Here is a 115343-nt window from a genome sequence, read left to right on the forward strand (position 1 = left end):
CCCGCCCCGGAAAGCGGCATGCTCAACGGAGGCAGCTTCTACGACTACTATCAAACCGCCGACAACCGCTGGCTCTCCATCGGCAGCCTGGAACCCCAGTTCTCCGCCCGCCTGTGCGAAGCCCTGGGCCTGCCCGAACTCAAGCCCCTGGCGCTCAGCCAGAAGCCGGCGGACCAGCAGACCTTGAAAGCGGCGATTCGGGCGTGCGTTGCCGAAAAGTCCCTGGCGGAATGGCAGACGGTGTTTGCGGACGTGGACGCCTGCGTGGAGCCGGTGCTGACCATTGCCGAGGCGGCGGTGCATCCGCAGTTGACCGCGAGGGGGATGGTGGTTGAGGCGGACAGAGGAGATGGGGTGATGCAGCGGCAGTTGGGGTGTGCGATTCGGTTTGGGTCTCGGTGAATCCGAAATAAAAAAGCCCTCACCTGGGGTGAGGGCTTAAAGGTCTTCGCTGTGTCAATCAGTTCAACTGCTTGAGCTCGTCTGTGTTGTCGGAGTCGATAACATCCTGTGCGTTCGGGATGTCACGGCTGTCCAGGATCGGTGTGGTGCTCGGAGAGCCCATCCGTCCAGTGTTGGCATCGACCGGTCCACCGAGCGTGCCGCCGCTGAGCAGGAACTCCGCTGTCTCGAGGAGCGACTCTTTGAAGGCGTCGCTCTGCCGCTGGAAGTCTGCCGCGCGCTGCGCGTCGTCCTTGATGTCCGAGTTCTCAGAGGGCAGTACGAACATGCCGTGGTTGCCGTAGGCGAGGTCCGTCGCCAGGACTTTCTCACCGCCGCTGATGGAGACTACGTTTTTCGCACCGAGCTCTTCCGAGAGCGGCAGCGCACCGGCCAGATAGTCCGGGAACGCGTTATTCAGCTGAGTATTGGCGGCTTCGATAACGTTGGTCTGGTCAGACTTGTACAGCGTGTTGCCGTTGCCGTCTTCCGTACCCACCACGTTGAACGCCAGCACGCCTTTTCCAGAGCCTGCCAGATCGTCCGCCAGGTTGATCGGGTCCGCCGGATCAATCGCGTTCTGAACCACCCGCATGAAGGTCTCATAGTTAGCAGAGCCCTGTTCCACGCCCTTGGCGGCAAGGCCGTTCAGAATCAGACTCGCAAAGCTGGGTGAATTCTCCAGCATGCGGGTGATGCCTGACGCCGGGGCGTAAAGCACTGTGCCAACGACATCCGGAAGATTTGTAGACTGGTTCAGCGTTGCAGCCGCACCGGTCACCGCGACCGTACCCAGGGAATGACCGGCCATGAAAATCTGGTTGGTATCAAACGTCTGGGTTGCACCATTGGCTTTGATTCCGCCGAGGGAAGCGACCAGGTTGACTAGGTCAATTTGCGACTCCAGGTTCTTGTCACGGCTGTTGAAGAAGTTCTGGAGGTTGATGTACAGGCTGCCGGACGAGCCAACGCCGGCATCAAAGTTCATCGCAGTCGGATTGCCACTGGCGTTCGCGGTGAAGTTGAAGTGGCGCTCGAAGCTGGTTCTGGCGATGCCGGGGATGACGCTCGTGTAGTTCGCTACTGAGTTTTCTGCGCCCACTGCAAAGCTCAGGAATTTCTGAGGATCCGTGCCACAGGCGCCACTAAGGATTTGATTTCGGTCATCCGGGCATCCTTGGCTGACCAGAAACGCCTGCACTCCATCTGCATAGGTTCCAGCAATCAATGCGCTGATATTTGCCGCTGTATTTTGGGCCGGCAGTGCACCGCCACTCTGGCTGTCAAAACCTTTCAGCAGCGCCGAGGCCAACGCTTGCTGTTCCTGCGCCTTGCCAGAGGTCTTGTCAGATTGATCCTGCGCGTCGACACCGTGCAGCGGCAGGTCAATAGCAACAACGCCGTAACCCTGAGAGGTCAGGACTGAACCGACAGACAAGGCAGCGCTTCGGTCGGTTGTGATGCCGTGCTGGAAGACCACAACCGGCAATTGCGCTGAGCCATCCCAAGTGAACCCGCCATCAGTGGTGACGTTGGGCCGAGGAAGCATAACCAGCATCGGGATTTTTTGGTCCGTTGTACCGGTTTTCGCCGGGAAGGGGAACAGATAGTTCACGGCGTCACTGGCGTAATCGCCCGTCAGTGGTGATTTGACGCCTTGTGCCAGTTGGAGGCCCAGCGCTCCGAAGTCCTGGTTCAGCCTTTCTGCCAGGGCATGGTTGGCCGTCCAGGTGCTCGAGTTGATGGTTGATCCGTCAGAACCGCTCGGTACGCCGAGGAAGTAGGGGATCGAAATGCTGCCCTGAAGGACAAGTGCCGTGCTAGAACCTGTGACTGAGCTCACGGCCGGTGTTAGCAGCGCTGCGATTGAGCCAGAGGCAAGTGCTGGCAGCGACACGGAAGCGCTCTTGTCACCAATGCTAGGCAGCAGCGAGGCGTAGTTTCCGGCAAGCGCAGTGCCACCGCACGCGGTGCCGGTGTCGAACCCGGTATCACAAGGAGCACCACTACCGAACAGCGTGGGCAGCGCAGCGCTCAATGCGGGCGGAGGAAATGCCCCTTCGGCCGCCGCGATGGCCGCTTGCACATCGTAGTAGTTGAACGGGGAGCTGGCGGTATCGCCGGTGCTCGACAGGTTAAAGTCGGCCGGAGTCAGGTTGTTATCGCCGTTAAAGTCAAAATCCAGGGCGTCGATAACGCCGTTGGCGTTGGTGTCGTTGGGGCCGACCTCGTCCGCTGATTTGCGCATCGATTTGAGCGCGTCTTCCAGCGTCATGCCGCCTGAAACCTTGGAGAGAACGCTTGCGGCGCCAGCCACCTTGCGGACGGCGCCAAGACGGATGACGGAACGCAGCTGGTCAGTGAACCATTTACTCGGCTGAGCCATGTACGGCAGGATTTCCTCATCAGCCGATGTTGTCAGCGAAATGCTGAACGCAATGTCCTTTGCGGACAGTGCAGGCAGGGAGTTCGCTTCGCGGGAGCTGTTTGTCAGCCCGAAGTAATTTTCCGCCACGGGCTCCCAGAAGGAGTTGATGATCTTGCGCACTGGCTCAAGGTTGGATGAGCCCAGCGGCTGGGTCGCATCAGTAGCGTTGGCGTAGGACGGTGAAGCAATGATGTGTTCACCGCCGGCGGTTACGTCCTTGGTTACCACGACGAGATAGCGCTTTTTGGGGTCGAGTGGCTTCAGCAGGTTAATGCGAATGACGCTGTGTTCGCCTTCATCGTCAGATTGCGTCACGACCGATACCTTGTATTGGTCAACGGCGGCTCTGGCAACGGTATTGGCGGCCGTAACTTGGCTCGTGTCACCCGCTTTAAGAGCGACAAACGGCAGGGCCAACGGAATGGTCGGTGGCTCACCAAGGCTGAGGGCTTGAAGAGGATCGCCACTGGCGTAGTCAAGCTCCAGGAGAAACACGTTCTGCTTGGGGTTCGGAATCGGCACGCCGGAGTTGAGGACCAGGTCGCCATTTGCGTCAACGACAAACGGCTGGCCATCGACAGAGTCCGCATCAATCATGCCGTTCATGGCAATATCAATCGGAGCAACCGTTGATGCGCCGCTCAGCTTGTTGAGCGCCGTGGTCACGGGGGGCGTGCTGTCCGCAACTTTAAAGGTTCCATCCGCCTCGTTCACATTCACCGTCGCAAGATCATCACCCTGGAAGATGAGGTCGTTCGGAATCGGCAATTGGCCGGTAACCGGATTGAACTGTGGCCACACCTTTCCATCGATTGCAGGGTTGCTGATCTTATACTCCGGATTCGCGTTCGACCCGGAGCCGCCGCCGCTCAGGCAGCCTGAAAGTCCAACGGAAGACGCCACGGCAAGACTTATTAGAGTTTTCTTGAACATGGGGTGGAACCTTTTCCTGTTGTTGTGTCGTTATGTCGTCTGGATTTTGGCCAGCGCTTTGAAACCAATGTCATGCTTCTGACTATAGCGGCAGAGCTGCAAGCGGTGATCAGCCAAAAGTGTGATTCTGCCCTCCACGGGGCAACCCGTGTCCCGTTTTGGGGACCGGTCACCTGGCCGGATTTTCTGGTAAACTTTGGCCTCTTAAAAATGTGACACACCGCGTGAATCCCCACCGCGTATAACGACACCACCTGATGAGGCGCCTATGACCACCGTAATTCGCCAGGACGATCTGATTGAAAGCGTCGCGGACGCGCTGCAGTTCATCTCCTACTACCATCCGAAGGACTTTATCCAGGGCGTCTATGAGGCCTACCTGAAGGAAGAGTCCCAGGCGGCGAAAGACGCCATGGCGCAGATTCTGATCAACTCCCGGATGTGTGCCCAGGGCCACCGGCCGATCTGCCAGGACACCGGCATCGTGACCGTGTTCGTGAACGTGGGCATGGATGTGAAGTTCGAGTGCGACATGCCCCTGGACGATGTGATCAACGAGGGCGTGCGCCGGGCCTATACCCACCCGGACAACGTGCTGCGGGCGTCCGTACTGGCGGACCCGGACGGCAAGCGCCAGAACACCAAGGACAACACGCCGGCCATCATCCACTACAAGATGGTGCCGGGTAACACGGTGGACGTGCACGTGGCGGCCAAGGGCGGTGGTTCCGAGGCCAAATCCAAGTTTGCCATGCTCAACCCGTCTGACTCGGTGGTGGAGTGGGTGCTGAAAATGATCCCGCAGATGGGCGCGGGCTGGTGCCCGCCTGGCATGCTGGGCATTGGTATTGGCGGCACCGCCGAGAAGGCGATGGAGCTGGCCAAGGAAGCGCTGCTGGACCCGATTGACATTCACGACCTGAAGGCCCGGGGCGCGTCCAACCGCGCTGAGGAACTGCGCCTTGAGCTGTTCGAGAAGGTGAACGATCTGGGCATTGGCGCCCAGGGCCTGGGCGGCCTGACCACGGTGCTGGATGTGAAAGTGAAAGATTACCCGACCCACGCGGCCAACAAGCCGGTGGCGATCATCCCGAACTGCGCGGCCACCCGCCATGCCCATTTCGTGCTCGACGGCAGCGGCCCGTCCCTGCAGACCCCGCCGAGCCTGGACGACTGGCCGGAAATCACCTGGGAAGTGGGCGATAACGTGCGCCGGGTGAATTTGGATACCGTGACCGCTGAAGACGTGAAAGACTGGAAGCCGGGTGAGACCGTGCTGCTGTCCGGCAAGATGCTGACCGGCCGCGACGCGGCCCACAAGAAAATGGTGGACATGATCGAGCGGGGCGAGTCCCTGCCGGTGGATCTGAAAGGCCGGTTCATTTACTACGTGGGCCCGGTGGACCCGGTGGGTGAAGAAGTGGTTGGCCCCGCTGGCCCCACCACCTCCACCCGGATGGACAAATTCACCCGCACCATGCTCGAGAAAACCGGCCTGACCGGCATGATCGGCAAGGCCGAGCGCGGCCAGGTGGCCATCGACGCGATCCGGGAGTTTGGCGCGGTATACCTGATGGCCGTCGGCGGCGCCGCCTACCTGGTGTCCAAGGCCATCAAGAAAGCCGAGGTGGTGGCGTTCTCGGAGCTGGGGATGGAAGCCATCTACGAGTTTGAGGTGGAAGACATGCCGGTGACCGTCGCCGTCGACAGCCGTGGCAGCTCCGTGCACCAGACCGGTCCGGTGGAGTGGCACGAGAAGATCATTGCCGCCAAGGCGGTGTGATTAAACGGGGTCAGGTGAAAGCTTTCATCTGACCCCCTGCTTAAACCCTCGGGGTCAGATGAGTTTCATCTGACCCCTGCTTTTACCCCCGGGGTCAGATGAGTCTCATCTGACCCCTGCTTCACGCCCCCCACGTCAGCTCGAACAGCTGATGTTCAGATGCTTCCCCCAATCCGGGGGCAGGGCCGCATAGCGCTCGTTCTCCGGCTGTTCGTCAAACGGCCGCTTCAGCACCGCCAACAGTGCCTCGAGGGGCTGATAATTCCCGTTCTGCGCTTCCTGAATGACCTGCTGGGCCAGGTAGTTGCGCAGGATGTATTTGGGGTTCACGGCGCACATGGCGGCTTCTCGCGCCTCCACGCTCCGGGTTTCCCGGGCCAGGCGCTGCTGGTAGCGCTCGAGCCACGCATCCGCCACGCTGCGGTCCACGAACAGGTCCCGCACCGGGTCCGGTCCCCGGGAGTCTAGGGTAGACAGGCCCCGGAAGAATCGGGTGTGGTCCACCCGGTGCTCGTGCAGCAGGCTGTAGGTTTCCATGATCAGGGACAAGTCGTTCTCCTCGGGCGCTGCCAGCCCGAGTTTCCCCCGCAGGTTCTCCAGAAAACGCTCGTTGTACGCCGTCTCGTACCGGCGCAGGCCCCGCCGAACGTCGTCTTCGTCCATCACCGGTAACAGCGCCCGGGCCAGGTATTGGCAGTTGTCGAAGCCCACCTGGGGCTGGCGGTTGTAGGCGTAGCGGCCGCCCTGGTCAGTGTGGTTGCAGATGTGGCCGGCGTCGAAGTCGTCCAGGAAAGCGTAGGGGCCATAGTCAAAGGTGTCTCCGAGGATGGACATGTTGTCGCTGTTCATCACCCCGTGGCAGAAGCCCACCGCCTGCCAGTCGGCTATCAGCCGTGCGGTGCGGGTAACCACGGCTTCCAGCCAGCGGCGGCGCCGTTCGTCGTCCGGCAGATCGGCCAGGTCCGGGAAGTGCAGGGCGATTACGTGGTCGATCAGCGTGGCCACCGCTTCCGGCCCCTCGTGATGGGCGGCGAACTCCACGTGACCAAAGCGAATGTGGCTGCGGGCCACCCGCATCAGAGCGGCGGCGGTCTCGATGGACTCCCGGCGCACCGGGTCCTCGGCGCTGACCATGAACAGCGCCCGGGTGGTGGGAATACCCAGGTAATGCATCGCCTCGCTGCACAAGTACTCACGGATGGTGGATCGCAGCACCGCTCGCCCGTCCCCGAACCGGGAATAGGGCGTGGTGCCCGCCCCTTTCAGGTGCCAGTCCCAGCGCCGGCCGTCCGGGCCGAGGGTTTCCCACAGCAGCAGGCCGCGGCCGTCTCCCAGGTCCGGGTTGTACACGCCGAACTGGTGGCCGGTGTATTTCATGGCGATCGGGCGCATGCCCTCGAGCAGCCGTTCGCCGGCGCCGAGAGCTGCCCAGGCCTCGCGGTCCGCGTCCGTGCTCGGCGCGGGCACGCCCATCTCCGCCGCCAGAGACTGGTTGAAAGTCACCAGCCGGGCGCCGGTAAGCGGCGTGGGCGATACCTGGCTGTAAAACGCCGGCGGCAGCGTCTGGTACCGGTGTTCAACGGGCAGATCAGGAAAGGTGAGGGGGTCGGACGTCATGGTGCTCCACGCTGAAACAGCGGATTGGTACGGATACTGCTGGGATAACAGTGACGTTATACAGCCCCTACCTTATCAGAGATCAACGGTGTGGGTGTGCATGGCCCGGCTGAGCCATAGCGGGGCAGGCAGAGGGCGGGTGCACTGAACTGGTGCAATTATCCGCCATTGCCGCCACACAGGCCGTTGAACCAGGGAGATGCCTATGGTGAACCACCCCAACCCTCCGAAAGCGCCGGCGTCCAACCGCGCCGACCGCCCCCGGCTGCTGGTGTTTTCCGATCTCGACGGCACCCTGCTGGACGCCGACGACTACGACTGGTCACCCGCCCAGCCAGCGCTGGACCGGCTCGCCAACGCCGGCATTCCGCTGGTGCTCAGCTCCAGCAAGACCGCCGCCGAAATGGCCTGGCTTCAGGCCGCCATGGGGCTTCATCTGCCGGCGATTGTTGAGAACGGCGCCGCCGTGGTGTTGCCGAAGGACGCCAACGGCGCGCCCCGCGTGCACGTTCAGGGCGCACCCCGTGAGGACGTGCTGGCGGAATTGGCCAGGTTGCGCGAGGCCGGCGCCCGGTTCCGGGGCTTCAACGACATGACCACGGCGGAGGTTGCCGAACTGACCGGCCTGGATACGGAGGCTGCGGCCCGTTCAAAGGACCGTGCGGCCACCGAACCCCTGGTGTGGCAGGGCAGTGACGAGGAGCTGGCCGCCTTTCGTGAGGCGCTGGCCGGGGCCGGGTTCCGCCTGATCCAGGGCGGTCGGTTCTGGCACGCCATGGGCCAGTTCGACAAAGCCGACGGCGCCCGCTTCCTGCTCGATCGATACCGCGCCGAAGCCGGCGATGCGCCGCTGATCACCATCGCCTTGGGGGACAGCCCCAACGATCAGGGGCTACTGGACGTGGCGGATATCCCGGTGGTGATCCTGGGCCGCCACAGCGACGAGCTGGCCTTTACCAGCGACCGCCGCGCTATGCGCTCCCTGCGCCCCGGCCCGCAGGGCTGGAACGACTGCGTGCTCAACCTCCTGTTCGAGTACGGTTACTGACGAGGAATCGCCCATGGGTGACTTTTACCAGAACGGCATCGTAACGACCCTGCACAATCTGGTGCGCCGGCCGGTGGAGGATATGGAGGCGGAGTTGCTGCGGTTCAGTAAATCCCGCCCCCTGTCGCTGGTGTTGCCATCGCTGTACTCGGAACTGGAAGGCCCGGCCCTTCGCCACATCGTGGACGAGCTGACACAGGTGCCGTACCTCAGCCAGGTGGTGATTGGCCTGGACCGGGCGGACGAAGCCCAGTATCGCCACGCGCTTGAGTATTTCTCCGGCCTGCCCCAGGACAATGTGCGCGTGCTCTGGAACGACGGCCCTCGGCTGCGGGCCCTGGACGTGATGCTGCGGGAACAGAACCTGGCGCCCACCGAAATGGGCAAGGGGCGCAATGTCTGGTATTGCTTTGGCTATGTGTTGGCCTCCGGCGTCGGCAAATCGGTGGCGCTGCATGATTGTGACATCCTGACGTACTCCCGGGAACTGCTCGCCCGGCTGATCTATCCGGTCGCTAACCCGGCCTTCAACTATATGTTTTGCAAAGGGTATTACGCGCGGGTGGCGGATTCGAAGATGAACGGTCGGGTCAGCCGTCTGCTGGTGACGCCGCTGATCCGAGCGCTCAAGAAAGTGTGCGGCCCGAGTGACTTCCTGGATTACCTGGACAGCTACCGCTACCCATTAGCGGGCGAGTTTTCCTTCCGTACCGATGTGATCAACGACCTGCGCATCCCCAGCGACTGGGGCCTGGAGGTGGGGGTGCTCTCCGAGATGAAGCGCAACTACGCCACCAACCGCCTGTGCCAGGTGGACGTGGCGGACGTCTACGACCACAAGCACCAGGACCTCTCGCCGGAGGACGCCAGCCGGGGCCTCTCGAAAATGAGCCTGGACATCGCCAAAGCGCTATTCCGGAAACTGGCCACCAACGGCGAGATTTTCTCCAACGAGAAGTTTCGCACCATCAAGGCCACCTATTTCCGGATGGCGCTGGATTTTGTTGAGACCTACCAGAACGATGCGGTGATGAACGGGCTGGCGTTTGACCGGCACAAGGAAGAAAAGGCGGTGGAGCTTTTCGCCCAGAATGTCATGCGGGCGGGCGCCTACTTTCTGGACCATCCCATGGACACGCCGTTCATCCCCAGCTGGAACCGGGTGACCAGCGCCATTCCGGACATCAAGGAGCGGCTGCTGGAAGCCGTGGAGCTGGACAACGAGGACTTCCGGCCATGACGCCCACCCTTGGTGATCAGTTGGCCGGGCTGCTGGCGTCGGTGTACCCGAACGAAGACGCGGAGGCCCTGGCCGATCGGCTGTTGGGCATCATGGCCCTGGCGCCGGACGCGCCGTCACCGCCGGCCCACGCCAACCACTGGAGCGAGCGGGACGTGTGGATGATCACGTACGCGGACACCGTCCAACGCGAGGGCGAAAAGCCGCTGGTCACCCTGCGGGCGTTTTACCGGGAGTGGCTTGAGGACGCGATCAACGGCATTCACATCCTGCCGTTTTTTCCCTACAGCTCGGACGATGGCTTTTCCGTGATGGACTACCTGGCCGTCAACGAATCCCACGGTGACTGGTCCCACATCGAAGCCATTGCGGGCGAGGCGCGGCTGATGGCGGACCTGGTGATCAACCACATGTCCGCCCGCAGCCGCTGGTTTGAGAACTTTCGCCGGCGCCAGCACCCGGGCCGGACCTATTTTGTGGAGGCGAGCCCGAAGGACGATCTGAGCGCCGTGGTCCGTCCCCGCACCTCACCGCTGCTCACGCCGGTGCAGACCGACGACGGGGAGCGCCACGTCTGGTGCACCTTCAGCGAGGATCAGGTGGACCTGAATTTTGCCAACCCGGACGTGCTGGCCGAGTTTGTTGGCATTGTCCGAGCTTATCTGGATCACGGCATCTCCGTGTTCCGGCTGGATGCGGTAGCGTTCCTGTGGAAAGAGGTGGGCACGCCCTGCGTACACCTGCGCCAGACCCACGAGCTGATCCGGCTGCTTCGGCTGCTGATCGAGCACTACCGGCCAGACGCCATCGTGATCACCGAAACCAACGTGCCGAACCGGGAAAACCTGACGTACTTTGGCAACGCCAATGAAGCGCACCTGATCTACAACTTCTCCCTGCCGCCGTTGCTGATCAACACCCTGGTCACCGGCAACTGCCGGCACCTGAAAACCTGGTTGATGAGCATGCCGCCGGCCCAGATGGGCACCACCTACCTGAACTTCATCGCCTCCCACGACGGTATCGGGCTGCGGCCCACGGACGGTCTGTTGGATGAGGAAGAAAAGCAGCGGCTGATCAACACACTGGCCTCGTTCGGCGGGCGGGTCTCCCATCGCCGCACGGCGGACGGACAGGATCAGCCCTACGAGATCAACATCGCACTGTTTGATGCGTTAAGCGGCACCGCCGCTGGTGGCGCGGATCATTGGCAGGAGGCGCGCTTTGTGTGCGCTCACACCATCATGCTGGCGCTGGAAGGGGTTCCCGCTTTTTATCTGCACAGCCTGCTGGCCACGCCCAACGATCACGAGCGGGTGGCGCACACCGGGCGCCTGCGGTCCATCAACCGGAGCCAGTGGTCGGTCGATGTTCTGGGGGATCGGTTGCGGGACCCGGCCACGGTGCACCATCGTGTGTTCAACGAGCTGAAGCGCCGCATCGGCATCCGCCGCCGGCAGCCTGCGTTTCACCCCAACGCTACCCAGTTCACCCTGCACCTGGGGCTCCAGGTCTTTGGCTTCTGGCGCCAGAGCCTGCGCCGGGACCAGTCGGTGTTCTGCATCCACAACGTGAGCGACCAGACCCAGAGCATTGCCCTGTCCGACATCAACCTGATCGGCACAGACCGTTGGCTGGACCTGCTCTCAGGGGATCGCATTGAGGACCTCTCGGGGACCCTGGTGCTCAAACCCTACCAGAGCGTCTGGCTGTCGAACCGGGCGTAAAGCCCGGCCGACAGCGGTGGCCCAGGAGCCTGCGCAGGACGGCGATCAGTCGGCGATGTGCACCAGCTGTTTGCCGAAGTTGCGGCCCTTGAGCATCCCTTTGAACGCTTCGACGGCGTTATCCAGCCCCTCTGCCACGGTTTCCCGATACTTGAGTTCGCCGCTGGCGACCCGGTCCGCCAGGAGGTTGGTGATGTCCTGGTGCTTGTCCTGCCATTCAGTGACCAGGAAGAAGCGGTGCTCGGGCACGTGGTTGGCCGTTTTGAGAATCTGGAACGGGGTTTCCACTTCACTCATGTCAGCGGCGTTGTAGGCCGAGACGTAGCCGCAGATGGGCACCCGGCCGCCCGGGTTGAGCAGGGGCGCGACGGCCTTGGTGACGGCCCCGCCGACGTTCTCGAAGTAGACGTCGATGCCATCCGGGCAGGCGGCCTTCAGGTCCGCGTCCAGGTTGCCGGCCTTGTAATCCACGCAAGCGTCAAAGCCCAGCTCGTTGACCACAAACGCGCATTTCTCCGGGCCACCGGCCACGCCCACCACACGGCAGCCTTCCCGTTTGGCGGTCTGGCCCACCACCGTACCAACGGGCCCAGAGGCCGCTGAAACGACCACGGTTTCGCCGGCTTTGGGTTTGCCCACATACGTCAGGCCACAGTAGCCGGTTCGGCCGGGCATACCCGCCACGCCGAGATAGGCTTGCAGGGGAACGCCCTCTTTCTGCTGGATTTTATAAACCATGGGCGCGTCCGCGGGGAAGGTGACGTATTCCTGCCAGCCGGAATAGCAGGTCACCAGATCGCCTACCTTGAGGTGGTCAGACCGGGACTCGACAATCCGGGCCACGCTCTCACCCACGATCACTTCATCAATACCAATCGGGTCCATATACCCCTTGGCGTCGTTCATGCGGGGACGCATGTACGGGTCCAGGGACAGCCACAGCACCTGGGCAACCACGTCCCCTTCGCCCGGGGCGCGGACCAGGCGCTCCACCATGGCCAGGTCGCCGTCCTGAATTTCGCCATGCGGGCGGCGCTTAAGAACGATGGCGCGGTTGGTCGGATGGTCAGCAGTCTGGCTCATACGGAAGGCTCCTTGGCGATGTCGGGTCCGATCCGGTCGGATCGGATTCTGGTTGCAATATGAAACCAGATCAGGGTGCCGCAGTTGTTTCCGGTGGTCAACCGTTGGCAGGCGATCCCCGCCAAATAGCGCATTGCCGGAATGCCAACGGGGTGGCTAGAATCGTAAGCTTGATAAATAACAACACAAGGAGTCTGCCATGCCCACTCAATGGTTCCGCGCTGCGGCGCTGTGCGTGTCTTCCGCCCTGGCGTCTGTGCCAGCCTTCGCCGCCGGTTTCGAGGATATGGATCCGGTTACCCTGCGGCTTGCCCATGTGGTGAACGAACAGGACGGTTTCCATGTGGCCGCCATGAAGTTCCGTGACCTGGTGGCCGAGCGCACCGACGGCAAGGTCACCGTCAAGATTTTCCCCAACGCCAGCCTTGGGGATGAGCGTACCCTGCTCGAAGGCATGCAGATTGGCAGCGTCGATATGGGCGTAATCACCAACGGCCCGGTGGCCAACTTTGTCGAGGACATGGCGGTGTTCGAGCTGCCGTTCCTGTTCCCGACCCGCCAGGACGCCTACCGGATTCTGGACGGCGACATCGGTCAGGAACTGCTGGACCGGCTGTCCGAGGTGAACCTCAAGGGCCTGGCCTACGCCGAGCGGGGCTTCCGCAACCTGACCAATAGCGAGCACCCGGTGAACACCCCGGCGGACATGGACGGGCTGCGCATTCGGGTGATGGAAAACCCGGTGTACACCGACACCTTCCGTGACCTGGGCGCCAACGCCATCCCCATGGCCTGGACCGAAGCGCTGACGGCAATGCAGCAGGGCACCATCGACGGCCAGGAAAACCCGGTAAACGTGGTCTACGCCTTCAAACTCAGCGAAACCCAGAAATACATGACCATGACCCGGCACACCTATGCGCCGGCGGTATTTGTGATGGGTATGCCCACCTGGAACAAGCTGCCGAAGGCGGCGCAGGATGTCATCGTCAAGGCAGCCCATGAAGCGGCCGAGTACGAGCGCGCGGACAACGCCAAGAAAGAAGATGAGCAACTGGCGGCGCTGAAAGAAGCGGGTATGCAGATCAACGACGACCCGGATCTGGCCGCTTTCCAGAAGGCCGTCGAGCCGGTCTATAAAAAGTACGGCGAGCGGTTCGGCGACTACCTGGAACGCATCCGGGCCGAGCTGAAGAACTGACGTGTTGCGTTGGATGGCCCACACGGACCGCGCGGTTGCCGCGGTCCTCAAGCCGGTGCTGGCCGGCGGCATCGCCGCGCTGATTGCGGTGATTACCCTGCAGATTGTGTCCCGGGTGCTCTTTTCCGCCGTCGGCTGGACCGAGGAAGTCGCCCGGTTTCTGCTGGTGTGGCTGACTTTCCTGGGCGCCGTGCTGGCGTGGGCCCAGCGACGGCACATTGTAGTGACGGTGCTGGTGGACCGACTGCCACCGTCGGTGCGCCGATGGCTGTCCGCCTTCGCACTGGCCTGCGCGGTGGCGGCGCTGGTGGCCCTCGCGTGGATTGGCTACCAGTACATGATGATGCAGAGCTATCAGAAGTCGGCCTCTTTACGGGTGCCGATGATGTACATCTACGCGGTGATTCCCCTAAGCGCCGCCCTGATGGCGCTGTTGGGGCTGGCCGACCTGGTGCGTGTGTGCCTGGGCTGGCCGCTGCCGGGCCCTGACGATGACAGCGCCGCGGATTCCGACGGCGGGGAGGGCGTGGCATGAGCCTCCTGCTGTTCGGCCTGTTTTTTGTGCTCCTGCTGCTGGGCCTGCCCGTGGCGGTGGCGATTTTTGGCGCCACCCTGGTGGCCCTGCAGGGCGATGGGGTGCCGCTGCTGGTGTTGCCCCAGCAGATGTTTGCCGGGGTGGATTCGTTCGCCCTGGTGGCGGTGCCCATGTTCATTCTGGCCGGCGACATCATGGCGGAAGGGCAGGTGAGCGCCCGCCTCGTGGCGCTGGCGGACGCCATGATCGGCTTCCTCAAGGGCGGTCTTTCGATTGTCTCGGTGCTGGCCTCCATGTTCTTTGCGGCGATCTCCGGTTCCGGTGCCGCCACCACCGCCGCCGTGGGCTCAACCCTGGTGCCGGAACTCAAACGCAAGGGCTATGATCCGGCGTCTGCCGCCAGCCTGATTGCCGCCGGTGGCACCATCGGCGTGGTCATTCCGCCATCGGTGCCCATGATCATCTACGCGGTGATCGCCCAGGAATCGGTCTCGAAACTGTTTCTGAGCGGGTTCCTGCCGGGTCTGGCCATGGGCGTGGGGTTAATCATCGTGGCGCTGGTACAGGGCCACCGCCGGGCCTATCCCCGGGGCAGCGCGTTTTCCCTGGCCACCATCTGGCGCACCTTCCGGGCGGCGTTCTGGGGTTTGATGACGCCGGTGATCATTCTCGGCGGCATTTTCTCCGGGGTGTTCACGCCCAGCGAATCGGCGGTGATTGCCGTGAACTACGCGATCCTGGTGTCGCTGTTCATCTATCGGGACCTGAACCTGCGGGACATCTACCGTCTGTTTATTCGGGCGGCGGTCACCACGGCGGTGATCATGTTCGTGATTTCCGCGTCGGCAGCCCTGAGCTGGGCGTTGTCGAACTGGCAGGTGCCCACGCGGCTGGCGGACCTCGTGCTGGGGCTATCCACCAACAGCTTCGTTCTGCTGGGGCTGATGTTGATCCTGATCCTGCTGACCGGAGTATTCATCGAGACCGCCTCGGCGCTGATTATCCTCACGCCCATTTTGTTGCCGCTGGCGACCGGACTGGGTATTGATCCGGTCCATTTCGGCATCATCCTGGTGGTGGGGTTGGCCATTGGCATGATTACGCCGCCGGTGGCGATTAACCTGTACGTGGCCTCGTCCGTCACCAAGCTCAGCCTGGAGCGCATCGCCGGCGCGGTGGTGCCCTATCTGCTGGTGCTGATTGGCGTGCTGATGCTGGTGGCGTTTGTGCCGCTGATGCTGCGCTGAGCCGGGGCGCAAACCTTTCCATCCATCGTCTGTTAGGAGTGAACCATGCAATACCTTCATACCATGATCCGGGTCAGCAACCTGGATGAGACCCTGCACTTTTTCTGCGACCTGCTGGGGCTGGTGGAAATCCGCCGTATGGACAGCGAGAAGGGCCGGTTCACCCTGGTGTTCCTGGCGGCGCCGGAGGACGAGGCCCGCGCCCGCGAAGATAAAGCCCCCATGGTTGAACTGACCTACAACTGGGACCCGGAGACCTACACCGGCGGCCGCAATTTCGGCCATCTGGCTTATCGGGTGGATGACATTTACGCCCTGTGCCAGAAACTGCACGACAACGGTGTTACCATCAACCGCCCGCCCCGGGACGGCCACATGGCGTTCATCCGCACGCCGGACAACATCTCCATTGAGCTGTTGCAGAAGGGCGAGGCGCTGCCCCCGAAGGAACCGTGGGCGAGCATGGAGAACACGGGCACCTGGTAACGGGCCCAAGACCACAAGGAGACAGGGATGGAAGACTGGCAAGGATGCCTGGCCCCGGAGGGGCAGAAAGCACTGGTGAGCGCCCGTGAGCAGGTGGAGCGCCGGGGTGGAACGGTGGTGACGGCAGAAGATTTTCTGCTGTCCCTGCTGGACGCGGCCCCGGAACTGCACCGGTTTCTCTCGGCTCGGGGCGTGGATCTGGATGAACTGACCCGCACCATCCAGTGCGAACAGCCGATGGTCACTGAAGTGACCGCCGACGGTGCACTTTCCTCCCAACTGACCGACTGGCTTGCCCTGGCGCGGGAAGTCTATGGCTTGCCCTGGCTGGGCTGGCCGCACCTGCTGGATACCCTGGTGCATCGCGCCGAGCGGCTGCAAGGCAAGGCCTATGTGGCGGTGTTGGAACTGGTGGGAGATTGGCCCGTGCGGGCCTCGGACACGGTCGCGCCATCAGACCCGGGAAGCCGCAGCAACGGTGTATCGCCGGTAGTAGCCGTGGACCGGGACTGGATGGCTCTGGCTGAAGACGCGGCTGTGACGCTATCCGCTGGCCGCAATGCCCTGCTGTGGGTGGGCGGTGATCGGGGCTGCGGGTTATCCTCCTGGCTTGAAACCCTGTTGCCGATGCTGGCCCGGGATGCGGTGCACCTGGACCTGCGCCGGGAAACCGAATGGATGGACAGCCACACACCGGCGGTGCCGGTGGCGGATGGGCCCGGCGGCGAAAGGCTGTCCGGAGACGAGGCGCCCTGGCCAGTGCTGGTACTGGACGGCCAGGGGCCGGAGGATCTGCTGGCGCTGATGGCCCAGCCCTGGAGCGGTAGCCGGGAATTGCTGCTGCGCTGGCGCGGGCCTCTCCTGTTGCTGGGCGCCGGCGCCCCTGACGGCGAGACGGAAGGCCGCCTGGGCGCGATTCTCGGACGCAGCCTGGAATACGCCCGCCTGCCGGCGTGCAGCGAATCCCAGCGTCTGGCGGTTCTGGCCTGCCATCAGTCCCGGATTGAAAAGCGCTGGTCGGTGGAGCTGTCGGCGCCGGCCCTGCGTTACGCGGCCAGCCGGCGCAGCAGCACGGTTGCCACACCCGGCGGCATGCTGCACTGGGTGGAGCGGGCGGCGGCGCGGCTGGACCTGTACGCGCGGCAGGGGCCAGGCGAAGCCCTGGCCTTGCGGGATCGGGCGGAAACGCTGCGCCGCCAGGCCCTGGTCGCCCACGCCCGGCAACAGCCGGTGGCGCCGCTCGAGCAGGCGCTGGCGGACCTGGCGATCGAACGGTCCGCCGCGGATGTCGGATGGCACGAGCGCAAACGAGTGGGTACCCTGCGATGTCTGATGGTCGATGATCTGAAGCGGGAACTGGAACGGTGGCTTGCGGCCCGCCCCGGCCCGGTTCACTATGTGCGGGCGAACGAACAACCACGAGGAGCAACCGCCGGTGCGGGATCTGGAAATCTACATTCGTGACCTCCAGCCGGGGGCGGTGTCGTCCTGGCTGGCGGCGCACGTTGACGGGTTGGCGCTGGACGACAGCGATCCGGCCCGTGTTGCCAAGGGCCAGGCCATGTGCGAGGGCGCGGCCCTTCGCATTACCCTGTACCCGGGCGCGTTCGGCAAACGCTATACCTGTGTGCTACTGGAAGGTGAGCGGGTGCCGTGGAATTCGGACCTGGATTGCGCCCGCAGCGCCTGGCGCGCCATGGATACGGAAATCCGTTGCAGCGTGGGCGACTGGAAAGACGGCGACCCGGTGGAGAACGATACCTGGTGGCGCCTGGACCAGCGTGGCGAAGCGCAGGTGGTCTGGCACTGACGAGCGGGCCCAGGGCCCTGACGGTGTCGCGATAAAACGAAAAAGGCAGCCCGGAGGCTGCCTTTTTCGCGTCGGGACCCCGAGGGTTCTGCGATCAGTCGCTCAGAATCGAGACGTTGTCGGCCTGAAGGCCCTTGTCCGCTTCCACGACATCGAAGCGAACCAACTGACCCTGGCGCAGCACGCGCCGGCCACGGCCGCGAATGGCGCGGAAGTGAACAAACACCTCGTCGCCGCTGTCACGAACAATAAAGCCGAAGCCCTTTTTTACATTGAACCACTTAACGGTGCCTTCTTCGTCCCCTTCCGGGGTGCTGTCGTCGTAGTCGGCGTCGTCATCATCGTTGTGGCGTGCCTGGGACGGACGGTTCTGGGCCGCCGGGCGTGAGCCATGGGCGGCGGGTGCCTGGCCGGCAAAGGCAGTGACCAGAAAGCCCGCCAGGGCGAACAGTACGACGGCGATGACATAGGCGCCGATGCCCTGGGCGTTGGCGGTGACGGATTCCGCATCGCTGGCGAGTGCCTGTAACAGGTCCGGGGTGAAAGACACCAGAAGCAGGCCAAGAATCAGCGGGGCAGGGATGGCGACCAGTAGGGCGACCAGGATCGCTTTGGCTGGGTTACGCATGGACAAACGTTTCTCCATAGTAGGATCGATAACGATAAAGGGCCGGACTTCGGGTACACTGAGGCGCCCGGCCAGTGATTGAGCCGCGCAGTTTACCAGATTATCCGGAGTGCTGACCAAACCCATGACGCAAAACGACACCCTGACCGCCCGGCTGGACGACCTTGAAACCCGCATCGCGTTCCAGGAAGACCTGATCCAGACCCTCAGCGACCAGCTCGCCCGCCAGGAACTGGACATTCGCGAGCTGCATCAGGCCAAGGCGTTGCTTCATCGGCAGCTCAAGGAAGTGTCGAGCTCCAACATTCGGCGGGAAGACGAAGAAACGCCGCCGCCTCACTATTAATTCGACGACGGTTGGAGCGACGCGGGCGCCTGATCCGGCACCCGCCGGGTCACTCCGCGGCGGGGCGAGGCGGTTACGTCAGCAGGTTTTCCAGAATCCGCTCGTAGATCCGGGACAGGGTGTCCAGATCCTCGGCCCGCACGCACTCATCCACCTTGTGAATGGTGGCGTTCACCGGTCCCAGTTCCACCACCTGGGCGCCGGTCGGCGCAATGAACCGGCCGTCGGAGGTGCCGCCGGAGGTGGATAGCTCGGTCTGGCGCCCGGTGACCGCTTCGATCGCCTCCTGGCTGGCGGTGACCAGCGAGCCGCGGTCCGTCAGAAACGGTCGCCCGCTCAAATGCCACTGCAGGTCGTAACGGAAACCGTAGCGGTCCAGGATGGCCACTACCCGTTCCTCCAGGCTCTCCGCTGTATTCTCCGTGCAGTATCGGAAATTGAAGTGCACCAGGCATTCGCCGGGAATCACGTTGCTGCCGGTGCCGGCCTCCACCTTGGTGATCTGGAAGGTGGTTGGGGGGAAGAACTCGTTGCCGCTATCCCAGGTTTCCCGGGCCAGGGCGTCCAGCGCCGGCGCCACCGTATGCACCGGGTTTTCCGCCAGGTGCGGATAGGCGACGTGGCCCTGGATGCCGTGCACCGTCAGGTAGCCGTGCAGGGAGCCCCGGCGACCGTTCTTGATCACATCGCCCACCTCGTGGGTGCTGGACGGTTCACCGATCAGGCACCAGTCGATCTTCTCGTTTCGGGCCTCCAGCGTCTGCACCACCTTGACCGTGCCGTCCTGGGCCGGGCCCTCCTCGTCGCTGGTGATCAGCAGGGCAATGGAGCCCCGGTGGTCCGGATGCCTGGCCACAAAGCGCTCGCAGGCGGTGACGAACGCCGCCAGGCTGCCTTTCATGTCGGCGGCGCCGCGCCCGTACAGGTAGCCGTCCTCAATGACCGGCTCAAACGGGGCATGTGCCCAGTTCTTTTCCGGCCCGGTGGGCACCACGTCCGTGTGGCCGGCAAACGCCAGCAGGGGGCCGTCCGTGCCCTTGCGGGCCCAGAGGTTGTCGGTGTCGCCAAAGCGCAGGTTTTCCTTGCGGAACCCGAGGGCGGCGAGCCGGCCCATCATCAGGGCCTGGCAGCCGGCGTCGTCCGGGGTAACGGAGCGGCGCCGAATCAGATCGATGGCCAGTTCGAGGGTGGGGGTAAGTGACATAGCGGGTGATCGGCCTCAGTGTTTGAAGCGCCCCGCGCGGCGCACGCCGGCGCGGGGCAGACGGGATCAGTTGTTGGCGTGCAGGGCGTCGTTCAGTTCGATGGCCGTCTGGTTGGTCTGGCACTCAACGGCGCCGGTCTGGCTGTTCCGGCGGAACAGCAGGTCGGCCTTGTTGGCCAGTTCACGGGCCTTGATCACCTCCACCTGCTTGCCGTTCTCGTCCAGCACGGCCACCTTGGTGCCGGCGGTGATGTACAGGCCGGCTTCCACTTTGCAGCGGTCCCCCAGGGGAATGCCAATGCCGGCATTGGCACCGATCAGGCAGTTCTCACCCACGGAGATGATGATGTTGCCGCCGCCGGACAGGGTGCCCATGGTGGAGCAGCCGCCGCCCAGATCGGAGCCCTTACCCACCATCACGCCGGCGGAGATGCGGCCCTCGATCATGGAGGTGCCCTCGGTGCCGGCGTTGAAGTTGATGAAGCCCTCGTGCATCACGGTGGTCCCTTCACCCACGTAGGCGCCCAGGCGAACCCGGGCGGTGTCGGCAATGCGCACGCCCTTGGGCACGACGTAGTCGGTCATCTGCGGGAACTTGTCGACGGACTTCACTTCCAGGGTGCGGCCCTCGAGACGTGCCTTGAGCTGACGCTCCGGCAGTTCGTTCAGATCGATCGCGCCTTCGTTGGTCCAGGCCAGGTTTGGCAGCAGGCCAAAGATGCCGTCCAGCTTCACGCTGTGGGGCTTGGCCAGGCGGTGGGAAATCAGGTGCAGCTTCAGGTACACCTCCGGGGTGCTGGAGGCGGTATCGTCCGTGGCCAGCACAGTGACGACGGCGGGGCGGACGCTGCCGGCGGCCTTCTCGGCCAGCTGGGCCTGGGCAGTCTGGCCGATCTGGCGCAGGGCCTGGGCAAACTGCGCCAGTTGCTCAGCGCCCGGGCGCAGGGCCTGGTTGCCGCCTGTATAACCCAGCGCGCTTTCAACCACGTCGATCAGGTCTTTGCCTGGGGTCAGGATCGGCTGCTGGTAGAACACCTCCAGCCATTCGCCCTGGTTATTCTGGGTGCCGATGCCAATACCGAATGCAAAACTCATCGTGTGGTTGCTCCTGTTGTGTAAAGTCGGGGTCAGATGAGAGTGGGGTCAGATGAGACGCGCCAGCGCGCTTCATCTGACCCCACTCTCATCTGACCCCAGGTTTCGGGGTTCACCGAACCCGGGTTTCCCAGTCGTCGGCGCTGAAGCCAACGAACACGGTGTCATTGTGCTCGACCACTGGCCGTTTGATGATGGAGGGGTTGTCCAGCATCACGGTGTGGGCGGTATCGGCCGTCATGTTATCACGAACCTCCTCCGGGAGTTTTCGCCAGGTGGTGCCGCGTCGGTTCACCAGGGTTTCCCATCCCAGGGCCTGTTCCCAGCCGGTGAGGGTGCCTTCGGGCAGGCCGTCTTTCTTGAAATCGTGGAATTCGTAGGCAATGCCGTTTTCATCCAGCCATTTGCGGGCCTTTTTGACGGTATCGCAGTTTTTGATGCCATAGAGTTTCATGGTAAGCCTTTCCTGATAGTCGGGGTCAGATGAGATTGGGGTCAGATGAGACGCGCAAGCACGCTTCATCTGACCCCAATCTCATCTGACCCCAGGTTTACCGGTTTTCCTTGATGAACGTCACAATGCGGCGGGCCGCTTCCACACACTCTTCCAGCGGTGCCACCAGGGCCATGCGGACACGGTTCTCGCCCGGATTGTGGCCATCGACGGTGCGGGAAAGGTAGCGGCCAGGCAGCACGTGCACGTTCTGCTGGGCCGACAATTCCCGGGCAAACGTTTCGTCGTCCATCGGGGTTTCCGGCCAGAGGTAGAAGCCGGCGTCCGGGAAGTCCACGTTCATCACTTCCCGGAGGATGGGCACGACGGCCTCGAACTTGGCCCGGTAGGCGGCTCGGTTTTCCCGGACGTGGTCTTCGTCCTGCCAGGCCGCGATGCTGGCCAGCTGGTTCTGGATCGGCATGGCGCAGCCGTGGTAGGTGCGGTAGCGCACGTAGTCCGCCAGCACCTCGGCGTCGCCGGCGACAAAGCCGGAGCGCAGGCCGGGCAGGTTGCTGCGCTTGGACAGGCTGTGGAACACCACGCACCGGCGGAAGTCGTGCCGGCCGATGGCGGCGCAGGTCTGCAGCAGGCCTTCAGTGGGCTCCCCCTCCCGGGGGTACAGCTCGGAGTAGCACTCGTCCGAGGCAATCAGGAAGTCGTGGGTGTCCGCCAGTTCGATGACCCGGGTAAGAACCTCCCGGGGGATCACGGCGCCACTGGGGTTGCCCGGCGAGCACAGGAACAGGATCTGGCAGTCTCGCCAGACCGATTCGGGCACCGCGTCAAAATCCGGAACAAAGCCGTTGCTGCCATCGCAGGCCAGGTACACCGGCTCGGCGCCCGCCAGGAACGCGGCGCCTTCATAGATCTGGTAGAACGGGTTGGGGCTGACCACCGTCGCCGGGGTGCGGGTGTCCACCACCGCCTGCACCAGCGAGAAAATGGCTTCCCGGGTACCGTTCACTGGCACCACGTGGCGCTCCGGGTCCAGGCTTCCCTGGGCCAGCTCAAAGCGTCGGGTGGCCCAGGTTGCAATGGCCTGGCGCAGCTCGGGGATGCCCTTGGTGGTGGGGTAGTTGGCGAGTTTGTCCAGGTTGTCCGCCAACACCCGTTTGACGAACGCCGGGGACGGGTGCTTGGGCTCGCCGATGCCAAGGGAAATAGACGGCAGGTGGGCGGGAGGCACCACGCCCGCCTTCAGCTTGGCCAGTTTTTCGAACGGGTAGGGGTGCAGTCGGTCCAGGTTCGGGTTCATTCAATATCGTCCAGCATGGTGCACAGGTCTTCCTGAAGCTGGCGGCAGGTGGCCGGATCGCTCAGGGGGTCGCCGTGCTCGTCGGTAATGAAAAAGACGTCCTCCACCCGCTCGCCCAGGGTGGCGATTTTGGCATTGGTCAGCCGCACCCGGTGGTCCAGCAGAACCTGGCCGATGCGGGCCAGCAGGCCGGGGCGGTCCGGGGTGATCACTTCCATCACCGTGCGCTGGTTGCCGGTGTCGTTGGAGAAGGTCACCTCGGTGGGGAAGGCAAAATGCTTGAGTTGTCGTGGCGTGCGACGGTGGATGATCTCCGGGTAGTCCTCGGGGTCATCCAGCTCCTCAATCAGCCGCTTGCGCACGCGCTCCTTGCGGGCCGGGTCCATACCCAGGGGCTGGCCGCGTTCGTCCAGCACCACGTAGGAACTGATCGACCAGGGACCTTCGCTGGAGCTGATCCGGGCGTCCACGATGTTCAGGTTCAGCTGCTCCAGCACCGCCGTGGTGGCGGCGAACAGAGCTACCCGATCCTTCATATAAATGATGATCTGGGAATAGCCGTCGGTGGGGCCACCCCGGGTGTCGCGGATCAGCACCAGCGGGTCCGGGTTGTCGCCGTGGCGGATGATGGCCGCGGTCTGCCAGGCAATATCCACGGTGGAGTCCTGAAGGAAGTAGTCTTCCTCCACGGTGTCCCACACGCTGTCGATCTGCTCGTCGCTCATGTTCTGGGCGTGCAGGATTTCCCGGGCTTCGGTCTTGGTGGCGCTGATCCACTCGTCCCGATCGACCGGATGCTCGGTGCCCCGCCGCAGCGCACGCTTGGTTTCGATGTACAGTTGCCTCAGCAGGGACGCGCGCCAGGTGTTCCAGAGCTTCGGGTTGGTGGCGCTGATGTCGCACACGGTGAGGATGTACAGGTAGTCCAGGTGCACCTGGCTGGGCATGGCCTCGGCGAACGCGTGGATGATTTCCGGGTCCGAGATGTCCTTGCGCTGGGCGGTCATGGACATCAGCAGGTGGTTCTCCACCAGCCAGGACGCCAGTTGGGTATCCCGTTCGCTCAGGTGATGGCGCCGGCAGAAATCCGCGACGTCCACCGCGCCCAGCTCGGAATGGTCGCCGCCCCGGCCCTTGGCGATGTCGTGGTACAGGCCGGCGATAAACAGGGTTTCCAACTTCGGCAGGCGATGAATCAACCGGGACGCCAGCGGGTACTCGGAGCGCACTTCGGAGCCGTTGAGACGCACCATGTTGCGGATCACCCGCATGGTGTGGGCGTCCACCGTGTAGATGTGGAACAGGTCGTGCTGCATCTGGCCAATGATCTGGCCGAATTCCGGCAGGTATCGGCCCAGCACGTTGTACTTCTTCATGGCGGACAGGGTCACGTCCAGGGCGTGCGGTGTGCGCAGCAGCTCCATGAACAGGGTGGTCACCGCCAGGTCCGAACGGAAGGCGTCGTCGATCAGGTGTCGATGAGCCCGCAGGGAACGAATGGTGGTGGCCCGGATGCCCTTGATCTCCGGATGCTGGGCCATCAGCACAAAGATTTCCATGATCGAGTAGGGCGCGTAGGCGAAGACCTGGTTATTGACGGCTTCAATATAGCCGTTGCGCACCTGGAAGCGTTTGTTCAGGGGCTGGATCTGGTCATCGCCGCGGGTGCCGAGGATCGCCTCGTCGTAATACTGCAGGATGACGTCGGCAAGTTCCGCCAGGGCCAGCACGGTGCGATAGTAGGACTGCATCATCAGCTCGACGCCCAGGCGCTTGCCCTCGTCCCGGTAACCGAGCATTTCCGCCAGCGCCCGCTGGTGATCGAACAGCAGCCGGTTTTCGTTGCGGTCGGCCAGCAGTTGCAGGCCGTATCGAAGCTGCCACAGGAAGGTTTCGCCCTGGTAAAGAATCTGGTGCTCTTCCTCGGTGAGGATGCTGAACCGGGTGAGGTCGGCGATGCTCTGCAGGCCGAAGTGGCGCTTGGTAATCCAGCCGATGGTCTGGATGTCCCGCAGCGCGCCGGGGGAGCCCTTCAGATTGGGCTCAAGGTTGTACTCGGTGTTGCCGTACTTGATGTGGCGCTGCTGCTGCTCTTCCCGCTTGGCGATGAAGTAGTCTCGATCGGAGCTGACCTCGTCCGAGTAGACCTGCTCGCTGAGGGTGGCTCGCAGCTCGTCCGGGCCGGCGATGGTGCGGGTTTCCAGCAGGTTGGTCAGGATAGTGACATCATCCCGGGCTGCCTGCTTACATTCCTCGATGCTGCGCACGCTGTGGCCGATGTCCAGGCGCAGGTCCCAGAGCAGAGTGATGAAGGCGCCGAGGTCTTCCTGCCAGGCGTCCTCAATGCCGACGCGAGTGAGGATCAGCAGGTCAATGTCGGAATGGGGGTGCAGCTCGCCTCGGCCGTAGCCGCCCACCGCCACCAGGGCGATGTCCGGTGAGCTGGAAAAGGCATACCGGGCCCAGATGCGCGCCAGCAGCTGATCCACGGTGTGGGCCCTCGCCTGCACCAGGGCCCGGACGTCGGCGCCGCTTCTGAACGCCTGGGCGTCTTCCTCATAATGGCCCCGAAGCCACTCCCGTGCTGCCGCGACCGGGGATGGGTCGTTGCTGATCCGCTGCTCCAGCGCGCTGTGGTCCACTCAGAATGACTCTTCGGACCGTTTGGTCAGCACGTCGTGACCGTCCGCGGTCACCAGGATGGTGTGTTCCCACTGGGCCGACAGCTTGTGGTCCTTGGTCACCGCCGTCCAGCCGTCGGCCAGCAGCTTGGTCTGGTACTTGCCCTGGTTGATCATCGGCTCGATGGTGAAGGTCATCCCTTCCTTGAGCTCAACGCCGGTGCCCGGACGCCCGTAGTGCATGACCTGGGGCTCCTCGTGAAACACCTTGCCGATGCCGTGACCGCAGTATTCGCGAACCACCGAGTAATGGTGTTTCTCGGCATGCTCCTGAATGACGTGGCCGATGTCGCCAAGGCGGACGCCCGGGCGAACCATCTCGATACCTTTATAGAGGCATTCCTGGGTAATGCGGATCAGGCGCTCGCTGCCCGGCTTGGGCTTGCCAACGACCCACATCTTGCTGGTGTCGCCGTGGTACTCATCCTTGATGACGGTGACGTCGATGTTCAGGATGTCGCCGTGCTTGAGCACTTTTTTGTCCGAAGGGATGCCGTGACACACCACGTGGTTGACCGAGGTGCAGATGGACTTCGGGAATCCCTTATAATTGAGCGGCGCCGGAATCGCTTTCTGCACGTTCACGATGTAATCGTGGCAGATGCGATCAAGCTCCTCAGTGGTGACGCCGGGCTGAACGTGCTCGTCGATCATTTCCAGCACTTCGGCGGCCAAGCGGCCGGCCACGCGCATCTTTTCAATCTCTTCGGGCGTTTTGATCGATACTTGCATCGGGCTTCCTGTTGCGCTGTGTCAAACCGCCATTCTAAGGGGCGCTGGGGCGGCATACAAGGAAGCCCCTGGGCAAATTTAATGGCGTTTTTCCGGTGCTTTGTGGTATAAACGCGCCGCCGGAAACGAATCCGGCAAATTCACACACGTGTCGGCACGTTGTCCCAGGGTGCTTTGTCGGTTTCCGGCAGGGTTGGGGCAATCGGACGCGTGGAGGCCTAACCCGAAGCTGAAAGGTAACTATCATGGCTCAGGTAAATATGCGTGACCTGCTCAAGGCAGGTGCTCACTTCGGTCACCAGACCCGTTACTGGAACCCGAAAATGTCGAAGTTCATCTTCGGCGCCCGCAACAAGATTCATATCATCAACCTGGAGCAGACCGTTCCTGCCATCAACGACGCGCTGAAGTTCGTTCAGCAGCTGGCAGAGAGCAAGAACAAGATCCTGTTCGTCGGTACCAAGCGTTCCGCCGCCAAGATCATCAAAGAAGAAGCCCTGCGCTCCGGTCAGCCGTACGTCAACCACCGCTGGTTGGGCGGCATGCTGACCAACTACAAGACCATCCGTCAGTCCATCCGTCGCTACCGTGATCTGGAAACCCAGAGCCAGGACGGAACGTTCGACAAGCTGACCAAGAAAGAAGCCCTTGAGCGCACCCGTGAGATGGAGAAGCTCGAGCGCTCCATCGGCGGCATCAAGGACATGGGCGGCCTGCCGGACGCGCTGTTCGTCATCGACGTGGACCACGAGCGCATTGCCATCAAGGAAGCCAACAAGCTTGGCATCCCTGTTATCGGCGTGGTGGACACCAACAGCGATCCGGATGGCGTGGACTACGTGATCCCGGGTAACGACGATGCCATCCGTGCGATCCAGATCTACGTTCAGGCCGTGGCAGACACTTGCCTCGAAGCGGCTCAGTCCGCCGGTGCCGGCGCCGACGAGTTTGTGGAAGTGGCCGAAGACGCCGCAGGCGCGGCTCCCGCCGCCGAGTAATCCGGCGCTTCCCGCATCATTGCTGAAAGGCGGCCCCGGTTTCCGGGTCCGCCGCACCACCTGAATTCGGACAAGTTAAGAGGATTGAACATGGCTGCAATTACCGCCGCAATGGTCAAAGAGCTGCGTGAGCGTACCGGTCTGGGCATGATGGAGTGCAAGAAAGCACTGGTCGAGGCTGAGGGCAGTGTTGACGCCGCTATCGAAGAGCTGCGCAAGTCTTCCGGCCTGAAAGCCGCCAAGAAAGCCGGCCGTACCGCCGCTGAAGGCGTATCCCTGATCAAGATTTCCGACGACAACACCGTCGCGTACATCCTGGAAGTGAACTGCGAGACCGACTTCGTCGCTCGTGATGACAACTTCCTGGCGTTTGCCAACGACGTGCTGGACGTTGCCTTCGCCAAGGGCGAGACCGACGCTGCCGCGCTGATGGCCGGCGATCTGGAATCCAAGCGCGAAGCGCTGGTCCAGAAAATCGGTGAGAACATCACCGTGCGTCGCGTAGTGAAAGTCGAAGGCCCGGTCGTGGGTGGCTATGTCCACAGCAACAACAAGATCGCTTCTGTTGTGGCCCTGACCGCCGGTGACGCGGAAGTGGCTCGCGACATCGCCATGCACGCCGCTGCCGTTAACCCGCGGGTTGGCAAGCCGGAAGACATGCCGGCCGAGGAGCTGGAAAAAGAGAAGGAAATCATCCGTGCCCAGCCGGACATGGAAGGCAAGCCCGCCGAGATCGTCGAGAAGATGATGGGCGGCCGCATCAAGAAGTTCCTCGCGGAAAACAGCCTGGTCGAACAGCCGTTCGTCAAGAACCCGGACCAGACCGTTGGCCAGTTGATCAAGTCCGCCGGCGCTGAGCTGGTTGGCTTCATCCGCCTGGAAGTGGGTGAGGGCATCGAGAAGCAGGAAGTCGACTTCGCCGCTGAGGTGGCTGCCGCCGCCGGCGCCGGCAAGGCCTGATTGCTCCTGACGGCACTGGCGCCCGCCGCCAGCGCTGACCTTAGTCTGCCACGTCAGTCGGAACGCTCCGGCTTTCGTGGCGGGCTTGTATCTGAGATACCCCTTTTGCGAGGAGTATGTCAGATACAAGCCTGAACCCGCGAACGCGGACCGCCATCAGACGAGAGGGGATCACCATGCCGACTGCATCCAAGAACCAGCCCAGATACAAGCGTGTATTGCTCAAGCTCAGCGGCGAAGCCCTCATGGGTGAACACGATTTCGGCATTGATCCCAAAGTCCTCGATCGCATGGCGCTGGAAATCGGCGCGCTGATTGGTATTGGCGTGCAGGTGGGGCTGGTGATCGGTGGTGGCAACCTGTTCCGGGGGGCCGCCCTGAACGCCGCCGGCCTGGACCGGGTGACCGGTGACCATATGGGCATGCTGGCCACCGTAATGAACGGCCTGGCCATGAGGGACGCCCTGGAGCGCTCCAATATCCGCACCCGGGTGATGTCGGCCATCCCCATGAGCGGTATCGTGGAGCATTATGACCGCCGCCGGGCGGTGCGGGATCTGAAAGAAGGTGACGTGGTCATCTTCAGCGCCGGTACTGGCAACCCGTTCTTTACCACCGATTCCGCCGCTTGCCTTCGGGGCATCGAAATTGAGGCGGACGCTGTGCTCAAGGCCACCAAAGTGGACGGCGTCTACTCCGCCGACCCCAACCTGGACCCGACCGCCGAAAAATACGACCACCTCACCTACGACGAGGTGCTCGACAAGAAGCTGGGCGTGATGGACCTGACCGCCATCTGCCTGGCTCGGGATCATGGCATGCCCCTGCGGGTGTTCAATATGAACAGCCCGGGCGTGCTGACCCGGATCGTGACCGGGGAAAAAGAAGGTACACTGATCGAGTAAGATCATCACACGAATCGAGGATGCGGACGTGATTAACGACATCAAATCGGAAGCCGAAACGCGCATGAAGAAGAGCCTGGAGGCTCTGCACTCGGCGTTCAACAAGATCCGGACCGGGCGCGCGCACCCGGCCATCCTGGACAGCGTCATGGTCAACTACTATGGCCAGGAAACGCCGCTCAAGCAGGTGGCCAGCGTGAACGTCGAGGACAACCGCACGCTGACCGTCAGCCCGTGGGAAAAGAACCTGGTGCCGACCATCGAGAAGGCCATCATGACCTCGGACCTGGGCCTGAACCCGTCCACCACCGGTGATCTGATCCGTGTGCCCATGCCGATGCTGACCGAAGAAACCCGGAAGGAAATGGTCAAGCAGGCCAAGGCGGACGCCGAGCATGGCCGCGTGTCCATCCGGAACGCCCGTCGCGACGCCAACAGCATGATCAAGGAGCTGCTGAAGGATAAGGAAATCAGCGAGGACGAGGAGCGCCGGGCGGAGGAAGATATCCAGAAGCTGACCGACCGCTACATTGTTGAAGTCGACAAGATGCTCAAAGCCAAGGAAGAGGATCTGATGGCGGTCTGATCCGCCGGGTTGCTCACTCGCAGGACAGGGGCTCCGGGGACGCCGGAGCCGCGCAGGGGATTTCATGACGGGAACCGTTACCGCGGACATTCCGGTGTCGGCTGAACGCCGGCCCCGGCACGTGGCCATCATCATGGACGGCAACAACCGCTGGGCCAAGGCTCATCGGCTGACAGGGGTGGCTGGCCACAAGGCGGGCGTTGACGCGGTCCGGGCGGTGGTTGAGACCTGCGCCCGGGAAGGGGTGGAGGTGCTCACCCTGTTTGCCTTCTCCAGTGAAAACTGGCGGCGCCCTAAGGACGAGGTATCCGCCCTCATGCGGCTGTTCCTGATGGCCCTGGAGCGGGAGGTGCGCAAGCTGCACCGGAACAACATCCGGTTGCGCATCATTGGGGATCGCAGCGCGTTCAGCGAGGTGCTCCAGGAACACATGGCCCGCGCCGAGGCGAAAACCGAAGCCAACACCGGGCTAACGCTGGTGATTGCCGCCAACTACGGCGGCCACTGGGACATCACTCAGGCCACCCGCAAAGTGGCTGAGCGGGTCCGCGCCGGTGAACTGGCGCCCTCGGACATCACCGATGACCTGATCCAGCAGCACCTGTGCATCGGGGACCTGCCGATGCCGGACCTGATGATCCGCACTGCCGGAGAACAGCGGATCAGCAATTTCCTGCTCTGGCACCTCGCCTACACCGAATTCTATTTTTCCCCTGTGTTCTGGCCGGACTTCAAGGCCGACGAAATGCACAAAGCCCTGCAGGCCTATGCCGGTCGCCAGCGTCGCTTCGGCCAGACCGACGACCAGATCGCCCTGCGGGCCGGACAACAATAAGCAAGAGCGAACGTTGACGTGCTCAAAACCCGAATTATTACCGCGCTGATCCTGGCTCCCCTCGCCATCGGTGGCATCTTTTTTCTGCCGCCCCTGGGCTTCGCCCTGTTTACCGGTGCCATCATCACCATTGGCGCCTGGGAATGGGCCAACATGGCCGGGGTGGCCGGGCAGGGCGGGCGCATTGGCTACGCGCTGGTTGTTGCCCTGGTGCTGTACGGCTTGTTGAACGTGCCGGCGGTGGCTGTGTTGTGGCTGGCGGTACTTTGGTGGATGGTGTGCCTGCTGCTGGTGCGCGCCTACCCGTCCGGTTCCGGCCAGTGGGGCAGCCTGCCGGCCCGGGCGATCATGGGGCTGTTCGTGCTGGTGCCGGCGTGGGTGGGGCTGAACCACCTGCGCACGGGGACCCTGCATTTTGGTACCGTGGAGAACAGCCTGTGGGCCATTCTGTATGTGTTCTGCGTCGTCTGGGTGGCGGATATCGGCGCCTATTTTGCCGGCCGCGCCTTTGGTAAAGCGAAATTGGCGCCCCGGGTCAGCCCGGGTAAATCCTGGGCCGGGGTCTGGGGTGGCCTGGTCGCCGTGGGCGCGTTTGCGCTGGTGGTGAGCGCGCTGGCCTCAGCGGCTGTCAACCAGGCCGTGCTGCTGGTCCTGGCCAGCCTTGTCACGGGCCTCGTGTCGGTGCTCGGAGACCTGCTGGAGAGCATGCTCAAGCGGTTCCGTGGCATCAAGGACAGCAGTCAGCTACTGCCCGGCCATGGTGGTATCATGGACCGCATCGACAGCCTGACCGCCGCCATCCCCGTGTTTGCGCTGATCATCACCCAGCTTGGATGGCTTTCCACCGGACACTGGTAACCATGTCTTCCGTCTCTCTTGCCTCATCTGCTGCCGCGTCCGTCCCGCGAACGCTCACCGTCCTTGGGGCCACCGGCTCCATCGGCATGAGTACGCTGGATGTGGTGCGACGACATCCGGGTCGCTTCCGGGTGTACGCGCTCACAGCGGGTAGCCGGGCGAGGGAGCTTGCCGCCTTGTGCCAGGAGTTCCGCCCCGCCTTTGCCGTGATGGCCGATCCGGACGCCGCCGCCGAGCTAAGGCACCTGCTGGCGGCGCTGCCGGCCGCCGAGCGGCCGGCCACGGAGGTGCTTTCCGGCGAGCGGGGGCTGTGCGCCGTGGCGGCTGATCCGGCGGCGGATACCGTGATGGCCGCCATCGTTGGCGCCGCCGGCCTGTCGCCGACACTGGCGGCCGTTCGCGCGGGCAAGCGGGTGTTGCTGGCCAACAAGGAAGCCCTGGTGATGTCCGGGCGCCTGTTCATGGACGCGGTGGTGGCTTCTGGCGCCGAACTGCTGCCCATTGATTCCGAACACAACGCCATCTTCCAGTGCCTGCCTCCGGAGCGGGTGAGAAATTTGCCGGGGGCCGGCGTAACCCGCATCCTGCTGACGGCCTCCGGCGGGCCGTTCCGGGAGCACAGTGCGGAGCAGTTGCGTTCCGTGTCTCCGGCAGAAGCCTGCCGGCACCCGAACTGGTCCATGGGCCAGAAGATTTCGGTGGATTCCGCCACGCTGATGAACAAGGGCCTTGAGATGATCGAGGCCTGCTGGCTGTTCAACACCACACCGGACCGGATTGAAGTGCACGTGCATCCGGAGAGCATCATCCATTCGATGGTGGAGTATGTCGACGGCTCCGTGCTGGCCCAGCTGGGCAGCCCGGACATGCGCACGCCCATCGCCAATGGCCTGGCCTGGCCCGAACGGATTGATGCGGGCGTCGCGCCGCTGGATCTGTTTAGCCTGGGGCGGATGCACTTTGAGCGGCCGGATCACGAGCGCTTTCCATGCCTGCGGCTAGCGGCGCTGGCATTCGAGACCGGTGGCACTGCGCCGGCCGTGTTGAACGCCGCCAACGAAGTGGCCGTTGAGGCGTTCCTGGAGGGGCGCCTTGGCTTTGCTGACATTCCTGTGGTGATCGAACAGACCCTGGCCAAAACGCCGGTATTGCCGGCAGACGACTTTGCCACCATTTTCGCCAAAGACGCGGAGGCCCGCCGACGGGCCCGGGAACAGATCGAGCGTTTGACGGTCTGATCCCTCTGGCACTCCTGAGGATGTAGCGATGGATGGTTTGATAACCGTTGTTCAGAGCTTGCTCGCACTCGCGGTAACCCTGGGTATCCTGGTGACCCTGCACGAGTTTGGTCATTTCTGGGTCGCCCGGCGCTGCGGGGTCAAGGTCTTGCGGTTTTCCGTTGGCTTTGGCAAGCCTCTGTATTCCTGGTACGACCGCCACGGCACCGAGTTCGCCGTCGCCGCCATTCCCCTGGGTGGCTACGTCAAGATGCTGGACGAGCGTGAGGCGCCGGTGCCGGAGGAGCTCCGGGACCAGGCCTTTACCTCCAAGGCTCCGTCCCGGCGCATCGCCATTGCCGCCGCCGGGCCCATTGCCAACTTCCTGTTCGCCATCTTTGCCTACTGGCTGATCAGCGTGATCGGGGTTACCACCGTGGCTCCCGTGGTTGGCTCGGTGGTGCCTGGCAGCGTTGCGGAGCGGGTGGGGCTTCGCAGCGGTATGGAAATCCAGGCGGTGGACGGCCATTCGGTGGCGTCCTGGCGGGACGTCAGCATGCGACTGCTGGAGCGGACCGGGGAGCAGAGTGATATCCGGTTTTCCGTCACCGGTGACCGTGGCCAGGGCAGCCTGGCCGGCCGTCTCGGTGGATGGCGCCTGAGCGACGAGACCCCCGATCCGCTCGGTGAATTCGGTATTCAGCCCTGGCGACCGGACCTGCCGGCCGTACTCGGCCAAATCAGCGACGGTGGCCAGGCGGCTGCGGCGGGGTTGCGCACGGGTGATCGGGTGGTATCCGTGGACGGCGAGCCGGTTGCCAACTGGGATGCGCTGGTGGACGTGGTGCGTCGCTCGCCGGATACCGCGCTCAGCGTTACCGTCGCGCGGGACGGCGACACCCGTACCCTGCAGGTGACGCCGGCCCGTCGTACCCTGGAGAACGGCGAGGTGATTGGCTTTATCGGCGCCGGCGTGCAAATGGTCGAGTGGCCAGAGGACAAACTCCGGACCATCAGCTACGGGCCGCTGGCGGCGATTCCCGAGGCCATCCAGGAGACCTGGGCGGACACCCGGCTGACCCTCGTGGCCATCCAGAAAATGATCACCGGCCTGCTGTCGCCCTCCAATCTCAGCGGCCCGATCACCATCGCCAAGGCGGCGGAGGCCAGTGCCAGTTCGGGCTTCGAAGATTTTGTCCGCTTCCTGGCCTACCTCAGCGTCAGTCTGGGCGTGTTGAACCTGCTGCCGGTGCCGGTGCTGGATGGCGGCCACATCGTTTACTACGCGATCGAAGCGGTACGCCGCAAGCCGGTGTCCGAGGCGGCCCAGGCCGTTGGATTACGAATTGGTATGGCTTTGATCCTGACTTTAATGGTGTTTGCTCTTTACAACGACCTGATGCGGTTGTGAGAATTGCGGGCTCCTTACGCGCATTAACCAGGCGAAATAATTGAATGAGACGTTCTCTTCTTGGTGTAGCCGTCGGTCTCGCTGTGGCTTCCATGGGCATGAAACCGGCGCTGGCGGATGACTTCACGGTATCGGATATTGAGGTCGAAGGCCTCCAGCGGGTGTCGGCAGGTACGGTGTTCGCCGCCATCCCCATCAACATCGGTGAACGTGTCGACTCCGGGTCCCTGGCTGATGCCATCCGGTCTCTGTTTGGAACCGGCCTGTTCACCGATATCCAGGCCAGCCGCGACGACGACGTGCTGGTGCTCTCGGTCAAGGAACGTCCCTCCATTGCCTCCATCGACATCGAAGGCAACAAGAACATCGAAACCGATATGCTGCGGGACGCCCTGGCCAAGGCCGGTCTCCAGGAAGGTCAGGTGTTCCGGCGTGCCACCCTGGACCGCCTGGAACTGGAAATCCTCCGTTCCTACATCGCCCAGGGCCGCTACAATGCCCGGGTGAAGGCGACCGCCGAGGCACTGCCCCGCAACCGGGTTGCCATCAAGCTGAAGATCAACGAAGGCACCGTGGCGGCCATTCAGCACATCAATATCATCGGCAACGAAGCCTTTGATGACCAAACCCTGCTGGACCTGTTCGAACTGCAGACCACCGACTGGTGGAACTCCATCACCAACTCCGACAAGTACGCCCGGGAGAAACTCTCCGGCGACCTGGAAAACCTGCGGTCCTACTACCTCGATCGGGGCTACCTGGACTTCAACATCGAATCCAGCCAGGTCTCTATTTCCCCGGACAAGCAGAAAGTCTTCATTACCATCGCGCTCAAGGAAGGCAAGCAGTACACCGTGTCCGACGTGAAGCTGCGGGGTGATCTGATTGTCGGCGAAGAGGAGCTCCGCAAGCTCATTCCGCTCAAGAAAGGCGACGTGTTCTCCCGGGCGCGGATGACCGCCATCTCCGAAGCGCTGTCGTTCCGGCTGGGCAAAGAGGGCTACGCCTTTGCCAACGTGAACGCCGTGCCGGAGCCGGACGAGGGCGGTAACACCGCGTCCGTGACTTTCTATGTGGAGCCGGGCAAGCGGGCCTACGTGCGCCGGATCAACTTCAAGGGCAACGTATCCACCCGCGACGACGTGCTGCGCCAGGAAATGACGCAGATGGAAGGCGGCGTCGCGTCGTCCGATCGGATCGAGTTTTCGAAGACCCAGCTGGAGCGGCTTGGTTTCTTCAAGACCGTGAACGTGGATACGGTGCCGGTTCCGGGCACGGACGACCAGGTGGATGTGAACTACTCCGTGGAAGAACAGCCGACCGGTAGCCTCTCGGCCTCCGTTGGCTACTCCCAGAGTGCCGGTGTCATTCTCGGCGGCAGCGTCTCGGAGAACAACTTCTTCGGAACGGGCAAGCGCGTCTCGTTTGGTGTCAACGTCAGCGATTACATCAAGAGCGCGAACCTGTCGTACACCAATCCTTACTACACCGTCGATGGGGTCAGCCGCGGTTTCAGCGTGTTCGCCAAGCAGACGGACTATAAAGGCCAGGACATTGCCTCCTACCTGCTCGACGAATACGGCGGCCGCCTGACCTTCGGCTACCCGATTGATGCCGTCACCCGGCTGAACTTCGGCACCGGCATCACCCGGTCGAAGATCAAGGAGGGCCTGTACACCTCCCAGGAAGTTCGGGATTTCGTTGCCGAAGAGGGCGACACTTTCGACAACTACTTCCTGTTTACCAGCTGGAATCGCAGCACTCTGAACCGTGGCGTGCTGCCGACCCGGGGCTATAACCAGTCACTGTCCCTGGACGTGGCGGTGCCCGGCAGTGACCTGACCTTCTATAAGCTCAGCCACAAGAGCAATTTCTACTACCCGCTCACGGACAATGAGCACTGGATCGTTCATACTCGCACCGACGTCGGCTATGGTGATGGCTACGGCGGCCGCTCGCAGATGCCGTTCTACGAGCATTATTACGCTGGCGGGTTTGGATCGGTCCGGGGCTATCAGGCAAACTCCCTGGGCCTGAAGGCCACCAACAGCCCGTACGATTACTCCAAGCCCGATGCGTTCGGCGGTAATTTGCTGACCGAGGGGAGCCTGGAGTTGATCACCCCGACGCCGTTTGCGGGGGATACCCGGTCCATGCGGACCGCCCTGTTCCTTGACGGCGGACAGGTGTTTGATACCGCCCGGAACTTTGACCCGGCCGTGGGGGACCTGCGGTTCGCGGCGGGTGTCAGCTTCCAGTGGATTACCGCTGTGGGCCCGCTCGCGTTCAGCCTGGCGATGCCGCTGAACGACAAGGCCGGGGACCAGACCCAGGTGTTCCAGTTCTCGCTTGGGCAGACCTTCTGAGGCTGCCCCCGGAACGTCAGGACAGAACAACAGACAGGATGAACAACAGGAGAAACCCATGTTCCGATTGACCTCCCTTCTGGTCGCCGCGTTGATGCTGGCGTCTACCGCTGCGGCGGCCGACACCAAAATCGGCGTTGTCGATCTGCGCCAGGCGCTGTTTTCTTCCGACGCCGCCAAAGCCTTCAGCGACACTCTGAAAAAGGACTTCTCCGCCGATGAAGCGAAAGTGCGGGATGCCCAGGAGGCGGCCCGCAAGCTGAAGGAGCGCCTGGAGAAAGACGGCGCCATGATGAACGAAAGCGAGCGCAACAAGCTGACCGGTGAGTTCCAGGACAAGGTCAAGGAATTCAATTACCTGAAGCAGAAATTGGACAATACCGTGTCCCAGCGCAAGCAGGAATTCCTGGACAAGCAGCGCCCGGAAGTGGACGCGGCGGTGAAAGAACTGCTCAAGGAGCACGATCTGGATCTGATTCTGCCGAGCGAAGCGGTGGTGTACGTCAAGTCCGAGATGAACCTGACCTCCGAACTGCTCAAGAAGCTGAACAAGTGACCGGGCGGGCCGCGTGCCCGCCGCACGGGAGTTTCAGGAGAACACCATGACGCACGCCTCTTATCGTCTCGGGGACATCGCAGAGGCCCTGGGGGCGGAGCTCCGGGGTAATCCGGACGAGGCCATCCATGGCCTGGCAACGCTGCAGGCCGCCGGTCCCGGTCAGATCAGCTTCCTGGCCAACCCTACCTACGCCCGCCACCTGACGGACACCCGGGCCTCCGCCGTCATTCTTTCCTCGGCGGCGGCTGATCAGTGTCCGACCAACGTCCTGTTACTCGATAACCCGTACCTGGGGTATGCTCGGCTCAGCCACTGGTTCGATCCCTCACCGGTTCCGGCGCCCGGTATCCACCCTACCGCTGTTGTTGATTCCGACGCCCGCGTGCATGAGCGCGCCAGCGTTGGCCCCCACGTAGTCGTTGAGGCGGGAGCACAAGTGGGCGCCGACGTGATTCTCGGTGCCGGCTCGTTTATTGGCGCCCGCGCCGTGATCGGTGAGGGCACCGTGGTTCGGCCGCGGGTGACCGTCGGCCACGATGTGGTCATTGGCCAGCGCTGCCATCTGCTCAGCGGCGCCGTGATTGGTTCCGACGGGTTTGGTTTTGCCAATGAAAAGGGTGTCTGGCATCGCATCGCCCAGATCGGCCGCGTGGTTCTGGGAGACGACGTGGAGGTGGGCGCCAATACCACCATTGACCGCGGCGCGCTGGACGACACCGTGATCGGCAACGGCGTAAAGCTCGACAACCTGATCCAGATTGCCCATAACGTTCGCATTGGTGACCACAGTGCCATGGCCGCCAAGGTGGGCATTGCCGGCAGCACCCGCATAGGCAGTCACTGCGTGTTCGGTGGCGCCTCCGGCGTGGCGGGCCATCTGGAGATCACCGATGGGGTACACCTGACCGGCATGACGCTGGTCACCGGCGACATCCGCAAGCCCGGCGTCTACTCGTCCGGCACCAGCGCGGACACCAACCGCCAGTGGCGAAAGAATGCGGTGCGCTTCCGCCAGTTGGATGATCTGGCGCGGCGCATCCGGGAACTTGAAAAGAAACTGCAGGCTGAGGCAAGAGACGACGATGCGCATTGAAGAAATTATGGAACACCTGCCCCACCGTTACCCGTTTTTGCTGGTGGACCGGGTGACCGAGATTGAGAAGGGAAAGTCGATCAAGGGCTATAAGAACGTCTCGATCAACGAACCTTTCTTTCAGGGCCATTTTCCGAACAAGCCGATCATGCCCGGGGTGCTGATTATCGAGGCTCTGGCGCAGCTTTCCGGCATTCTGGGTTTTGTGACCGTGGAACGGAAACCGTCAGATGGCGTGCTACAATACCTGGCTGGTTCCAGCAAGGTGCGCTTCAAGCGCCCCGTCGTGCCCGGAGACCGTCTGTGCTTGGAGGCGGAGTACGTTTCCGGCAAGCGTGGAATCTGGAAATTTGATTGCCGCGCCCTGGTCGACGGAGACGTTGTCTGCGTGGCGGAAATATTGACCGCTGAGAGAGAAGTTTGATGGCGACAAATGACTGGTCGGGTGTCCATCCTCACGCGTTGGTAGACCCATCAGCCAAACTGGCGGCGAACGTCACCGTCGGTCCGTTCAGTTACATCGGGCCCGGTGTGGAAATCGGTGAGGGCACCGAGGTGCTGTCCCACGTGGTGATCAAGGGGCCGACACGCATCGGCCGCAACAACCGGATTTTCCAGTTCTGCAGCATCGGCGAAGAATGCCAGGACAAAAAGTACGCCGGCGAACCCACCACGCTCGTGATTGGCGACAACAACGTGATCCGCGAGAGCTGCACCATTCATCGTGGCACCGTGCAGGACCGTGGCGAAACCCGCATCGGCAGCAACAACCTGCTGATGGCGTATGTGCACGTGGCCCACGACTGTGTGGTCGGCGACAACACCATCCTCGCCAACTGCGCCACCCTGGCGGGCCACGTGTCCGTCGGCGACTGGGCGATTCTTGGCGGCGGCACCATGGTGCACCAGTTCTGCCATATCGGTCCTCACAGCATGGCCGCTGGCGGCAGTATCGTCCTTAAGGACATCCCGGCGTACGTGATGGCCAGTGGCCAGTCTGCCCAGCCCCACGGCCTGAACGCTGAGGGCCTCAAACGCCGCGGTTTCAGCAAAGAGGCATTGCTGGCCCTGCGTCGCGCCTACAAAGTGGTCTACCGTCAGGGCCTGACCACCGAGCAGGCCATCCAGGCGCTGGAGGATGGCTTCGCCGACGTGCCGGAGGTTCGTCCGCTGATTGACTCCCTCAAGGGAGCCGACCGCGGGATTGTCCGCTAGGCAAGGAGAGGCCCCTTGGCGGCTGCTCAGCGTTTGCTTTCCAGGGCCGGTTCCACGGCCCGCCATCACCCAACCATTGCCATGATCGCCGGTGAGGCGTCCGGGGATATCCTGGGCGCCGGGTTGATCCGTGCCCTGCGCCGCCGGTACCCCAACGCCGAGTTTGTCGGTATTGGCGGCGACGAGATGATCGCCGAGGGTTTTCGGTCTTTGGTACCCATGGAGCGCCTGTCCGTGATGGGCCTGGTGGAAGTGCTGGGGCGCCTGCGGGAACTGTTCGCCATTCGTGCCCGTTTCTACGACTACGTATTCAACGTCCGCCGCCCGGACGTGGTGATCGGCATTGATTCCCCCGATTTCACCCTGGCCATCGAGCGGCGCTGTCGGGAAGCCGGCATCCCCTCCGTGCACTACGTCAGCCCGTCGGTCTGGGCCTGGCGCCAGAAACGCATCTTCAAGATTGCCAAGTCCGTCGACCTGATGCTCACGCTGTTTCCCTTCGAGGCCCGCTTTTACCAGGAGCACCAGGTGCCGGTCGCGTTTGTCGGCCATCCGCTGGCGGACCGTATTCCGATGGAGGTTGACACCGAGGGCGCCCGCCGGGCGCTGGAACTGGCGGTGGACCAGCCCGTGCTGGCTATCCTACCCGGGAGTCGTGCGGGGGAGGTCGAGCGCCTTGGCGAGCTGTTCCTGTCCGCCGCGCGCTGGTTGCAGTCCCGCCGCCCGGATCTCCAGTTGGTGATTCCCTGCGTGAACCGGGAGCGGCAGGCCCAGGTGCAGGCACTGGTGGATGCCCAGGGAGTGACGCTGCCCGTGCGCGTGGTGCGCGGCCGGTCCCGGGAAGTGATGGCGGCCGCCGATGTGGTACTGCTGGCCTCCGGAACCGCGACGCTTGAGGCCATGCTGCTGAAAAAACCGATGGTGGTGGGCTACCGCCTGAGCAACCTGAGTTACGCGCTGGTGTCCCGCCTGGTCAAAGTGCCCCATGTGGCGCTTCCCAATCTGCTGGCTCGCGAACCTTTGGTGCCGGAGTTGCTGCAGGACGCCGCCACGCCCGAGGCGCTCGGAGCCGCGGTGCTGGAGCGGCTGGAGAATCCGGACGAGCGTATGCATCTGAAGACCGCCTTCGCCAAACTGCATGACAGCCTCCGTCAGAACGCCGACGAACGGGCGGCTGAGGCGGTGTCCGCGTTATTGGAGCGACACGACTGATGCCGGCGCGCCCGCTGCCGCCGTTCGTGTGCGCCTATCAGGGCGACCGCCTGGCGGGTGTCGATGAGGTGGGCCGGGGACCGCTGGTGGGCGCGGTGGTCACCGCGGCCGTGATTCTGCATCCGAATCGCCCCATCCCCGGCCTTGCGGATTCCAAGAAGCTCACCGAGAAGCGCCGTGAGACGCTCTATGAGGCCATCCTGGAGAACGCCGCTGCCTGGGCCCTCGGGCGATGCGACGCCCGGGAGATCGATCGCCTGAATATCTATCAGGCCACGCTGCTGGCCATGGAGCGGGCGGTGGCGGCGCTGGCGATACCGCCGGAGTACGTGCTGGTGGATGGTAACCGATGCCCGAACTGGCGCTGGCCATCTGAGCCGGTCGTGAAGGGCGACAGCCGGGTGGCTGCAATCAGCGCCGCGTCTATCCTGGCCAAGGTCACCCGCGACCGGGAAATGGCCGATCTCGAGACCCGATATCCGGGATACGGGTTCGCCCGGCATAAAGGCTATCCCACGCCGGACCATCTGGATGCGCTGCGCCGGCTGGGACCGACACCCGAACACCGACGCTCGTTCCGGCCGGTCCGAGAGGCCGAAGCCCCGGGCATGTCGTTCCCGGCGGATTTATTTGAAGACGGGTGTTGACACCCACCCGGGCAATCCTTAATATACGCGCCACGTTGATCGGGACACACCAGACAACGTAAGGCGAAAGCCACAGTTTGATGCGGGGTGGAGCAGTCTGGTAGCTCGTCGGGCTCATAACCCGAAGGTCGTTGGTTCGAATCCAGCCCCCGCTACCAATTGAAAAGGCAGATCGGTTTTCCGGTCTGCCTTTTTTCGTTGGCGCCCGACAATGTAAAAGATTGTCGTCGCCCTTTCGCCCCGCACCCACTTGCGCCATGCTGAACGTCTCTGGAACCATGCGGAACCGGGCAGGGGTACGCCCTTCGCCTCGCTCGACCCTTCCTTCCCTCTAACCATGGACGCGCCTTACGTGGCAGGTGGTCATTCGTCAAACGACTCGCGCGGCCCGGCGTCGATCCGCCGGCCGGCGTTCTGGCAACTGGCATTGCGCTGCACGCAGATTGCCGCAACCGTCGACGTCGCTTTTTTTGGCCTGTTCCTGGCCCTGGATTCGCCGGTGCTGGCCTGGGTCAACGTCATCAGCGTCGCCATGTACGTCGCCGCGTACGTCGCGCTCAAGCGTAAACATAACCGCGTTGCCGTGTGGCTGATCTGGACCGAGGTGCTGGTGCATGCGGCCCTTGGCATTGTGATGATTGGCTGGGGCAGTGGCTTTCACTATTACCTGCTCATGTTTATCCCAGCCATTTGCCTGTCTGCGCCGCGCCGCTGGGTGTTTCGCGGCTTGGCTGGCTTGTGGGGGTACTACGTGGCGTTGGACATCCTCATGTGGTTTGTGGCCCCGCTCCAGCCCATCCCCCAGTCCGCGCTGCACGTTGTCCACGTGTTCAATCTGACCGTCGTGTTCGCCATGTTCAGTTACCTCTCGGTGTTCTACCTGGGCATGGTCATCCGTGCCCAGAAGCAGTTGCATAAAGCGGCGACCACAGACGCACTGACCGGACTCCTCAACCGGCGGCAGATGCAGTATCTGCTGGAGCAGGAGGTCGAGCGGTTCCGGCGCTCTGGCCAGCCCGTCAGTCTGCTGCTGATGGACCTGGATCATTTCAAGCGCATCAATGACACCCTCGGCCACGAAACCGGGGACGACATTCTCAAGGCGTTTGCGAATATCCTTCGGCAGGAGCTCAGGGCTCAGGATCTGGTGGCCCGCTGGGGCGGGGAGGAATTCCTGGCGATACTGCCCCAGACCACCCCGGACGCCGCTTTGCAGACCGCCGAGCGGCTGCGTGGTGCCCTGGCCGCCCACAACGCGCTTGCGGCAGTGCCGGCGGATTCGGTCACTGTTGGGACCAGCGATTCCGAAGGCGCTTCCGAGGGCCAGGTGACGGTCAGTATCGGCGTTACTGATCTCCGTGCCATGGACACGGCAACCACCGCCGTGAGCCGGGCGGATACGGCCATGTATCAGAGCAAGGAGGCGGGGCGTAACCGGGTCACCGTATATGACGTCTCGGCGCTATCTGGCCATTCTGCAACGCGAGACCCGGTGGGCTCCCTTTCTCCAGAGTAAGTTCACCGGCGGCACCCAGGGGGCTTGGCGCGCACCGTCACATGGCGCGCAGCGCCTTCGCCGTCTTCACCGATGTGCCTCCTCTCATCCATCCGCGACACCCGACCGTACCCCTAACACGCTGTCGATGTTTGCCGGAAAATTGACAATTTCGTAACTGGCCAGATGACATCGTTCACATCGATAATGCCCGTCGTTTTATACAATTTGACAATGTCGACGATAAATTGGTGCAAAAAACCTATGAAACGCGTCACTAAACTGTCAAAGCTTTGGGTCCTCGTTCCGCTGATGTCACTGGCGCTTGCCGGTTGTGGTGGCGGTGGTGGCTCCAGCGGCGCTCAGGCCAGCGCCAGTGGTGTGGTGGCCGGCAGCAAGGCGGTGCTGAGCTGGAACGCGCCGTCCACCCGGGTGAACGGTGAAGGCCTGAAAATGGGTGAGCTGGACAAGTATGTGATTCGCTATGGCCAGGATGCCGGCAACCTGAACCGGTCTGTGGTGGTGGACAACGCCGCCGAGGACCCGACGCCATCCTATACCATCGATCAGCTTTCCAACGGCACCTGGTATTTCACCATTCAGGTGCAGGATGTGAACGGCCTGCTGAGCGCGCCGTCCGAAGTGGTCAGCAAGTCCATTACCTCCTGATGATGACGGCCCGGGGCGCTGCTCCGGCCGGCTTAACCGCCGATGGGATCGGCGATGGGCAACTTCAGGGTGAAGGATGTGCCTTCGCCGACCTGCGAGCTTACCGCAATCTCCCCCTTGTGCTTTTCCACCACCGTCCGTACGAACGACAGCCCCAACCCCGTGCCGTGAATGCCGCTGATCTCGCTGCGCTTCTGCCGGCGATAGCGGTCGAACAGGTGGGGCAGCTCTTCCGGATCGATCCCGCTGCCTTCGTCGGCAATGGTCAGGCACGCCAGGTGGCCGGCCCGGAACACTTGAACTTCCACCGTTGAGTCCGCCGGGCTGTATTGAACCGCATTAGTGAGCAGGTTAATGATGGCCCGCTCCAGCAGTTCGGCGTTTCCTCGCAGCCACAGGTCTTCACAGCCCTGGAGCTGCAGGTGAATCTGCTTTTCCGCCGCCTGTTCGCTGACGCTGTCCCGGGCGTTTTCCACGATGGCCAGGAACTCACACTCATAGAATCGGGTTTCGGTGAGCTGCTCGGCCCGGGCCAACTGCACGAATTCCTCGGCCAGGTGATAGCTGCGTCGGGCCAGGCGCCCGAGCTGCTCCAGCTGCGCGGGCTCAATGTGGGCGGGGTCGCGCTTGAGCTGTTCGATGAGCGCTAGCTGCGACACCAGCGGCGAGCGTACGTCGTGGGAAATAAAGTCGATGGCTTCCCGATGCTGGCGCTGCTGCTCCCGCAGCTCCGAAATGTCCGAGATGTTGGCGATGATGCCGTTTTGGCTGGCGTCCGGCAGGCTGAAGGGCGCGAAGTGGATGAGGAAGTCCTTATTGCGGATGCGCAGATCCACGGTGCGGCTTTGCTGCAGGGTCAGCGTATCGGAGACGGTTTCGTGCCAGGGCGGCGTTTCCCTCGGGTCGTGGCCCTGCAGCAGGCGCGCCAGGGACAGGCCGTTCAGGCTGGGCATGGGTTCTTCGAACCACTCTTCGATGTGGCCGTTGGCAAAGCGAATCACGCCCAGCTCGTCGGTGACGATGACGCCGTCCGGCATGCGCTCAAAGCTGCGTCGGATGAAGCGCTGCATCTGGTCGAGCCGGGCGGTGGCGGTGCGCAGCCGTTCAATGCGGGCGGAGATGTTTTCCCGAACGTCGTGGCCGGCGCCCTCAGCCGAGCGGGTGTTCAGGTCCAGGCGCTGCAGGTAGCGCTGGACCGCCTCACGGCTGAACTCGCCGGCCACCGCCAGGCCCAGCACAAATGGCTGGCTGCCCCGATGCAGGCGAATCCAGCTCAGTTCACCCTGGTGACTCCACTGGCCGTCGACCAGGTTCTCCGGGATGTCCTGTGGGCCCAGTCCACCGCCGGAGAGCACGTCGTCCCCGGCCACGAGCAGCCATCGTTCGGGCTGCAACAGGGCGCGAAGCTGGCTGAGCAGTTGGGTGGGGTGGCGCTGGCCTGGCTCCGGCAGGCTGATCTGCGGCCGCCGGCTCAGTTCATCAAGCTGTCGGTTCAAAAACCGGTTGGTCATGGCCAGTCTCAGGCCCGTGGCCACCGGAAACGCGAGCATCGGGATCAACAGGGCGTTGGCGACCGGCAGCCAGACTTGGGCGAACATTAGAGCCAGAACCGCGAGCCCCGCCACCAGGCCGGCAACGGTCAGGCAAGCCAGGAGCGTTCGCGCCGGTCGCATGCGCGGCAGCAGCAGGCTGACCAGCAGCAGAGCAATCAGGCAAAGTACCGCCTGAAGCCAACCCGGTGCCAGCCGGATCAGCCGCTGTTGCTGGCCGGCGGAATAGACATTGGCGTGGAATTCCACCCCGGAGAGCGGCCGGCTCAGGCCGGAAAACGGGGTTGGCAGGACATCGCCAAAGCCTGCGGCGGTCGCGCCGATGAACACGGTTTTACCGGCAACGGCGTTCGCCGGCAGGCCGTCGTTGAGCACGTCCACGTAGGAATAGGTAGGCAGGGTGCCCGCACCGCCGGCGAGCGGTACCCGCCGGTAGTCTTCCCGCACGTTCACGTACGGCGGCAGGCCGTTGTCGGGCTGGTGGCGCGGTTGGGCGCCGCTGGCGGCCAGGGCCAGGCTGGGCCAGAGTTGCCGGCCCAGCCCGTTGTACTGGTACAGGCCCCGGGCCACCCCATCCGCGTCCAGTTCCACGTGGGCGTGGCCGAGGCCGGCCGCCGCTTCGGCCAGGGCGGGCGTGGGGCGCTGTTCTTCCATGAGCTGGCCGGCACGGACCGGCGCGAGGTACACCGGCAGCACCACCGTGCCGTTCTGGGCCATGGCGGCGGCCAGGGCGTTGTCGTCCGGTGCCGGATCGGTGAACAGCACGTCAAACACCACGGCGCGGGCGCCGGCCTGGGTCAGTTGGCGGATAAGTTCGGCGTGAAGGCTTCGGGGCCAGGGCCAACGGCCCAGCTCGCGAAGGCTGGCCTCATCAATGGCGATCAGGGCGACGTCGCTCGCAACCGGCGGAGGGAAACGGGTGATGGTGGTGTCGTATAGCCAGGCGTCCAGCCGCTGGGGCAGGGAGGTGCTTTGAAGGGCCAGAAGCAGGGCGAGGAGAATCAGGCCCAGCGTCAAGGGCGTGGTTCTGATCAGTGGCATTTCCCGGTTCATGGGCCCCGCTTGGTCGCTCGGTGTCGACGGTGATGGTACAGGCAGCAGGGGCTGTCTGCACCCTCACGGGACGGGCATGATGGCCGCGTTTGTCACCGCGTTATTCCAGGTACAGCTCCCTGCCTGGGCCCCAACGGCTGGTCAGGGGGCCTTCTGAAAGCGCTTTCAGCCGCACAAAATACCGCCTTCCGGGAATGAGACGCAAGGCCGCACTCGTCTCATTCACCGTTGCTTCCTTGATGATGTTGCGGAATCCCGGCTCTTCAGAAAGCTGTAGCCGGTAGCCGTTGGCGGTATCCACCTTCTCCCAGAAGATCCGGACCTGGCTGTCCAGATAGTTCACGCTGATGATTTTCGTTGGGGGCAGGCTGCCATTGACCACGAGTTTGCGGGCCGGCGATTCCGTGACGGACGTGCCACCGGCCTCGGTTACCACCCGCCAGTAGTACTGGCCGGGGGACAGCGGGCGTTGGGGGATGGCCTGGTTTTCCGGCGCCCACTCGCTGGTGGTAATCAGGTCGTTGAACTGGTCGCTGGCGGCAATTTCCACCCGGGCCAGCTCGTTGTCGCCGTTGAGCGTCCACTGGAACTCCGGCATGTCATCGCCGGCGGTGGCGCCATCCGCCGGTGCAATCAGCGTCGCCGGTCTGGCCTGAAGGCTGATTTTTACCGGCAGGCTGGCGGGCATGCCGGCCAGGCCGTTGGCATCCAGGGCGGCCAGTTGAACCTCGTACTCGCCGTTGTCCAGCAAATCGATCTTGTGCTCGGTACCGTTGACGATGCGACTGGTGACCCAGCGCCCGGAGGCCTTTTCAAAGACATCCACTCGGTGGGCCTTCGCGCCGTCGTCGGCCCAGGCCAGGGTGATGGGCAGCCGGGAGACATCTCCGGGCAGCGGTGTGACCTCCGGAGCCGGGGGCAGGGGCCGCACGCTGACGCCGGCGACGGAGCCGGTGGTCACGCTGGCGCCATAGCCAGCCGGAATCTGGCGGGTCTGACCCGGCGGGCCGAAATCCACGACCCCCTTGGTCACCTGGAGATGGGATCCTTTCGACGACGTCTGTACGGTAAACACCGTGCCGCGAACCGCCGCGACGGCGGACGGGGTTTCAATCTCAAAGCGGGCACCGCCCTCCATGACCGGTTTTACCCGGGTGTGGACCTCCCCCTGGTTCAGCCGCAGGCGGGTGTCCACCATGCCGGACTTGCCGTACTGGGTGAGCCGGTTGAACATCAGCCGGGAATGCGGCGACAGCCTGACTTCCGAACCGTCCGCGAGCTCAATGGTGGCGGTGCCCTGGGCGGAAATAACTTCATCACCCACGCGAACCAGGGTGTTGCCGGTCAGCGGCATCCGGCGGCCGTCCTGGCCGGAAATCCACTGAACGACACCAGAGACCGACCGCACCCGGGCGGGTTCCGGTTGCTGGCGCAGCCAGTTGAGGGGGATGCGCACCCGGGTTCCGGCATCCTGGCTGGCGGTGGCAGAGAGGCCATTATAGCGCCGCAGGTCCTGCTCGGTGCGGCCATTGGCCAGCAGCTCACGGGACACACTGGCGAGGGTTTCGTCCGATGCGAGGGCGTAGGTCCACTCCGGCGTCGCCGCAGCGCCTGCTTCTGCAGCGGTTCCGGCAGAGCCCCGGGTAACGGACCACTCCGCCAACGCCGAGGACGGCAGGGCCAGGGCGGCCAACAGCGTCAGCCAGTGGATGGGGGTGGTGTTACGCATTCGCGGCCCGGGTGTTGTCCTGATCGTCCCCGGGGGCATCCCCCGACTGCATGGCTTCCAGGCGATAGCCCCGCTGGTAGATGGTTTTGATGCGAAAGCCGTTCTCCGGGTTCAGCCCGAGGCGGCGGCGCAGGCGACTCATGTGGGTGTCCACGGTGCGGGTGTTAATGTCCCGGGTCAGGCCCCAGACCCGCTCCAGCAGCATTTCCCGGGTCAGCAGCCGGCCCTGATTCTGGAACAGGAACAGGGTCAGGTCGTAGTCCTTGTCGGTGAGGGTCAGCGGCTCGCCCCGAAGCACGATGGTGCGCTTCTGGGTGTTGATTTCGAACGGACCGTAGCGCAGGGTTTCGCGCTCGCTGTCCGGGTGACTGCGGCGGGCCAGTGCATGAATACGGGCGATCAGCTCGGCCGGCCGGGCGGGTTTGCTCAGGTAATCGTCGGCGCCAGCGTCGAGGGCCTGCACAATGTCCGCCTCGCTGTCCCGCTGGGTGAGAAACAGCACCGGGATAGGCCAGTTCAGTTGTGCCCGCAGGCTGCGCAGAACGTCGATGCCGGTCATGTCCGGAATCTGCCAGTCGAGGATGAGCAGGTCGTAGCTGCGGTGCAGGGTGGCGCTCAGAAAGCTCTGTCCGGTGGCGTAGGCGTCGCAGGCGTGGCCGTGGTCCGAAAGAATGGTGCGGACATTCAGGGCCTGTTCCTGTTCGTCTTCTAGCAGGGCGATCCGCATATCGAGCTCCTCGGGAAAGCGGGTCTTCTCAACCCGCTATTATTCCAAATTGGGCATTTGGAAACAGTATCGTTATGTAGATTTGCGTAAAACACCGGCCGGCTCACCGTTGACGTCATCTACGGTTTGTCGGCAGGCGGGGAAATTGCTGCAGCCCCAGAACCAGCCTTTTTTGCCCTGGCGACGGACCAGGGGCGAGAAGCAGTGGGGGCAGGGCACCGGCTTCTGGCCTGTGCCGTCTTCGGGCGCCGCGTCCTCGATGGGTCGGGTGCCTTTGCATCCGGGGAAGCGGGTGCAGGCGAAGAAGCGGCCAAAACGGCCCTCCCGCTCGGTCATCACCGCCCGGCATTTGGGGCAGTGGGGCGGGGCTTCCGGGTGCGTGCCGACCTCGGCCGCGCCGTCACCCGGCAACGCGCCCGGTTTGCCCGCTGCGCCGCGCCCCTGGACCAGTTCCCGGATTTCGGCCTGAAGGTCTCCCAGGAAGGCCCTGGGATCACCGTCGCCCTGGCGGATGCGCTCGAGGGTGGCTTCCCATACCGCGGTGCGATCTGGCGCGGTCACCGAAACCGGCAGGGCGGCGATCAGGGACTTGCCCTTGGCGGTCGAGCGGATATACCGGCTCTCTCGGGTCAGGTAATCCCGTTTGAACAGGGTTTCGATGATCGCCGCCCGGGTCGCCTCCGTGCCCAGGCCGTCGGTGTCCCTCAACGTCTGGCGCAGGGCCTTGTCGCTGACAAAACGGGCAATGTGGGTCATCGCCGAGAGCAGGGTGGCGTCGGTAAACGGCTGGGGTGGCTGGGTCTGTTTCTCCCGGATATCCACCTGGCCGCAGTGCACCGGGTCACCCTTCGCCAGCCGGGGAAGCGGTGGCTTATCGGCCTCATCGCGCTGGTCAGTGCTGGCCGCGTCCGGATCGCGCCGGCGCCGTTCCAGGGCCTTCCAGCCCGGGCTCAGCACCGCCGTTTCCGAGGCCCGGAACCGGTGCTCGCCAAAGCGCACGGTGAGCTTGCCTTCCCGGTGCATGGCGTCGTCGTGGAACTGCATCAGGTAAAAGCGGCTGACCAGCTCGTAGATCCGTGCTTCCGCCTGGGTCAGTTTGCCGTTGGGTCTTGGCCGGCTGGTGGGAATGATGGCGTGGTGGGCGTCCACCTGCTTGTCGTTCCAGGCCCGGCTGCGGCGGCTGGTGTCCGCCGTCTCGGTGTGGGTTGCCAGCTCGGGCATCACCCGGGCGATGGCGGCCACCACCTGAGGCCCCTGGCTGAAATGCTCTTCTGGCAGGTACCGGCAATCCGAACGGGGGTAGGTGATCAGTTGGTGCCGCTCGTACAGCGCCTGGGCGGTATCCAGTACCTCTTTGGCGCCCATCCGGAACTGCCGGCCCGCCTCAATCTGCAGGGCGGACAGGGACAACGGCAGCGGCGGCGGTTCCGGCCGGTCCCGGAAGCGGGCCTCCTCGACCTGCCCGTCCTGTCCCGTTGCCTCGGCGGCGATCCGTTCCGCCACCTCGCGGTCCAGTAGACGGTTTTCCTCGTCCAGGTGAGCGTCATAGGCGGGGTCTGCCACCCAGCGCGCGCTGAAGGGTGTGGCGTCAGCGGCGTCGCCGGTGGCCTGGCATCGGGCATCCAGCCGGAAGAACGGCTTCGGCTCAAAATGCTCGATGGTGTTATCCCGCTCTACCACCAGGCCCAGCACCGGCGTCTGCACGCGGCCAACGGAAAATACGCCCTGTTCTCCCTGCTGCTGGTAGCGCAGGGTGTAGTGCCGGGTCAGGTTGATGCCGTACAGCCAGTCGGCGCGTTGGCGGGCCAGGGCCGAGTGGGACAGGCGCCGGAACGCCCGGTTGTCCTGGGGCTTCTGCAGGGCGCGGGCCACCGACGCGGGGGTCAGATCGTTGATCAGCACCCGGTATACCGGGGCCTGGGTGCCGGCATGGCGCAGCACTTCATCCACCAGCAACTGGCCTTCCCGGTCCGGGTCGCCGGCGTGGTAGATGGTCCGGGCCTGGCGGATCAGGGATTCCAGCACCCGGAGTTGATGCCGCACGCTGTCCTTGGGCACCACCTGCCAGCGCTCCGGCAGCAGCGGCAGATCCTCCATGCGCCACTTTTTCCAGGCCGGGTTGTACTGGCCGGGCTCAGCCGGCTCCAACAGGTGGCCGATGCACCAGCTTACCGTGGCTGCGTCGTCACCCTGGCCGCACCGAATCCAGCCCTGCCCCTTTTCGTGGGGACCGGGGAGGGCGGCAGCAATGGCGCGCGCCAGGCTCGGTTTTTCGGCGATGTACAGATTCATGGCAAAGGATGCGTGCGGATTGGCCGGGGAATGTCGCGCGTCGGGCCGCCGGTGTCAAGGTTCCCGGCCGGTGGTGTAGACTGTGTGTTAATGCAGCGTTACTGAGACGGGAGTCCTGCCGATGACGGTACAGAAAGCCATCGAATCCAAACTTGCCGCGGCGCTGGAGGTACAGCACCTCCAGGTCGAGAACGAAAGCCATAGGCACAGCGTGCCGGCCAATTCGGAAACCCATTTCAAGGTGACTCTGGTGTCCACTGAGTTTGAGGGCCAGATGAAGGTACGGCGCCATCAGCGGTTGTACCAGATCCTCGCCGACGAACTGGCCGGACCGGTGCATGCCCTGGCCTTGCACCTGTATACCCCGACCGAGTGGGCCGCCACCGGGCAGCAGGCACCGGCGTCCCCCAATTGCCTGGGTGGTTCCAAGCACGATCCGGCCATGGCCGCCCGCTCGTCGGCGGAGCAGCGCTCATGAGCCAGTTTTTCCAGATTCACCCGGAAACGCCCCAGAAGCGGCTGATCAACCAGGCCGTGGAGATTCTGCGCAGGGGCGGTGTTATCGTTTACCCGACGGACTCCGCCTACGCGGTAGGCTGCCACCTGGGCGACAAGAACGCCGCCGACCGGATCAAACGCCTGCGCCGACTGGACGACAAGCATAACTTTACCCTGGTGTGCCGGGACCTCTCGGACATCGGCGTTTACGCCAAGGTGGACAACACCCAATACCGACTGCTGAAGAACTTCACGCCGGGGCCTTACACCTTCATTCTGGATGCCACCACCGAAGTCCCGCGCCGGCTGCTGCATCCGAAACGACGGACCATCGGTGTGCGGGTGCCGGACAACGCCATCGTCCAGGCACTGCTGGCGGAACTGGGCGAGCCAATCATGAGCAGCACGCTGATCCTTCCCGGCGAAACCGATCCGCTGACCGATCCCTACGACATCCGGGAAACCCTGGAACACGAGCTGGATCTGATCATCGACGGCGGTTTTTGCGGTATGGATGCCACGACCGTAGTGGACTTCACCGGTGAGGCGCCGGTGGTGGTGCGGGTCGGCAAGGGCGATCCGGCGCCGTTCGAGGGTTAACGCCGGATTTTGTCAGCAGGTCAACGCCCGGGCGGAGCGCCCGCCGATCAGGCCCGGGCGTTCAGCCGGAACGCGTAGAGTGCGGACTCACCGCCCGCTTCAAGGCGGGTAGCGCTGGCGGATTTGCGCAGGCTGTCGTAGCGATGCAGCACGTCCTGCAGGCCGTTGAACTGCTGGTTTTCGCTGACCACGCTGTCGAGTACCGAATTGTTCACGCCGTAGGCCTGGTTCAGCTTCAGCGCGTTGTCCATGAACTTCAGCGTGGGCTCAGCGGCGCTCAGGCGCGAAAAGGCGTCTTTAAACCCACGGTTGTGGTTCAGGTCTTTCTCGATCTGCTGTCGTATCGTATCCGGCAGCGCCCCATCCAGTCCGAGGCCGCCATTCGGCCGCCGGCTGACGTTCAGCGCGGTGGCCGGCGACTGGTTGTACTCGGCAAGCTTGTGCCGCAGGGTTTCCCGCACGAAGGCAACGTCTTGCCCTATGGACTGCTTGTAGTGGTTGAGCGGCAGGCGGCGGGTTTTCAGATCGTTCGGCGCTTCTGTGGTCGCGGACCGGGTAAAGCGATCGTCGGTCGCGGAGCCGTTTGAGGCGCTGTCGGCCGCGCCATTACTCGCTTTGGCCGACGCCGGTTCCGCCGGCGATGCGGGCGTGCGGCCGCCGTCCAGGCCGTTCTGGAACTGGGTGCTGGCACGCAGCAGGGTGCTCAGAAGTGACATGCGGCTCCTCCAACGGCCGGGCAAACGGCCGTAATAACGCGATCTGGAAGATGTTCAGCAATTTCCGGGCCATCGGCGAGCGCGGTGGTCTACACTACCCCATCACCATGAACAGCAGGAGATTTCGATGACGTTTGATTTCCAGGGCCGGCGGGTAATCGTCGCGGGCGGCAGTAAGGGGATTGGCCGGGCCATCGCACTTGGCTTTGCCCGGGCCGGGGCGCAGGTTTCGGTGTGTGCTCGGGGGCAGTCCTCCCTCGACGCCCTGGCCAGCGAAGCCGCCGGCGAAGGCCTGAGCCTGCGCGTGGCAACGTGCGATATCGGCGACAAGGCATCCCTCGAGGCCTACTTGCACAGTGCTCTGGACACCCTGGGTGGCCTGGATGTGCTGGTGAACTGTGCCTCGGCGTTCGGCCGGGACGACAACGAGGAAGGCTGGTTGAGCAGCGTTGAGGTAGACCTGATGGGCACGGTGCGTGCCGGCCACGTTTGCCTCCCGGCGCTGCGGGAAACCGGCGGCAGCATCATCAACATTGCCTCCATCTCCGCCTTCCACGCCTCCACCCGCACCGCGCCCTACGCCGCCATCAAGGCCGCCGTGGCCCACTACACCGGCAGTCTGGCTGCCTCCATGGCGCCCCACAAAGTGCGGGTGAACGGCATTGCCCCGGGCTCCATCGAGTTCCCGGGTGGCGTCTGGGACAAAGCCCGGGAACACAATCCGGCGCTGTACGAGAGTATCCGTGGCAGCATTCCGTTCGGCCGGCTGGGCACGCCGGAGGAGGTCGCCGACGTGGCCCTGTTCCTGGCCTCGGATCTGGCCCGGTGGATCACCGGCCAGACGCTGGTGGTGGACGGCGGCCAGGTGCTTTCCTGAGGGGGTGGCGGTTACTGGCCAGCGATCCGGTTGCGGCCGGCGGCCTTTGCCTGATAAAGCTTCTCGTCCGCCCTGTGCATGAGGGTGGCGAGCGTTTCCTCTGGAACCTCTGAGCTGGCGATGCCGATGCTGGTGGTAAGCGCGAGCTCGATACCGTTATGCTGGCAGCGCTGCGCTTCAATTGCTTCCCGCAGACGCTCTGCCAACCGGCAGGCGTCGTCATGGCCCGTTCGGGGCAGCAGCACGCAGAATTCCTCGCCCCCCAGCCGGCAGGCGATATCATCCCGGCGAACCTGGGCCCGAAGGACGTCGGCGACGTGCTGAAGCACCATATCGCCGGCGGCGCGGCCGTGATCGTCGTTGATGCGCTTGAAGTAGTCGAGATCCAGCATCAGTACCGACAACGGTAGGGCGCGCTCGCTGGTGATTCGCTGGAAGGCCTGCTCAAGCTGGGTCCGGTTGGCGAGTCCGGTCAGGGAATCGGTGAGCGCCTGCTGGGAGAGCCGTTCTTCCGCCCGCTCCCGGCTGGCCTCGTAGAAGTGAGAAAACATGTAGCCCCAGGCCACCACCGCCAGCACGTTGGCGATCGCCCCTGGTGAGCTCGCCGCCACCGTCGCCCCAAAGCGCCAGAGAAACAGCCCGGCGGCGATCGCCAGGTAAGCGGCGGAGAACAATCCCCCCAGCTTTCGACCCAGCAACAGGTAGGTGGTCACCGGCATCACCATCACCCAACTGAAAACCGTGATGGAGGTAATCGGCAGGGCAAGGGCGTACAGGGTGACCACATAGAGCGCGATGATGTAACACAGGCACCAGCGCCGAAGGTGGTGGGTGGCCTTGACGATGGGCAACAACAGAAGAACCACGAGCGTCAGCGCAAGTTCAATTGTCATGAGCCCGTGTTTTCCCGCAAAGAGGTTTACCACGGCAAAGATCACACCGAGTAATGCCGTGACGCCCAGCAGCAAGCGCAGAAGCTGCCGCCTGTGCCGGTAAGACAGCGGCATGCCGTGGTCGGGCGACGGGCGTTTTGCCGATGGTTGCTGTGTCTGAGGAAGAGGGCGTGAACTCACGGTATGCCTGTCGCCGCTGGTTGAGAGTGGGGCTGACGCGGCGCAGATCGCCGCCGACTTGCATCAATACCGGAAAATCGCCGCCAATACCAGCACTGGCGCGGCCCCGTGGACCGGAGTGTTACATCAGCATCGCCAGCCAGAAAATCACCAGTAGCGCAATGTAGCTCCGGGCATGCCACTGGTCGGGCAGGCGCCCGATGTAGGTTGCCGCCAGCTTGATGCCCAGCCAGGAGCCGGCAAGCAGAGCCATCAGGGCCAGCAGGTTGATGTACCCCAGGTACCAGGGACCGAGGGCCTGGCCCTCTTGCCAGCTGAAGATCACAAAGCCGGCGGTGCCGGCCAGGGAGACCGGCAGGGTCAGCGGGCTGGCCATGGCGGTGGCCTGGGTCATGCTGGCCCCACGGCGACGGAGCAGAGGCACCGTCATCACGCTGCCGCCCACGCCAAGGCAGGCGGCGATGCCGCCAATCACCGTGCCGGCCACCGCGCTGCCGGTTTTGCCGAGGGAGCGGGTATGGCCGTTATTGCTGGCGGTAAACCCCGGGCGGAACAGGCAATCAAGAATGGTCACGCCAAGGTAGACAATGAAGGCCCAGCGTAGCCAGGGCCCGGCAACCATCGTGCCGGCACCGGCGCCGATCAGAGCCCCCACCGCAATATAGGCCAGTAACGGTCGGATCACGTCCCACTGGAGCGTACCGGCGACATGGTGTTTGCGGGTGGCCATCAGGGAACTGAAGATCATCAGGCAGGTCGAGGTGGCCACCGCGATGTGCATGGCAGACTGGCCCGCCAGGGTTTCCGGGCCGTAGGCCAGACTGATGCCCTGAAACAATACCGGCACGATCACAAAACCGCCGCCGAAGCCAAAGAGTATGGTGGTAATGCCCGCGCCCAGACCGATCAGGGCCAGTACTGCGTAGAGCATCCGGTGTCTGCCTTCTGCCAATCCGTCGGGATAAGCCCAAAGCACCTGGCTAAGGGCGTTGAAAGACAGCGTAATACGGCGCTCTGTTGGCTGACATTCGCGTTTGGGTCATCTACGATTGATTTTCGGCCAATCGGAGAGGGCTCCGCCATGCGCAACGTCAGTCTTCAGGATTACGACCACTGGCCTGCGCCGGTCCTGGCGATTGGCACCGATTACCGGGACGGCTATCTGTTGCCCCGCCACAGCCACCGCCGTGCCCAGTTGCTGTACGGCGGTACCGGCGTCATGGAAGTGTTCACCGACGACGGCACCTGGATCGTGCCGACCCACAGTGCCGTCTGGATTCCGCCGGGTGTGGCCCATGAGGTGCGCATGATGGGCGTAAGCACCCGGAGCCTGTACGTGGAGCCGGCCGTCCAGCCTCGGCGTTCAGCAAGCTGCGAGGTGATTCGGGTATCGCCCCTGCTCCGGCAATTGCTGCTCAGCGCGGTGGATGTGGGGCCGGAATACACGGCGGATAGCCGGGATGGGCGCCTGATGGCGCTGATTCTCGCGGAGCTGGGGGCGGCGACGCTCATGCCGACAACGCTGCCCATGCCCAAGGATCCGGAGCTGCACCGCTTGTGCGAGGCCTTCGCCCAGCGGCCCGACATTCTCGCCCGGGCCAGGGATTGGGCGGCTTGCATCAACAAAAGCGAACGCCACTTTTCTCGATTTTTCCGCCAACAGACGGGCCTGTCCTTCGCTGCCTGGCGTGGCCGCGCCTGCATTATGGACGCAATCGTCAGGCTGGGCAGAGGGGATTCAGTTACGGACGTGGCCTTGACCCTCGGCTACGAGAGCCCATCAGCGTTCTCATCCATGTTTCGTAAAGTGCTGGGTGAGGCGCCGAGCACCTATGTGCGGCGGGAGTAGAGTTGGCAGGGGGTTGCCGTTTCATGGTTGTGCTTGTGAATGTGGTACCCCCGGCAGGACTCATAATAAATAATAAATATTTGATTTAATAAGATTATTTTTTTAACTGTTCTTTCTATGCCCCCAAATATACCCCGTTCGATCAATCTTGTTGCTTTCGGACTGGGCTGAGCTTTAATTCGTTGGATGCTTATGCTTATTATAAGCTTTCGTCCTTTATTGTTTCCTTACGTAACCCGTAAAGTAAACTCACACAGCATTTTAAGAAATAGCTGGCAATTTCATTCATCCCAGAAATTATTTTTGGGTCTTTTTCTTGGCGAATCACTAAAGAAGCCCGGTCATGAACAATACAATTCCGGACCTTGTAGATGCATGAGGGCCAGTCGGCCTTCGAGAAATCCTTTTCAATAAATTCTTGAATAAACTCTTTACTTAGTCTTGCACATTCAGAAAATTCGTCGGATTCGATGTGGCTTCTGTCAAAATACCTGGAATAAAGAGTTTTGATCCGGTTTTTTTCTCCGGTCAACTCCTGTAGCTTCTCTTTACTGGTCCAAGCATCGTAATCGGATGCATTTTTTACAAATTCATCAAGTTCGCTCTTAAATATGAAAGAAATCAAAATTTCTATTATTTGATATAAGGAGATAAATTTCGAAAAGGGGTCGGGCTGCTCCCCAGCCATGTGGAGCAAGAAGAATATGGAGCTTCTTTTTTCTCCTAAGTGCTGGGGGATTTCTTTAATCGAGAGCGATTGTATTTCTGGGAAAATATCCGAACCGTAGTGGACGTCATCTAATTCGTAGAACCTTGCACCGTGACGTGCGAGGTTTATTAAAACTGATTGGGAGTCAGGGCAAAGCGCAAGACTGGTCACTGCAATTGCCTTCTCACCACCTTCAAGTTGATCAGAAACAAAAAGATCGTCAAAGGAAAGCTCCTGCTCACTAATGCGATCTTCTGATATTTCTACTGCTTTATGACCGATACCGTCGAAAAGAACGTGCTCAATGGCAGCTTTTGCGTAGCCAGCTTCATAGGTATTGAATTCCGCATTGGTATCTGAAAGCGCTTCGACAGAAAATAAATAGCCAATCGTCCTGCCTGTTGCTTTTGCCTTTATGGGCACAGATCCGCCTTGTATTCCACCTGGAATAACGACAAGCGAGCTGAAGAAGTCTCCTAAAACAGCCCCGTGCATAAAAGACTTTTCAACGAATGATGAAATTGTTATCGACAGGGTTCCGTCGTACTCGATAACATATCCTTTGCCCTCAACAGTATGAATGTCGAATAATGCCTGGTTGAAGAGCTCTGGAGCTAGCCTACTAACGACTGATTTCTCCATGATTTGCTAACTGCCATATACGTTGTCGTAGGCTTCTTTTGCTTTGATCATTGAGTCAGATATATTTAGGAAGCATTCTTCGTCATCATTGAATAAAAGTCGGAAAAAGTAATTGAAATATGCCCGTTGGGAGTCGCCTACTTTCTTAGATTTTGCTCTTACCTCATCCAAGCAGAAAATCAACCAGTCCATGGGATGATCGAGTTCTTCTCCAATGTATACTTGTTCCACAATGCCCCTCACGGACGCAAGGTCGCCTAGCTTCTCTGACCTTTTGACGAGTCGATGCAGTGCCGCGCCGAATCCAGCCATAACCTGTACTTTGGAACCAAAAACAATCATGTCTCGGGCAAAGGGTGTTCCTCCCAGATTTCGCTGCATTGATTCTGGGTCAAAGTTCCAATTCGGGAATAAGTGATCGAATTTTCGAATCAATTTGTCATATGTGACGATAAGGTCGGATAGATCTTCTGCGCTCTCGGGCTGAAAGCCTTCAAGGAACTCGCTCTCTTTCAAAATCGTAGAGATCGTTTGCTTCGAATAAGAGTTATGAGTTCCAGTTGAGAAAGAATAATACATATCAGAGACATCTGATAATTTATACTCTCCTAGGTTTGAGATTCTTTGATCATCTGCCTCTTTAAAGAGAGCAACGCCTTTTTGAAGAAGAATATCATTGTCTAGGTAGTCTTGATAAAGCATTTCTATTTGATGGCGAAGGCTCATAGGGTTCTGGCCAGTATTCAACGTGATCATCCGATAGAGTATGCCTGTGCGTGATAAGCCTACATAAATTTCCGCTCTTATTTGGGATGAAAATAACTTAGCTAGTGTTTTTTGATCACTGTCAGAAACAAGGTCTTGTATTGTGAATGTCCTTTGTAGACCATCCAGGATAATAAGGTGCTTTCTTTCGATAGCCTCTCGAATGAGAGATTCTAATTTTTTCTTTTGATCCTCAGAGGCTGATCCAGAATCAAGTATCGATGAGATTATCGAATTGAATCCAACTTGGGAATCTTCACTTACCGCAAGAATTATTGGAGGCATGACACAACCATCAATTAGGTCGCGCCCGAGAAGTTGATAGGTTTTCCCGGAGACTTTCACTCGCCTTCTTTGAAGGTCATTTTTGGCAATTATATCTTCCGCAAAGTTCCAATACTCAGCAATAGTCATGGTTACGCCGACATTGATGCCTTTAATTTTTCTATCAACTAGCCAAGAGTTAAATTCTATTGCCATATTGATCGGACCCTTGTTTATCAGGTAAAAGCGTAAAGTCAGTGAGGCGAGCGGTCTTTCTCTATAGCTAAGCCTTTGGCTACCTTACAAAACACTTTTCTAAAAAGCCACATTTCAGCTGTCTAATCTAAAAAATGTCAAACCTACATCACCTCTGTGAACCAGGGCACTGACAGTGCTTTCCCTCCCAATTCACAGAGGTAACTCCAATGTCTGAAAAATGCCCCAACTGCCTGTCCCAGCGGATTGGTAAGAGGAATTACGGCAAGAAATTCGCTGGCGTAGTCGGTGCATCTGCGGGCACCTACGGTGGCTATGCGGCTGCCACCGCCGGCGCCCATGCGGGTGCCAAGCTGGGGATCGTTACCGGTCCTGGAGGTGCAACGGTTGGCGGTCTCGGTGGCGCTGTGATCGGTGCGCTTCTGGGCGGAGCTACAGGCGCGTCTGCCGGCGTGCTTCTGGGCGACATTCTGGATAAGCGCGTGCTCGACAACCTCCGCTGTCTGGATTGTGGCTACTGCTTTAGCACTGATCCTGATTCCCGCGACGATACTTACTAATTCCCCACGTAACTTCCATAGGAGAAAAAGCATGGCTCATCATATCGAGCAAATGGCCTACGTTGGCCAAACCCCGTGGCATGGCCTCGGCAATGAACTGACGTCCAACCAGTCTATTGAGGTTTGGGCAAAGCAGGCAGGCCTGGACTGGCAGATAGAAGAAAGCCCTGTTCGCTATTTAACCAACAACGGCCGTGGTGCACTGGGAGAAATCCTGTCTTATCCAGATTCCAAGGTGCTTTACCGCTCCGACACCAAGGCCCCTCTGTCTGTCGTTGGCAATCGCTTCAAGGTGGTTCAGCCGGAAGAGATCCTTGAGTTTTACCGAGACCTTACCGAGGTTTCCGGTTTCGAACTTGAAACAGCCGGTGTTCTGAAAGGCGGCCGGAAAATGTGGGCGCTGGCCCGAACCGGTCAAGCCGGCATGCTCAAAGGCAACGATCAAACCAACGCTTATGTGCTTCTGGCCACTGCCTGTGACGGAACCATGGCAACGACATGTCAGTTCACCAGCATCCGAGTTGTGTGCAACAACACCCTCGCGGTTGCCCTGAAAGGCTCAACTGCCAACGCCGTTAAGGTTAAGCACAATACCGCCTTCGATGCTGATCTGGTGAAGAAACAACTCGGTATCTCGGTCTCCGCCTGGGATGACTTCATTTACCGTCTGAAGACTCTGAGCGAACGGAAGGTTAAGGCCACAGAGGCCAGGAACTACTTCCTCAAGGTGTTCACTGACGATTCCGGTGCTGGAGTCGGCAAAACCAGCGAACGCTCCATGGCGAAGGCTCTCGGTCTGTATGAAGGTGAGGGCATAGGTGCCAACCTGGCATCTTCCGAAGGTACAGCCTACGGCCTGCTGAATGCCGTCACTGAATTCATCGATCACCAGCGTCGGGCCAAAACCGTCGATCATCGTCTGGATTCCGCCTGGTTTGGAACCGGTGCCGCCATCAAGAACCGAGCATTTGAGCAGGCCATGTCACTTGTGGCCTGAGCCAATCCCACAAATCTCAAAACCGCCATAAAGCCCACCGGAGCCTGATGCTCTGGTGGGCTTTTTTATGTCTGGAGGAAAACACCATGAGCATGAGTGCAAACACCATTCAGAAACAGCGACCGGCATTGCGCCTGGTCTCCACCAAGGGCCTCAGCCGGGATGAATGGCTGAGGGTACGGAAGCAGGGCATTGGTAGTAGTGATGCTGCTGCAGCCGTTGGCATGAACCCTTATCAATCCCAACTGGAGCTCTGGATGGTGAAGACCGGCAGAGATGGCGGGTTGCCGAAACCGGACTCTGATGATCCCACCTCGCCAGTCTACTGGGGCCATATCCTGGAACCAATTGTGGCCGAGCAGTACAGCCAGCAGACGGGCCGAAAGGTGCGCCGGGTGAATGCTGTATTGCAGCACGCAGATCCTGAAAAGCACTGGATGTTGGCCAACCTCGATTATTCCGTGGTGGCCGATGACGACGTGCAGATCCTGGAGTGCAAAACGGCAGGGGAGTTCGGGTCTCGTCTCTGGAAAGAGGGCGTGCCGGATTACATCCAGTGCCAGGTTCAGCACCAACTGGCTGTCACCGGCAAACAGGCTGCGGACGTGTGCGTTCTGCTATGTGGTCAGGAGCTGAAGATCTATCGCATTGAGCGGAACGAGGAGCTCATAGAGGCGCTTTACGTGCTGGAACGTCAGTTCTGGGATTTCGTGGAAACAGATACGCCACCACCCGTTGACGGTACCGATTCTGCCGAACGTGCCCTGCGCCATCTGTATCCGGTGGACAGAGGGGAGACTCTGGACTTCAGCCAAAGCAAGGAGCTATCGGATGCGTTCGACGAGCTGCTGGCCATCCGCAAGGAAATGGAAGTCCTCAGCTCCACTGAATCCCACTTGAAACAGAGAATCGAGAGCCAGATGGGCGAAGCCTCAAAGGCAACCTTCCCAAGTGGCAGCGTCAGCTGGAAGCGCAGCAAGGACTCCATCGGGCTTAACGTAAAGCAACTGCTGAAGGATCAACCAGGGCTTCTGGATCAATACCCACTCAAAAAGCCGGGTAGCCGGCGATTCCTCATCCAAGCATGAATACCCCATTGGCCACGCTGGCGTAACGAGCGCCTCGTGGCCCTTTTTTCAGGAGAGTCATTATGATCAAAGGTTTGGCCATTACGCCTCCCGTGCTGGGGCGTATCAGTATCGGTCGGGTAATCGAGAAGAACGGAATCCGGCTGCCCCAGAAAGACGACCAGTTCACCATCACGTCACAGGTCCAGGAGAAAGACGGATGGGTTCCTCATCCACTCGACGAGGAACTGCGGAAGCAATCCCCAGGCAGCAAGCTGCGGACCATACCGGTGCGGATGCTGTTCAACGATGCGGGCCTCAATCTCCGGGCTGAATACACCATGTTTGACCGAAAAAGTGGACGCCCCATGTGTGTAGGAAATGGCGACACCTGTCAGCGCCTGACGCAATCGGGTGTACAGTCTTTGCCATGCCCGGGTCCGACGCTGTGTGAGTTCGGCAAAGGCGGCCTGTGTAAGCCCTATGGACGCCTGAATGTGAAGGTAGGGGATGATGACGACTTGGGTACCTTCATCTTTCGCACAACCGGCTACAACAGCATTCGAACGCTTGCGGCCAGGCTGAGCTACTACCAGGCAGTCTCTGGTGGTCTATTGGCGTTCATGCCGTTGGAGCTGAGGCTTCGGGGCAAGAGCACTCGGCAGAGTCATGGAACCCCGGTGTACTACGTGGATCTGGTTGTCCGGGACGGTATGAGCCTGATAGAAGCAATCACTCATGCCCGGGACAAATCACACCAGTTTCAGGAAGCCGGCTATGACCAGGCGGCGCTGGAGCGATCCGCAGAAAGTGGATTTGGTAATAGTCTGTTTGAAGAACTGGGAGAGGAATCGGGTGATGTCATTGAGGAGTTTTTCAGCTCTGATGCAGCCAAGCCCGAGACCAGCGGTTCTGAAAATAGCCCCCAGAGCCATCTGCGAGCGATTCAGCGCGAGCTTGCTGGCGGAAGAGGCAACACTACCCTCTCAAGTCAGCAATCGGCACCGGGCTGATCAATATCCGGTAACAGTTCACAAGGGCGACAGCCAAGGCAGTGGGCAATGATGTAGAGCTTCTTTATGGTCAGGTTTACCTGGCCTCGCTCGATCTTGCCCACATAGCTTCTGTCAATGCCGGAAGTGTACGCCAGCTGTTCCTGCGTGAACCCTTTCGCTTTCCGAATTTCCACAAGCCGCCTACCAAGAGCAGTGTTTAACTTTTCGCTCATATTCAGCCCCGTTTAGTTGGCTCGAATATGAGTTTTTGAGGTTAATCACTCCACGGCATATAATACCCATTTCGCCCAAAAATCGGGCGGTAAGTCGCAGTTACAGGGAATGGATTCAGCGACAGCTGGCTCTGGTTCGTGAGCTGCATGTTGTAACCAATGGAGAATAACCTATGAAAACAAGAGCGCTGAGACCGTTCGCCATAGCCACCTTGGGAACACTCACCCTTGGTCTTTCAGGATGCTTCGGTGGAAGCTCATCCAGTTCAGGTGTAGTGGTCAACTAATCCCGGACAGTATTTTAAGGTTTTCCTCAGCCGCAACGGGCGAAGAAAGCAGCTCACTAATGACGCCAACATCACAACTGAGTGGCAAACAAACCGGGAGTTTCCAGGATGCCGCTGTTGAGGGGTTGACCTACTGGACCGCCTCAAACGGTCTGGGTCAAACCGGGGAGAACGGCAGCTTTAATTTTGAACCAGGCGAAGTGATTGCGCTGTACCTAGGGAATGAGTTGGTCACGCTGACCGATGCGGAGCTGTATTCCACGCCGATGGATACGCTCTCCGTTCGCACCATTACTCAGCAAGGCGTGGGGCACCCCAACCAGGGTCTCAACGTGCTAAGGCTGTTGCAGACCATCGACGCCAGTAGCGATGAGGCGACAATCGCGATCCCCGATAGCTTCCATGCTGATCGAAACGGTAGCCTGATCGGGCTGAACTTTGCGCAAAGCACAGCCGACTTCGCCGCTTCAAATGAAGTGGATACAGTTCTGACTGCCGCCGGCAAGCAGGGTGAAGCGTTGGTTGACAGGAGTGTCGCTGCAGCTCACCTGAAGCAAACGCTCGAAAACCTCGACAACAATGTCATCGACCTGAGGGGAACGTGGGTCGCGACCTCCACATACTTGAGTGAATTTGGCGCCACGCCTGATTCCTCGTGCGTGGATGTAGGCCCAGCCACCTGGGTTGTCGGGGACGAAACCGTGTTCCTGTCTGGTGTGGAGCTGAGCAGCGAAACCAGTGGGGGCGTTACCACTTGCTCCGGTGAGGACTACGCCAACGCTGACACCAGTGACTGGCCGGGTGTTACCAAGGCGACCTATGACGGGGTGACCGGAGTTGAGTGGCTGATTGCTGATAACGGAGCGTTGGACTTCGACTGTGGTCCGGAGTGCAGCCTGGCTGAACTGCGCGGTACCATCGACGACTGGGAAGAGCGCTGCTTGGCCGACGACTTCTACGCGACCAAGAGCGAAGGCGATCTGATCAACTTTGATCAGGACACCGACTACTGCACAGAGAGCGATCAGCACAATGGCCCGGTTGTCGGTTACTCCGAAGTGACCTACGTGGACCGTCTGGGTGGTGATCGCCTCCTGAGGGTGAAGCGTGATTTCTTCGCGTCATTCGCACCTGCGCCGACAGCCGAGCGGGCCACTGGCTTCCAGGAGAACGGTTTCTCTCTGGATGTCATGAACCGTAAGGAAGCGTTGGAGCATACGGTAGACCTGACTCAGGGCGAATGGGTGGAAAAGCTCATTTCCGCAACCGATACCCAAACGGTGGACGGTGGTACCTACGTTTTCCCTCAGGACAGTGGCAGTTTGGCATTGGAGTGTGTTGGTGGCTTTGACGCCTGTACCTGGGAGGAATTGAACAGCAGCTATGAGGACGGTGAGGGTAATACTGTGCAGTACATACATGTTCGAGGTACCAACGTTATCAACTGGGTCGAAGGAGATACCGTTGGTACGCTGACGCTCGCCGCCAGCGACTGATGAAATCAATCGCCAACAGCTGCTGGGACAGGTCATCGGGACTAAGCTTCAGAGGTAGAACGAAAATCAGGGGAGATTCTGCGTCTTAGAAGTCTGTCTATAGGTTAGATCTGGCAAGTGGCACATCGAGTGCCGCTTGCCATCGCGGTTTGCTGGTTTTGTTTTTTCTCAAGCGCTAACCTCACGTTAATCTGAACCGATTCCGATGGGGGCTTACACCAACCTTAACTTCGGTTTACTCCTCAACGGAGTGTCGATTTGGTCAAGTTGTTGTGAACTCAAGCCTGTGACCTCCTCGAGAAAGGAACGTTTGACCTTGAGCATGCGAGCAAGTTGTTCGATTCCGATTGAGTGATTATCGGCCAAGGCCTTCAGAGCGGTCGCCAGGAGTTCCGGCGGCTCAGCGGCGATTAGGTTGTCATCTTTCTCACCATTACTTTCCCCATATTTTCGGAGTGTAATGACGCCTGTTTTATACTGTTGCTCAGTTATGAGGTCTAGCTGTCTTGCCCTGTAGAGAATCGCAGCCTTGCTCACTTTCCAGGTTTGTTTGAATTCCCGAATACCAACCCAGTTCAAGCGACTCCCACGAGGGCGTGGGAAAAGTTTGGCCATCATACTTCTTGGCAAAAGTAGGGCGCTTGCAAAGCGATTAGCCTGACTCTCGGTGGTACGGTCACCTGTTATGACGCCTTCATGCATTACTAAATGCCCGAGCTCGTGGCCAATATCGAATCGTTGTCTACAGGTATCAGTCTTGGCAGTGTTCCTCACAATCAACGGTCTTTCGTCAGCGACGGAAAGGGCGTCAATTTGCTTGGATACACTTGCAAAAGTTATTACGGGAGCACCGAGGTTTTCGGCCAACCGGGTCATATTGTCGATAGGCCCCAGGCCCAAGCCCCAATCTCGTCTACAAGACTCCGCGATGTGCTCGATATCGCTCACGCTCGTCACTTGGTCGTAGCTTGGTATACATACTTCAGGCAGTTCCAGGTATTCCTCAAGTGTCCGAATCAGCCTGTTGACCATCTCGCCTCTCGCCACTGCAACCTGTTTGATGCTGCTTTTCGTGGTCATCAAGCTGCGAAAATGAAACTGGTCCTCGTACAACTTCAATTCTCGGTTGAAGAAGAAGTCGCTCTCAACCTGCAGGGTGTCTGCGAGCTCGGTCAACAGCTCCGTCGTTGGTTTGCTCTGCCCAGTCTCCAATTTGTGTAGATATTGGCGGGACTTGTCGACTTTTACCGCCACTTCCTCAAGAGAAAGCCCGCAAAATATGCGGGCTAACCTCAAAGCGGCTCCTTCGAACTCCATAGTCATACTTGCATACTCAAAGTACTCGGCTCACCCATCAGCCTGATGCGTTGCCGCCTTCGGCTTTCGCTGATTTTTTGCCTTCCCGGGATTGCACTTTCGCTGGGGGCAGCTCTTTTGCTTTCGGTGCCGCAGCATGGCCCGTCTCGTAGAGGCTTGTAATGCCAGGCTTATACTCCCAGAGCGAAACCCTTTCCTGAAGCTCGTTGTATCCGACGAAATAAACTCTATCTTCGTCATCCTCAGTGAAGGATCGTTCAACAATGAAGCGCCACATCACTGGCGTATGAAGGTCTACCGGGAAAAGGTCATCAGTATGATTCTGTCTGAAGAATCCTCGTTTTTTGGGCCTTTCGGGATCGTCTCTGAAGAATCTGAATGGCACCTTGTTACCAATGCAAAGTGTTACGTCCATTCCCGCGTGACGGAGGCTTAGCCAGTCGCGCTCTTTGCAAAGGGCGATGAGCCGATTACGACATCTACCGAACACCGTCGATTCCTGAGTATATGCATCATCCCACTCCGAGCTCAAAACACTCATCGTGTCGTGCCTGACATCGAGAAGCTGGTTGGCAATGTCAGCTAAATATTCATTCTTGAGTTCAGGATAAAAGGTCGACGGGAGCGGAAGGGGCATAAGCATCACCTGGCAGATTTGATGTTTTGTCAACCAGGCCGACTTTGGAGCAAACGAAGAATTCTGTCAACCAAAGATTTCGTCGGTCTGCGGCGTCACACCTTGTTAAGGTGCAGTCAGTCTCATACACTGAATGCATTGAATGCAATGGGAGATGCTTCCGATGGCCATGCTGACTGTCCGCAACCTTCCTGATGAGGTGCACCGCGCCTTACGCGTCCGTGCAGCACAGCATGGGCACAGCATGGAAGCCGAGGTGCGCGAGATTCTGGAGGCTACTGTAGCGCCGGAGGGGCGCGTTAAGCTGGGTTCGCTGCTGGCCGAGATAGGCAAGCAGGCCAAGCTTGCCGACAACGAATATGCCGTGTTTGAGCAAGTACGTGACAAGGCGCCAGCCAAGCCGTTGAATTTCAAATGATCCTACTCGACACCAACGTCATCTCCGAGCCACTGCGTAGGGAGCCAGAACATTGTGTTATCGAGTGGATCGACGCACAAGCCCGAGAGACCCTCTACCTATCCGCCATTACTGTGGCTGAGCTAAGGTCGTGCATTGCCCTGCTTCCGGCAGGAAAGCGTCGTACCGGCTTGCTGGAGAACCTGGAACGGCGGGTACTGCCGCTATTTGCAGGGCGTGTGCTTCCGTTTGATCTCCTCTGTGCCCAAACCTACGCCGAACTTATCGCTAAGTCTCAAGATGCCGGACTGGCGATTGCTGCCGCTGACGGCTTTATTGCTGCTACGGCGGCAGCCAACGGTTTTGCTCTGGCCACACGAGATACCAGCCCTTTTGATGCAGCGGGTGTTACGGTTATCAATCCATGGAAACAATAAGCCCCATTCAGCCCACGAATAGCAGAACCAAAATAATTAGGAGCCGTTAGTGTCACGACTGACCGATTTGATTGCCAAGGCAAAAGCCAAAGACGCGGCGTTAGGGGCCGAGCTGGATCGAGAGTTCAAAATGCTGTCGTCACGGTTACCCTTCGGGCTGAACTTCGAGCGCCATAGCCCGGAAGCGGTAGAATTGCCACTGCGACCGATCCGGAAGGGTGACAAGGTGCGCGTATTGCCGGAGCGTGGTTCCACCAAGAAGGGCGATCAGCGGCTGTGGCAGGTGAAGAGTATCCAAAGAGCCAAGAAGTCGGCTGTTTTGGAGTTACTGGGTGCCGAAGAGAGCGAAACGCAAACCGTGGCACTGGATGACCTAGTGGTGGTGGCCGAGTTCCGCGACACCATCTATCCGGGCCTGGTCAGTACCGGCAAGGTGCTGCGTGGCGGCGATAAGCCGTGCCATACGGTCATTAATGGTGAAAACTATCATGCCCTCAAGGCACTAACTTACACCCATCGTGGCAATGTTGATGCCATATATATTGACCCGCCTTACAACTCGGGCGCGAGTGACTGGAAGTACAATAACAACTACGTTGGCGAGGACGATATTTATCGCCATTCCAAGTGGCTTGCTTTCATGGAGCGGCGCTTGCTAATCGCGAAGGAGCTACTTAAGCCGTCAGGTACTTTAATAGTCACAATAGACGAGCACGAGGTTCGTCGCTTAGGGTTGTTGCTGGAACAAACATTAGAGGGATTCACTATCCAGCAGGTCACAATCGTGATCAACCCTAAGGGTGTGACACAAGGTTATCTTTCACGTGTGGAGGAATATGCGTTCTTCTGTTTCGGTCCTGAGAGCAAAATCTTCGCAGGGGACGATGATCTCCTGACAACGACGGACTCGAAAGCATCTGATGATGGCCACGCGCGCCCTCGGTGGAAAGGATTACTTCGATCAGGGGATGAAGCGGAAAGAAAAGATCGTGAACAGATGTTTTACCCTATCTGGATCAACCCCAAGACCAAGAAGATTGTGAAAGCAGGCCAATACCTTCCTCTTGGACAAGAACCCGACTTTAACCTAACTGATTCGGACGGCAACGTTGCGGTCTGGCCTGTACGCAAAAACCTAACGCTTGGAAGATGGGGAGTCGGAGTCAGTACATTTAACGATCTTGTCAAAAAGGGCTTTGTAGCGCTTGGAGCGTATGACAAAAAACGCAAAACGTGGGGCTTTTCGTACCTGTCCGAACAGCTTCGTAAGGAAATTGAAAATGGAACCTTAGTTGTGCTGGCTCGAGATCCAGTGACTGGGGTCGCTGATGTAGTTTACGACGGTGCTGCGACCAGAAAAGTCCGTACCGTTTGGCACAGGACAAAGCACGACGCCGGCGCGTACGGCACCGATTTAGTCGGAAAGTTTTTGGGCAATGGTCGCGCATTCCCGTTCCCCAAGAGTCTTTATGCTGTTGAAGATGCCCTTCGCATAATTGTTCGAGGGAAGCCCGACGCTGTTATCCTCGATTTTTTCAGTGGTTCAGGATCAACCGCGCATGCGGTGATGCGCCTCAATCGACAGGACGGTGGTCGACGACAGTCGATATGCGTCACCAATAACGAAGTTCGTTCCGATGAGCAAGCCGCTCTGCGCCAGGCGGGACTACGTCCAGGTGATCCCGATTGGGAGAGGCTGGGTATCTGCGACTACATCACCAAGCCGCGTGTTGCCGCTGCCATCACAGGCAATACTCCGGACGGTCAGCCGATTAAGGGCGATTACAAGTTTATCGACGAATTCCCGATAGCAGAAGGTTTCGAGGAAAACGCCGAATTTTTCACCCTGACCTATGAAACCCCATTATCGGTCAGTCACAACCTGGCGTTTAGCCGAATCGCGCCCTTACTGTGGTTGCGCGCTGGAGCGCGAGGGAATCGTATTGACAAGCTGCCCGCCGATGGATGGGCGGTGGCCGATGCCTATGGACTGCTCAACGACGTGGATGCTGCCACACCCTTTATCAAGGCGCTGGCCAAGGCGGGAGGGGTACGCATTGCCTACATCGTTACCGACGATGACCGGCGCTTCCAGGCGATTGGCAAGCGGTTGCCCGATAGCATCGAGCCAGTACGCCTGTACGAGTCATATCTCACCAACTTCAGCTTTACCAACGGAGAATAACGGATGAAGTTCACGCTCAAAGACTATCAGCGCGACGCCGTCCGCGACTCCTTGAATAACTTGGGCAAGGCTCGCCGCCTTTGGCATGGCGAAGCCGACAGGACTGCGTTTTCACTCACTGCAGTAACCGGCGCGGGTAAAACAGTCATGGCTGCGGCCACGCTCGAGGCGCTGTTCCACGGTGACGATGAGTTCAACTTTGATGCCGACCCCGGCGCAGTGGTGATTTGGTTCAGCGATGACCCATCGCTGAATGAGCAGACCCGTTTTCGTTTCATCGAGGCCAGCGACCGGATCAACTACACCGACTTGGTAGTGGTGGAAAACACCTTCAACAGGCCGAAGTTCCAGGCTGGGAAAATCTACTTTCTCAATACCGGGAAGCTCAGCAAGAATAGCCTATTAGTGCGTGGCCATGATCCGGAGGAAATGGCGGCCAAGGTTGATGGCACTTTCCCCGAGATGCGCCCCGATCTGCGTGCTTACACCATTTGGGACACCATACAGAACACGATTGAAGATCCGGATTTAACGTTGTATCTAGTGCTAGACGAGGCTCACCGTGGTCTGGGCCCGCAGACGACAGCTAGCCTGAATGCCAAGAGCACTATCGTCCAACGGCTCATCAATGGCGTAGGTAGCGTGCCCGGCATCCCGGCGGTATGGGGTATCTCGGCCACTGTGGAGCGATTCAACAAGGCGATTGAGTCCGCAGGCAAGCACATCAAGCTACCCAATGTGGAAGTTGATGCGTCCAAGGTGCAAGAGTCTGGCCTTATCAAAGATACCATCCTGCTGGATATACCGGACAATGTCGGTGACTTCGATACAGTTCTGGTGCGGCGAGCGAGCGACAAATTGAAAGAGTCCACCGTGGCTTGGGCAGCTTACTCCAAGCAGCAGCAGGAAGCCCATATTGTCGTGCCGCTGCTGGTTTTACAGGTGCCCAACACGCCCGACCCTGATGAAATCGGACGGGCCCTAGATACCATTTTTGAGCGCTATCCCGAGCTGCCCTCTGCCAGCGTGGCGCATGTTTTTGGAGATCATACTACGCAACGGTTCGGCAACCGGGACGTGCCCTACATCGAGCCGCAGAGAGTCGAGGAGTCAACCTGGGTGCGGGTGTTGATTGCAAAGGACGCCATCAGCACAGGCTGGGATTGCCCGCGAGCCGAGGTCATGGTGTCTTTCCGTGCAGTCAAGGACAAGACCCATATTACGCAGTTGTTGGGCCGTCTGGTGCGTTCGCCACTGGCTCGCCGTATCCCTGGTAATGATCGTCTAAATGCGGTTGATTGCTTGTTGCCTAAATTCAATCGCAAGGCTGTGGAGCAGGTTGTCGATGAATTGACGACCGGCAGCGAGGCGGCAACGCCAGGCCGCGTATTGATCGACTATATCGAAGTGGTGCCGAACCCTGCTGTTTCGGCTGCCGTATGGGATGCGTTCGAGGCGTTGCCGTCGCAGACACGGCCGCAGCGAGGTGCCAAGCCTGCTGTCAGGTTGACCGCGCTGGCACATGAATTGGTATCCGACGATATTCTCCCTGGTGCGGGCAGGCTAGCCCATGCAGAAATGCATGTGGTGCTGGATAAGTTTCAGGCAGACAACGCAGCCAAGATCAAGGCCAAGCGGCAGGCTGTCCTGGTTGTAGACGGTAAGACCGTGAAAGCGGACATTCTGGGCCAGGGGCGCAGTCTGGAACAGTTCTGGGAAGATGCCGACATGGCGGTAATCGACGACGCTTATCGCCGTGCAGCGCGCATCTTCAGCCCGGCGATCGCCCATTCGTATGTTGACCACTTGGCCAGTCTGGAAGCCGACCGTGATGATGATCCGGAAGCATTCCTGGAAGCCATTGTTGAAGCTCGCGTAACTGTTGCTGGCTTGGGCCTGGTTATTGAGGCAAAGGCTTATTTCGATGCTGAGGCGGACAAACTGGCGAAGGCCTGGTTGTCCAAGTATCGGGAGCAGATCAGGGCCCTAAGCGATGATCGAAGGGAATCCTATCGGCAGATCATCGAAATGAGCACGGAGCCGCAAGACGCAGGCTTGCTTAAGCCAGAGGCCCGTTATGAGGCGACCAAGGCAAACGAAAATGGAAAGGTGAGAGTCTTCCCGGTCTGGGATAGTCACTTGCTATGCGATCAAGCAGGCAGATACCCGGCTGACATGAATGACTGGGAGCGTAACGTTGTCGAGACTGAATCGGCTAGGCCGAGTTTCTTGTCCTGGTATCGCAACCCGCAGCAGCCAGGACAATCCTCGCTGGGTATCGCCTACCAGGAAGCTGGCCAGTACAAAATCCTGCGCCCGGATTTCATCTTCTTCGCCGAGCAAGATGGTCAAATCGTCGCGGATATTGTTGATCCTCACGGGCTCCATCTGGCCGATGCCTTGCCCAAGCTTCGAGGCCTCGCGGTGTATGCAGAGAATCACGCCAACGCATACCGCCGTATTGAGTCTGTGGCAGAGGTGAAAGGTAGGCTGCGAGTGCTTGACCTTACTAAGGCTGAAGTGCGGAAACAAATCGGTGCAGCAGCAGATGCTGGCAGTTTGTTTAGTGACTCCATTGCTGAAGATTATTAGCATTCAACAAACATAAAATCGGTGTCTAGCGTATGTCGAATCAATACACCTATGCTCGTTTTTGGCGTTGTGCTCTCCAGGTTAACCCTGTGAGTTACAACCGTGCATACCGTGGCAATGATCACGGCATGGACGAAGCCGACTATAACCAGGCTTTGCTGGAAAAATGCAAAGCTCTGGATATTAAGGTGATCGGACTAGCTGACCACGGCAGTGTTGATAGTGTCGATACGCTGCGCAACACGTTGGCACCACATGGCATCGTAGTTTTTCCAGGATTTGAGATCGCTTCTAACGATAAGACTCACTTTGTTTGCTTGTTCTCAGAGGACACAACCACCCAGCAGTTGGAACGGTATTTAGGAGTGCTGGACCTACTAGATCCAACCGACGGAGTGTGCCCCTCACGGCTCAGCTCAGAGCACCTGATTGACAAAGTAGAGGAGCTCGGTGGCTTCATATATGCCGCTCACTGCACACAGGACAGCGGGTTACTGAAGAACCGTCAGAATCATGTCTGGCAGAAACCAAATCTTCGTGCTGCACAGATCCCTGCTTCGGTTGAAGAACTCAAAGGCGTTGAGGACGACTTCTATCGCAAGGTGATTCTCAATAAAAACGAAAGCTATCGACGCGAACGGCCAATGGCAATCATCAACGCCAAGGACGTAGCCAAGCCCGGTGATCTTGAGCATAGCGGAGCAACCTGCCTGATCAAGATGACACGGCCTACCTTTGCAGCCTTCAAGGTTGCTTTTCTTGACCCAGGCTCGCGAATTCGTCTGAACTCTCAGCAAGCAGAAAGTCCTGTCGGTGCAATTTTGCACATGATGGTCTCTGGTGGATATTTGGATGGCGTGGAGGTGGATTTTTCCGAACATTTGAATACCGTCATCGGGGGGCGTGGCACAGGAAAGTCGACGCTTCTGGAGTGTCTACGTTACGCGCTGGACATCCCCCCGAAGGGTAAGCAAGCTCAGAAACTTCATCAGGAGGTGATCAAAGAGAATCTTGGCCGTTCCGCAGGGCGAATTGAGCTTAAGGTCGTGTCCTCAGCGCAAAATGGTAGGCAGTATCTGGTTTCCCGCCGCTTCGGAGAGCCGCCGATTGTGCGTGATAGCAAAGGTGACGTTTCTACACTACATCCCCGTGATTTGCTTCCAGGAATTGATATTTATGGGCAAAACGAAATTTATGAGTTAGCCCAGGACGAAACCAGTCGCCTTCAGTTGCTTGATCGCTTTCTACCTGAGGACAGTGACTTCGCGGGGCGCAGTGCCGAACTACACAAGCACTTGCAGCAGAACCAGCAAAAGCTGGCCAAGGCGCTCAGTGATTACGATGATCTTAAGGCGGAGGTGGATCGCCTGCCGAAGCTGGAGGAACAGGTTCAAGGCTTTCAAACCCTTGGCATCCAGGAGAAACTGGCAAAAACATCACTGCTGGCACGTGAGCGTCAAATTGCCCAACGCAGTAATGAAGAAGTGCAACACTTGCGCGATGGACTGACCGCGCTGCGTGACAACCTCCCGGACCTCACCTTCCTGAGTGACAAAGCGCTGGACGGACTGCCCGATGTCGAACAACTGAGACCCATCCGAGTGATCCTAGATCGGCTCCAGCAAAGCTTTACCAAGCATCTTGGAGCGATGCAGGAGGAGCTGGCAGAAGGTGAGGAGCAGCTGAGAGCTCAGCTTGCTTTGTGGCAGCAAGCCTTGCAGGGCAACGAGGTGGAGTTGGAGAAGGCGTTACGCAGCCTGCCCGCCATGGCGGGGAAGAGCGGCCAAGAAGTCGGTACAGCGTATCAACGCTTGATGCAAGAGATTGAACGCATCAAGCCCATGAAGTCACGACTTTTGAATTTCGAGAGCCTTCGGGACAGTTTACGACAGGAGCGTCGTAATCTGCTTGCGGGATTATCTGACCTGCGCACTCAGAGGACCCAGGCATTGCAAAAGGCGGCGAAAAAGCTCAGTAAACGTCTTGAAGGGAAGCTTAAGGTCGATATCGTTCCTGAGGCGGACCGCTCACCGCTAAAGCGATTTCTTATGGGCTGTCGCCTGGAAGGTATAGGCGAGAAACGATTGGCTTGGATTGATGAGCAGGAGGTTTTGAACCCGCTTTCCTTGGCGCAAGACATTCAGAAAGGCGCAGCGACACTACAAATGGATTGGGGCCTAACTCCCACAATGGCAGAAGCACTAGCGAAGCTTCAACCATCTCAGATTATGGCCTTGGAGGCTCTTGAGTTAGATCATCGGGTTGATATCTTTCTGAATGTTGCGCACGGTAACTTGGAGCCTGTGTTCAGAGCTCTGAATAGACTTTCTACCGGTCAACAATGTACAGCTATCCTCCACATGTTACTGCTGGAAAATGCTGACCCATTGATTATGGACCAGCCTGAGGACAATCTGGATAACGCGTTTATTGCTGACCGAATTGTTACCGAGCTGCGAGACGCGAAAACCAGCCGTCAGTTTCTGTTCGCTACCCACAACGCCAATATCCCCGTGTTCGGTGATGCGGAGTGGATTGGCGTATTTACCGCCTCAGAGAACCAAGGCTCTCTTGGTTTCGAGGCTCAAGGATCAATTGATGTTCCATTGATTCGTGATCAGGTTGCAAGCATCTTGGAAGGTGGGCGAGATGCGTTTATCCAGCGAAAGGAAAAGTACGAATTTTAGAGGTTTACCTTATGTTGAAGTCGGAATTGTTGGAAATCATCGCTAACGGAGAGAACTCCGGCGTTGAGTTCAAACGCGATGATTTGCGACCAGAACAGTTGGCGAAAGAGATCGTGGCGCTTCTGAACTTCCAGGGTGGGAAACTGTTGCTCGGTGTGGAAGATGACGGCTCAATCACCGGCATACAGCGTCCAGGCTTGGAAATTTGGGTGATGGATACAGTGTTTGGCCGATATGTTCACCCAATGGCGCTCCCGTACTACGAGGAAGTGGCACTCGATGATGGCCTGCGAGTCGCTGTCCTAACTCTGACTCAAGGTACTGCCAAGCCCTACGTAGTTCGCAACAATAACCGTGAGGAGATTTTTGTCCGTGTAGGTAGCACATCGCGCTTGGCAACGCGCGAACAACAGGCCCGACTATTTGAAAGTGGGGGCATGTTGCACGCCGAGATATTACCTGTCTCCGGTACTGACCTTGATGATTTGGATAAAGCTCGCCTGGGCGATTACCTTGTGAATATTGCTGGTGACCAAGAGGAGCCGAAGACATCGGAAGATTGGGAGCAAAGGCTGATAGGCTTAGGTTTTATGGTGGAGCGTCCGGGAGAACCTGCCATATGTACCATAGCGGGTCTGATATTGTTCGGTCGTAGCCCGCGCCGCAGCTTGCGATATGCAGGGGTTCGATGGATGTCTTTTGCTGGTGACACCAAAGAATATCGGGCGCAGGATGACACTATACTTGATGGCCCTTTAGTCGCATTGTGGGATGGCAAGCCGGGAGCTGGACGCAGTATCGTCGATGATGGACTTTTGGAACGTCTAGTTGACAGGATGGGGCCATTCATTTCGACGGAAGACACTGAGCTCGATGGCGGTTTACGCCGAGAATCGACCTATCGATACCCATCCGATGCAATCCGAGAAGCACTCCTTAACGCATTGGTTCACCGTGACTGGACCCGCTCGATCGAGATTGAAGTAGTTAACTACGCTGACCGCTTGGAAGTCATAAGCCCTGGTGCTCTCCAGAACTCAATGACAGTTGAGAAAATGCTGGCTGGCCAACGCTCTCCACGAAACCCTATCATAGTCGAGATAATGCGTGACTACGGTTATGTAGACTCCAGGGGCATGGGGGTACGTCGTAAGATTGTTCCCTTGACACGTGACTATGCCGGAAAAGATGCGGAATTTGACCTAACGGACGATTACCTGCGCGTAGTGATTCCGGCACGTAATGACTGATTTTGATAGCTGTGCACATTCGGATTAGATGCAAATCCTGTCCACGCAATCACAATCGGGTGCAGGCCATCGCTGGCCCGGACCTTCGATATATTCAAGGTTGACGGACCCATCTCGGTCTGTGTGGGCTGCTCAGGTTCATAACCGCAGCCTGCACGCTCCCAGTAAACGCTCTTGGAAACGAGCCATAAACTGCTGCGCCGCTGCTTCTCCTGCCTGTGCACGATTGACCTGTAACGCGAGTTAACATCACCAGTACCAAATAGAAGAACAGCAGTCGAATTCGGGCGACGCGAAATCTCTTGAGTGAGGGAGGTTCAATTGAAGAATCTGGGCATTGATAAGGATACCGGTGTAGTTGCCCCCGCTAAACCGGACACCACATCATCAATTTGATGCCAGTTCCGCCCGGTACTCCCAGGGCGATTTCATTTTCAGCCCCTTATGCGGGTGGCTACGGTTATAGTCCTCGATCCATTCCGGCAACCTAGCCATCACTGTGGCGGCATCAGGGAGATCGTTCAGATACACATAGTCCCGCTTGAACGTCTTCACGAAGGCCTCCGCCATGCCGTTACTCTGCGGGCTTCTCACGGGTGTGGTACACACCACAAAGCCCAGAGAGGACGCGAAGGCCCGCGTTTCTTTGGCAATGTAGCAACTGCCATTGTCCGTCAGCCATTCCAGCGGATGAGGCACTCGCTCTGACTGGCCGAACCGGTATTCCAAGCTTTCCAGCAGTAGGTCCTGAACCATCTCACCGGTTATGCCACCAGTAGTCGCTACATAGCGAATCAGCTCGCGATCACAGCAGTCCAGGCTGAAGGCTACACGGACAACCTCCTTGTTCCAGCAGCGGATCTCAAAGCCATCTGAGCACCAGCGAAGGTCTGGCTTCAACGTGATTACCTGGCCGTTGTGGCAGCGCTCTTGAGGTCGCCCTGTATACCGGGCTAACAGCAGCCCATCCTGCTTCATCAGTCGGTACACGCGCTTCTGGTTTACTCGCTCATCGTTGGCTGCGAGCAACCGATTCAGTCGAGCAGTGATCTTTCGATAGCCATCGGCAGCACGGGCCTCGCAACGCTCTCGGATAAACGGTAAATGCCGGTTATCGTCCTGTTTGCTGTATCTCGGGCCTCAGCCTTTCTGGCGACCATGAAGGCGATCCAGAAGATTGGAGCGCGATACGTTCAGCACTTCCGCAACCTGCTTCAGAGGGTATCGTCTAGTGGCGCTAACGGCATGCGAGAGATCAAGTTTTAGACTTAGCCACATTCAGGGTTTCCAGCAAGGTATTTCAGCTCCCATCGCGTCGCGGCCCGAAATCTGCTCTAGCTCCTGAGGCTAGGTCTTGCACCTGGCGTCCGAAACATCCGTCACAACTTGCTGCTGGAGGGGCTCGACGTGACGAATGTTCCAGAATGACTCCTCTGAAATGCCCTCTGTGGAGGGCGGAAGCTTTTCTAGAGCGTCCCTTGTTTCGTTCTGCTGGTGCCAAAGTTATGGCTCTTCGTTCCGAACTGCTTTGTGGCCAATTTCGCGAAATAACTGATTCGGTAGAATAGGGCGTTATATTTCTCTTTTCTGTTGATCCGATAGATCGGGTTCTCAGGGATGTGTATAAGCGCATCGGCCACGCTCTGATCCAACCTGAGCGCATTTGCCCAGGCGCCGCTGATCATGCTGTATAGGCTCCCGGAGTGGGGATTGAATTCGCCCAAGCCCTGGAAAGTCTGCTTGTTAAAAAATAGCACGCAGTGATAGTGGGCGTTGCCCGTATGCCCAAATTCCCTCGTCCACGCGTAATGCACTTTGGTTCGATGGAATCTTTTCCCTTTCCGCACAGTCTTTGCCTGCCTTGCCGCTATCTTTGCTTTTAATGATTCGATAAATCGGTTGAACACTGGCCGTTCAATTGGATAGCTTGCTGTATTGGAATGAAGAGGTAAACGTAAGTCGACCCTGACGGCCATTATGTCGGCGTGATCGTTTAATGCTCCCTGAATGGTCTCATCCAGTCTTTGCAAGTAATTATAAATGAAAGGGCCTTTCTGCCATATCAACGGCATCCCGTTGTAGAAGTACCCATTATAAATCCAGAGATTCCGATCCTGAGGGTGTCTGTATAGGTATGAAGTGTCACTCATTATTGTGCCTCTATAACTAAAGAATTAGATTGAGTAATCCCTTTGCAACCATTGTGATTCAGTGAGTGCTATTGGATGTTGTATCTGATGGTTTGATTAACTGTGATGTTTGACTGATATATCTATTGATATTGCTAAATGTATAATATTAAAACCTACATTCAGTTTGTTGGGAGCGCCGTGTGTTGGGAGTCATTTCTCAAGTTACGAGTGGCAACTTTGTGGAGGCATCACTCTGCATAAATATTAAGCTCGCCTAGTGAGGCGCCGATCAGTTATGGGTTCATCGCTCTATTCACTGATGGTTTTCGATGTCGCGGTTCTTAATCTTCGCCGCGATCCACTCGTGAACTTCGGAATCGACCCAACCAACAGACCGCCCGCCAAGGGGGATGGGTCTTGGGAAAGTGTCTGCATTAATATATTTGTAAATAGTTGAACGGGCTAGCCCGCTCATTTCCATTACGTCTTTTAGTCTGAGAACTCTCATGTTCAACCTCCTTTCCATTTGTCTCAGAACATCTAAGTAGGTCTGTATAAAATGATAGAGGTTGTCAGTTTTAGTGCCGCTTTTCGCAAGGGAGGCAGCAATTAGAAGGGTGGGGAAGCAGTGATGGGTTCTTTTGGGGTTGGCCTTTGGCTGTGTAAAAAGACATTTTTAGGTTATTGTTAGAGAAAGGTCTCCAAGTCGTACTGAAAAAAATAAAGCGTAACCTGTTGTTTTTTAGTTGAATGGTTTGAAAAATTTATCCTATAAACAATCTATAAAAAACCTAGAAAAATGATATTTTGTAGTATAAAATGGTTATATTAATGATATTTGCTAGCTAGGATTTGGTTAAAAAAGGTGCTTTAAGCATCTGGTAGTATGCTGATTGAGAGGTTGACGTGGCCATAAAGTATGATTATCAGGAGTATTTGCCGGAGTCTTTATCTGACTTCCAGTATAGAGAGCTTATTTGGCTTTGGTATTATCTTGAGGGCAGAGGTTGGCAGTTGGATATTGCTTGTCTTAGTAATCCAGAAGCCCTTTCGATTTTTATATCTAGAGCCTTGGGTGAAGCAGAAGAGAAGCTGTTTTCGGAGATTAGAGAAGCTAAGTCGATGTCTATAATTGACTCAAAAGAAATCACGGTTCTTAATGGATCGGATCGGCGAGTTATAAGTTGGCTTTTGTATCAGGTTCATAAATTATATAACTTTAGTTTTCGTTCGGAGTGGTTTCATAATTACTTGTCAGATGAGAGCGTATTTTTGGCTGCACTTGATTGTGATAGTCGCTCTGTAGTTGCAAAAAAAGAAATATTAGCGCAATTGCGCGCTAATTGGTCATCGGTATTAGAGTTTGATCAATATCTGAATTGGATTGATGACAAAGATGAAGAGCAAAGTTATTGGTTGTTGAGCCAGGCAAGTAGCGCTAATTTGCCACATGAAGTTCTTGGGGAGGTAAATGCGCCAATTAACTCAAAAGAAAGGGTTATCAAGTTTCGTTGTATTTTGGATCAATCGAATCTATCTATTGACTTAAAAAAAGATTTTGTTGATAGGCTGAAGCGGCAGTGGTCAGCGAAGGGAAGGTTAAAAAGCAAGGACAGAGTTCAGTCTAATTTGTTAGTTCTTCCAGAAACAAAGGATGGGATTAAAAAATTAAAGGGTAGGTTTCAACTAAAAACTGGAGGGGAAGTGTTAGACAAGCTTGTAAAAGAGGCTCTAAATAGAGAATAGGTAGCTTCTCCTCAGCTTGAAGGGGGGGTACTTGTTTTTTTTAACTTATATAAGTAATCGGCCCATGCTTGCATCATTTGTCTTCTTTCTTTAAGGCGGGCAGAGCGGTTATATGCGGCCGCTACCTGATCGCGCTGTTTGTGGGCAAGCTGCAGCTCAATAACCTGTGGTTGCCAACCCTGCTCGTGTAAAAGCGTTGATGCTGTCGCACGGAATCCATGACCGACCATCGTGGTGCCGTCAAACCCCATGGCTTTGAGAGCAACGTTGATGGTGTTCTCCGATAGTGGTCGACCGGCTCGCACTGATTCGAACACCAGATGTTGATGGCCGGTTAGTGTTTGTAGTTCTTTGAGTATTGCTAGTGCTTGCTCAGACAGGGGGACAATATGGTCTGGCACCCTTCCAGCACGTTTTGCCTGTTGGGTGCCTTTCATACGTCTCCCCGGTACAACCCAGGTGGAGGATTCAAGGTCTATCTCCGTCCACTCGGCGTTGCGAAGTTCTCCAGGGCGTAAGAACAGCATGGGTGCCAGTTTCAAGGCTGCCCTGGTGGACGCATGGCCACCATAGGCATCAATGGCTTTCAGAAGGGTGCCGAGCTCTTCCTTGGAGGTGATCGCAGCTCTATGTCGCGTGGGAACAGTTTTGAGAAGACCTTTTAAGGCCGATGTCGGGTCGGTCTCCGCGCGTCCCTCAGCAACTGCATACCGATAAATCTCTCCGATCCGCTGCCGGATTCTGTGAGCTGTTTCGTGTTTACCCTGGTCTTCAATCTCTCGAAGCGTTTCCAGAACTTTGGCCGGTTTGATATCAACTATCGGCAAATGACCAAGCTTTGGGTAAGCCCATGTCTCCAACCTTTTGCGAGCCACTTTTATGGTGCTATCAGCAAGCTCACCTTTCTTGAGTTTCAGCCATTCCTCAGCGACCACCTTGAAGGTGTCGTTCTTCTCCTGACGATTTGCTTTCTCTCGTTTTTTTGTCTCATTGGGGTCAGCGCCCTTGGCGATTTGCGCTCTTGCATCGGCGCGCCTCTGACGAGCTAGTTTCAATGAAACGTCTGGATACACTCCCAAGGCGAGTGTTTTTTCTTTGCCCCCGAACCGGTACTTCATCCGCCAGTACTTTCCTGATGGCTGGATATCCAGGTACATGCCTGCGCCGTCGGAGAGTTTCTTACGTTTGCCGTACTTCTCGAAGCTTGCGGATTTGACCTGTCGGTCTGTCAGCTTATCCGTGGCCATTTAGGAGTGTCCTGCAGCGTTTGGGGGTACAAATCTTACTATAGCGGAGTGGTTTTTAGTTTGCACCCCAGTATGTACCCCCATAGGTCATGGCTTGATATGGATTTCAGCGGATGCTGGTAGACGAATGATGAAGTAAAAAATGTTTAAAAATGATGAGTTGCGGACTTCGGTGGATCTTTGTGGAAGCGTAGTTGGTACCCCCGGCAGGACTCGAACCTGCTACCTTCCCCTTAGGAGGGGGACGCTCTATCCAGATGAGCTACGGGGGCCTGTTAGGGCGAGATTCCGGGCCGGTGCTGGCCCCGGGGGGACCTTGGCTGGAACGGGCGGTATGATAGCGGTCCCGTCGCTGTGGCTCAAGTTGGCCCCGGCTGCAGTCGGTGGGTAAGCGGCTCGGCAATGGCCGGCGCCCGCGGAGATGTCCATAGGTTGAATCAGTGCCGGGAGGCGGGTTTGGAGCGGGAGAGCCGTATCAGCGTGATTGTGCCGGTCTGGCAGGAGGCGGCGGGCATCGTGTCAGCGCTGGGGGCGCTTCAGGGCCTTCGGGCAGCGGGCGCGGAGGTAATTGTGGTGGATGCGGGTAGCCCGGACGGCACCGGCGCGCTGGCCGAGCCGCTGTGCGACCGGCTGGTCACGTCCCGCAAGGGGCGGGCGGTGCAGATGAACGCGGGAGCGGCGGTGGCGTCGGGCGATGTGCTGGTGTTTCTGCACGCGGATACCCGGTTGCCGGCGACCGCAGAGGGGGCGCTGGCCGCGTTTGCCCGCAGCGGCCGGGACTGGGGCCGGTTTGATGTCCGTCTCAGTGGCCGCCGGCCGCTGTTCCGGGTGATTGCCTGGTTCATGAACCGCCGGTCCCGGCTGACGGGGATCTGCACCGGGGATCAGGGGATGTTTATGACCCGTTCGGCCTTTGCGTCGGTGGGCGGCTTTCCGGAGATTCCCTTAATGGAGGACATCGAGATGTCCCGCCGGCTCCGGCGGCGGTCGCGCCCGTTCTGCGTGGCGGACCCGGTGGTCACCGACAGCCGCCGGTGGGAACAGCGCGGTGCCTGGCGTACTATCTGGCTGATGTGGCGGTTGCGCTGGCGCTATTGGCGCGGTGAATCGCCGGATTCCCTGGCTCTGGCCTATCGATCGGACGTGCGACATGACCAACCCTGACGCCGCCTCGGCGGTATTCCTGCAGTTTGCCAAATGGCCCGAGGCAGGCCGTGTGAAAACCCGGCTGATGCCGGCGCTGGGCGCGCTCGGCGCGCTGCAGGCCCATCACCGGCTCACGCTCGCAGTGCTGGATAATCTCTGTACTACGGGTTACCCGGTGCAGTTCTGGTGGGATCGGGCCGGGGATCCCGACGCGGACGCGGAGGCCGTGTGGCCGATTCTTCGGGAAGTAGAAGGCGCGGGGCTGTCCCAGCATACCCAGCAGGGCGCTAACCTGGGTGATCGGCTGACCGCCGCGTTGAGCGAGGCGCTGGCGGATTACCCCCGGGCCCTGGTGGTGGGCAGCGATTGCCCGTCGGTGGACCCGGGCTACGCCCGCCAGGCGGTGTCCCGCCTTGCGGAGGTGGATGTGGTGCTCGGGCCGTCGGAAGACGGCGGATACGTGCTGATTGGCGTGTCCCGGACATTGCCCGGGATGCTGGACGGTGTGCCCTGGGGCACGCCGGCGGTGCTGGCCAAAACCTGCGAGCGCCTGGACCAGTTGGGGCTCCGCTACGATCTGCTGGAGCCCCGCTGGGACGTGGACGAGCCCGAGGACTGGGCCCGTTTCCTCAGGACTCGGGCACCGGAGGCCGGGCCGTCAGCAGGCTGAGGCCGGCTTGTCGGTCCAGTGCAGCCTCAGAAGTCCGGGTTCCCTTCTCGGCCGGTTCGGCGGTCTTGTCGCCTGCGTTGTCCTTCACGGCGCCGTGGGTGGTTACCAGCAGCGCGCGGCTGCGGTCGAGCAACGCGCGCTGGTAGGCCGCTTTCAGGTCGTCCAGGGTCACCTTCTTAACCGCCTCCGCCATCCGCTGCCGGGAATCAAAGGCGGTGGCGCCCCGGTCAATTTCCTGCCAGTAGCGGTTGGAGATATCGCCGAGCTGACGGTCCTGCTCCAGAATACCGCTGATCACCGCCTGCTTTTCCCGATCCAGCCGCTTCGGCGTCAGGCTTGCCAGCGCCTGCCGGAACTGATCGAAGAAGGCTCTGGCGGCCTGGTCGATCTGGCCTGGCGTGGCGGACGGTGACTGCACCACGAAGCCGAGGGCCGGGGTCTCCAGAAATTCAAACGGCGTGGCGTAGACGATGTAGCCCAGTTGCCGGTTGGTGCGTAGCTCTTCGTAGAAGGGGCTGCTCAGAATCTGCCCCAGCACCCGGTAGGTGGCCCGCTCGGCGAAGCTGGTGTTGCGACCTTGCACGTACAGGGTGTAGCCGCGGTCCGGGTGGTCAACGTTCAGGGAAACCTCGGTTTCACCGTCCGGGAGCTGGCGCACCTGGCTGCGGGGTACCTGGCCCTGGGGATGACCTTTGAGCACCAGCGCCTGAACCTGCCGGGACAGGTTCAGGGCGGTCGCCCGGGTGAGGTTGCCGTGGGCCAGCATCACCGGGTCCACGCCGTCCAGGAAGCGGGCGGCAAACCGGCGCAGCTCGGGCAGTGTTGCCGACTTGGCCGCGTCCAGCTGGGCCTGCCGGCTCCAGACGCCGCCGATCAGCGCGGTCTGGATAAACCCGACGGTCTGTTTCACCGGCGCGTCCTTGGCATCGTTTTCCAGTTCGTCGATCAGGTTGCGCCGGGCGATGTTGAAGCGCTGCTCGGTGAGCTGCGGCCGGGACACCTGGGTCAGTATCCGGTCCAGCAGCGCGTAGAGTTTGTCGTTGTAGCCGCCGACCCGCAGGGTGATGCCCCGCAGGTGCGGGTAGAGCGCGTAGTCCAGGCCGGCCAGCTGGGCGTCGTAGGTGAGGGCGTTCAGGTTGTCGTTGATGATGTCCACCAGCAGGCGGGTCATGACCGCGCCCTGGGCGTCCGCGCGGGTGGCGGGGGTGCGCAGGCTCACGTACACATTGGCCTTGGGGGTGCCAAACCGCGTATCCCGGGCGTACCAGACCGGCAGGCTGTCCACGCTGGTCATTCGCTCCGGCGGTTCCATCACGGGGCCGGGCACCATGCCCAGATCCTGGGGCACAAACGGGTTGGCGTCCGGCAGGCGCAGCTGGCTGGCCAGCGCGTCGGGCGCGCCGTCACTCAGGTCTTTCGGCGTCAGCGGTTGGCGCTGCCACTCAGCTCCGTACCACTGGGTGGTCCGGGGCTGTTCAAGCTTGGCGTCCGGTGCCAGCACGAAGACCATCACGTTGTCCGGGGTCAGCGCGTTCAGTAGCGCCCGGTATTGATCCGGGGCGAAGCGGGTCATCAGGTAGGGCGCCCGCAGCAGGTCTTTGGCCGGGTAGTCCTGAAGTTGGCTGGACAAGCCGATGACCAGGCTGGTGGGCTCGCTCTGCTCCCGGAACCGGTAGTCGATATTGGCCAGCTGCTGCATTTCCTCGAATCTCGCCTCGGTGATGCCTTGTTCGCGAATCTTTCGGATCTCCGCAAACACCAGGGGCACGATGTCATCCACCCGCTTGAGACCGTCAGCGGTCAAAGACATGGAGATGTCCAGGGTCGCGTTGCTACCGGTGTCCATACCGATGCCGGCGGACAGGCCTTCGGCCAGGCCGGCGCGCTTGAGCACGTCCAGCAGGCTGCCGGGGCCCTCGTGGCCCAGCAGGTTGGCCACGTAGCTCGCAGGCTTGGTCTCATACAGCGCCTGCTGGGAGGGAATCGGGAAGGTGAGCACCAGCCGGCGGACGTCTTTCAGAGCGTTCACCGTGACCTTGGCCGGCAGGCTGTCCGGGCTGTACAGGGGCTGGTCGAAGGTGGTTCGGCTGAAATGGCGGTTCTCAATCGCATCAAACCGGCCGCGCACCATGGCCTCAAGCTGGTCGAGGGATTGCGGACCGTACACCGTCAGGGTCATGAGGTTGGCGGAGTAATGGGTTTTCCAGAACTGGACCAGGTCCGGGCGGAGCGGATTGTCGTCGGTGTTTTCCAGGGTGGTCAGGTTGCCCACGGCAAACTGGCTGAACGGGTGGGCTGGATTGGCGGCCGCTTTCTCAACGGAGTAGAACCGGCGACCGTCGTCCTTGATGTTGGAGGTGAACTCGGAGTTCACCGCCTGGCGTTCCCGGTCCACCAGCTCCGGGGTGAACAGGGGCGCGGCGAACTGCTGGGCGAAGCGGTCCAGCGCGGGTTCCAGGAAGTCGGATTCCACATCGAAGAAATAGGTGGTGTTCTGGAACGCGGTGAAGGCGTTGTGGCTGCCGCCGTGGCTTTTGATGAAATCCTGGTATTCCCCGGGCTTGGGGTATTTCTCGGTGCCCAGGAACAACATGTGTTCCAGAAAGTGCGCCAGACCTTCCCGGCCTTTCGGATCGTTCCCGCTGCCGACGGCCACGTTCAGGGCGGCGGCCGCCTTTTTGGCGCTCGGGTCTGACACCAGCGCGGCCTGCAGGCCGTTGTCCAGCGTGATCACCCGATAGGCGTTGTGGTCGTTCGGGCTCTTCTCGGGCGTGACCGCCGCCAGCGCCGGGGTGGTCACCGTCAGCAGGCACAGCAGCAGGGCGAACAGGGTGTGGCGGAGGGTCAGGAAGGGCAACGGTGTTGGCATGGGGCCTCTCTGGTTGGCGATGAATGCGGTGTGATGGCCAAGGTTTCTGGCCGGCCGCGGCGGGCGACCGGGTGGTTCCTTCAGATCAGTGCATCAGGGCGTTGCGGGTGGCAGCCGGCTGCTGGTCCAGGGTCTTGCGGGCCAGGTCCGCCGCTTTCGCGGCGTCCAGTTCGCCGGAGGCGATCCGCTCCAATACCGTCGCCATGATGGCGACAGACTGCTGATAGTCGGCGAACTCGGCCTGGAACGCCTGGTCAATGGCCCGGTACACCGCTTCGATTTTCTCCTCCCGCGAGCCGGCTTTTGCGGCTGTGTCATTGATGGCCTTCAGGCAGGCGCGGGCGATGGCGATGTAACGGTCGGTCTTGGGTTGATCGTTTTGCATGGGTCTCCGGTGCTGGTGTCGCGAATGGGAATGGGCCAGTGGGCAGGCCGCCGGATGCTGTCGCCCCATTGTGAAGGAAACAGACGGGGCCTGCCGCCATAAGTTCCGAATTATGGCATTGCATGACGGGAGTTTCATGAACCTGGAACGGTTGCCGGACCTGTCGTTATCGAACAGGCAATTCAAACGGGCTGTGCTAGTCTCAAATCACCGCCGCAGTGCCCGTCCAGGTAACGATGGTGGCGGTTTCTAGAGTAAAAGCTCTATGTAAAACAATAGCTTAAAGAGCAAAAACTCTAAAAAAGTTCGATACAGCCGACGAGCATTTGAGTACAATGCCGGCGAATCGGAAGGATCTTAGACTTTGGTCTAAGGTCGCTTCTCCATGGACAGACAGCAAACAAGCAACAGGCAGGGTGGAAAATCGATGAACTACTTCCTCACCGGTGGAACCGGATTTATTGGCCGCTTTCTGGTGGAAAAGCTGCTGGCGCGGGGCGGCACCGTCTACGTGCTGGTGCGTGAACAGAGCCAGGACAAACTTGAGGCACTGCGGGAGCGCTGGGGCGCGGATGAGCATCAGGTCAAGGCCGTCATCGGCGACCTGACCCGGGCCAACCTGGGCATCGATGCGGCCACCCTGAAAGACCTGAACGGCAAGGTGGACCACATGTTCCACCTGGCCGCCGTTTACGACATGGGCGCCGACGAGGACAGCCAGCAGGCTGCCAACATCGAGGGCACCCGGGCCGCCGTCCAGGCCGCCGAAGCCATGGGCGTAAAGCACTTTCATCACGTGTCGTCCATCGCCGCCGCCGGCCTGTTCAAGGGCACCTTCCGTGAGGACATGTTCGAGGAGGCCGAGAAGCTCGACCACCCGTACCTGCGGACCAAGCACGAATCCGAGAAAGTGGTTCGCGAATCCTGCAAGGTGCCGTTCCGCATCTACCGCCCCGGCATGGTCATTGGCCATTCGAAAACCGGTGAGATGGACAAGGTCGACGGGCCTTACTACTTCTTCAAGATGATCCAGAAGATCCGCCACGCGCTGCCCCAGTGGATGCCGACCATCGGCATCGAGGGTGGCCGCCTGAACATCGTTCCGGTGGATTTCGTGGTGAACGCCCTGGACCACATCGCGCACCTCGAGGGCGAGGACGGTGGCTGTTTCCACCTGGTGGATTCCGAGCCGTACAAGGTGGGTGAAATTCTCAACATCTTCTCCGAAGCCGGTCACGCGCCGAAGATGGCGATGCGCATCGATTCCCGCATGTTCGGGTTTGTACCGCCGTTCATCCGCCAGAGCCTGAAAAACCTGCCGCCGGTGAAACGCATTACCAGCGCGGTGCTGGATGACATGGGCATTCCGCCGTCGGTGATGTCGTTCGTGAACTACCCGACCCGGTTCGATGCCCGGGAAACGGAACGGGTGCTCAAGGGCACCGGCATCGAGGTGCCGCGCCTGCCGACCTACGCGCCGGTGATCTGGGATTACTGGGAGCGGAACCTGGATCCGGACCTGTTCAAGGACCGCACCCTGCGGGGCACCGTGGAAGGCCGAGTCTGCGTGGTTACCGGGGCCACCTCCGGCATTGGTCTTGCCACCGCCGAAAAGCTTGCGGAAGCCGGCGCGATTCTGGTGATCGGCGCCCGTACCAAGGAAACCCTGGACGAGGTAGCCGCGCACCTGGAATCACGGGGTGGCAACGTGCACGCCTACCAGTGCGATTTCTCGGATATGGAAGACTGCGATCGGTTCGTAAAGACCGTGCTGGAAAACCACGGCCACGTGGACGTGCTGGTGAACAACGCCGGGCGCTCTATCCGCCGGTCTCTGGACCTGTCGTTTGACCGGTTCCACGATTTCGAGCGCACCATGCAGCTGAACTATTTCGGTTCCGTACGCCTGATCATGGGCTTTGCTCCGGCCATGCTGGAGCGCCGTCGCGGGCATGTGGTGAACATCTCGTCCATCGGCGTGCTCACCAACGCGCCCCGCTTCTCCGCCTACGTGGCGTCCAAGTCCGCGCTGGACGCGTTCAGCCGCTGTGCGGCGGCGGAGTGGTCCGATCGCAACGTGACCTTCACCACCATCAACATGCCGCTGGTGAAGACGCCGATGATCGCGCCCACCAAGATCTACGATCAGGTGCCAACCCTGACCCCGGACGAAGCGGCGGATATGGTGGCGGAGGCCATCATCTACCGGCCGAAGCGCATCGCCACCCGTCTTGGCGTGTTTGCCCAGGTGCTGCACGCGCTGGCGCCGAAGCTGGGTGAAATCGTGATGAACACCGGCTACCGGATGTTCCCGGACTCCCCGGCCGCCGCCGGCAGCAAATCCGGCGAGAAGCCCAAGGTGTCCACGGAGCAGGTCGCGTTTGCCGCGATCATGCGGGGCATCTACTGGTAAGTGCGATTATTCCGCCGCTTCCTCGATGGGAGGCGGCGGAAACCCGCCCAGCGCTTTCCAGCGATTCACAATCCCACAGAACAGGTCTGCGGTTTTCTCCGCGTCGTACGCCGCCGAGTGCGCTTCTTTATTGCTGAACGGAATGCCCGCGAGCTTGCACGCTTGTGCCAGCACGGTATGCCCGTAAGCCAGGCCCGCCAGGGTGGCGGTATCGAAGGTGGAGAACGGGTGGAAGGGGTTGCGTTTGATGTCCGCCCGCAGGGCGGCGGCAAACACGAAGTTGTGATCAAACGTGGCGTTGTGGCCCACCAGGACCGCCCGTTTGCAGTCGTGGGCTTTCACCGCCTTGCGAATGGGGCTGAAGATCTCGCTCAGGCCCTCCCGCTCCGGCACCGCCTCACGCTCGGGGTTCCACGGATCAATGCCGGTGAAATCCAGCGCGGATTGCTCCAGGTTGGCCCCCTCGAACGGATCGATCTGCTGCACGTAGGTTTCCCCCCGCACCAGCAAACCGTCCTCGTCCATGGTCAGCAGCACCGCCGCGATCTCCAGAAGCGCGTCCCGCTCCGGGTTGAAGCCGGCGGTTTCCACATCCACCACCACGGGCAAAAAGCCCCGGAAGCGTTGGGACAGGGGATGGGGCGGTTTGGTATCGTCAGTCACGGGTACTCCGGTCTCGGTCATGAGTAGTCGGCCTGGCGCAGGCGCCAGTTCACGGTCTCGCCAGCCTTCAGGGGAACAATACGGCCGCCGGCCAGGGGCAGACTGTCCGGCATGGTCCAGGGCTCGCGTACCAGGGTAATGGTGTCGGTGTTGCGGGGCAGGCCGTAGAAGTCCGGGCCGTTGAAGCTGGCAAAGGCTTCGAGCTTGTCGAGCACGCCCAGTTCCTCGAACACGTCCGCGTACAGGCCGATGGCGCCATAGGCGGAGTAGCAGCCGGCGCAGCCGCAGGCGGCTTCCTTACGATCTTTGGCGTGGGGCGCGGAATCGGTGCCCAGAAAGAACCGCCGGTCGCCGCTGGCCACCGCGTCCCGCAGGGCCTGCTGATGGCGATTGCGCTTGAGGATAGGCAGGCAGTACAGGTGCGGTCGAATGCCGCCGACCAGCATGTGGTTGCGGTTGTACATCAGATGTTGGGGCGTGATGGTGGCCGCCAGGTTGCCGGTGTTCTGGCCGCGGACGAACTCGGCGGAATCGGCGGTGGTGATGTGTTCGAGCACCACTTTCAGGGCCGGGAACGCCTCGACCGTGGGCGCGAGCACCTGTTCCAGGAACGCCTGTTCCCGATCAAAGATATCAATGGCCGTATCGGTGACTTCCCCGTGTACCAGCAGACGCATGCCGCACTCGGCCATGGCCTCGAGCACCGGGTAGATGCGCCGGATGTCGGTCACGCCGGAGGCGGAGTTGGTGGTGGCGCCGGCCGGGTAGAGTTTGGCGGCAATGACACCGGCGGCGTGTGCCGCCCGAATCACCGCGGGGGTGGTCTGTTCGGTCAGGTAGAGCGTCATCAGGGGATCGAACCCGGCGTCGCCGGCCGCGGCCAGGATGCGGCTGCGGTAGGCCAGGGCATCCTCGGCCGTCGTCACCGGCGGGACCAGGTTGGGCATGATGATCGCCCGCCGGAAGCAGGCGGCGGTCGCCGGCACAACATCGTTGAGAATATCGCCGTCGCGCACGTGAAGGTGCCAGTCGTCCGGTCGGGTGATGGTGAGTTCGCGGAGGGTCGAATCGCTCATGGTGTGACGCTCGGGCCTGTAAAAATTTGCCGAAGTATACCAGAGGAACCCCTAAAGAACCGCCCGGACTGGCCGTTAAGCCCAGTGGAATGACAATGGGTTCAACGGCAGGTAACGCAGACATGGCGCGACGGCTCAGGCAGGCAGTGACCGCCCTTATGGCGGCGGCAGGGTGCGCGTTCCCGCTGGCGGGCAGCGAGGCGGCCAGCTTTGGCGCGGGCGTGGACAATAGCCAGTGGTACCTGTCCGAATCCGTGTTCGCCTGCTCGCTCAGCCACGACGTGCCCGGCTATGGTCGCGCGGTGTTCCGCCGCCGTGCGGGTGAGGCGGTGGGGTTCTACCTGGAAACCAACGGAGCCCTGTTCAAGCCCGGCACGGGCCGCCTGGTGGTCGAAGCACCGGTCTGGCGGCCCGGCGTAGCGCCCCGGCCTCTGGGCAGCGTGCAGGTGGGCGACGGCCCGCGCCCCGTCGCCGTGGACAGCCGCAAGACCATGCAGATGGTTCAGGGCCTGCTGGACGGTCTGCAGCCCACCATCATTCGCACCGCCTGGTACAGCCAGGAACCGGTGCGGGTCCAGGTATCCAACATCAACTTTGCCCAGGCTTTCCAGAAGTACCAGGCCTGCACGGCGAACCTCCTGCCGGTGAACTACGATCAGATCCAGCGCACCCGCATTGGCTTCGCCAGCGGCAGCACGTCGCTGTCCGATGGCGACCGTCGCCTGCTGGATAACATCGCCACCTTTGTCCTCGCCGACTCCACCATTGAGCACGTGTTCGTGGACGGGCACTCTGATCGCATCGGCAGCCGCATCACCAACCGGGCGCTGTCCGAGGAGCGGGCCAACGTGGTGGCGGACTACCTGAAGGCCCGAGGGGTGCCGGAGAACCTGCTGATCGTGCGGGCGCACGGTGACCAGTACCCGGTGTCCAGACGGCCAGCCGATAACCGGCGCACGAACATTCGGTTGCAGCGACAGGGGGAGGTGCCCGCACTCCAGCAGGCCAGCGGCTACGGTGGTGACAGCGCAGGCTGAGTCACCGGGATTGTGGCCAGGAAAAGGGTGGGTTGCGGCTCTAGTACACCGAGTCCAGCACGGTAAGGTGGGCCGCCACGCTCTCGGCGAGGGCGTTCAGGTCGTAACCGCCTTCCAGGGTTGAGATCACCCGGTCGTTGGCGGAATCCGCCGCCACGCTGGTGATCATCTCGGTGAGCCAGCGGTAGTCGTCGGTCTCCAACTCCAGTTCCGCCATCGGGTCCCGCCGGTGCGCATCAAAGCCCGCCGACACCAGGATGACCTGGGGTTTGAAATCCTGCAGTTTCTTCAGCCACGCCGCTTCCACGATCTTTCGGTACTCCGAGGAACCGCAGCCCGCGCTCAGGGGCACGTTGACGATGTTCGGCGCCTGCCGGTAGACGTGGGAGTGGGGGTAGAACGGGTGCTGGAAGCTCGAGCACATCAGGATGCGCTCGTCGCCGCCGACGATATCCACTGTGCCGTTGCCCTGGTGCACGTCAAAATCCACAATCGCGACCCGCTGCAACTGGTGGAAATTCAGTGCCCGCATGGCCGCCAGGGCGATGTTGTTGTAGAAGCAGAACCCCATCGATTTGCCGCGTTCGGCGTGGTGCCCCGGCGGCCGGGCGCAGACAAATGCGTTGGTGACCTGGCCACTCATCACCATATCCACCGCCTGGACGTTGGCGCCGGCGGAGAGCCGGGCGGCGTGCAGGGTCTCAGGCATCATCGCGGTGTCCGGATCGGTAAACACCCGCCCCCGGGTGGGCGACATCATGTCCAGCTGTCGCAGGTAGGCTTCCGGATGCACGGCCAGCAGTTGGTCCCGGGTGATTTCTTCCGGTTTCACCCAATCCAGGCGATCGTTCAGCGGGGTGTCTGCCAGATAGGCGAGGATGGCCGACAGGCGTTCGGGGCTCTCCGGATGCTCCGGCCCCATGTCGTGTTTGAGGAAGTCATCGTGGAAGAAAAACGCCGTGGTCATGGGACTCCGATCATCCTGCTGCTGTTTTTATGAATCAATGGTAACAGGGATGCCCGGGGCTCGCCGCGTTTCTTTGGTCGCAGGCCGCGCTTCGGCGGGGTATCGGAAGGATAGCCGTTTTACATCGGAGCGGGAGCGCCTAAGATAGATCAGGAGTTTACCGATGCCGAAAGGCCGCCCCTGGATCCGAGGAGTACCGCTTGAGCACCCGTTACCTGGAAAGCCTGTTCAACCCGGAATCGATTGTCGTGATCGGCGCCTCGGAGCGGGCCGACAACCTGGGCGGTATGGTCTTGCGTAACCTGATGGGCGGCGGTTTTGCCACCGAGCGGCTGAGGGTGGTTAACCAGAACGATTACGACAACGTCCACGGTGTGGCCTGCGTGGCCCGGTTGGAGAAACTGGACTTCACCCCGGATCTGGCGATCATCTGTACGCCGCCGGATACCGTGCCCAAGATGATTCGCCGTCTGGGTGAGGCCAACGTCCGCACCGCCATTGTGATGACCGGCGGCATGTCCCGGACCCACAGCAAGACCGGTCAACCGCTGATGTATTCGGTTCGCGAGGCGGCCCGGAAGACCGGTATCCGGGTGCTGGGCCCCAACACCATCGGGCTGATGGTACCGGCCCGTAACCTGAACGCCACCTACGCCCACATGGGTGCCATTCCCGGTCGGGTCGCGTTCATTGGCCAGAGTGGCACCATTGCCAGTGCCGTACTGGACTGGGCCTTTGCCCGGGGCGTGGGGTTTTCCTACTTCCTGACCCTGGGCGACGGCATGGACATCGATCACGATGACTTGATCGACTACCTCGCTCAGGACACGCAGACCCGCGCCATCCTGCTGCACATGGAGAACATCCCCAACCCCCGGCGGTTCATGTCCGCGGTGCGGGTGGCCTCCCGCACCAAGCCGGTGATTGCGGTCAAATCCGGTCGGGTGCCGGAGTCCGAGTGGTTCCGGCACCAACTGCCCGCCGGCCTCAAGCGCAGCGATCCAATCTACGACGCCATGCTCCAGCGGGCCGGTGTACTGCGGGTGGACGGCCTGGGCCAGATGTTCGATGCCCTGGAAACCCTGACCCGCATGCGCCCGCTGCGTCGGGAATCCCTGGCGATCATGGCCAATGGGGTTGGCCCCGGCGTTCTGGCCGTGGATCGCCTGGCGGATCTGGGCGGCGAGCTGGCGCCGCTGTCAGAGCCGTCCGTAGAGGCCCTGGCCCGGCTGCTGCCGCCTTACTGGACCCGTAAGAATCCCATCGATCTGAATTACGATGCGTCGCCGGAACTCTACGCGGAGGCCATCCGCATCCTGGCCAAGGACCCGGAAGTGGCGAACGTGCTGGTGATGTACGCACCCAGCCTGACGGAGGACAGCCTGCGCATCGCGGATGCGGTGGTGGAGGCGGCTCGGGGCACCCGCCTGAACGTGTTCACCTGCTGGCTGGGCCACAGCACGGTCATGGACTCCCGGGAGGAGTTCTACCGGGCCGGCATTCCGTCGTTCTTCAACCCGGAAAAAGCGGTCATGGCGTTCATGCAGCACGTCCGGCATCAGCGGGTGCAGCGGCTGCTGACGGAAACTCCGGAATCCTTTACCGATCACTTTGCCGACCGCACCGACGTACGCCGGCTGGTTACCAACGCCCTGCGCAACGGCCGCCGGCACTTGTCCAGCCGGGAGGCCCGCCAGGTCATCCGGGACTACGGCATCAGCACCATCGATACCCTCTATTGCGATGACGTGGAGGAAGTGCTCGAAGCCTTCGCCGTGGAGCGTCGGCCGGTGGATATTACCATCGTGCATGAGCAGGTCTGCCACCCGTTTCTGGACCTGACCCCGACCCAGCGCCGGTACAAGGGCACGATTCAGAAGCTGACCAGCGAAGCGGCCATCATGGACGCTTGCCGGATACTGATGAACGAGTACCAGGAGCATTTCCCGGACAGCGGTTTCGTGGGGTTTGCCGTGCAGCGTTCCTACCAGCACGTGGGGGGCGTGGAATTCAGCGTGGGTATCACCCGGGACAGCACCTTCGGGCCGCTGGTGGTGTGCGGTGCCTCCGGGGCGCAGATCAACGTGATGACCGACCGGCAGATCGCGCTGCCACCGCTGAACATGGTGCTGGCCCGTGAGCTGCTGCGCCGGACCTACATGTACAAGCTGCTCCTGGAGCACAGCCTGAAGCCGGAACAGGACATCCGGGCGGTGTGCGAGACCCTGGTGATCCTGTCCCAGATCGTGGTGGACATCCCGGAAATCCGGGGCCTGGAAATTTCGCCGCTGCTGTTCAACGAGCAGGGTACCGTGGCGGTACACATGACGATCGATCTGGATGACAAGCCGGGCCGGCCGATCATCCAGCCCTACCCGAAGGAGCTGGAAGAATGGGTCGTGCTGAAATCCGGCCGCCGGGTGATGATTCGCCCGGTGCTGGCGGAAGATGAGCCGGCCCACCGCATTTTCCACGAGCACCAGTCGCCGGAATCCATCCGCTACCGGTTCTTCCAGTACCGCAAGCATTTCTCCCGGGAAGACGTGGCCCAGATGGTGCAGATCGACTACGACCGGGAAATGGTGTTCATTGCCAATGCCCTGAGGGAGGATGGCCAGGGGGAAGAGACCCTGGGCACCGTGCGCACCTGGACGGACGCGGACAACCTGCGCTGTGAGTTTGCGGTGATGGTGGACGACAAGATGAAAGGCGAGGGCCTGGGCATTGCCCTGATGCAGAAGATGATTGCCTACTGCCGGGCCCGGGGCACCATGGAAATGGTCGGCAATGTGCTGGCGGACAACCGACCCATGCTTCAGCTGGCGCAATTTCTGGGGTTTGAGGTGAAGTACAACGCCGAGGAAGAGGTGATGGATCTCCGGCTCGTGCTGAACGAGCCGGAGAAAGACTGGCAGAAGGAGCGTTTAAAGCTCGGTGGTGGGCACCTCTGAGCCGGGCTTAGGCCTCGTCGCCCACGATGGCCGAGCGGTCCTCGCCGCCGAGGGCTTCCAGCAGGCCCGGAATCATCCGGGACAACTCCAGGGTCATCAGGGTGAACGCCGCGTCGAAACGGGCCACCGCGTCGTCGCTATCGACGCCGTCGAGCTGGTCCTGCAGGGTGTCGCCGAACTTGATCCGGCGAATGCCCAGCTCCTCGTCCAGCAGGAACGAGACGTTATCTTCCCAGGTCACCGCCAGCTTGGTCACCTGCATGCCGGCTTCCAGGTGGTTACGGATTTCATCCGCCTGCAGGTCAAGGCCCTTGCAGCGCACCACGCCGCCGTCTTCGGACGGGTCTTTGAGTTCGCACTCGTTGCCCAGCACCAGCTGAGCGGGGCGGTCTACGGTCTGGTTCAGCCAGCCGGTGAAGGTGAAGGCCGGCGCCTGCTGAACCACCGGCGGGCGCACCGGCAGGGAGCCCAGGCTCTTGCGCAGGGTGGAGGCCAGGTCTTCCGCCTGTTTGGCGGAACCGGCATCCACCACCAGCACGCCGTCCTGGGGTGCCAGGTAGGCGTAACAGCGGCGGTTTTTGGAGAAGGCCTGGGGCAGCATCTCCAGCAACACCTGCTCCTTGATCTCGTCCTTTTCCTTGCGCCGCACCTTGCGGCCCTGCTCCAGCTCAATGGCCTCGGCGCGCTCCTCAACCACTTCCTTGACCACCGACCCTGGCAGGATTTTCTCCTCCTTGCGCAGGGCAATCAGGTGGTAGCCGTTGGCGCTGTGCACCAGCTGCTCGCTGTGCTTGCCCAGGGGCGGTACCCAGCCTTCACGACTGGTTTCCTGGGGACCACAGGGTTTGAAGGCGTCGCCCTGTAGCTTTTCCTCCAGGGCCTCGGCGGAGATGTCGAACGGTTTGGTGAAACGGAAAACACGGGCGTTACGAAACCACATCAGGCGGTGCCCTTCTGTTCGTCCCGTAGGAACACCCAATTGTCGGCGTCTGAATCCGCGGCGCTGAAGGCGTAGCCCTCGAGGTTGAAGCCTTTGAGGTCATCGGCCTGGGTAATGCGATTCTCAATGGCGAAGCGGCACATCAAGCCGCGGGCTTTCTTGGCGTAAAAGCTGATCATTTTATACTGACCGTTCTTCCAGTCTTTGAATTGCGGCGTAATGAGCCGGCCTTTGAGGTCCTTCTTGCGGACGCTCTTGAAATACTCGTTGGACGCCAGGTTCACCAGCACGCCATCATCGGCGGCCAGCAGGCGGTTGATCTCGTTGGTAATGCGGTTGCCCCAGAAGGCGTACAGGTCCTTGCCCCGGGTGTTCTCGAAGCGGGTGCCCATTTCCAGGCGGTAGGGCTGCATCAGATCGAGGGGTTTGAGCACCCCGTAGAGACCGGACAGCATCCGCAGGTGGTCCTGGGCGAAGGCAAAGTCGTCTTCGGAGAACTGTTCAGCGTCCAACCCGGTGTAGACGTCGCCTTTAAAGGCGAGCACCGCCTGGCGGGCGTTCTCCGGGGTGAACGGGGTATGCCAGTCTCGGAAGCGCTCGGCATTCAGTTGGCCCAGCTTGTCGCTGATGCTCATGAGGTTGCTGATCTGGTGCGGCTCCAGCGTTTTCAACTGGTCCACCAGCTCGCAGGCGTCGTCCACGAAATCCGGCTGAGTGTAGGTTTGGGTGGCCAGCGGACTCTCGTAATCGAGGGTCTTGGCCGGTGAGATGATCATCAGCATGTCGTTGTCCTCACGTCAGAAAAACCAGTAACTGATCCCGGTTGAACGGCCAGCCCAGTTCCGCCCCCGTGTCGGTACGCTGCAATACGGGAATCCGGGTGCTGTAACGCTCAAGCAAGGCCGGCGATTCCGCGATATCGACCACGGAGACGGGCACCGGCGCCGGCATGGGGGTATTGACCATCAGCGCCTCGGCCAGCTCGCACAGGTGGCAGCCGGCGGTCGTATAAAACCGGAGTTCCATCAGCGCTTGGGCTGCGCGTCGAACTGTTGCCCGGTCACGCCGATGCTGTCGCGGCCCATCAGGTACAGATAGGCCGGCATGATGTCCTCGGGCGCGGGATTGTTGCCCGGGTCCTCGGCGGGATAGGCGCTCGCCCGCATCCGGGTCCGGGTGGCGCCCGGGTTCAGGCTGTTAACCCGGACCCGGTTGCGGTCGTCGTCCAGCTCCGCGGCCATCAGTTGGCTCAGGCCCTCCACCGCAAACTTGGACACCGCATAGGCGCCCCAGTGGGCCTTGGCCCGGCGCCCGACGCTGGAAGAGGTGAAAATCACCGACGCATGATCACTTTTGCGCAGCAGGGGAATCATCGCCCGGCTCAGCAGGAACGGCGCGTGCACGTTAACGTGCATAACCTGCTCCCAGACTGCCGGATCGAAGTATTCCACCGGGCTTCGGTCCCCGAGGATGGCGGCGTTGTGAAGCACCCCGTCCAGCCGGCCGAAATTCTCATCCAGGGTCACGGCCAGTTCTTCGTATTCCTTGACCGCCGCACCTTCGAAGTTCATGGGTACGATGGCGGGTTTCGGATGGCCAGCGGCCTCGATGTCGTCGTATACCGCCTCCAGCTTGGACACCGTCCGGCCTACCAGAATCACGGTGGCGCCGTGGGCCGCGTAGGCGAGGGCCGCGGCACGGCCGATGCCGGAACCGGCGCCGGACACCAGGATAATGCGGTCGTTCAGCAGATCGGCGGGGGCATGGTAATCGTGCATGGCGTCATCTCCTGTCGATGCTGGCGGTGGGCGCGTCGCCGGGAGGTCAGGCCCGGCGTCCGGCCATCCACTGGGATTGTATCAGGTTTGCCAGATCGGCCACGGTGTCCACCACCACGTCCGCTTGCCAGAGATCAATCGTCTCCGGCTCCGTCACGTAGCCGTAACGCACGGCCACCGTCGGCATGCCGGCGTTGCGGCCGGCCCGGATATCCCGCTCATGATCGCCCACGTAGAGGGTGCGTTCCGGCGCGGCGCCGAGGCGCTCGCAGGCCAGCCAGAGGCCTTCCGGATGGGGTTTGCGGTCTTGCACGTGGTCCGGGCAGACCAGCACCGCACAGCGCTCTGCGATGCCCAGGGCCGCCAGAAGGGGCTCGGCAAACCGCACCGGTTTGTTGGTGACAATGCCCCAGGGAATACCGGCGGCTTCCAGAGTGGCCAGCAGCGGCTCCATGCCCTCAAACAGCCGGGTATCCACGGCCATACCGGTTTCGTACCGATCCAGGAAAGCCCGATGGCGTTCCGGATACTCGGGATGGTCCGGTTCCAGCCCGAAACCCAGCCTCACCATAGCGCGGGCGCCATCGGAGACGCAGCAACGGATGGTGTCAAAGGGCAGGGGTGCCATCCCTTCGGCCACACGCAGTTCGTTCAGGCAGCGGATGAAGTCCGGCGCGGTGTCGATCAGGGTGCCGTCGAGATCAAACAGCACCGCGTCCAGCGCTTTGTCAGGCATCACGGGTGTCCTGGGCGTGCATCAGGTAGTTCACATCCACGTCCCGACCCAGGCGGTAGCTGCGGGTGATCGGGTTGTAGGTCATACCGGTCAGCTCGCGAATATCCAGCCCGGCCTTGCGCAGGTAATCGGACATTTCCGAGGGGCGGATGAACTTCTTCCACTCGTGGGTGCCTTTGGGCAGCATTTTCAGCACGTATTCGGCGCCGACGATGGCGAACAGGAAGGATTTCGGGTTCCGGTTGATGGTGGACACAAACAGACTGCCGCCAGGTTTCAGCATGGCCGCACAGGCCTGCACCACCGAAGCCGGGTTGGGCACGTGCTCCAGCATTTCCAGGCAGGTGACCACGTCATACTGGCCCGCGTGCTCGGGGTCGGCCGCCAGGGATTCGATGGTGACCTGGCGGTAGTCCACGTGCACCCCGCTCTCGAGCCCATGCAGGCGGGCCACGGAAAGCGGCGCCTCGCCCATGTCGATACCGGTCACGTGGGCGCCGCGCTGGGCCATCCCCTCCGACAGCAGGCCACCGCCGCAGCCCACATCAAGGGCTTTCTTGCCCGCCAGGGAGACCCGTTCGTCGATGTAGTTCAGGCGCAGCGGATTGATGTCGTGCAGGGGCTTGAACTCGCTCGTCGGGTCCCACCAGCGGCTGGCGAGGGCCTCGAACTTGGCGATTTCGTTGCGGTCTACGTTTTGCTCGGTCATGGTCGGCTCGTTTGCTCAGTCAAATCGTTCAGGTGGAGGCTGTGTCGTTGGCCTGGATACGGTCCCGCCACTCCTTGACCCGAAGGGTCAGGTCGGCCACGTCAATGCGGGTGGGTACACCCTCCTGTACCTGTGGTACGCCGTGAATCCAGCTGTGGCTTACTGCCCGGCCGTGATTGCTGTACACCAGGTGGGAGGCCGGATCATACACCGGCTGCAGGTAAGGATCGCTCAAATCCACGGCAATCAGGTCGGCGAGTTTGCCGGCCTCCACGGAGCCCAGTTCCTGCTCGCGACCAAGCGCCCGGGCACCGTGGATGGTGGCCATGGCCAGGGCCTGGTGGGCGGAGACCGCGGCGGCGTCAGAGGCGACCACCTTGGCGATCATGGCCGCAGTGCGAAGCTCTCCGAACAGGTCCAGATCGTTGTTGCTGGCGGCACCGTCGGTACCGACGGCCACGTTGATGCCTCGGTCCAGCAGGGCCTGCACCGGGCACAGGCCGCTGGCGAGTTTCAGGTTGGATTCCGGGCAATGCACCACGTGGGCGCCGGTGCGTACCAGGGTGTCCATGTCGGTGTCGTCAAGCTGGGTCATATGCACACACTGGGTGTGCGGGCTCAGCAAGCCAAGAGCGTCGAGCCGGGCCAGCGGCCTCTGGCCGTTCTGGCGCAGTGCTTCGTCCACTTCAAAGGCGGTTTCGTGGAGGTGAATCTGGATGCGTGCTCCGGTGCGCCGGGACAGCGCCAGGGCCTGGGACAGGGGGCCGTCAGACACGGTGTAAGGGGCGTGTGGACCAATCGCTGGCTGGATGAAGTCGTTGTCCTGCCAGGCGTTGATGAACGCCTCGCCCTTGGCCAGATACTCGTCCGGGCCGCTGCCCCAACTGGTCGGGAAATCCAGCAGGGGAAAACATACCTGCGCGCGCATGCCGACGTCGTGGGCCGCCTGGGCCGCCACCTCCGGGAAGAAGTACATGTCCGAAAACGTGGTGGTGCCGGTGCGTAACATTTCCGCCATGGCGAGCTGGGTACCATCGGCAATGAACGCCTCGCTGGCGAACGTCTGTTCCGCCGGCCAGATATGATCGTTCAGCCAGGTCATCAGGGGCAGGTCGTCAGCCATGCCCCGGAACAAGGTCATGGCGGCATGGCCGTGCAGGTTGATCAGTCCCGGGGTGAGCACGTGATGGGGCAGGTCGACCACTTCCCGGGCATGGAACTGCTGGTCGGCGGCCTGCTGGGGCAGAACCGCGAGAATCCGGCTGCCCCGGAGAATGATGGCCTGGTGCTCCAGGACCACGCCGGAGGGTACCACGGGTATCACCCAACGGGCATTGATGCGGATGTCGGCGGCGGTGGTTACGGTGTCTGCCGTCATGTCTGGGCCTTGGCGTCTGGGCGGATGTCGGGGCTTGGAGGGCGCTGCCAGTGATCGGCAGTGCCGGTCATCGGTATGGCCGAGAGTATAACCACCGTGACCGGCGAGCACTACCCTGGCACTCTCTCCCACACTCTCCCCCACACCCGCCCTTGCACCCCCGCGCCGACAGCGATGTTAACCGTTATACTGGCGGCCTGCGCAGTAAGCAATCAAGGACACCTTATGGCACATGAAACACCCAACACGGAGCGCCACCTGGGCACGGTGGCGCTCCGCTGGCAAGGCGATCGCCTGGCGCTGCTGGATCAGCGGCGGCTGCCCACCGATGAGCATTGGCTTGAACTGGGCGACGCCCGGGGCGTGGCAGACGCCATTCGGGATATGGTGGTCCGTGGCGCGCCTGCCATCGGCATCAGTGCCGCCTATGGGGTGGCACTGGCGGCGCGGCAGGCGGTCGGTGATCACTGGCGCGGGGCCCTGAAACAGGCCTTCACCGTACTGGCGGAATCCCGGCCAACGGCCGTTAACCTGTTCTGGGCCCTGGAGCGCATGCGACGGGTGGCCGACGCCTGCGGAACGGCGGACGAGGCCGCCAGCCGGCTGGCGGCAGAGGCCAAGGCCATCCACCGGGAAGACATCGCCGCCAACCTGGCCATGGCCGACCACGCACTGGACGTGCTTTCGCCCACCCGGCCGCTGAACGTGCTGACCCACTGCAACACCGGCGCCCTGGCGACCGGCGGTTACGGTACCGCCCTGGGCGTAATCCGGCGCCTGCACGAGTTGAACCGGCTGGAGCGGGTGTTTGCGGATGAGACCCGGCCCTGGCTGCAGGGCAGCCGCCTGACCGCGTGGGAGCTGCTCAGGGACGGCATCCCCGTAACCCTGAACGCGGACAGTGCCGCCGCAGCACTGCTGGCCCAGGGCCGGGTGGACTGGATTCTGGTGGGTGCAGACCGCATCACCGCCAACGGCGACGTGGCCAACAAGATCGGCACCTATAACCTGGCGGTGTTGGCCCGGCACCACCGAGTGGGCTTCATGGTGGTGGCGCCCTCCAGCACGGTGGACATGGCGTTGGCCAACGGTCAGGCCATCCCGATCGAAGAACGGGAGGGCACGGAGGTTCGGGAGGTGAGGGGCGTGGCCATCGCGCCACCGGATGTGCCGGTGTTCAACCCCGTGTTCGACGTCACCCCCGCTCACCTGATTGACGCCATCGTCACCGAGAAGGGGGTCATTACCAACCCCGGTGAAACCGGTATGACACCCTTGTTTGGCGGACGGTAGGGCGCTGACGCACACGGGGCGGCAATCCGCCGGCCCAAACGCAACAAACCCCGGCCATGCCGGGGTTTGTTCGATCTGGAGCGCGGAGTGACGGGCGCCCCGAAAGCGCGACGGTTCAGTTGGTCGGTGCCTGCACCGCCACCTGCCGGGTCTTCTCGATAGACGCCATCTTGCGGTCCAGGTCCACCATGTCCGCCATGATGTGACCACCCTCTTTCAGGAGAAAGTCGGCGTCGTTTTCAGCGCTGTCCGGATCGGCCGCCTGCTCGTCCTGCCATTTTTCCAGGGCATCGAGAGACTCGAACGGCGTCTCGCCATTCAGCTGTCTGCGGGCATTGGCGATCGCCAGTTGGGTTTGCTCCAATTGCTCGTACTGGGCTTTGCGCTTGGTTTCGTTCAGGCTCACCGTGCTCTGTTTGCGCTGCTCGTTCAGGAAATCAATCTCCCGCTGCAGCAGCTTGAAGTCCGGGCTCTTGGCAAAGCGCGCGTCGTGGCGGTCCCGCAGGGTGCTGATGATATGGCTGAAATCAAAGTACCGGGTGTGGGGCACCGCCTCTATCTGGTCCCAGGGCAGGGCGTGTTCCAGGGCGTCTTCGCCGATGCGGGACTTGTCGATCCGGGTGGGAATCTCAATGTCCGGGATCACCCCCTTGTGCTGGGTGGACCCGCCAGAGATCCGGTAGAACTTCGACTGGGTGATCTTCAGTTGGCCATGGTTCAGCGGGCGCACCGCCTGGACGGTGCCCTTGCCAAACGTCTGGGAGCCCACCACCAGGCCGCGGCCATAATCCTGAATGGCGCCGGCAAAGATTTCGGAGGCTGAGGCGCTCATCCGGTTGACCAGCACGACCATCGGGCCGTCGTAGGCGACGGAGGGGTCTTCGTCCTCCAGCACCTGCACCTCATTGTTGGCGTTGCGCACCTGCACCGTCGGGCCCTGATCAATGAACAGTCCGACCAGATCGTTGGCTTCCTGCAGGGCACCACCGCCGTTGTTGCGCAAATCGATCACCAGCCCGTCGATCTTTTCCTGCTTGAGCTCGTCCAGCAGTTTGCGCACGTCCCGGGTGGTGCTCTTGTAGTTCGGATCGCCGGCCTGCATGGCCTGGAAGTCCGCGTAGAAGGTGGGCAGGGTGATCACGCCAACGGTGTAATCCTTGCCGTTCTGCTGAATGTGCAGCACGTCTTTGCTGGCGCTCTGTTCCTCCAGCTTGACCTTGTCCCGCTTGATGTTGATGGTCTTGGTGACCGACTCATCCGTGGCGTTTGCCGGAATCACTTCCAGGGACACGGTGGAATTGCGCGGGCCGCGAATCAGGTCCACCACCTCGTCCAGGCGCCAGCCGATCACGTTCTTCGGCTTCTCACCGTCCTGGCCAACGCCCACAATGCGGTCTGCCGGTTTGAGCTGGCCCTGTTTGGATGCCGGTCCGCCCGGTACCAACCGCACCACCTTGGTGTACTCGTTGTCGGACTGCAACACCGCGCCAATGCCTTCCAGGGAGAGGCTCATGTTGATGTTGAAGTTTTCGGACACCCGAGGCGAGAAGTAGGACGTGTGCGGATCCCAGACCCCGGTAAAGGCATTCATATAGGCCTGGAAAGCGTCTTCACTGCGGGCCTGGTACACCCGCTTGAGCTGGCCTTCATAGCGCTGGCGCAGGTTGTCGGCAATCGTCTCGTCGTCGGTGCCGTTCAGGCGCTGGGCGAGCACCGCGTTTTTCAGGCGCTTGACCCAGAGCGCATCCAGGGCCGCTTTGTCCGGCTCCCAGTCTGCTTTGGCACGGTCCAGCTGAATGGACTCATTTTTGCTGAAATCCAACGAGCCAATCCCTTTGTCAAGCAGGTTCAGGGCGAAGTTGAGCCGGTCGATCACCCGTTCCTGAACGAGGTTGTAGATGTCGAATGCCGGCTGCAACTGCCCGGTCTTCAGGGCAGTGGCCAGCTCATCACGAACGGGCGAAATGGTGTCGATGTCTTTCTGGGTCAGATAGATGCGCTGTCCGTCCAGGTAATCCAGGTAACCGTCGAGGACTTCACCGGACACTTCCTCATTGATGGACAGGTCCCGGAAGTGGGTGAACTGGAGCTGCCGGGCAATGAGGATGTTGGCCCGGGCCTGCTCGATGGTCGGCGCGACCGGCTGGTAGGCATCCGGAATTTCTGCCTTGGCGAAGGCCAGAGCAGGCGCGGCGACAAACAGCGCGAGGGTGAGGGAGCGGCACACCTTGTTTGTCAGAACGGACAAGGGCTGGCGGGCAGGACGGACGGTTTCCGCAATGGTCATAAACACACTTACCTGACGGTGCTGGGCGGGCCTCCGTCGCGGCCGCACGGGCCGCGAGAACGGGGGAGCCGCCCGTGGGCGATGGATTTATTGTAGGCAAGCGTCCTGCCGGTTGCCATAGGGGCAGGGTATCGGTTCGTGACAATCTGTCCATGAACAAGTCACGTCGCCCCTGCCCTCATTGGCCGGCCGGCGGCGTGGTCTCAGGCAATGGGCTCCTGCCGTTCCGCGTGCTCCAACAGCAGTGCCGGCGGAGCGAATCGGTCGCCAAACTGGTCCGCCAACTGGCGGGCCCGGTCGGCGAAGGCGCGTACGCCGTACTGGTTGACGAACTGAACGGCACCGCCGGTCCAGGGGGCGTAGCCAATGCCAAAAATACTGCCCACGTTGGCGTCAGCGACGGTCCGCAACACGCCTTCCTCCAGGCAGCGCAGGGTTTCCAGGGCCTGGATGAACAGCAGCCGGTCCTTGAGGTCCTGAAGAGGTACCGCGCGGGCCTTTTCCGCATCCGCAAACCGGGCCTCCAGTTCCGTCCAGAGGTGCTTTTTGCCCTTGGCGGGGTAGTCATAGAAGCCGGCGCCGGCGGCTTTACCCTTGCGCCCGAACTGATCGACCATGGTGTCGATGACCGCTTCTGCCGGGTGCGGGTGCCAGGTTCCACCGGCGGCCTCGGCGTCCTTTCGGCTCTGGGCACGGATATGCTGCATCAGCGTCAGGCTGACCTCGTCAGAAACCGCAAGCGGCCCCACCGGCATGCCGGCGAGCAACCCGGCGTTTTCGATGCTGGCCGGGTGGATGCCCTCGGCCAGCATGCTGATGCCCTCGTTGACGAAGGTACCGAACACCCGGGACGTAAAGAAGCCCCGGCTGTCATTCACCACGATGGGAATCTTGCCGATCTGCTGCACGTAATCGAAGGCGCGGGCAAGGGTCTCGTCCGAGGTTTTTTCACCGACGATGATTTCCACCAGCTGCATCTTGTCCACCGGGGAGAAAAAGTGCAGCCCGATGAACCGGTCTGGATGAGCCGCCGCCTGCGCCAGCTGGGTGATGGGAATGGTGGACGTATTGGAGGCAAACAGGCCGTTGGCGACCAGCTTTGGCTCTGCCTCCCGGGTCACCCTTGCTTTCAGGTCGCTGTCCTCAAAGACGGCTTCGATGATCAGGTCGCATCCGTCCAGGTCCCCGGCGGCGTCGGTGGCCCGGATGCGCGCCAGCACGGCCTGTTTCTCATCGTCAGCCATCCGGCCCCGGCTGACTTTTTTGGCCAGCAACTGTTCCGAATAGGCTTTGCCTTTTTCCGCGTTCTCCACGCTCACGTCCTTGAGCACGACGTCAATACCCCGGCTGGCGGTAGCGTAGGCAATGCCAGCGCCCATCATGCCGGCCCCGAGCACGCCCACTTTGCGGAAAGTTTCCCGGGGCACGCCGTCCGGGCGGCTGCCGCCGGCCTTGATGCCGTTGAGCTGGAACCAGAAGGTGCCGGTCATGTTCTTGGCGACCTGACTGATGACCAGTTCGGTGAAGTAGCGGGTCTCGATCCGGCTGCCGTTGTCGAAGTCGACCTGCGCGCCTTCCACCGCGGCCGACAGGATGCGTTCCGGTGCCGGATAGCAGCCTTTGGTCTTCTGCCGCAGCATGGCGGGGGCAATGGCCAGCTTCTGGGCCATGGCCGGGTGGCTGGGAGCCCCGCCCGGAAAGCGGAAGCCCTTCTGATCCCACGGTTGCTGGCAGGTCGGGTTCGCGTCGATGAACTGCCGGGCCTGGGCGATAAGAGCGTCCGCCGACTCCGCCAGTTCATTGATGATGCCCGCCTTTAGCGCCTGTTTCGGGGATACTTTCTTACCCTCCATCAGGTAGGGGAAAGCGGCTTCCAGGCCGATCATGCGGGGCAGGCGCTGGGTCCCGCCGCCTCCCGGCAGCAGCCCGAGGGTGACCTCCGGCAGGCCCAGCTGGATTCTGTCGTCGTCCAGACAGACCCGGTGGTGGCAGGCCAGGGCGATTTCCAGGCCGCCGCCAAGGGCGCTGCCGTTGATCGCGGCGACCACCGGCTTGCCGCAGGTCTCCAGCGTTCGCAGGTGCGATTTCAAGGCGTCCACCATGGTTTCGAATTCGGCGGCCTGGTCACGGGTTACCCCATGCAGCTCCTTGAGATCGCCGCCGGCGAAGAAGGTGGGCTTCGCGGAGGTGATGATGATGCCCCGAAGGCGCTCCAGGTCGGTGCTCACCTGGTGGGCGGTCTCCGCCAGCGACGTACGGAACGCGTGGTTCATGGTGTTGGCGGACTGGTCGGGCGCGTCCAGAGTCAGGGTCAGTATGCCGTCGTCGCCCAGGTGGTATTGAATGGCACTCATGGTCGGTTCCTTGTGGGTCGATGAGGCGCTCAGACGCGCTCGATGATGGTTGCGATGCCCATGCCGCCGCCCACGCAGAGCGTGGCGAGGCCGTAGCGGAGCTGCCGCCGCTCCAGTTCGTCCAGGAGGGTGCCGAGAATCATCGCGCCGGTGGCGCCGAGTGGATGGCCCATGGCGATGGCACCGCCGTTGACGTTCACTTTCTCATCGGGCACCGAGAGTTCCCGCTGGAAGCGCATGACCACCGAGGCAAAGGCCTCGTTGACTTCGAACAGGTCGATCTGGTCGGCGGTCATACCGGCTTTTGCCAGGGCCTTGCGCGCCGCTGGTGCCGGACCAGTGAGCATGATGGTGGGGTCGGTGCTGGTGACCGCCGTGGCCAGGATGCGGGCACGGGGCGTCAGGCCCAGGGCCTTGCCTTTCTGCTCGCTGCCGATCAGCACGGCGGTGGCACCGTCGACAATGCCGGAGGAGTTGCCGGCGTGGTGCACGTGATGGATGGTTTCCACGTAGTGGTATTTTTCCCGGGCGACGCCGTCAAAGCCCATCCCACCCATCATCTGGAAAGACGGTTTTAGGCCGGCAAGCGATTCCAGGGTGGTGTTGCCGCGCACGTGTTCGTCCCGGTCCAGTATGACCACGCCGTTTTGATCGGCCACCGGCACGATTGAGCGGGCAAAGTACCCGTTTTGCCAGGCGTGGGCGGCCTTCTGCTGGGATTTCACGGCAAACGCATCCACGTCGCTGCGGCTGAAGCCCTCCAGGGTGGCGATCAGGTCGGCGCCGATGCCCTGCGGCATAAAGCCCGTGTGCAGGTTGGTTTCCGGATCGGTCGCCCAGGCACCGCCGTCCGAGCCCATGGGCACCCGTGACATGGCTTCAACGCCGCCCGCCACGACCAGGTCTTCCCAGCCGGAGCGGACCTTCATGGCCGCGAGGTTGACCGCCTCAAGGCCGGAGGCGCAGAACCGGTTGAGGGTCACGCCCGCCACGGTTTCGTCCCAGTCGGCCGCCAGGGCGGCGGTCTTGGCGATGTCGGCGCCCTGGTCGCCCACGGCGGTGACGCAGCCCATGACGATATCGTCCACCTGGGAGGTGTCCAGCCGGTTACGGCTCTGCAGCGCCCTGAGCACGGTGGTCAGCAGGGTGATGGGTTTGACGCTGTGTAACGCGCCGTCCCTTTTTCCGCGCCCGCGGGGCGTGCGGACGGCGTCGAAAATGTAGGCCTCGGTGGTCATGGCGGGTCCTTGTGAGTGCGGTATTGGAACGACGGTCCTGGAACGGTCAGGCTGTCTGCCCCTACCTTAGCGCCCCCAGCGCGTCAGCGGTAATGACCGCCCCTGCCAATCCCATTGGCCGAATTGTTCAGGCTGGTGTTGTGTCCACGTTATAAGTGGTATCGGGAAGGGGCACGAAATTCCCGGCGGCGGGAATGACAAGCGCGGTGTGGGCTTCTATGGTTCAGGGTAGACACGCGACTTGGGGAGGCCTTCCATGTCCCTCAGAGATGCCATTGATAATTTCTACGAGCGGCTGGTGCTGGATGCCATTGAGGCGACGCGGCAGGCCGACGATACCGCGGATTACCTCACCGACGTCCTGTGCGTGGCGTTGAACCACCTGCCCAACCGCTATTACCGCCACTCCATCGACATGATGTTCTACCTGGCGGACGAGGAGCTGGGGGAGATGAAGGCCCGGTCCCTGACGGCGGTTCGCTCGGCCCGGGACTTTGTCACCGAGCACCGCCGCGAGCCGGACTCAGCGAGCCAGCGTTGACAGGGCGTTGACCAGGCGTTGACCAAGACCGCCCTCGGCCGCGTCCGCGGGCTGCTGCAGCCAGCGGGCCAGCACGCTTTCCAGCTCGTCCAGAGGGTCAGCGGGTCGATCAACGCCCGTGAGGCCATCGTTGAGTCGCTGCACCTGGATTTCCATGCGGCGATGGCTGTCCGCTTCAGGGGACTCCACGCCCGCCAGTATTTCGGCCCGGATGATCAGTTCACGGGGGTCGGAGGCGTCGGTATCGGCAGTTGCCGTGGTCCAGTTCGCGGGCAGGGCGCCGGTGTCCAGGGTGCCGGCGCGGTGCTGGGCCAGCAGAGCCAGCCAGCCGTCAACCCGTTGTGCCTGCCGGGCACTCGAGAGTGCCGCCTGTAACTGTTGCCGGCGGTTCTGCAGCGCGTCCCGCACAGCGGCAGAGAGCGCACCGGCGGGCTGCTTCTGACACGCGCTCAGTGCCTGCTCGATGGCCTCGGTGCCGGCCTGTTCCGGCGGGTTGGCGTCCAGTTCCTCCAGCAGGGCCCGGGCGCCGTTGTCCGCTTCAGCCGACGCGTCCTGGCGTGCCTGCCGCTCGGCGTTGCGCCGGTCGAAAATCTGGTCGCAGGCCTTGCGAAATGCCTGCCAGAGCTTGCGGTCTTCCCGGTGACGGGTAATGCCCACCGCTTTCCACTCGGTCTGAAGGGCCTTGGCCTCGTTCATGGCCTCCTGCAGCGGGGTATGATCGATCAGTGCCTGAGCCCGCTCGACAATGGCCTGTTTGAGGGCTTCGTTACGCTCGCGTTCCGTGTCCAGAGGCGCTTCAATCTGGCGCAGCAGATCATCAAACCGCTTCTGAATGGCCCGATTGTCGCGGAACTCCACAGGCCAGGCCTCTTTCCACTCCTGCCGGGCGGTCTGGTGAATGCGTTCCGCCACTTTCCAGTCCATCTGTGACCAGTCGGCGCCCTCGATAAACCGGGCCAGTTGGTCGCATATGGCCTGGCGCGTCTGCAGGTTCGCCTGTTTCAGGTCGGATTTCGCGTCAAAGTACGCCTTGCAGGGTTCAAAGGCCTTGTCTGAAGCGGCTTTGAAGCGGGTCCACAGGGTCCGATCCGATGAGCCGCCGAGGGTGCGCCATTCGGCCTGCAGTTCCTTGATGCGCTCGGCCTTGGCCTCCGGCTCCATCGGCTGGTCCGCGAGGTATTCCATCTGCTCGCACAGGGCAATCTGCTTGGGCTCAGTGGCGAATCCCTGCCAGTCGCTCAGTTCCCGAAACTGGCCGGCCAACAGCTGCATGCGGGCCTGATGGACGCGGCCATGGCGGGTATCCAGCCGCTTGAAATGGCTCTGCGCGGCTTTCAGGAGCTGCCGGGATTCCCGGAACTGCTTTGCTTCGAGCGCTGCCTCCAGTGAGTCCATCAACGGCAGCAGTTGGTCCAGTACCTCCTGTTGCTCTGCGGGATCGGCGCCGGTGGTCTTCGGAGCGCTGACGGTGCGCACCCGGGCCAGTTGGCGCAGGTCGCTCAGCAGTTCAGGCTGGGGCAGTTCCGCCGGCCAGTCGAGTTCCGCAAGCTGATCGCGTGCGGCGGCCTGATGGGCCTCTGAGGGTGCCTCAAGATCCGCCTCCGCCAGCAGCTCCCGCATCACTGGCGTGAATTGACCCAGGCGTCGGACCGCAGCGATGACGTGCCTCAGCGCCTGCATGTGGGTTTCGTAGGCCTTTTGCTCCTGCCGGGCGACGTCGGTGTCCCGTGTCGCTTCCAGCCAGCGGTTCTCCTGAGTGCGCTGAAGACCGTCCAGGGCGGATACCGAGGGCAGCGCGTCCCCGGGGCGCTTCAGGTCGTCCAGCGTGGTGGCGAGCAGTTCCAGGGTCTCACGGCGTTGTTGCTGCTTGTCCGCGTGCCGGCGCGCTTCGGCGTCGGCGTCGGCCAACGCCTGGCTGCGCTGGCGGCATTGATGAACCGCAGCCAGAAACCGCTGGGCCTGGTCGGCGCTGGCGTTCGGCGCCACGTCCTGCCAGCGGGTTTGCAGGGCGTCCAGGCGGGCCTGGTAGAGGTTGGTGTCTTCGCTGCGGGCCTGGTCCTCGGCCTGGGCGATCAGGGCGTCGATGCGGGCGCGTCGCTCCGCCTCGGCTTCTTCGGCCTGGCGCAGCACCTGGAGCGCCTGCCGGGTAGCCTGGTAGACGCCTTTGTCCCGGCCCTTGGCGTGTTTTTGTACCTGCTGAAGCTGCTCCGGGTCGGTCAGGCGGCCAGCGGCGGCCAGGCGAATCTCTGCGGTGACCCCGTCCATCGCCAGCTCGGCCAGAGCGGTCTGGGAGGGCGAGGCGTTCAGTTGCTGCTGCTGGTGTTCCCGACGCTCATCCCTGGCGCTGGTGTCCGCTGGCGCGGGCGTGGGGGTGGAAGCCGGAGCCCGTGACGGTGAGCCGGACTTGCGGGATTTGAACAGTTTTTCGAGAAACGCAGCCATGAAGGTATCCTGTCGGAATCAGTGCCAGGTAGCGGTGCGCGGGGCACCGGACATCGGCTCAAGCGAGCCGGGTACGGGCATGACGACCGGCGGTCGCCATAAAGGAAATCGGCGGCTAGTCTAGCGTTTCAACGGTCTTGGCGGAAAGGGTCTGCATGGCAAAACAGGAAAATCCGGAAGAACAGCGCCACCGGCTGGCGGCAACGGCGCTGCGGTTACTGGCCCGGCGCGAGCACAGCCGGCAGGAGTTGGTGCTGAAGTTGCGCCAGCGGCGGTTTGATGAGCCCTTGATCGACCCGGTGCTGGATGAGTTTGAGCAGGAGGGCTGGCTGGACGATGGTCGCTTTGCCGATGTCTACGCCCGGCAGCGCATTGATCAGGGGTATGGCCCTCTTCGCATTCAGGCGGAATTGCGGCAACGGGGCGTCGCTCGCGATCCGGAAGTGTTGGAGGCGTTGTCCGAACGTGAATGGTGCGATCACGCCATCCGCGTGCGGGAGCGTCGATTCGGGCTGGCGAACCTTGAACAGGATTGGGATGAAAAAGTGCGCCAGGCGCGGTTTTTCCAGCGGCGGGGATTTACGTCCAGCCAGGTCGATATCACGCTGGCGGCCCGGGCACCGGACGATCTATAGCGTTGGCGGTATGACCGCCAGATCGGGGGGCAGGCTGGCTCTCAGCTCCGTTGAGACCTCGTTGTCGGTCTCGGCGGTGGTCGTTCCCTCGCTTGCCGGTGGCTCACCGTCTCCGGCCAGGCGTGGGGTCGGCTCTTCCGGCGTGGGCTGCACCGGTCGGCGGAGCCGCGCGAGCACGTCGTAATAGCGCCGGATATTCTGAACGTAAAGCACCGGCTCCTGGCCCCGGGCGTAGCCGAAGCGGGTGCGCGAGTACCAGGCTTTCTGTGAGAGCAGGGGTAGGAACTCCTTCACATCAATCCACCGGTCCGGGTTCTTGCCGGCGCCCTCGGCCAGCCGGCGGGCGTCTTCCAGGTGGCCAAACCCGACGTTGTATGAGGCCAGCGCGAACCAGGTGCGGTCCGGCTCGGGGATGCGTTCGGGGATCTTGTCGTGAACCACCTGGAAGTAACGGGCGCCGCCTTCAATGCTTTCTTTAACGTCCAGCCGGTCATTGATGCCGAGGGAGCTGGCGGTGGTGCGGGTGAGCATCATCAGGCCTCTCACGCCCGTGGGAGACTTGGCGTTGGGTCGCCAGTGGGATTCCTGATAGCCAATGGCGGCCAGCAGCCGCCAGTCCATGTTCACATCCCGCGCCTGCGCCTTGAACAGATCCTCATACTGGGGAAGCCGGTTTTCCACGTGGTACATGAAGGTGCGGGCGCCCACGTAGTTGAGCTGGTCCAGGTGGCCGTAGAAACGCTCTGATAGCTGCGCCAGCTCACCCCGGGCTTTCATCCGATCGATCAGGGCGCGAGCGGCGCTTATCAGCGTGTTGTCCTGGTCCTTGGGAAACAGCCAGACCAGCGGGCGGGGCTTACCTACGGTAAAAGCCACGTTCACCTTGGGAAAAAAGACCCGGTTCAGCTCCAGTTCGTTGGACGAGACAATCGCCAGTTTGAAGTCGCCCTTGTCGACCCGGTCCAGGATGCCGGCCGGGTCCAGGCCGGGATGACTGGCCAGGGTCACGCCCTGGTCAAAGGCCCCGAGCCGCGAGAGCACTTCTTTATGGTCGCTGCCGGCTACGGCGTGCAGGGTCTGGCCGGCGAGGTCATCCAGAGAGTCCGGGCGCTCATCGCCCCGGCGGTAGACCACGACGGACTGGGTTTCGATGCCGGTGGGCAGGGTCTGGAAACGATCGTGGAACGATGGGCGGTCGGAAAGGCCGGCCATGCCAATGTGGGCGTAACCGTTGTCCAGTACCGAGAGGATCTCCGTGTTGTCCTCGGCCTCGCGAATTCGCAGATGCACCCCGAGGCTGTCGGCGAGGCGCTTGGCCAGTTCGTAATCGTAGCCGGTGGGTCCGTTGCGCCCCTGGTAATAAATGGAGGGCGCCGTGCGGGTAATCACGTGCAGCGTCCCTTCGTCGCGGATCTCCTGCAGCGAGCTGGGGCGGGCGCAGCCGCCCAGGGTAGCCACCAGGGCCACAGCGACCAGCAGCCCGGCGGTTCGTCGGGCAGTTTGGAAGATACGCAGGGGGTTGGCCAAAAACCGGGTCTCCAAACGGCGGTGGCATTTGATGATCTCCCGGTGCTCAACGTTTGGTCAACCAGACCCGCGCCGGGGATTGCAAAACAATGTCAAAACCGGGGCCCAGACGGCTGTGGGTAATATCCGAGGGGCGCTGTATCCCGGTTCCGCTTTCAAGTATCATGGCGGCCTTTCAAACGGCCTATGGCACCCGGATTTCCCCCTTTCGCGCGATACAGGTTGATATCATGCTTGAACTTCGCGGCGCTCCCGCGCTTTCCCCATTCCGTTCCCGCAAGCTGCTGTCCCGGATTCAGGACCGGGTTCCCGAGGTCGAGCATGTGTACGCCGAATTCATGCACTTTGCGGATCTCGAGATGGATTTGTCGGAGGGGGAGCAGGCCATCCTGGATCGGCTGCTGACGTATGGGCCGAGTGTTCCGGCCGAAGAGCCGGATGGGGTATTGTTCCTGGTGGTGCCGCGTCCGGGCACGCTCTCACCCTGGTCGAGCAAGGCGACGGACATTGCCCGGAACTGTGGATTGCGCCAGATCCAGCGCATCGAGCGCGGCATTGCCTATTATGTGCGCGCGGGTCGCAAGCTTGGTCTTGCCCAACGCGAAGCCATCGCCACTCTGTTGCACGACCGCATGACCCAGACCGTGTTCCATGAGATGGGTGGTGCCGAGCTGTTGTTCAGCCACGAAGAGCCGCGCACCCTGAACCGGGTTCCGGTGCTGACGGGCGGCCGGGAAGCGCTGGTGAAAGCCAACCGTGAGCTGGGCCTGGCCCTCGCCGAGGACGAAATCGATTACCTGGTCAAATCCTTCAGCGACCTGCATCGCGATCCGACCGACGTTGAACTGATGATGTTCGCCCAGGCGAACTCCGAGCACTGCCGGCACAAGATCTTCAACGCGTCCTGGGACATTGACGGTGAGGCTCAGGATAAGTCGCTGTTCGCCATGATTCGCAACACCTACGAGATGAACAGCGAAGGCGTTCTCTCAGCTTACAAGGACAACGCCTCCGTCATTCGCGGCAGCCGGGGTGGCCGGTTCTTCCCGGACCCGGAAACCGGGGCCTATGGCTACCATCAGGAAGACATTCACATCCTGATGAAAGTGGAGACCCACAACCACCCGACCGCCATTTCGCCGTTTGCCGGCGCGGCGACCGGCTCCGGCGGTGAGATTCGGGACGAAGGCGCCACCGGCCGGGGATCCAAGCCGAAGGCAGGCCTGACCGGGTTCACCGTATCCAACCTGAACCTGCCGGGGGATGCCCAGCCCTGGGAAATCGGTTACGGCAAGCCGGACCGCATTGCGTCCGCCCTCGACATCATGATCGAAGGGCCGATTGGGGGCGCCGCCTTCAACAACGAATTTGGCCGGCCGAACCTGGCAGGTTACTTCCGGACCTACGAAGCCCGCGTGCCAGGGCCGGACGGGGAGGAAGTCCGGGGTTACCACAAGCCGATCATGATCGCCGGTGGCATGGGCAACATCCGTGAGCAGCATGTGGAAAAAGGCAGCATCCCCGTCGGTGCCAAGCTGATTGTGCTGGGCGGTCCGTCCATGCTGATCGGCCTGGGCGGCGGCGCGGCGTCGTCCATGGATTCCGGCAGCAGCCACGAAAACCTGGACTTTGCCTCCGTCCAGCGGGACAACCCGGAGATGGAGCGCCGCTGCCAGGAAGTGATCGACCGCTGCTGGCAGATGGGCGAGGACAATCCGATCTGCTTCATTCATGACGTGGGTGCGGGCGGACTGTCCAATGCTATGCCGGAGCTGGTAAAGGACGGCGGCCGGGGTGGCAAGTTTGAGCTGCGGGACATTCCCAGCGACGAGCCGGGCATGTCTCCTCTGGAAATCTGGTGTAACGAGTCCCAGGAACGCTATGTGCTGGCGGTGGCGCCGGAAAATCTGGAACGCTTCGACGCCCTGTGTCGCCGTGAGCGTTGCCCGTACGCCGTGATTGGTGAGGCAACCGAATCGCACCACCTCGAACTGGCGGATTCCTACTTTGATGATAAACCGGTAGACCTGCCCATGGACGTGCTGTTCGGCAAGCCGCCGCGCATGCACCGCAGCGTGTCCCGGTCGTCCTTCGCCAAGCCAATTTTTGATTCCACCCGGGTGGATCTGAGCGACGCGGTTCGCCGGGTTCTGCGCCTTCCCTCGGTCGGCTCCAAGGGCTTCCTGATCACCATCGGCGACCGGACCATCACCGGGCTGGTGGCTCGGGATCAGATGGTCGGCCCGTGGCAGGTGCCGGTGAGCGACGTAGCGGTAACCGCCAGCTCGTTTGACGTCCGTACCGGCGAGGCCATGGCCATGGGCGAGCGCACGCCGGTGGCCGTGATTGACGCGCCCGCGTCGGGCCGCATGGCGGTCGGTGAGACCATTACCAATCTGGCGGCGGCGCCGATCGGGGCGCTCTCCGATATCCGCCTGTCCGCC

The 115343-nt window shown here is 61.1% G+C and carries 96 protein-coding genes, 2 tRNA genes and 1 pseudogene (2 of these 99 cut by a window edge); 55 read left to right on the top strand and 44 right to left on the bottom strand.

The features are described 5' to 3' along the window. Positions 1-402, top strand: partial view of a CaiB/BaiF CoA transferase family protein gene (locus V3388_RS13165; RefSeq protein ID WP_336368035.1) — the final stretch only. The gene continues 663 nt to the left of window position 1, outside the view; only the last 402 of its 1065 coding nucleotides appear in the window; its start codon lies off the left edge, out of view; its stop codon occupies positions 400-402. 58 nt (positions 403-460) lie between these two features. Here the strand turns inward: V3388_RS13165 and V3388_RS13170 are convergent, their stop codons facing one another. Beyond that, entirely contained in the window at positions 461-3802 is a 3342-nt protein-coding gene (locus V3388_RS13170) for a hypothetical protein (protein WP_336368036.1), read from the bottom strand. 268 nt (positions 3803-4070) lie between these two features. Between V3388_RS13170 and V3388_RS13175 the strand changes: the two genes are divergently transcribed. After that, a complete protein-coding gene (locus V3388_RS13175) occupies positions 4071-5585 on the top strand; it encodes a fumarate hydratase (protein WP_336368037.1) in 1515 nt (504 codons plus the stop codon). Between the two features lie 135 nt (positions 5586-5720). Here V3388_RS13175 and V3388_RS13180 read toward each other — a convergent pair whose 3' ends face one another. Next, the gene (locus V3388_RS13180; protein WP_336368038.1) at positions 5721-7202 is read right to left on the bottom strand and encodes a protein adenylyltransferase SelO; all 1482 of its coding nucleotides are present in this window, start codon (positions 7200-7202) and stop codon (positions 5721-5723) included. A 205-nt stretch (positions 7203-7407) separates the two neighbouring features. On the opposite strand from V3388_RS13180, the gene V3388_RS13185 reads away from it, so the two are divergent. From V3388_RS13185 to V3388_RS13195, 3 genes are read left to right on the top strand one after another with little or no spacing between them, the layout of a single operon-like run. Next, positions 7408-8250, top strand: a complete 843-nt coding sequence (locus V3388_RS13185) for an HAD-IIB family hydrolase (protein ID WP_336368039.1) — start codon at positions 7408-7410, stop codon at positions 8248-8250. Between the two features lie 13 nt (positions 8251-8263). Further along, a complete protein-coding gene (locus V3388_RS13190) occupies positions 8264-9490 on the top strand; it encodes a glycosyl transferase (RefSeq protein WP_336368040.1) in 1227 nt (408 codons plus the stop codon). Further along, on the top strand, positions 9487-11217 hold the full coding sequence (locus V3388_RS13195) for a sugar phosphorylase (protein WP_336368041.1): 1731 nt from the start codon (positions 9487-9489) through the stop codon (positions 11215-11217). Before V3388_RS13190 ends, V3388_RS13195 begins: the two co-directional genes overlap by 4 nt. Before the next feature lie 45 nt (positions 11218-11262). Here the strand turns inward: V3388_RS13195 and V3388_RS13200 are convergent, their stop codons facing one another. Beyond that, positions 11263-12300 (bottom strand): NADP-dependent oxidoreductase, encoded by a 1038-nt coding sequence (locus V3388_RS13200; protein ID WP_336368042.1) that lies wholly within the window; start codon positions 12298-12300, stop codon positions 11263-11265. Positions 12301-12499: 199 nt separating this feature from the next. Here V3388_RS13200 and V3388_RS13205 point away from each other — a divergent pair, with 199 nt between their 5' ends. From V3388_RS13205 to V3388_RS13230, 6 genes are read left to right on the top strand one after another with little or no spacing between them, the layout of a single operon-like run. Continuing rightward, positions 12500-13501: a TRAP transporter substrate-binding protein gene (locus tag V3388_RS13205; RefSeq protein ID WP_336368043.1), complete on the top strand. Its 1002-nt coding sequence runs from the start codon at positions 12500-12502 to the stop codon at positions 13499-13501. A gap of 13 nt (positions 13502-13514) precedes the next feature. Next, positions 13515-14036, top strand: coding sequence for a TRAP transporter small permease (locus V3388_RS13210; protein ID WP_336368044.1), 522 nt, complete (start codon positions 13515-13517; stop codon positions 14034-14036). Further along, positions 14033-15283 carry a TRAP transporter large permease gene (locus tag V3388_RS13215; RefSeq protein ID WP_336368045.1) on the top strand — a complete coding sequence of 417 codons (1251 nt, stop codon included), beginning with the start codon at positions 14033-14035 and terminating at the stop codon, positions 15281-15283. The genes V3388_RS13210 and V3388_RS13215 overlap by 4 nt, the downstream gene beginning before the upstream one ends. Positions 15284-15328: 45 nt before the next feature. Beyond that, positions 15329-15769: a VOC family protein gene (locus V3388_RS13220; RefSeq protein ID WP_336368046.1), complete on the top strand. Its 441-nt coding sequence runs from the start codon at positions 15329-15331 to the stop codon at positions 15767-15769. A 27-nt stretch (positions 15770-15796) separates the two neighbouring features. Next, positions 15797-17233, top strand: coding sequence for a hypothetical protein (locus tag V3388_RS13225; RefSeq protein WP_336368047.1), 1437 nt, complete (start codon positions 15797-15799; stop codon positions 17231-17233). Further along, positions 17205-17579: a hypothetical protein gene (locus V3388_RS13230; protein WP_336368048.1), complete on the top strand. Its 375-nt coding sequence runs from the start codon at positions 17205-17207 to the stop codon at positions 17577-17579. The genes V3388_RS13225 and V3388_RS13230 overlap by 29 nt, the downstream gene beginning before the upstream one ends. A 94-nt stretch (positions 17580-17673) precedes the next feature. Here the strand turns inward: V3388_RS13230 and V3388_RS13235 are convergent, their stop codons facing one another. Further along, on the bottom strand, positions 17674-18207 hold the full coding sequence (locus tag V3388_RS13235) for a cold-shock protein (protein WP_336368049.1): 534 nt from the start codon (positions 18205-18207) through the stop codon (positions 17674-17676). Positions 18208-18331: 124 nt separating this feature from the next. Here V3388_RS13235 and V3388_RS13240 point away from each other — a divergent pair, with 124 nt between their 5' ends. Then, positions 18332-18553 carry a SlyX family protein gene (locus V3388_RS13240; RefSeq protein WP_336368050.1) on the top strand — a complete coding sequence of 74 codons (222 nt, stop codon included), beginning with the start codon at positions 18332-18334 and terminating at the stop codon, positions 18551-18553. Positions 18554-18626: 73 nt separating this feature from the next. On the opposite strand, the gene dapE is transcribed toward V3388_RS13240, so the two are convergent. The 6 genes from dapE to map form a co-directional block, all read right to left on the bottom strand. Next, complete coding sequence (dapE, locus tag V3388_RS13245) at positions 18627-19757, bottom strand: succinyl-diaminopimelate desuccinylase (protein ID WP_336368051.1); 1131 nt, start codon at positions 19755-19757, stop codon at positions 18627-18629. Positions 19758-19823: 66 nt separating this feature from the next. Next, entirely contained in the window at positions 19824-20852 is a 1029-nt protein-coding gene (gene dapD, locus V3388_RS13250; protein WP_336368052.1) for a 2,3,4,5-tetrahydropyridine-2,6-dicarboxylate N-succinyltransferase, read from the bottom strand. Between the two features lie 112 nt (positions 20853-20964). Then, positions 20965-21306, bottom strand: a complete 342-nt coding sequence (locus tag V3388_RS13255) for an ArsC family reductase (RefSeq protein WP_336368053.1) — start codon at positions 21304-21306, stop codon at positions 20965-20967. Positions 21307-21403: 97 nt separating this feature from the next. Continuing rightward, positions 21404-22603 (bottom strand): succinyldiaminopimelate transaminase, encoded by a 1200-nt coding sequence (gene dapC, locus V3388_RS13260; protein ID WP_336368054.1) that lies wholly within the window; start codon positions 22601-22603, stop codon positions 21404-21406. Beyond that, positions 22600-25245, bottom strand: coding sequence for a [protein-PII] uridylyltransferase (locus V3388_RS13265; RefSeq protein ID WP_336368055.1), 2646 nt, complete (start codon positions 25243-25245; stop codon positions 22600-22602). Before V3388_RS13265 ends, dapC begins: the two co-directional genes overlap by 4 nt. After that, positions 25246-26016: a type I methionyl aminopeptidase gene (gene map / locus V3388_RS13270; protein ID WP_336368056.1), complete on the bottom strand. Its 771-nt coding sequence runs from the start codon at positions 26014-26016 to the stop codon at positions 25246-25248. A gap of 245 nt (positions 26017-26261) precedes the next feature. Here map and rpsB point away from each other — a divergent pair, with 245 nt between their 5' ends. From rpsB to V3388_RS13360, 18 genes are all read left to right on the top strand, one after another. After that, positions 26262-27014 carry a 30S ribosomal protein S2 gene (gene rpsB, locus V3388_RS13275; protein WP_336368057.1) on the top strand — a complete coding sequence of 251 codons (753 nt, stop codon included), beginning with the start codon at positions 26262-26264 and terminating at the stop codon, positions 27012-27014. 90 nt (positions 27015-27104) lie between these two features. Continuing rightward, positions 27105-27974, top strand: coding sequence for a translation elongation factor Ts (gene tsf / locus V3388_RS13280; RefSeq protein ID WP_336368058.1), 870 nt, complete (start codon positions 27105-27107; stop codon positions 27972-27974). A gap of 176 nt (positions 27975-28150) precedes the next feature. Then, the gene (pyrH, locus tag V3388_RS13285) at positions 28151-28879 is read left to right on the top strand and encodes a UMP kinase (RefSeq protein WP_336368059.1); all 729 of its coding nucleotides are present in this window, start codon (positions 28151-28153) and stop codon (positions 28877-28879) included. A gap of 28 nt (positions 28880-28907) precedes the next feature. Further along, positions 28908-29465: a ribosome recycling factor gene (gene frr, locus V3388_RS13290; protein WP_336368060.1), complete on the top strand. Its 558-nt coding sequence runs from the start codon at positions 28908-28910 to the stop codon at positions 29463-29465. Positions 29466-29529: 64 nt separating this feature from the next. Beyond that, positions 29530-30300: an isoprenyl transferase gene (locus V3388_RS13295; protein ID WP_336368061.1), complete on the top strand. Its 771-nt coding sequence runs from the start codon at positions 29530-29532 to the stop codon at positions 30298-30300. An 18-nt stretch (positions 30301-30318) separates the two neighbouring features. Beyond that, complete coding sequence (locus tag V3388_RS13300) at positions 30319-31158, top strand: phosphatidate cytidylyltransferase (RefSeq protein WP_336368062.1); 840 nt, start codon at positions 30319-30321, stop codon at positions 31156-31158. A 2-nt stretch (positions 31159-31160) separates the two neighbouring features. Then, on the top strand, positions 31161-32396 hold the full coding sequence (gene ispC, locus V3388_RS13305; RefSeq protein WP_336368063.1) for a 1-deoxy-D-xylulose-5-phosphate reductoisomerase: 1236 nt from the start codon (positions 31161-31163) through the stop codon (positions 32394-32396). A gap of 40 nt (positions 32397-32436) precedes the next feature. After that, positions 32437-33786: an RIP metalloprotease RseP gene (rseP, locus tag V3388_RS13310; RefSeq protein WP_336368136.1), complete on the top strand. Its 1350-nt coding sequence runs from the start codon at positions 32437-32439 to the stop codon at positions 33784-33786. A 44-nt stretch (positions 33787-33830) separates the two neighbouring features. Then, positions 33831-36152 (top strand): outer membrane protein assembly factor BamA, encoded by a 2322-nt coding sequence (gene bamA, locus V3388_RS13315; protein WP_336368064.1) that lies wholly within the window; start codon positions 33831-33833, stop codon positions 36150-36152. Positions 36153-36210: 58 nt separating this feature from the next. Beyond that, entirely contained in the window at positions 36211-36708 is a 498-nt protein-coding gene (locus V3388_RS13320) for an OmpH family outer membrane protein (protein ID WP_336368065.1), read from the top strand. A gap of 46 nt (positions 36709-36754) precedes the next feature. Beyond that, entirely contained in the window at positions 36755-37804 is a 1050-nt protein-coding gene (gene lpxD / locus V3388_RS13325; protein ID WP_336368066.1) for a UDP-3-O-(3-hydroxymyristoyl)glucosamine N-acyltransferase, read from the top strand. Further along, the gene (gene fabZ / locus V3388_RS13330) at positions 37794-38228 is read left to right on the top strand and encodes a 3-hydroxyacyl-ACP dehydratase FabZ (RefSeq protein ID WP_336368067.1); all 435 of its coding nucleotides are present in this window, start codon (positions 37794-37796) and stop codon (positions 38226-38228) included. Before lpxD ends, fabZ begins: the two co-directional genes overlap by 11 nt. Next, entirely contained in the window at positions 38228-39019 is a 792-nt protein-coding gene (gene lpxA, locus V3388_RS13335) for an acyl-ACP--UDP-N-acetylglucosamine O-acyltransferase (RefSeq protein WP_336368068.1), read from the top strand. The genes fabZ and lpxA overlap by 1 nt, the downstream gene beginning before the upstream one ends. A gap of 81 nt (positions 39020-39100) precedes the next feature. Continuing rightward, on the top strand, positions 39101-40231 hold the full coding sequence (gene lpxB / locus V3388_RS13340) for a lipid-A-disaccharide synthase (protein WP_442915654.1): 1131 nt from the start codon (positions 39101-39103) through the stop codon (positions 40229-40231). Beyond that, positions 40231-40878, top strand: coding sequence for a ribonuclease HII (rnhB, locus tag V3388_RS13345; RefSeq protein WP_336368069.1), 648 nt, complete (start codon positions 40231-40233; stop codon positions 40876-40878). The genes lpxB and rnhB overlap by 1 nt, the downstream gene beginning before the upstream one ends. An 81-nt stretch (positions 40879-40959) precedes the next feature. Beyond that, positions 40960-41036, top strand: a tRNA-Met gene (locus V3388_RS13350). A 194-nt stretch (positions 41037-41230) separates the two neighbouring features. After that, positions 41231-42394 carry a GGDEF domain-containing protein gene (locus V3388_RS13355; protein WP_336368070.1) on the top strand — a complete coding sequence of 388 codons (1164 nt, stop codon included), beginning with the start codon at positions 41231-41233 and terminating at the stop codon, positions 42392-42394. A 243-nt stretch (positions 42395-42637) separates the two neighbouring features. Continuing rightward, positions 42638-43042: a fibronectin type III domain-containing protein gene (locus V3388_RS13360; RefSeq protein WP_336368071.1), complete on the top strand. Its 405-nt coding sequence runs from the start codon at positions 42638-42640 to the stop codon at positions 43040-43042. Between the two features lie 32 nt (positions 43043-43074). On the opposite strand, the gene V3388_RS13365 is transcribed toward V3388_RS13360, so the two are convergent. From V3388_RS13365 to V3388_RS13380, 4 genes are all read right to left on the bottom strand, one after another. After that, on the bottom strand, positions 43075-45633 hold the full coding sequence (locus V3388_RS13365) for a CHASE2 domain-containing protein (RefSeq protein WP_336368072.1): 2559 nt from the start codon (positions 45631-45633) through the stop codon (positions 43075-43077). Positions 45634-45745: 112 nt separating this feature from the next. Next, positions 45746-47374, bottom strand: coding sequence for a FecR family protein (locus tag V3388_RS13370; RefSeq protein ID WP_336368073.1), 1629 nt, complete (start codon positions 47372-47374; stop codon positions 45746-45748). After that, positions 47367-48101, bottom strand: coding sequence for a response regulator transcription factor (locus V3388_RS13375; RefSeq protein WP_336368074.1), 735 nt, complete (start codon positions 48099-48101; stop codon positions 47367-47369). Before V3388_RS13375 ends, V3388_RS13370 begins: the two co-directional genes overlap by 8 nt. A gap of 72 nt (positions 48102-48173) precedes the next feature. After that, a complete protein-coding gene (locus V3388_RS13380) occupies positions 48174-50393 on the bottom strand; it encodes a DNA topoisomerase III (protein WP_336368075.1) in 2220 nt (739 codons plus the stop codon). A gap of 121 nt (positions 50394-50514) precedes the next feature. Between V3388_RS13380 and V3388_RS13385 the strand changes: the two genes are divergently transcribed. Further along, positions 50515-50871, top strand: coding sequence for a BolA family protein (locus V3388_RS13385; protein WP_336368076.1), 357 nt, complete (start codon positions 50515-50517; stop codon positions 50869-50871). Next, positions 50868-51491, top strand: coding sequence for an L-threonylcarbamoyladenylate synthase (locus V3388_RS13390; protein WP_336368077.1), 624 nt, complete (start codon positions 50868-50870; stop codon positions 51489-51491). Before V3388_RS13385 ends, V3388_RS13390 begins: the two co-directional genes overlap by 4 nt. Before the next feature lie 47 nt (positions 51492-51538). Here the strand turns inward: V3388_RS13390 and V3388_RS13395 are convergent, their stop codons facing one another. Further along, positions 51539-52207, bottom strand: coding sequence for a hypothetical protein (locus V3388_RS13395; protein ID WP_336368078.1), 669 nt, complete (start codon positions 52205-52207; stop codon positions 51539-51541). Between the two features lie 127 nt (positions 52208-52334). On the opposite strand from V3388_RS13395, the gene V3388_RS13400 reads away from it, so the two are divergent. Next, positions 52335-53084, top strand: a complete 750-nt coding sequence (locus V3388_RS13400) for an SDR family NAD(P)-dependent oxidoreductase (protein WP_336368079.1) — start codon at positions 52335-52337, stop codon at positions 53082-53084. 11 nt (positions 53085-53095) lie between these two features. On the opposite strand, the gene V3388_RS13405 is transcribed toward V3388_RS13400, so the two are convergent. Then, complete coding sequence (locus V3388_RS13405; protein ID WP_336368080.1) at positions 53096-54091, bottom strand: GGDEF domain-containing protein; 996 nt, start codon at positions 54089-54091, stop codon at positions 53096-53098. Positions 54092-54278: 187 nt separating this feature from the next. Then, positions 54279-55088, bottom strand: coding sequence for a sulfite exporter TauE/SafE family protein (locus tag V3388_RS13410; protein WP_336368081.1), 810 nt, complete (start codon positions 55086-55088; stop codon positions 54279-54281). Between the two features lie 150 nt (positions 55089-55238). On the opposite strand from V3388_RS13410, the gene V3388_RS13415 reads away from it, so the two are divergent. Next, a complete protein-coding gene (locus V3388_RS13415; protein ID WP_336368082.1) occupies positions 55239-56006 on the top strand; it encodes an AraC family transcriptional regulator in 768 nt (255 codons plus the stop codon). A 199-nt stretch (positions 56007-56205) separates the two neighbouring features. Here the strand turns inward: V3388_RS13415 and V3388_RS13420 are convergent, their stop codons facing one another. Beyond that, complete coding sequence (locus V3388_RS13420) at positions 56206-57357, bottom strand: hypothetical protein (protein ID WP_336368083.1); 1152 nt, start codon at positions 57355-57357, stop codon at positions 56206-56208. Between the two features lie 6 nt (positions 57358-57363). Then, on the bottom strand, positions 57364-58602 hold the full coding sequence (locus V3388_RS13425) for a hypothetical protein (protein ID WP_336368084.1): 1239 nt from the start codon (positions 58600-58602) through the stop codon (positions 57364-57366). Between the two features lie 209 nt (positions 58603-58811). On the opposite strand from V3388_RS13425, the gene V3388_RS13430 reads away from it, so the two are divergent. The 4 genes from V3388_RS13430 (at position 58812) to V3388_RS13445 (ending at position 62239) form a co-directional block, all read left to right on the top strand. Beyond that, a complete protein-coding gene (locus V3388_RS13430; protein ID WP_336368085.1) occupies positions 58812-59162 on the top strand; it encodes a hypothetical protein in 351 nt (116 codons plus the stop codon). A gap of 31 nt (positions 59163-59193) precedes the next feature. After that, on the top strand, positions 59194-60159 hold the full coding sequence (locus tag V3388_RS13435; protein ID WP_336368086.1) for a DUF932 domain-containing protein: 966 nt from the start codon (positions 59194-59196) through the stop codon (positions 60157-60159). 86 nt (positions 60160-60245) lie between these two features. Beyond that, on the top strand, positions 60246-61247 hold the full coding sequence (locus V3388_RS13440) for a YqaJ viral recombinase family nuclease (protein WP_442915651.1): 1002 nt from the start codon (positions 60246-60248) through the stop codon (positions 61245-61247). 62 nt (positions 61248-61309) lie between these two features. After that, positions 61310-62239, top strand: a complete 930-nt coding sequence (locus V3388_RS13445; protein WP_336368087.1) for a recombination directionality factor — start codon at positions 61310-61312, stop codon at positions 62237-62239. Here V3388_RS13445 and V3388_RS13450 read toward each other — a convergent pair. Next, positions 62218-62454: a helix-turn-helix domain-containing protein gene (locus V3388_RS13450; RefSeq protein WP_048496379.1), complete on the bottom strand. Its 237-nt coding sequence runs from the start codon at positions 62452-62454 to the stop codon at positions 62218-62220. The genes V3388_RS13445 and V3388_RS13450 overlap by 22 nt on opposite strands. Positions 62455-62800: 346 nt before the next feature. Between V3388_RS13450 and V3388_RS13455 the strand changes: the two genes are divergently transcribed. Further along, positions 62801-64237, top strand: a complete 1437-nt coding sequence (locus V3388_RS13455) for a hypothetical protein (RefSeq protein WP_336368088.1) — start codon at positions 62801-62803, stop codon at positions 64235-64237. A gap of 213 nt (positions 64238-64450) precedes the next feature. Here the strand turns inward: V3388_RS13455 and V3388_RS13460 are convergent, their stop codons facing one another. Then, positions 64451-65560, bottom strand: coding sequence for a helix-turn-helix domain-containing protein (locus tag V3388_RS13460; protein WP_336368089.1), 1110 nt, complete (start codon positions 65558-65560; stop codon positions 64451-64453). Between the two features lie 31 nt (positions 65561-65591). Continuing rightward, on the bottom strand, positions 65592-66191 hold the full coding sequence (locus V3388_RS13465; RefSeq protein WP_336368090.1) for a hypothetical protein: 600 nt from the start codon (positions 66189-66191) through the stop codon (positions 65592-65594). 163 nt (positions 66192-66354) lie between these two features. Here V3388_RS13465 and V3388_RS13470 point away from each other — a divergent pair, with 163 nt between their 5' ends. From V3388_RS13470 to V3388_RS13495, 6 genes are read left to right on the top strand one after another with little or no spacing between them, the layout of a single operon-like run. Beyond that, positions 66355-66609 carry a FitA-like ribbon-helix-helix domain-containing protein gene (locus V3388_RS13470; RefSeq protein ID WP_336368091.1) on the top strand — a complete coding sequence of 85 codons (255 nt, stop codon included), beginning with the start codon at positions 66355-66357 and terminating at the stop codon, positions 66607-66609. Then, positions 66606-67025 (top strand): type II toxin-antitoxin system VapC family toxin, encoded by a 420-nt coding sequence (locus V3388_RS13475; protein WP_336368092.1) that lies wholly within the window; start codon positions 66606-66608, stop codon positions 67023-67025. Before V3388_RS13470 ends, V3388_RS13475 begins: the two co-directional genes overlap by 4 nt. Positions 67026-67074: 49 nt before the next feature. Beyond that, a complete protein-coding gene (locus V3388_RS13480; RefSeq protein ID WP_336368093.1) occupies positions 67075-69210 on the top strand; it encodes a site-specific DNA-methyltransferase in 2136 nt (711 codons plus the stop codon). 3 nt (positions 69211-69213) lie between these two features. Continuing rightward, positions 69214-71802, top strand: coding sequence for a DEAD/DEAH box helicase (locus V3388_RS13485; protein ID WP_336368094.1), 2589 nt, complete (start codon positions 69214-69216; stop codon positions 71800-71802). A gap of 32 nt (positions 71803-71834) precedes the next feature. Continuing rightward, a complete protein-coding gene (locus V3388_RS13490) occupies positions 71835-74489 on the top strand; it encodes a TrlF family AAA-like ATPase (protein ID WP_442915652.1) in 2655 nt (884 codons plus the stop codon). A gap of 11 nt (positions 74490-74500) precedes the next feature. Then, a complete protein-coding gene (locus V3388_RS13495; protein ID WP_336368096.1) occupies positions 74501-75739 on the top strand; it encodes an RNA-binding domain-containing protein in 1239 nt (412 codons plus the stop codon). A gap of 387 nt (positions 75740-76126) precedes the next feature. On the opposite strand, the pseudogene V3388_RS13500 reads toward V3388_RS13495, so the two are convergent. From V3388_RS13500 to V3388_RS13510, 3 genes and pseudogenes are all read right to left on the bottom strand, one after another. Beyond that, positions 76127-77083, bottom strand: a pseudogene (locus tag V3388_RS13500) (IS3 family transposase); the annotation flags it as partial. A gap of 122 nt (positions 77084-77205) precedes the next feature. Continuing rightward, positions 77206-77889: an inovirus Gp2 family protein gene (locus tag V3388_RS13505; protein ID WP_336368097.1), complete on the bottom strand. Its 684-nt coding sequence runs from the start codon at positions 77887-77889 to the stop codon at positions 77206-77208. Between the two features lie 295 nt (positions 77890-78184). Beyond that, the gene (locus V3388_RS13510; RefSeq protein ID WP_336368098.1) at positions 78185-78379 is read right to left on the bottom strand and encodes a helix-turn-helix transcriptional regulator; all 195 of its coding nucleotides are present in this window, start codon (positions 78377-78379) and stop codon (positions 78185-78187) included. Positions 78380-78777: 398 nt separating this feature from the next. On the opposite strand from V3388_RS13510, the gene V3388_RS13515 reads away from it, so the two are divergent. Continuing rightward, on the top strand, positions 78778-79617 hold the full coding sequence (locus V3388_RS13515) for a hypothetical protein (RefSeq protein ID WP_336368099.1): 840 nt from the start codon (positions 78778-78780) through the stop codon (positions 79615-79617). 11 nt (positions 79618-79628) lie between these two features. On the opposite strand, the gene V3388_RS13520 is transcribed toward V3388_RS13515, so the two are convergent. Then, a complete protein-coding gene (locus tag V3388_RS13520) occupies positions 79629-80864 on the bottom strand; it encodes a tyrosine-type recombinase/integrase (protein WP_336368100.1) in 1236 nt (411 codons plus the stop codon). A 195-nt stretch (positions 80865-81059) separates the two neighbouring features. After that, positions 81060-81136 (bottom strand) — tRNA-Arg (locus tag V3388_RS13525). Positions 81137-81320: 184 nt separating this feature from the next. Here V3388_RS13525 and V3388_RS13530 point away from each other — a divergent pair. Both V3388_RS13530 and V3388_RS13535 read left to right on the top strand, forming a co-directional pair. After that, the gene (locus V3388_RS13530) at positions 81321-82028 is read left to right on the top strand and encodes a TIGR04283 family arsenosugar biosynthesis glycosyltransferase (protein WP_336368101.1); all 708 of its coding nucleotides are present in this window, start codon (positions 81321-81323) and stop codon (positions 82026-82028) included. Beyond that, positions 82015-82680 (top strand): TIGR04282 family arsenosugar biosynthesis glycosyltransferase, encoded by a 666-nt coding sequence (locus V3388_RS13535; RefSeq protein ID WP_336368102.1) that lies wholly within the window; start codon positions 82015-82017, stop codon positions 82678-82680. Before V3388_RS13530 ends, V3388_RS13535 begins: the two co-directional genes overlap by 14 nt. Here V3388_RS13535 and V3388_RS13540 read toward each other — a convergent pair. Together V3388_RS13540 and V3388_RS13545 are read right to left on the bottom strand one after the other, a co-directional pair. Then, entirely contained in the window at positions 82640-85549 is a 2910-nt protein-coding gene (locus V3388_RS13540; protein ID WP_336368103.1) for an insulinase family protein, read from the bottom strand. The two genes, V3388_RS13535 and V3388_RS13540, sit on opposite strands and share 41 nt — an antisense overlap. 85 nt (positions 85550-85634) lie before the next feature. After that, on the bottom strand, positions 85635-85934 hold the full coding sequence (locus V3388_RS13545; RefSeq protein ID WP_336368104.1) for a hypothetical protein: 300 nt from the start codon (positions 85932-85934) through the stop codon (positions 85635-85637). A 427-nt stretch (positions 85935-86361) separates the two neighbouring features. On the opposite strand from V3388_RS13545, the gene V3388_RS13550 reads away from it, so the two are divergent. Further along, entirely contained in the window at positions 86362-88347 is a 1986-nt protein-coding gene (locus V3388_RS13550; RefSeq protein ID WP_336368105.1) for an SDR family oxidoreductase, read from the top strand. Positions 88348-88353: 6 nt separating this feature from the next. Here the strand turns inward: V3388_RS13550 and rnt are convergent, their stop codons facing one another. Both rnt and pyrC read right to left on the bottom strand, forming a co-directional pair. Further along, positions 88354-89031 (bottom strand): ribonuclease T, encoded by a 678-nt coding sequence (gene rnt / locus V3388_RS13555; protein WP_442915653.1) that lies wholly within the window; start codon positions 89029-89031, stop codon positions 88354-88356. Beyond that, positions 89028-90086: a dihydroorotase gene (gene pyrC / locus V3388_RS13560; protein WP_336368107.1), complete on the bottom strand. Its 1059-nt coding sequence runs from the start codon at positions 90084-90086 to the stop codon at positions 89028-89030. Before pyrC ends, rnt begins: the two co-directional genes overlap by 4 nt. Before the next feature lie 122 nt (positions 90087-90208). On the opposite strand from pyrC, the gene V3388_RS13565 reads away from it, so the two are divergent. Then, positions 90209-91123 carry a flagellar protein MotY gene (locus V3388_RS13565; protein ID WP_336368108.1) on the top strand — a complete coding sequence of 305 codons (915 nt, stop codon included), beginning with the start codon at positions 90209-90211 and terminating at the stop codon, positions 91121-91123. A gap of 40 nt (positions 91124-91163) precedes the next feature. On the opposite strand, the gene V3388_RS13570 is transcribed toward V3388_RS13565, so the two are convergent. Further along, complete coding sequence (locus V3388_RS13570; protein WP_336368109.1) at positions 91164-92090, bottom strand: histone deacetylase family protein; 927 nt, start codon at positions 92088-92090, stop codon at positions 91164-91166. 200 nt (positions 92091-92290) lie between these two features. On the opposite strand from V3388_RS13570, the gene V3388_RS13575 reads away from it, so the two are divergent. Continuing rightward, positions 92291-95041, top strand: coding sequence for a bifunctional acetate--CoA ligase family protein/GNAT family N-acetyltransferase (locus V3388_RS13575; RefSeq protein ID WP_336368110.1), 2751 nt, complete (start codon positions 92291-92293; stop codon positions 95039-95041). A gap of 7 nt (positions 95042-95048) precedes the next feature. Here V3388_RS13575 and rdgC read toward each other — a convergent pair whose 3' ends face one another. From rdgC to V3388_RS13610, 7 genes are read right to left on the bottom strand one after another with little or no spacing between them, the layout of a single operon-like run. Then, entirely contained in the window at positions 95049-95981 is a 933-nt protein-coding gene (gene rdgC / locus V3388_RS13580) for a recombination-associated protein RdgC (protein WP_336368111.1), read from the bottom strand. Then, the gene (gene yaaA / locus V3388_RS13585; RefSeq protein ID WP_336368112.1) at positions 95981-96763 is read right to left on the bottom strand and encodes a peroxide stress protein YaaA; all 783 of its coding nucleotides are present in this window, start codon (positions 96761-96763) and stop codon (positions 95981-95983) included. Before yaaA ends, rdgC begins: the two co-directional genes overlap by 1 nt. A 10-nt stretch (positions 96764-96773) precedes the next feature. Then, complete coding sequence (locus tag V3388_RS13590) at positions 96774-97007, bottom strand: glutaredoxin family protein (RefSeq protein ID WP_336368113.1); 234 nt, start codon at positions 97005-97007, stop codon at positions 96774-96776. Further along, positions 97007-97759 carry a YciK family oxidoreductase gene (locus V3388_RS13595; protein ID WP_336368114.1) on the bottom strand — a complete coding sequence of 251 codons (753 nt, stop codon included), beginning with the start codon at positions 97757-97759 and terminating at the stop codon, positions 97007-97009. The genes V3388_RS13590 and V3388_RS13595 overlap by 1 nt, the downstream gene beginning before the upstream one ends. Before the next feature lie 46 nt (positions 97760-97805). Beyond that, positions 97806-98495, bottom strand: a complete 690-nt coding sequence (gene gph / locus V3388_RS13600; protein WP_336368115.1) for a phosphoglycolate phosphatase — start codon at positions 98493-98495, stop codon at positions 97806-97808. Beyond that, complete coding sequence (gene ubiG / locus V3388_RS13605; protein WP_336368116.1) at positions 98488-99204, bottom strand: bifunctional 2-polyprenyl-6-hydroxyphenol methylase/3-demethylubiquinol 3-O-methyltransferase UbiG; 717 nt, start codon at positions 99202-99204, stop codon at positions 98488-98490. Before ubiG ends, gph begins: the two co-directional genes overlap by 8 nt. Before the next feature lie 28 nt (positions 99205-99232). Next, on the bottom strand, positions 99233-100582 hold the full coding sequence (locus tag V3388_RS13610) for a TRZ/ATZ family hydrolase (protein ID WP_336368117.1): 1350 nt from the start codon (positions 100580-100582) through the stop codon (positions 99233-99235). 225 nt (positions 100583-100807) lie between these two features. Between V3388_RS13610 and mtnA the strand changes: the two genes are divergently transcribed. After that, positions 100808-101875 carry an S-methyl-5-thioribose-1-phosphate isomerase gene (gene mtnA, locus V3388_RS13615; RefSeq protein ID WP_336368118.1) on the top strand — a complete coding sequence of 356 codons (1068 nt, stop codon included), beginning with the start codon at positions 100808-100810 and terminating at the stop codon, positions 101873-101875. Positions 101876-101990: 115 nt separating this feature from the next. Here the strand turns inward: mtnA and V3388_RS13620 are convergent, their stop codons facing one another. The 3 genes from V3388_RS13620 to V3388_RS13630 form a co-directional block, all read right to left on the bottom strand. After that, a complete protein-coding gene (locus V3388_RS13620) occupies positions 101991-104162 on the bottom strand; it encodes a carboxy terminal-processing peptidase (RefSeq protein ID WP_336368119.1) in 2172 nt (723 codons plus the stop codon). A 203-nt stretch (positions 104163-104365) separates the two neighbouring features. Further along, positions 104366-106516 carry a 3-hydroxyacyl-CoA dehydrogenase NAD-binding domain-containing protein gene (locus V3388_RS13625; RefSeq protein WP_336368120.1) on the bottom strand — a complete coding sequence of 717 codons (2151 nt, stop codon included), beginning with the start codon at positions 106514-106516 and terminating at the stop codon, positions 104366-104368. A 29-nt stretch (positions 106517-106545) separates the two neighbouring features. Beyond that, the gene (locus tag V3388_RS13630) at positions 106546-107754 is read right to left on the bottom strand and encodes an acetyl-CoA C-acetyltransferase (protein ID WP_336368121.1); all 1209 of its coding nucleotides are present in this window, start codon (positions 107752-107754) and stop codon (positions 106546-106548) included. A 256-nt stretch (positions 107755-108010) separates the two neighbouring features. Here V3388_RS13630 and V3388_RS13635 point away from each other — a divergent pair, with 256 nt between their 5' ends. Then, complete coding sequence (locus V3388_RS13635; protein WP_336368122.1) at positions 108011-108295, top strand: late competence development ComFB family protein; 285 nt, start codon at positions 108011-108013, stop codon at positions 108293-108295. Here V3388_RS13635 and V3388_RS13640 read toward each other — a convergent pair. Further along, positions 108278-110737, bottom strand: a complete 2460-nt coding sequence (locus tag V3388_RS13640; protein ID WP_336368123.1) for a DUF349 domain-containing protein — start codon at positions 110735-110737, stop codon at positions 108278-108280. The two genes, V3388_RS13635 and V3388_RS13640, sit on opposite strands and share 18 nt — an antisense overlap. 155 nt (positions 110738-110892) lie before the next feature. Here V3388_RS13640 and V3388_RS13645 point away from each other — a divergent pair, with 155 nt between their 5' ends. After that, the gene (locus V3388_RS13645; protein WP_336368124.1) at positions 110893-111372 is read left to right on the top strand and encodes a regulatory protein RecX; all 480 of its coding nucleotides are present in this window, start codon (positions 110893-110895) and stop codon (positions 111370-111372) included. On the opposite strand, the gene mltF is transcribed toward V3388_RS13645, so the two are convergent. Next, positions 111367-112899 carry a membrane-bound lytic murein transglycosylase MltF gene (mltF, locus tag V3388_RS13650; protein WP_336368125.1) on the bottom strand — a complete coding sequence of 511 codons (1533 nt, stop codon included), beginning with the start codon at positions 112897-112899 and terminating at the stop codon, positions 111367-111369. The two genes, V3388_RS13645 and mltF, sit on opposite strands and share 6 nt — an antisense overlap. Positions 112900-113129: 230 nt before the next feature. Between mltF and purL the strand changes: the two genes are divergently transcribed. Then, on the top strand, positions 113130-115343 hold the 5' portion of the coding sequence (gene purL / locus V3388_RS13655; RefSeq protein ID WP_336368126.1) for a phosphoribosylformylglycinamidine synthase. The gene runs 1692 nt beyond the window's last position; the window shows 2214 of its 3906 coding nt (coding positions 1-2214); its start codon is at positions 113130-113132; its stop codon lies off the right edge, out of view.

Source organism: Marinobacter sp. C2H3 (assembly GCF_037080155.1).
Lineage (GTDB): Bacteria > Pseudomonadota > Gammaproteobacteria > Pseudomonadales > Oleiphilaceae > Marinobacter.

What these genes read in the sequence shown, in the direction of transcription:
- V3388_RS13170 (WP_336368036.1), bottom strand. Translation starts at nt 3,802, where the DNA reads ATGTTCAAGAAAACTCTAATAAGTCTTGCCGTGGCGTCTTCCGTTGGA.
- V3388_RS13175 (WP_336368037.1), top strand. Translation starts at nt 4,071, where the DNA reads ATGACCACCGTAATTCGCCAGGACGATCTGATTGAAAGCGTCGCGGAC.
- V3388_RS13180 (WP_336368038.1), bottom strand. Translation starts at nt 7,202, where the DNA reads ATGACGTCCGACCCCCTCACCTTTCCTGATCTGCCCGTTGAACACCGG.
- V3388_RS13185 (WP_336368039.1), top strand. Translation starts at nt 7,408, where the DNA reads ATGGTGAACCACCCCAACCCTCCGAAAGCGCCGGCGTCCAACCGCGCC.
- V3388_RS13190 (WP_336368040.1), top strand. Translation starts at nt 8,264, where the DNA reads ATGGGTGACTTTTACCAGAACGGCATCGTAACGACCCTGCACAATCTG.
- V3388_RS13195 (WP_336368041.1), top strand. Translation starts at nt 9,487, where the DNA reads ATGACGCCCACCCTTGGTGATCAGTTGGCCGGGCTGCTGGCGTCGGTG.
- V3388_RS13200 (WP_336368042.1), bottom strand. Translation starts at nt 12,300, where the DNA reads ATGAGCCAGACTGCTGACCATCCGACCAACCGCGCCATCGTTCTTAAG.
- V3388_RS13205 (WP_336368043.1), top strand. Translation starts at nt 12,500, where the DNA reads ATGCCCACTCAATGGTTCCGCGCTGCGGCGCTGTGCGTGTCTTCCGCC.
- V3388_RS13210 (WP_336368044.1), top strand. Translation starts at nt 13,515, where the DNA reads ATGGCCCACACGGACCGCGCGGTTGCCGCGGTCCTCAAGCCGGTGCTG.
- V3388_RS13215 (WP_336368045.1), top strand. Translation starts at nt 14,033, where the DNA reads ATGAGCCTCCTGCTGTTCGGCCTGTTTTTTGTGCTCCTGCTGCTGGGC.
- V3388_RS13220 (WP_336368046.1), top strand. Translation starts at nt 15,329, where the DNA reads ATGCAATACCTTCATACCATGATCCGGGTCAGCAACCTGGATGAGACC.
- V3388_RS13225 (WP_336368047.1), top strand. Translation starts at nt 15,797, where the DNA reads ATGGAAGACTGGCAAGGATGCCTGGCCCCGGAGGGGCAGAAAGCACTG.
- V3388_RS13235 (WP_336368049.1), bottom strand. Translation starts at nt 18,207, where the DNA reads ATGCGTAACCCAGCCAAAGCGATCCTGGTCGCCCTACTGGTCGCCATC.
- V3388_RS13240 (WP_336368050.1), top strand. Translation starts at nt 18,332, where the DNA reads ATGACGCAAAACGACACCCTGACCGCCCGGCTGGACGACCTTGAAACC.
- dapE (WP_336368051.1), bottom strand. Translation starts at nt 19,757, where the DNA reads ATGTCACTTACCCCCACCCTCGAACTGGCCATCGATCTGATTCGGCGC.
- dapD (WP_336368052.1), bottom strand. Translation starts at nt 20,852, where the DNA reads ATGAGTTTTGCATTCGGTATTGGCATCGGCACCCAGAATAACCAGGGC.
- V3388_RS13255 (WP_336368053.1), bottom strand. Translation starts at nt 21,306, where the DNA reads ATGAAACTCTATGGCATCAAAAACTGCGATACCGTCAAAAAGGCCCGC.
- dapC (WP_336368054.1), bottom strand. Translation starts at nt 22,603, where the DNA reads ATGAACCCGAACCTGGACCGACTGCACCCCTACCCGTTCGAAAAACTG.
- map (WP_336368056.1), bottom strand. Translation starts at nt 26,016, where the DNA reads ATGCAAGTATCGATCAAAACGCCCGAAGAGATTGAAAAGATGCGCGTG.
- rpsB (WP_336368057.1), top strand. Translation starts at nt 26,262, where the DNA reads ATGGCTCAGGTAAATATGCGTGACCTGCTCAAGGCAGGTGCTCACTTC.
- tsf (WP_336368058.1), top strand. Translation starts at nt 27,105, where the DNA reads ATGGCTGCAATTACCGCCGCAATGGTCAAAGAGCTGCGTGAGCGTACC.
- pyrH (WP_336368059.1), top strand. Translation starts at nt 28,151, where the DNA reads ATGCCGACTGCATCCAAGAACCAGCCCAGATACAAGCGTGTATTGCTC.
- V3388_RS13295 (WP_336368061.1), top strand. Translation starts at nt 29,530, where the DNA reads ATGACGGGAACCGTTACCGCGGACATTCCGGTGTCGGCTGAACGCCGG.
- ispC (WP_336368063.1), top strand. Translation starts at nt 31,161, where the DNA reads ATGTCTTCCGTCTCTCTTGCCTCATCTGCTGCCGCGTCCGTCCCGCGA.
- bamA (WP_336368064.1), top strand. Translation starts at nt 33,831, where the DNA reads ATGAGACGTTCTCTTCTTGGTGTAGCCGTCGGTCTCGCTGTGGCTTCC.
- V3388_RS13320 (WP_336368065.1), top strand. Translation starts at nt 36,211, where the DNA reads ATGTTCCGATTGACCTCCCTTCTGGTCGCCGCGTTGATGCTGGCGTCT.
- lpxD (WP_336368066.1), top strand. Translation starts at nt 36,755, where the DNA reads ATGACGCACGCCTCTTATCGTCTCGGGGACATCGCAGAGGCCCTGGGG.
- fabZ (WP_336368067.1), top strand. Translation starts at nt 37,794, where the DNA reads ATGCGCATTGAAGAAATTATGGAACACCTGCCCCACCGTTACCCGTTT.
- lpxA (WP_336368068.1), top strand. Translation starts at nt 38,228, where the DNA reads ATGGCGACAAATGACTGGTCGGGTGTCCATCCTCACGCGTTGGTAGAC.
- lpxB (WP_442915654.1), top strand. Translation starts at nt 39,101, where the DNA reads ATGATCGCCGGTGAGGCGTCCGGGGATATCCTGGGCGCCGGGTTGATC.
- rnhB (WP_336368069.1), top strand. Translation starts at nt 40,231, where the DNA reads ATGCCGGCGCGCCCGCTGCCGCCGTTCGTGTGCGCCTATCAGGGCGAC.
- V3388_RS13360 (WP_336368071.1), top strand. Translation starts at nt 42,638, where the DNA reads ATGAAACGCGTCACTAAACTGTCAAAGCTTTGGGTCCTCGTTCCGCTG.
- V3388_RS13365 (WP_336368072.1), bottom strand. Translation starts at nt 45,633, where the DNA reads ATGCCACTGATCAGAACCACGCCCTTGACGCTGGGCCTGATTCTCCTC.
- V3388_RS13370 (WP_336368073.1), bottom strand. Translation starts at nt 47,374, where the DNA reads ATGCGTAACACCACCCCCATCCACTGGCTGACGCTGTTGGCCGCCCTG.
- V3388_RS13375 (WP_336368074.1), bottom strand. Translation starts at nt 48,101, where the DNA reads ATGCGGATCGCCCTGCTAGAAGACGAACAGGAACAGGCCCTGAATGTC.
- V3388_RS13380 (WP_336368075.1), bottom strand. Translation starts at nt 50,393, where the DNA reads ATGAATCTGTACATCGCCGAAAAACCGAGCCTGGCGCGCGCCATTGCT.
- V3388_RS13385 (WP_336368076.1), top strand. Translation starts at nt 50,515, where the DNA reads ATGACGGTACAGAAAGCCATCGAATCCAAACTTGCCGCGGCGCTGGAG.
- V3388_RS13390 (WP_336368077.1), top strand. Translation starts at nt 50,868, where the DNA reads ATGAGCCAGTTTTTCCAGATTCACCCGGAAACGCCCCAGAAGCGGCTG.
- V3388_RS13395 (WP_336368078.1), bottom strand. Translation starts at nt 52,207, where the DNA reads ATGTCACTTCTGAGCACCCTGCTGCGTGCCAGCACCCAGTTCCAGAAC.
- V3388_RS13400 (WP_336368079.1), top strand. Translation starts at nt 52,335, where the DNA reads ATGACGTTTGATTTCCAGGGCCGGCGGGTAATCGTCGCGGGCGGCAGT.
- V3388_RS13405 (WP_336368080.1), bottom strand. Translation starts at nt 54,091, where the DNA reads ATGCCGCTGTCTTACCGGCACAGGCGGCAGCTTCTGCGCTTGCTGCTG.
- V3388_RS13410 (WP_336368081.1), bottom strand. Translation starts at nt 55,088, where the DNA reads ATGCTCTACGCAGTACTGGCCCTGATCGGTCTGGGCGCGGGCATTACC.
- V3388_RS13415 (WP_336368082.1), top strand. Translation starts at nt 55,239, where the DNA reads ATGCGCAACGTCAGTCTTCAGGATTACGACCACTGGCCTGCGCCGGTC.
- V3388_RS13420 (WP_336368083.1), bottom strand. Translation starts at nt 57,357, where the DNA reads ATGGAGAAATCAGTCGTTAGTAGGCTAGCTCCAGAGCTCTTCAACCAG.
- V3388_RS13425 (WP_336368084.1), bottom strand. Translation starts at nt 58,602, where the DNA reads ATGGCAATAGAATTTAACTCTTGGCTAGTTGATAGAAAAATTAAAGGC.
- V3388_RS13430 (WP_336368085.1), top strand. Translation starts at nt 58,812, where the DNA reads ATGTCTGAAAAATGCCCCAACTGCCTGTCCCAGCGGATTGGTAAGAGG.
- V3388_RS13435 (WP_336368086.1), top strand. Translation starts at nt 59,194, where the DNA reads ATGGCTCATCATATCGAGCAAATGGCCTACGTTGGCCAAACCCCGTGG.
- V3388_RS13440 (WP_442915651.1), top strand. Translation starts at nt 60,246, where the DNA reads ATGAGCATGAGTGCAAACACCATTCAGAAACAGCGACCGGCATTGCGC.
- V3388_RS13445 (WP_336368087.1), top strand. Translation starts at nt 61,310, where the DNA reads ATGATCAAAGGTTTGGCCATTACGCCTCCCGTGCTGGGGCGTATCAGT.
- V3388_RS13450 (WP_048496379.1), bottom strand. Translation starts at nt 62,454, where the DNA reads ATGAGCGAAAAGTTAAACACTGCTCTTGGTAGGCGGCTTGTGGAAATT.
- V3388_RS13455 (WP_336368088.1), top strand. Translation starts at nt 62,801, where the DNA reads ATGACGCCAACATCACAACTGAGTGGCAAACAAACCGGGAGTTTCCAG.
- V3388_RS13460 (WP_336368089.1), bottom strand. Translation starts at nt 65,560, where the DNA reads ATGACTATGGAGTTCGAAGGAGCCGCTTTGAGGTTAGCCCGCATATTT.
- V3388_RS13465 (WP_336368090.1), bottom strand. Translation starts at nt 66,191, where the DNA reads ATGCCCCTTCCGCTCCCGTCGACCTTTTATCCTGAACTCAAGAATGAA.
- V3388_RS13470 (WP_336368091.1), top strand. Translation starts at nt 66,355, where the DNA reads ATGGCCATGCTGACTGTCCGCAACCTTCCTGATGAGGTGCACCGCGCC.
- V3388_RS13475 (WP_336368092.1), top strand. Translation starts at nt 66,606, where the DNA reads ATGATCCTACTCGACACCAACGTCATCTCCGAGCCACTGCGTAGGGAG.
- V3388_RS13485 (WP_336368094.1), top strand. Translation starts at nt 69,214, where the DNA reads ATGAAGTTCACGCTCAAAGACTATCAGCGCGACGCCGTCCGCGACTCC.
- V3388_RS13490 (WP_442915652.1), top strand. Translation starts at nt 71,835, where the DNA reads ATGTCGAATCAATACACCTATGCTCGTTTTTGGCGTTGTGCTCTCCAG.
- V3388_RS13495 (WP_336368096.1), top strand. Translation starts at nt 74,501, where the DNA reads ATGTTGAAGTCGGAATTGTTGGAAATCATCGCTAACGGAGAGAACTCC.
- V3388_RS13505 (WP_336368097.1), bottom strand. Translation starts at nt 77,889, where the DNA reads ATGAGTGACACTTCATACCTATACAGACACCCTCAGGATCGGAATCTC.
- V3388_RS13510 (WP_336368098.1), bottom strand. Translation starts at nt 78,379, where the DNA reads ATGAGAGTTCTCAGACTAAAAGACGTAATGGAAATGAGCGGGCTAGCC.
- V3388_RS13520 (WP_336368100.1), bottom strand. Translation starts at nt 80,864, where the DNA reads ATGGCCACGGATAAGCTGACAGACCGACAGGTCAAATCCGCAAGCTTC.
- V3388_RS13535 (WP_336368102.1), top strand. Translation starts at nt 82,015, where the DNA reads ATGACCAACCCTGACGCCGCCTCGGCGGTATTCCTGCAGTTTGCCAAA.
- V3388_RS13540 (WP_336368103.1), bottom strand. Translation starts at nt 85,549, where the DNA reads ATGCCAACACCGTTGCCCTTCCTGACCCTCCGCCACACCCTGTTCGCC.
- V3388_RS13545 (WP_336368104.1), bottom strand. Translation starts at nt 85,934, where the DNA reads ATGCAAAACGATCAACCCAAGACCGACCGTTACATCGCCATCGCCCGC.
- V3388_RS13550 (WP_336368105.1), top strand. Translation starts at nt 86,362, where the DNA reads ATGAACTACTTCCTCACCGGTGGAACCGGATTTATTGGCCGCTTTCTG.
- rnt (WP_442915653.1), bottom strand. Translation starts at nt 89,031, where the DNA reads ATGACCGAGACCGGAGTACCCGTGACTGACGATACCAAACCGCCCCAT.
- pyrC (WP_336368107.1), bottom strand. Translation starts at nt 90,086, where the DNA reads ATGAGCGATTCGACCCTCCGCGAACTCACCATCACCCGACCGGACGAC.
- V3388_RS13565 (WP_336368108.1), top strand. Translation starts at nt 90,209, where the DNA reads ATGGCGCGACGGCTCAGGCAGGCAGTGACCGCCCTTATGGCGGCGGCA.
- V3388_RS13570 (WP_336368109.1), bottom strand. Translation starts at nt 92,090, where the DNA reads ATGACCACGGCGTTTTTCTTCCACGATGACTTCCTCAAACACGACATG.
- rdgC (WP_336368111.1), bottom strand. Translation starts at nt 95,981, where the DNA reads ATGTGGTTTCGTAACGCCCGTGTTTTCCGTTTCACCAAACCGTTCGAC.
- yaaA (WP_336368112.1), bottom strand. Translation starts at nt 96,763, where the DNA reads ATGCTGATGATCATCTCACCGGCCAAGACCCTCGATTACGAGAGTCCG.
- V3388_RS13590 (WP_336368113.1), bottom strand. Translation starts at nt 97,007, where the DNA reads ATGGAACTCCGGTTTTATACGACCGCCGGCTGCCACCTGTGCGAGCTG.
- V3388_RS13595 (WP_336368114.1), bottom strand. Translation starts at nt 97,759, where the DNA reads ATGCACGATTACCATGCCCCCGCCGATCTGCTGAACGACCGCATTATC.
- gph (WP_336368115.1), bottom strand. Translation starts at nt 98,495, where the DNA reads ATGCCTGACAAAGCGCTGGACGCGGTGCTGTTTGATCTCGACGGCACC.
- ubiG (WP_336368116.1), bottom strand. Translation starts at nt 99,204, where the DNA reads ATGACCGAGCAAAACGTAGACCGCAACGAAATCGCCAAGTTCGAGGCC.
- V3388_RS13610 (WP_336368117.1), bottom strand. Translation starts at nt 100,582, where the DNA reads ATGACGGCAGACACCGTAACCACCGCCGCCGACATCCGCATCAATGCC.
- mtnA (WP_336368118.1), top strand. Translation starts at nt 100,808, where the DNA reads ATGGCACATGAAACACCCAACACGGAGCGCCACCTGGGCACGGTGGCG.
- V3388_RS13620 (WP_336368119.1), bottom strand. Translation starts at nt 104,162, where the DNA reads ATGACCATTGCGGAAACCGTCCGTCCTGCCCGCCAGCCCTTGTCCGTT.
- V3388_RS13625 (WP_336368120.1), bottom strand. Translation starts at nt 106,516, where the DNA reads ATGAGTGCCATTCAATACCACCTGGGCGACGACGGCATACTGACCCTG.
- V3388_RS13630 (WP_336368121.1), bottom strand. Translation starts at nt 107,754, where the DNA reads ATGACCACCGAGGCCTACATTTTCGACGCCGTCCGCACGCCCCGCGGG.
- V3388_RS13635 (WP_336368122.1), top strand. Translation starts at nt 108,011, where the DNA reads ATGTCCCTCAGAGATGCCATTGATAATTTCTACGAGCGGCTGGTGCTG.
- V3388_RS13640 (WP_336368123.1), bottom strand. Translation starts at nt 110,737, where the DNA reads ATGGCTGCGTTTCTCGAAAAACTGTTCAAATCCCGCAAGTCCGGCTCA.
- V3388_RS13645 (WP_336368124.1), top strand. Translation starts at nt 110,893, where the DNA reads ATGGCAAAACAGGAAAATCCGGAAGAACAGCGCCACCGGCTGGCGGCA.